Genomic DNA, 90,246 nt, shown 5'->3' with positions numbered 1-90,246 from the left:
CGCCCGGTCCCATTCCGAACCCGGAAGCTAAGCCTGCCAGCGCCGATGGTACTGCACTCGAAGGGGTGTGGGAGAGTAGGACGCCGCCGAACTCAACGTGCAGTACAGGAGCGGGGCTTCGGACCAGTGATGGTCCGGAGCCCCGCTCTTTTGCGTTCACAGGGTGGTATTTCGGTGGCACCGGCGCCGGGGCGACTGCCACAGTGGCGTCGTGGAAGCTCGCGTGCACCCCACCTTCGACTCGTTCGCCGCGCCGGCCGCGGCGGTCTACGGGGCTGACCCCGTCCGGCACACCGGAGCGTTGACCGCGGTCGCGAGCGTGCGGAAGCGCGGTCAGGCCGAGGCGATGGTGACCGCGCACGACGGCGAGCGCCTCCACGGCGCCTTCGTCGCGGATCGCGGTTGGCCCGCCATGGTCAGCGGATTGCCCGCTGACGCGGCCGGGACCGTCGTCGACGCACTGGCCGAGGCGGGCGCCGACCTGCCAGGCGCTTCCGGCCCGGAACCCGAAGTCGAGGCGTTCGGCCGGGCGTGGGGTGAGCGCTTCGGCATCACGCCCCAGCCGGGGTTCCGCCAGCGGACGTACCAGCTCGGCACGCTCGTCGAGCCGCAAGGAGTCCGTGGCGAGTTCCGCCTGGCGAAAGCGGGGCAGAACGAGGTCCTGCTGCGCTGGCGAACCGCGTTCCTGGCCGAGGCCGTCACGTACGTACCCCCGGAACGGGATCCCGCCCGTGCGCTCACCGACCAGCTCGCGGGCGGCAACGTCTTCGGCCTCTGGTTCGTGGACGGCGAGCCGGTGTCGATGGCCTTCGCCAGGGCACCGGAGGCCGACATGACCAGGATCGGCTTCGTGTACACCCCGCCCGAGCACCGCGGACACGGTTACGCCGCCGCCGTCACGGCGGGCATCTCGCGGTGGGCGCAGCACGCGGGTATCCGGCACATCACCCTGTTCACCGACGACCTGAACCCGGTCAGCAACCGGATCTACCAGCGGCTGGGCTTCGAGTTCGTGGTCCACTACCGCGAGGTGAAGTTCACCGGCGAACCGCTGCGGCACTGACCGGGCGCTGCCCTACCTTGGTAACCATGGAACCGACGCGCTTGCTGGTCATCCAACCCGACGAGTCAGATCCGATCGGCCCGCTCGGCGACTGGCTCACCGGTGCCGGGGCCGAGCTGGACCTCCGGCTCCCGCCGCGTGACCCGCTGCCGGACGGCTTCGACGGCTACCAGGGCCTGGTCGTGCTCGGCGGCGGCATGGACGCCGAAGACGACCGGAAGCACCCCTGGCTCGCCGACGTGCGCCGCCTGCTCGCGGCCGCCACGGGCAGCGCGTTGCCCACACTGGCGATCTGCCTCGGGGCCCAGCTGCTCGCGGTGGCCACCGGCGGCACGGTCGGCCGGGCCGAGCGCGGCGCGGAGATCGGTGGCCGGCTGGTGTCCAAGAAGGACGCAGCCTGGACCGATCCGCTGTTCGCCGACCTGCCGTTGGTGCAGGACGTCATGCAGTTCCACCAGGACGACATCCGGCGGTTGCCGCCGGGCGCGGAACTCCTCGCTTCGGCACCGTGGCACGAGAACCAGGCATTTCGGTTGAACCGCTGCGTCTACGGTGTCCAATTCCACATCGAGACGACCACCGACGTGGTGCTCGACTGGGTGCGCCAGGCACCGGAGCTGGCGGGACTGGCCCGGGAGGGTGCATTCGAAGTCGACACCCTCACCCGGGTGCACGCCGACATCGCCGAAACGTGGCGGCCCTTCGCGGAGCGGTTCGTCCGTCTGGCGCAAGGCGAGTTGACGCCCGCCGCCGATCCGACTCGGACATTGCCCCTGGTATAAGACAGGGTTGCGGCCAGGTTTCCGGCGGCTTAACGGCTGGCGGCTGACGTCAGGTACGTTGCGCACGTAAGCCGTAACCGTGGTCGGAGGTCGGGGTGGACCCCTCGCTGCTCATCATCGTCGTGGTCATCACGGCGTTGGTCTTCGATTTCACCAACGGGTTCCACGACACAGCGAACGCCATGGCGACCACCATCGCCACCGGTGCGCTCCGGCCCAAAACCGCCGTCGCGCTGTCCGCCGTGCTGAACCTCGCCGGTGCTTTCCTGTCCGTGGAGGTCGCGAAGACGATTTCGAGTGGACTGGTGGACGAGACCAGAATCGGGCCGGAGATCATCTTCGGCGGGCTGATCGGTGCCATCGTCTGGAACCTGGTCACCTGGTTCGCCGGGTTGCCGTCGAGTTCGTCGCACGCGTTGTTCGGCGGGCTGATCGGCGCGACCTGGGTGTCCGTCGGCACCGACGGTGTCCGGTTCGGACGGATCCTCGAGCGGGTGGTGCTGCCGGCTATCGCGTCGCCGGTGCTCGCGGGCCTGGTGGCGGCCGGTGCGACCTGGCTGGTCTACCGGTGGTTGCGTGGCCGCAGCGGTGGTTCCGGATTCCGCGTCGGACAGATCTTCTCGGCCTCCGCCGTCTCGCTCGCGCACGGCACGAACGACGCGCAGAAGACGATGGGCATCATCACGCTGACGCTGGTCAGCGCCGGCACCCTCGCGCCGGGGTCGGCGCCGCCGACCTGGGTGATCGTCAGCGCGGCGCTGGCGCTCGCGCTCGGCACCTATCTCGGCGGCTGGCGGATCACCTACACCCTGGGCAAGGGGCTCACCGACATCGAGCCGCCGCAGGGGTTCGCCGCGCAGACCAGTTCGGCGGCGGTCATCCTGACCTCGTCGCACTTCGGTTTCCCCTTGTCGACCACGCACGTCTGCTCCGGCGGTGTGCTGGGTTCCGGCGTCGGGCGGCGCGGGGCTCCCGTGCGCTGGCGGCTCGCGGGCCGGATGGTGCTCGCCTGGATGCTCACGCTGCCCGCGGCGGGTGTCGTCGGCGCGATCGCCGGCAAGATCTCCTCGCTCGGCACCGCCGGGACGATCAGCGTCGGGGTCGCCGGGGTGGCGATCGGCCTCGGCATCTACCTGCTGTCCCGGCGCAAGCCGATCACCGCCCACAGCTTCCACGTCCCGGAGCCCACGCCCGCCGACCTCACCCCGGACCGCCTCCCCGCCTGACCGGCAAGCGGCGCCGGAGGGACTACGGTTGGGGGCGATGGCAGACCGATCCCGATCGACAGCGTCCGTCGCGCGCTACGGTTTCACCGACGACCGCGCCGAGGAGCAGCTGCGTGCCGTCGGCTTGTGGTCCGAGACCGGCCCGGCCGACGGTGCCGGCGGCTTGCTCGTGGCGTTGTCGCGGGCGCCCGACCCCGACCTCGCCGTGCACGGCCTCGACCGGCTCCGCGAGGCCGACGAGGACGCGTGGCCGGAACTCGCCGAGACTCTGCGTGAGTCCTCGTTCCTGCGCGGGCGGCTGCTCGCCGTGCTCGGCACCTCCAGCGCGCTGGCGGACTTCCTCGTCGGTTCGCCGGACCAGTGGCGGCGGCTGACCAAGCGGAAGGTCACCGCGCAGGAGAAGTACACCGACGAGCTGGTCACCGCGGTCGAAGGGCGGGACGGCACCGAAGCGGAGCAGGCGCTGCGTGCCGGTTACCGCGGTCTGCTGCTGGAGATCGCCGCGGCCGACCTCGGGCACCTGGTCGAACCGGACCTCGGCGCGCCGACCTACACCGAGATCACCCACCGCTTGACCGCGCTCGCCGAAGCCGCCCTGCGTGCCGGGCTGGTCGTCGCCGAAGCGGAGACCACCGGTCCCGAACGGGCCAGGCTCGCGGTCATCGCGATGGGCAAGTGCGGTGGCCGCGAACTCAACTACGTCAGCGACGTCGACGTGGTCTTCGTCGGTGACGGCGACCTCCAGGTCGCCACCCGGATCGCCAGCAAGATGATGGGCGTGGTCGGCAAGGCGTGCTTCGAGGTGGACGCGGCCCTGCGGCCGGAGGGCAAGGCAGGCGCGCTCGTCCGCACCATCGACGGACACGACGCCTACTACAAGAAGTGGGCGCGGACCTGGGAGTTCCAGGCCCTGCTCAAGGCCAGGGCGGTGGCCGGGGACGCGGAGCTGGGCGGGCAGTACTGCGAGCTGGTCGCGCCGATGGTGTGGGCCGCGGCGGAACGGGAGAACTTCGTCGCCGACGTGCAGCGCATGCGCCGCCGGGTCGAGGGGCACGTGCCGTCCGAACTGGTCGAGCGCGAGCTGAAGCTCGGCCGCGGCGGGCTGCGTGACGTGGAGTTCGCCGTGCAGCTGCTGCAACTCGTGCACGGTCGCGCCGATCCCGACCTGCGCTCGTCGTCCACCATGGAGGCGCTGGCGGCGCTCGGCGAAAGCGGTTACGTCGCCAGGGCGGACGCGGCCGAGTTGGAGGGTTCGTACGAGTTCCTGCGCACCATCGAGCACCGGCTGCAGCTCCGGCGGTTGCGCCGGACGCACCTGTTCCCCGACAGCTCGGAAACCACCGAACTGCGCTGGCTCGCCCGCGCGAGCGGGATCCGGTCGTCCCGCGGCCGGCCGGTGGCCGATGCGCTGGTCGCGGAGTTCAAGCGGCACGGGCAGCGCATCCGGCGGCTGCACGAGAAGCTCTTCTACCGGCCACTGCTGGAATCGGTGGCCCGGGTGCCGACCGGCGCGCTGCGGCTGACCACCAAGGAAGCGGCGAGCAGGCTCAACGCCCTCGGTTACGCGGCACCGGACGGTGCGCTGCACCACATCAAGGCGCTGACCTCGGGCGTGTCCCGCCGGGCGTCGATCCAGCAGGCGCTGCTGCCGGTGCTGCTGGACCTCCTCGCCGACACCCCGGATCCGGACGGCGGGCTGCTCGCCTACCGGAAGGTGTCCGAGGCGCTCGCCGAAACGCCGTGGTACCTGCGGGTGCTGCGGGACGAAGGCGCGGTCGTCGAACGGCTGGCGTTCCTGCTTGGCACGTCGAAGCTGGTGCCGGACCTGCTCGTCCGGGCGCCGGAGGTGCTCCAGCTGCTCGGCGCGCCGGATCGGCTGGCCGGGCGTTCGCCGCGGGAGGTCGCCACGTCATTGCGTGCGGCGGTGCGGCGGCAGCCGGGGCTCAACGCCGCGGTCACCACGGCGCGTTCGCTGCGGCGGCACGAACTGCTGCGCGTCGCCAGTGCCGACCTGCTCGGCCTGATGGACGTCGTCGACGTCTGCGGAGCCCTGTCGAGCGTGTGGGCGGCGGTGTTGCAGAGCACGCTCGCCGCCGCGACGCGGAAGCGGATCGCGGAGCTGGGGGTCGAGCCCGCGGTGATCGCGGTCATCGGCATGGGCAGGCTCGGCGGTTCCGAACTGGGGTACGGCTCGGACGCCGACGTGCTGTTCGTCTGCGAGCCGGTTGGCGGGGCTTCCGACGCCGACGCGGTGAAGTTCGCGTCGTCGGTCGCGGAGACCGTCCGGAAAGTGCTCGGCGCGCCGAGTTCCGATCCGGCTCTCGAGGTCGACGCGAACCTGCGACCGGAAGGGCGGAACGGCCCGCTGGTCCGGACACTCGAGTCATATCGGGCGTACTACGCGCGGTGGGCCGAGGTGTGGGAGGCGCAGGCGCTGCTGCGCGCCCGGTTCGTCGCCGGTGACGCCGACCTCGGCGAACGCTTCATCGAGGCGATCGATCCGATCCGGTACCCGGCGAACGGGCTGGACGCCGGGCGTGCGCGTGAGGTGCGGAGGATCAAGGCCCGCGTCGACACCGAGCGGATGCCGAAGGGCGCCGACCCGACCACGCACACCAAGCTCGGCCGCGGTGGGCTCGCCGACGTGGAGTGGACGGCGCAGCTCGCCCAGTTGCGGTACGCGCACGAGTTCCCGGCGTTGCGCACCACGTCGACCGTCGAGGCGCTGCGGGCGATGGCCCACGCGGAGCTGGCGTCGGAAGGGGACATCGAAGCCCTGATCGAAGCGTGGTTGCTGGCGACGCGGGTCCGGAACGCGGGCATGCTGGTGCGCGGCAAGGCCGTCGACCAGATCCCGGGCAGCGGGCGTGAACTGGCTGCGGTCGCGATGGTGTTCGAGTACTCGGCGGACGACGACCCCGGCGAGTTCCTCGACTTCTACCGCCGCACCACCCGCCGGGCGCACGCCGTGGTGGAACGCCTCTTCTACGACACCTGAGGTGGCCTGCTTAGAGTGTGGGCGTGAGCGAGCGCGAAGACTTCCACGTCCGGATCAAGGTGCGGCACTACGAGCTGGACACCCTCGGCCACCTGAACCACGCCGTCTACCACTCCTACGGCGAGGTCTCGCGGCTCGAACTGATGGAGAAGGCCGGCCTGCTCAGCTCCGAGATGCGCACGGCGAAGCTGGCGGCGGTGCTGCTCGAATCACGCATCGTCTTCCGCCGCGAACTGCGTGCCGGTGACGAGGTCGACGTGACCTGCCAGATGAAGTTCGGCAGCGGCAAGACCTTCCACGCGGACTCGAACATCTACAAGGCCGACGGCACGCTGGCCGCCGAGATCACCTGCACGCTGGGCCTGATGGACCTCGACCGGCGGAAGCTGGTCGAGAACCCGCGTGGCCGGATGGAGCAAGCGGGCATCGACGTGGACGTGCTGGCCGGGGCCTGAACGTGAAACACCGGCGGTGAGAGGTGGCTGTCACCCCCCACCGCCGGTGTGGACCGGTGGCTTACACGTCGTAGTAGAGCGCGAACTCGTACGGGTGCGGGCGCAGGCGCAGCGGGTCGATCTCGTTCTCACGCTTGAACGAGATCCAGGTGTCGATCACGTCCGGGGTGAACACGCCGCCTTCGAGCAGGTACTCGTGGTCGGCCTCGAGGGTGTCGAGCACGGTGCCCAGGTCGCTCGGGACCAGCTTGACGTCCTTCGCCTCCTCCGGCGGGAGCTCGTAGAGGTCCTTGTCGATGGGGTCCGGCGGCTCGATCTTGTTCTTGATGCCGTCGAGACCGGCCATCATCATGGCCGCGAACGCCAGGTACGGGTTGCCCGAGGAGTCCGGGCAGCGGAACTCGGCGCGCTTGGCCTTCGGGTTGTTGCCGGTGATCGGGATGCGGACGCACGCCGAGCGGTTGCGCTGCGAGTACACCAGGCTGACCGGGGCCTCGAAGCCGGGGACCAGGCGGTGGTAGGAGTTCACCGTCGGGTTGGTGAAGGCCAGCAGGCTCGGGGCGTGCGTGAGCAGGCCGCCGATGTAGTGGCGCGCGGTGTCGGACAGGCCCGCGTAACCGGACTCGTCGTGGAACAGCGGCGTGCCGTCCTTCCACAGCGACTGGTGGCAGTGCATGCCCGAACCGTTGTCGCCGAAGAGCGGCTTCGGCATGAAGGTGGCGGTCTTGCCCGCCTCCCACACCGTGTTCTTCACGATGTACTTGAACAACTGCAGGTCGTCCGCGGCGTGCAGCAGCGTGTTGAACTTGTAGTTGATCTCGGTCTGCCCGCCGGTGCCCACCTCGTGGTGCGCGCGCTCGATCTCGAACCCGGAGCCGGTGAGCTTCTGCACGATCTCGTCACGCAGGTCGGCGAAGTGGTCGACCGGCGGGACGGGGAAGTAGCCGCCCTTGAACTTGGTCTTGTAACCGCGGTTGCCGCCCTCTTCGTCGGCGCCGGTGTTCCACCAGCCCTCGACCGAGTCGATCTCGTGGAAGGCGCCGTTCTCGGCGGAGTCGAAGCGGATCGAGTCGAAGATGTAGAACTCGGCTTCCGGTCCGAAGAAGACGGTGTCGGCCACGCCGGACTCGGCCATGTACTGCTCGGCCTTGCGCGCGATGTTGCGCGGGTCACGGCTGTAGGGCTCGCGGGTGAACGGGTCGTGCACGAAGAAGTTGATCGACAGCGTCTTCTGCTTGCGGAACGGGTCGATCCGCGCGGTCTCGGCGTCCGGGAGCAGCAGCATGTCGGACTCGTGGATCGACTGGAAACCGCGGACCGACGAGCCGTCGAACGCCAGGCCCTCCTCGAAGGCGTCGTTGTCGAACGCCTTCGCCGGCACGGTGAAGTGCTGCATCACCCCGGGCAGGTCGCAGAACCTGACGTCGATGAACTGCACGTCCTCGTCGGCGATCAGGCGCTGGATATCGTCTGGAGTAGTGGACACCCTCGGTAACTCCTTCATAATCTCGTTGCCGGCGGCCGTGCTGAGTCGCCGCAGCGCGTTCAGAGCGTGATGGCGCGGGCCTGGGTACACCTCGCGCGTTACTCTCTTCGGTTCACGCTAAGAGCGCGGTGTTGCCCGACCGTCACCCGTATGTTTCGCCGGTGTTAACGGCTGGGGCGATATCGGATAGTCGACCAGGGCGGATGTGGTACGCGCCACCGGCCTACCCTGGACGGGTGGCGAGATGGACCGGAGAGTGGCTGCCCGGGGCCCGCGAGGCGAGCGGTGACGGGCAGGACCAGCGGTGGCGCGGGGAGCGGCTCGGCCTGCCGGAGAGCGGTCCCGGCTCGATCGCGACCGGCGGGCGGCGCCTGCTCGGCCTGGTCATCGACCTCGTGCTCGCGTCGCTGCTCACCTCGTTGTTCATCCAGCCGCAGTTCGACCAGGCCGAGGTGATGGAGTCCTACAACCTCTGGAGCGTGGTGGCCTGGGCGGTGATCACCATGGTCCCGGTCTCACTCTTCGGGTTCACCCCCGGCATGGCCATCGTCGGCACCCGGGTGGCGCGATTGGACGGTGGGTCCATGGTCGGCCTGTGGCGGGCGGTCGTGCGCGGGGTGCTGACCTTCGTCATCATCCCGGCGGTCTGGCGCAACGTCGACGGCCGCAGCCTGCTGGACCGCGCGACCGGCACCGCCGTGCTCCGCCTCCGCTGATCCCCGCGTACGGAAAAGCCCCGCTGCTGGTGTGCAGCGGGGCTTTTCCGTTGGCCTGGGATTTCAGCGGCGGCGGATCGTGCGCTGGACGTTGCGCATCTTGGCGCCCTGGGGCATCGGGCCCTTCGGCAGGGCGGCGCCGCGGTTGCCGAGGGCGGCCAGCTTGGCCTCCAGCGCGTCGACCTGGGCCGGCTTCAGGTTCCGCGGCAGCTTCATCAGGTAGTTCTGCAGCTTGCGCAGCGGAACCTGGTTCTCTTCGTGACCGATGACGATGTCGTAGATCGGGGTTTCGCCGACCAGGCGCGAAACGCGCTTCTTCTCCTGGGCGAGCAGGCCCTTCACCCGGTGCGGCGCGCCTTCGGCGACGAGCACCACACCCGGGCCGCCGAGCACCCGGTGCACGGCGTCGAGCTGGGTGGTCGCGGCCACGGTCTGCGTCACCCGCCACCGGCCGCGGAGGTTGTCCAGCGCCCACGCGGCCGCACCCGGCTGGCCGTCGGCCTTGGAGTAAACGGTCTTCTGCACGCGCCTGCCGAAGATGATGACCGCGGCGAGCACGCCGAGCATGATGCCGATGGGCAGCAGGACCCACTGCAGGTCCAGCAGGAAGCCGATGCCGAAGACCACGCCGGTGACGACCAGGATCGCGCCGACCATCCACGGGATGAGCGCCTTGTCCTCGCGGCGCTGCATCTTGAACGCCTCGAAGATCTGCCCGCGCCGAGCCTTGCTCGCCGCGCGCTTTTCCTTCTTCGCCTGCTTGGCGGCTTCCTTGTCCAGCTTTCCGGCCATGACCACCAGGATACGGGCGGGGCATCCGAGGGCATCTGCGAGGATGCGGGAGTGGGTAGCGCATCCGTCTCCGAAGCCAAGCCGGGCCTGCTCGACGGGCTCGACCCCGAACAACGCGCTGCTGCCGGGGCTCCGCGAGGTCCGGTCTGCGTGCTCGCCGGGGCCGGTACGGGCAAAACCCGCACGATCACACACCGTATCGCCCACTTGGTCCGAGCCGGTCACGTGGCGGCCGGTCAGGTACTCGCCGTCACCTTCACCAACCGCGCCGCGGGGGAGTTGCGGGCGAGGCTTCGCGGCCTCGGGGTCGAAGGGGCGCAGGCCCGCACCTTCCACGCCGCCGCGCTCCGGCAGCTCCGCTACTTCTGGCCGCGGGTCGTCGGCGGTCCGCAGTGGGACCTGATCGAGAACAACAAGCTCCGGCTGATCGGCCAGGCGGCCAACCGGGCCGGGCTGGGCACCGAGCTCGAAGTGCTTCGGGACCTCGCCGGTGAGATCGAATGGGCGAAGGCGTCGCTCGTCGCCGCCGACGACTACCCGGCCGTCGTCACCCGCCTCCGCCGGGACACACCGGAGCCCGCCGATCGGATCGCGCAGGTGTACCGCGGTTACGAGGAGCTCAAGAACAACGCGCGGCTGCTCGACTTCGACGACCTGCTGCTCCACACCGTCGCGGCGCTGGAGGAGCACAGTGCGGTCGCCGAGGAGTTCCGCGACCGCTACCGCTGCTTCGTGGTCGACGAGTACCAGGACGTGACGCCGCTCCAGCAGCGCCTGCTCGACGCCTGGCTCGGCGGCCGTGACGATCTGACGGTCGTCGGTGACGCGAACCAGACCATCTACTCCTTCGGCGGGGCGTCGCCCCGGCCGCTGCTGGAGTTCACCCGGCGGTTCCCCCACGCCACCGTCGTGCGGCTCGAACGCGACTACCGGTCCACGCCGCAGGTGGTCGCCCTGGCGAACAAGGTCATCGGTGCCGCGCGCAACCGCCCGGCCGGCTCGCGGCTGCGGCTGATCGGCCAGCGCCCCGACGGCCCCGAACCGCGGTTCGCCGAGTACGAGGACGAGACGGCCGAGGCCGCTTCGGTCGCCGCGCGGGTGCAGGACCTGCTCGGCCTCGGGGTGCCCGCCAGCGAGATCGCCATCCTCTACCGCGTGAACGCGCAGTCGGAGGCGTACGAACAGGCGCTCTCCGAGCTGGACATCCCGTATCTGGTCCGCGGTGGCGAGCGGTTCTTCCAGCGCCGGGAGGTCCGCCAGGCGGTGATCGCGCTGCGCAGCGCGGCCGCCGCCGGGCAGCGGGGCGAGTTCGTCGACTCGGTGCGTGCGGTGCTGGCTCCGGTCGGCCTGACCGAACAGCCGCCCGCCGGTGGCGGAGCCGCCAAGGAACGCTGGGACGCCCTGCTCGCCCTGGTCGAACTGGCCGAAGAACTCGCGGCGACGGTGGAAGGCGCCGACCTCGCCCGGTTCGTCGGGGAGTTGGAGCAGCGAGCCGTGGCTCAGCACCCGCCGACCGTCGAGGGCGTCACGCTGGCTTCCCTGCACGCGGCGAAGGGCCTCGAATGGGACGCGGTGTTCCTGGTCGGCCTCGCCGAGGGCACGCTGCCGATCCAGCACGCCGATGGGGACGACAGCGCGATCGAAGAGGAGCGCCGCCTCTTCTACGTGGGCGTGACCCGTGCGCGTGAGCACCTTTCGCTGACCTGGTCGCTGTTCCGCAACGGGCGCAACCGCCGGCGCAGCCGGTTCCTCTACGGCATGCTGCCGGAAAACCACCCGGCTGCCCGCGTTGCCAGGAGTTCGTCGACCCGCCCTTCCGGCCAACGGCAGGCGTGCCGGATCTGCGACGGCCCGCTGACCGGGACGATGGCGATCAAGCTGGGGCGGTGCGACCGCTGTCCGTCCAACGTGGACGAGCAGGTGCTGGAGCGGCTGCGGTCCTGGCGCGGAAATCGGTCGCGCGAACTCAAGGTTCCTGCTTTTGTGGTGTTCACCGACGCCACGCTGGTCGCCATCGCCGAGCAGTGCCCGGTGGACGAAAGCGCGCTGGTGTCGATTTCCGGCATCGGCCAGACGAAGCTGGAACGATTCGGTGCGGAGGTCCTCGCGGTGGTCCGCGAAGCCGTCGGCTCGTAGTCGCGCCGCCGCGCTCGGTCACCACTGGGTTTTCCGGCAAAAGCCCAGTTCAGGGGCGTTTTTCAGCGGTTCGGGGAGTTTTCGCGAAAATAAGTTGCCCCGGCCACCCTGTGGGCAATAACCTGCAGGTACCCGGGTGAAGCGACCCGGAAGAAACCGGCTTGCCGAGCTTGGCTCGAGCGCCGCGACTGGGGATGGGAGGTGTCTGGGACGTGAAGACTTTCTACTCGAACGGTAACCCTGGCACAACCCTGTCCTGCGCCGCCGCCGGCCGGGTTTCTCGTGCGCGCCAGGGGACCGGTATGTCCTGGGCCGCTCAGCACCTCTCGATCGCCGCCGCCACGGAACCGGTGTTCCGCGAGCGCCGCGCCGCCGAGTTCACCGCTGATGCCGGGGTCGGGAATGTGCTCCCGATGCCGCTGCCGGCCTATGTCCTGCCGACCGTTGACGCGCGCGGCGTCAAGCAGATCCAGATGTGTGTTCCGCCTCCCTTGGAGCGAAGTCCCTGACCCTCCCGTCAGGAGCAGGCTCACGAAGGCCGCGGAACCGTACATCGGATCCGCGGCCTTCGTGTTTTTTACGTCCAAAACAGAAAACCCTTACTACACAAGGAGAACGGGAATGTCTTCGGCACTCGCCTTCGCTGCGGAGGCGCTGACCGACGAGTACGGAGTCGGTGACCTGCTGGACGCCGTTGCCTCGCCCGAGCGGGAGCTGCCCTGCCGCTCCGGCGACGCGGACCTGTGGTTCGCGGAGGCCCCGGCCGAACTCGAGCGCGCCAAGGTGCTCTGCGTGGACTGCCCGGTCCGCGCGGCTTGCCTGGCGGGCGCCCTGGCTCGGCGTGAGCCGTGGGGCGTCTGGGGCGGCGAGATCTTCGAACGCGGCGCTGTCGTCGCGCGCAAGCGGCCCCGTGGCCGCCCGCGGAAGAACCCCGTCGAGACCCAGGCCCCGGCGGCCAAGAAGTCGATGCGCCAGGGGAGCGCAGCGGCATGACCGACACCGGCCCGCTGACCGACCTGACCGGCCGGCACGACCACAACCCCAACGCCGCGGAGTTCGGCCGACCGAATCCCGCACCCACCACGATCAAGGAGATCAACGAGATGTTGCTTTATGAAGAGCTGGCCAGAGCCCGAATACGGGACCTGCACGTCGCCGTGCGCGGTGACCGGACGTGGCGCCACACCCGTCCGTCGATCCGCAACGGACGCCTCGGCCGCTGGGCCACCCGGCACACACGCCGGACCGTCCGGTAACCGGCGGGGTGTGACCCGGTGGCCACCGGCGGGTGGGGAAGCGGCTCGGGGGCCGTTTCCCCACCCGTGGTTGCGTGTTAGATGGGGAGCATGGCTTCCGGACACCAACACGGTCACGGCCACGGGCACACGCATGACGAGATGGACTGGGCGGCGCGAGCGGATCGGCTGAAGGTGGCCGACCGCCTCGCCGCCGAGGCGCACAGCGAGGTCGCGAAACGCCTCACCGAAGCGCTGCCCGGCGAACCGACCATCGTCGACATCGGCCCCGGCGCCGGCGGGATGAGCGCCGCCTTCGCCACCGAACTGCGCAACCGCGGTGGTGGCACCGTGGTGCTGGTCGATGCCGTCCCCCAGCTGTTGTCGCTGGCCGAAGCCACCGCCAAGGACCGTGGTGGCGACGCGGTCACCGTCCGGACCGTGCTCGCGGACGCGGCTGAGGCGGACTTCAGCGAGTACCGCGCCGATCTGGTGTGGGCCTCAGGCGTGGTGCACCACCTCCCGGACCAGCAGACCGCACTCGACCGGATCGCGACCGCCCTTCGCCCCGGCGGCCTGCTCGCGATCCGTGAAGGCGGACTCGAGTCGAAGAACCTGCCCTGGGACCTCGGGATCGGCAGGCCAGGACTCGAGAACCGGCTGCACGCCGTCGGCGCCGACTGGTTCGCCGCCATGCGCGCCGGAATGGACGGCGTGGTCCGGATGCCCTACGGCTGGGGCACCGCGCTGAGGCGAGCCGGGCTCACGGAGGTCGGCCGGTTCAGCTACCTGGTGGACCAGCCGGTACCGCCGAACTCCGAGGCCGCCGACTACGTGGCCGAGCGGATCCGGTTCATGGCCGAGGTCGCCGGAGACCACCTCGACGAATCGGACCGCGATGCCATCGGGAAGCTGCTCGACCCCGAGCACCCGGATTACGTGGGGGCTCGCGACGACCTGTTCGTGCTGGACGTCCTGACCGTGCACCACGGACGCGCCGAGTGAGTGCCGAGGACGTGATCGCCTGCTCGCGCTGCGGCACCCGGCGCGGCGCCGACCCAGCGGAGGCGCTGACCTGGTCCACCCAGGTGGATCGGGGCGTACGCCGGTGGCTGTGCCCCGACTGCTCCCGAAATCACGTCCGCGACATCGAAGGCAAGCTGCCCGACGAGTACTGGTGAGCATCACGCCGCCCTCGGCCGCATCCTGGTCACCGACCGGACCGGTGGCCGTTTGCGCGCGGCCGCCGTGGCGAAGGCGCCGACCAGCTGACGGGTGACCGCCGGCACGTCCTCCAGCTCCTCGAGCGAGGAACGGACGAGCACCACACCCGCCGCCGTGAGCGCCAGGTAACCAAGGTGCCCGTGTCGCTCGTTCGACGGCACACCCACCTGCCAGCCGAGCGCGATGTCGTCCCACCACGCGTCGACCTGGCCGATGCCGTGCCCGGCCGCATCGCAGACGGTGACGTTCCACTGCGGTGGCGGCAGCGGGACGTGTCGCAGCAGCCGCTTGGCTTGGCCGTTCCCCTGCGTGCACGCGGAGCCGCTGAGGTGCCGCAGCATGGTGCGAACACCGGACACCCCGCGTTGCCCACCGGCGAAGGTCGCCGCGGTCAGCGCGTGGAGATCACAGAGTCCGAAGTAGACGGTCCGGGACAGCAGATCGCGATGGCGGTCCTCGTCGGGCTCACGCCGGGCGGCGTCCACCGCGGCCCTGGCGGGTGGCGCGTAGGGCAGGCCGTTGAGCCAGACCGGCTCCGGCGGTCTCGAGGTCCGCTCGATCACCAGCCTGGCGTGCGTCACCCTTCGATGGGCCTCGACGAGCAGGTGGATTGTCGAAGGCGGCGGCAGCCCGACGCCGTGTGCGTTGAGCGAATCGATACCGGTGATCACCGTGCCCGGACCCAGGTAGGTGACCGCGGAGCGGAGCAGTTGCGAGCGGGTGGGTTCGGTGTTCGCGAGCAGGATGGTGTTGCCGAACAGGCGACGCCAGGGACCGCCCGGCCGGCAGCGGTTGCTGATGCCGGTGGCGGACACCCCGGCCGTGCGCAGCTCCTGGACGGTCAGGATGTTGTCCCTGGCGATGGTGCGCAGCTCGGCCAGTGCGAGGTTGCTGAGGCGAGTCATGCCTCCAGCGTCACCTCGGGGCGGGCCAGGGGACAGTGCCGCGGCGGAATGTGGACAACTTGGGGCGCGAGTGGTGGATTCGGCCCGATGTGGCGGGAGTTGTGGATAACTCGGGGTCGGCGGAAGCGGCGAGGCGGGCCGATGGGGCACGATGAAGGAGCGCCGGATTGGCAGGACTCGGTCGCTCGTGGTCGCGGTGGGTGCGGCCAGCCGGGAACGCCGATGCGGCTGGCTGCAGCGGAAGACGACGCTCGTAATAGGTGGGCGACTGTGGTGGGACCGGAGGGCGGCCAATGGCCGGGTCGCTTCGAGGGCCGAGCAGTGGCCGCGGCTGCGCTGGTCGGCCAGGCGGCCTCGGTGAGCAGGCGATTGATGACCGGTGGCTGGGGCGTTTCGGAATCCGGCAGTGGCTGGTTGGGCAGCTCAGGAGAATGGCTGCGGGCAACTGGATCTGGACGGCATCGGTGGCGACGTGGCTGCGAAGGTCCGCTGGGCTCGCGGCGGTCTCGGCGGATGGTCAGCGGTAGTGGGCGATGGACGGCGCCGATCGGTCACCTCGGTGGACGCCGCGTGAAACCGATCTTGGGCTGAGATGCCGGATGTGCTCGATTCGCGAGGGTGATCGGCTCGGTGGGCGACCTCGCTGCAGCGGTCGTTGGCAGGACTGGTGCGTGGTCGGCTCCCGCGGAGCCGTGGAAGTAGGCGAGTCGGGCTGAACGTCAGTCGTCGGCGAAGCCGGGTTGCCAGTGTTCGACGATCGAGCGGAGGGCCAGTTCGGCGTCCAGTTGGCAGAGGATGCCGACGGCGCCCGCGGTGACGCGGTGGATGAGGAGCCAGTTCGGCGGGAGGTTGAGGGAGCGGCCGGTGCGGAAGTCCTGGCCGCGGGTGTCGCCGAGGCGGCCGGCCTGTTGCTGGGCCCAGCGGCGGGTGAAGTGGAAGCGTTCGGTGGTCAGTGGGGCCACGAACGGGGCGAGGTACGCCTGGACGTCGGCCGGGTCGATGGCGGTGCCCGGGCGGACGAAGCCCTCCTGGCGCAGGGCTTCGAGCAGTTTGACCGATTCGCCGTCCAGGGCCAGGCGCATGATCACGCCGAGCATGGGCGGGGCGCCGTGGGGCAGGCGGGCGACGGCGCCGAAGTCGATCACGCCCAGCCTGCCGTCGTCGAGCAGCATGAAGTTGCCGGGGTGCGGGTCGGAGTGCAGGAGGTGGGCGCGGACCGGAGAGGAGTAGTGGAACTCGGCCAGGAGGCGGCCGGCTTCGTTGCGTTGCTCGGTGGTGCCCCCGGCGATGATCCGGGACAGCGGGGTGCCGGTGATCCACTCGGTGACCACGACCTTGGGGGCGCTGGCCACGACCTTGGGCACGAGGACCTGGTCGTCGCCGTCGAAGGCCTTGGCGAAGCCGCGCTGGTTCTCGGCCTCGGAACGGTAGTCGAGCTCTTCGTCCATGCGGTCGGCGAGTTCGGCGAGCAGGGGTTTCACGTCCGTGCCCGGGACGAAGGCCTGGAACAGCCTGTTGAGCCGTTGCAACTGGCGGAGGTCGCTGCGCAGGGCCTCGTCGGCGCCCGGGTACTGCACCTTCACGGCGACCTCGCGGCCGTCGTGCCAGGTCGCGCGGTGCACCTGGCCGATGCTCGCCGAGGCGGCGGGTTCGTCGCTGAACTCGGCGAACCGGTCGCGCCACGAGCGGCCCAGCTGCTCGGCGAGCACCCGGTGGGTCTGGCGGGCGGGCATCGGGGGAGCGGCCGACTGCAGTTTGGTCAGCGCCTCGCGGTACGGCGCGGCCATCTCGTCGGGCACGGCCGCTTCGAACACGCTCAGCGCCTGGCCGAACTTCATCGCGCCGCCCTTGAGCGTGCCGAGGACCTCGAAGAGCTGCTCGGCGGCCTTGGCCGACAGGGTGGCGTTGACCTCGTCCGCGCTCTGGCCGGTCAGCCGTCGGCCCCAGCCGCCGACCGCGCGCCCGGCGATGCCGAGCGGCAGCGAAGCGAGCTTGGCCGTGCGGGCGGCGGCTCGCCGTGGCATGGCGGCGTCTTCGAAGTTGTCGCGCGAGTCGGTCACCTACGCGATTGTGCCTTGTCGATCTCGAGGCGCGCAGCCGTTGCGCGGAGACAGTGTGTGCTGCGCCGCACGTCGTGGGGGCGCTCAGTACGGCAGCTCGACGGCGCCGCAGCCGCACGCCGGGTGCGGTGACCAGTGGTGGCGGACCAGCTTGCCGGTGTAGGAGTCCAGTTCGAGGGTTCCGTTCCAGGTCGGCGGCGGCTCGCTGTGCGGGTGCAGCACACGCAACGCCTGCCGGGTGGCGAGGCCGGCGGTGGCGTAGACATTGGCCGCATCGGTCTGCTGCTCGCGTCCGGCCAGCTGCCCGGCCACCAGCGGCCAGCTCGCGTCCGTGCTGGTCCGGTACAGGTCGGCGCAGCGCAGGCAACTGCTCCGGCCGGGGCACACCAGCGGGCCGACCAGGCCGAGGCCCTCGCGCACGCGGACGACCAGGTGCGGAAGACCGTCCACGTGCAGCTCGTTGACCACCTCCGGGGCGGGCACCACGGCGTCGGTCAGCAGCACGAGGTCCGGCAGGCGGCGGTCGGTCAGCCTGGTGGTGCGGACCAGGCCGTTCGCCCGGCGGATCGCCTCGGTGGCGGCCTTGCGGCGCGGCTGGCCCACGTCGGTGGCCAGATAGCCGGAACCCAGGTCGCGGTCGGTGACGTAGCCCTCGGCACGCACCTCGATGTGGCCGATGCCCGCCTGCGCCAGCAAGGTGCCGACCGCCACCGCGAGCCGTCCGCCACCGCGGATGGACACCGCGAAGTGGGCGCGTTCGCGGGCCAGTTCACCGCTGGTCCGCCGGGTGCGCACGGCCCACAGCCCGGTCTCGGCGGACGAAGCCAGCGCACCCGCTGAAGCGGCGTCCTCGACCAGGCCCAGCCGGGTGAGCTTGGTCAACAGGGTGCGCAGGTCTTCGGCATCCCGGTGCCCGGCGAGCCGGAACAGCTCGATGGTGGTGTGGCGGCCATCCAGCAGGCGCAGCACCTTCACCAAGGACGGGCTGAGCTGGGTGGCGACGACGCCGTGGCGTGGGTCCAGGCCGACCTGGACCTCGCCACCACCGCGTTCGAGCAGTGAGATGCCCGGGACGATGCGGGGGCGGGGCGGCAATGACAGTTCGTGAAGCTGAGCTGACTGATCGTTCATGGGCCTGAGCTAACGCTGGGGGCGCTAACAATCCACTAAGAGAACCTCGAGTTATCCACAGGTGTAATACGTTGTGGACAACTCGGACGATGTGACCCGCAAGCCATCGGAGTTGTCGGTGTCTGGCCTTACCTTTGTCATGTGGCCGACGCACGGGTGCCCTCGCCGAGGAGCCGGGAACACAGCAAGCGCGCAGAACCGAAGATCGAAGTACGCAGGAGCAAGCGGCGACGCCGGACCGTCACCGCCTACCGCGAGGGTGAGACGCTCGTCGTGCTCATCCCCGCGATGATGACCAGGGCCGAAGAGGCGCACTGGGTGGCCGAGATGCAGCGCAAGCTGCAGCGCACCGAACTGCGCCGGGCCTCGCCGGCGCGGGAGTCCGACGCCGCACTGCTGGCCCGGTGCGCCGAACTGTCCGCCCGCTACCTGGGCGGGGAGGCGAATCCGGCTGTGGTCCGCTGGGTGCCGCCGATGCGGACCAGGTGGGCGTCCTGCACGCCGGCGGACGCCAGCATCCGGGTCAGCGAGCGCCTGCGGGACGTGCCGCCGTGGGTGCTCGACTACGTGCTGGTGCACGAACTGGCGCACCTGAAGGTGGCCGCGCACAACGCCGAGTTCTGGGCGCTGGTGCGGCGCTACCCGAAGACCGAGCGGGCGATGGGCTTCCTGGAAGGCCTGTCCTCCGCCGCGGGTCTCGGGATCGCGGCGGAGGACTGAGCGTGCGGCCGGGTCAGCTCTCGTCGCCGGAGTTGTCCGGCCCGTTCTTCTCGCGTTCCTCGTCCGCGGCGCGCTGGGCGCGTTCGACCTCCGCGATGGGGTCGGACTCGCCCTCGCCGAGGCGCTCGGAGAAGGCCATCGGGTCGTCGAGGTCGTCCGTGGTGGGCATCAGGTCGGGGTGTGACCAGAGGTTGTCCCGCTGCTCGACGCCGTGGGTGTCGCCGACCAGCTTCCACAGCGCGGCGGCGGCCCGCATCCGGCGCGGGCGCAGCTCCAGCCCGACCAGCGTGGCGAAGGTCTGCTCGGCGGGGCCACCGGTGGCCCGGCGGCGGCGCAGCGTCTCGCGCAGCGCGTCGGCACCGGGAAGGCGGTCGCCGACGGCCTCCGCGACCACCACGTCGACCCAGCCTTCGACCAGGGCGAGCAAGGTTTCCAGCCGGTTCAGCGCGGCCTTCTGCTCCGGCGTGGTCTGCGGCTCGAGCAGGCCGGAGGACATGGCCTCCTCGATGCTCGCGGGGTTCGACGGATCGATCCGGCCGGCCAGCTGCTCCAGCGCCGAGGTGTCCACGGTGATGCCGCTGGCGAACTCCTCGACGGTGGCGAGCAGGCGCTGCCGCAGCCACGGCACGTGGGCGAACAGCCGCTGGTGCGCGGCTTCACGGGCGGCGAGGAAGACGAGCACCTCGCTGCCGGGGCGTTCGAGGCCCTCGGTGAACTTCTCGATGTTCGCCGGGAGCAGCGCGGAGGTGTTGTCCGGGCCCAGGGGCAGCCCGACCTCGGTGGAGGTGAGCACCTCGGAGGCGAGCTGACCGAGCGCGCTGCCGATCTGCGAGCCGAAGGCCATGCCGCCCATCTGGCCCATCATCGACAGCAGCGGGCCGGCGGCCTGCTTGGCCTCCTCTGGCATGGCTTCCACCCAGGCGCCGGAGACGCGCTTGGCGACCGGGTCGCAGAGCCGCTGCCAGGTGGGCAGCGTCTTCTCCACCCAGTCGCGGCCGGTCCACGCGACCGTGGTGGTGGCGCCGGCGGGCAGGATGGTCGCCGCGTCCAGCCACAGCTCGGCCAGGTGGGCGGCGTCGCGAACGGCTGTCCCGGAGTCGCCCTGCGCGGAGAAGCCGATCGTCGTTTCGCCGCTGGTGTTCAGCTGCTGGAGGGCGATCTGCTTGGCGAGGTCGTAGTTCACCGGGCCCGTGGAGCTGCCGGCCTGGCTGAGCATCTGCCCCAGCTGGGAGAGCATCTGACCCAGCTGGTTGAACGCGTCGGCGCCCTGGCCGAACTGGCCACCTTGATCGGACGGGTCGTTGTCTCGACGCTTTTCGGGATCGGGAGGTCCGAAGCCGAAGGGGGGTTTGCTCATACGACCACCGTACGCGGGTCATCCACGCAGCACCTCGTCACCGGGCGCGGTTCGCGCACGGCTGAGGCGGTTCCGTGACCCGAATCCGCGCCTGGGCCGGAAGAGCGCCGATGGTCACCGTACGCTGTCTCCTCGTGAGTGAGTCGCGCGACGAAACCACGGCCGAGAAGAGCCGCCCGGCGGCCATCGATCCGTACGCGCAGTTGGCGCTCGACCAGGACGAGGACGACGCCCACCGGATGACCCGGCGTGGCTGGACGCTGGTGCTGAGCAGCGTGCTGGTGCTGGTGTTCGTGCTGTGCGGGATGTTCGTTCGCGTGCCCTACGTGGCGCTGGGGCCGGGGCCGACCTACGACACCCTCGGCCAGGTCGACGGCGTGCCGGTGATCCAGATCAACGGTCACCAGACCTTCCCGACCAGCGGTGAACTGCGGATGACCACGGTTTCGCTGACCGACGAGGTCTCGCTGTTCGAGTCGCTCGGCTACTGGGTCAGCGGGCGGTACGCGCTGGCCCCGCGCGAGGAGTACTTCAAGCCGGGGGAGTCGGACGAGCAGGTCAAGGAGCAGAACGTCCGGCAGTTCCAGGACTCGCAGAGCAACGCCGAGGTCGCCGCGCTGCGCAAGCTCGGGGAGCCGGTGAAGGTGCTGGCCAAGGAGATCGTGGCGGGCAGCCCGGCCGACCACGTGCTGGCCGCCGGTGACCGGCTGCTCAAGGTCAACAACGTGGACATCACCGGGGAGGAGAAGGTCCGCGAGGCGCTGGCCGCCACGCGGCCGGGTGAGACCATCTCGATCACCTTCCAGCACGAGGGCCAGCCCGCCCGCACCGAGTCGCTGACGCTGGCGCAGAACCCGGACCCCGCTCGGCCGGAGGGCTTCATCGGGCTGCAGCCGATCGAGCGCGCGGATGCGCCGTACGACGTGTCGATCACGTTGCAGGAAGTCGGCGGGCCGTCGGCGGGGCTGATGTTCGCGCTGGCGATCATCGACCAGCTCACCGAGGGGCCCCTGGTCGACGGCGAGCACGTGGCGGGCACCGGGGAGATCACCGAGCGCGGCGAGGTCAATCCGATCGGCGGCATCAGCTTCAAGGTGGTCGCGGCGCGCGAGGCGGGGGCGACCACGTTCCTGGTGCCCGAGCAGAACTGCGCCGAAGCAGTCGCGGCGGCGCCGGACGGGTTGAAGCTGGTGAAGGTGTCCAACCTGGACGGCGCGCTGACGGCGCTGGAGGACCTGAAGGCGGACCGCCCGACGCCGTCCTGCTGACGAAGCCGAGACCGGAAGGCGATCGACCGCCGCCTCGCTGGAGGCTTGGAGGCGGCTCGCTTGACGCTGTCCTGTCTGCTGGTTGGAGGCGGATTGCTGGGTGCTGTCTCGCTGGCTCGGTGGAGGCGGATCTTTTGGTGCTGGCTGGAGGGCTGAGAGGCGATTGCCTGGCGTCGTCTTGTCGGCGGTGCTGGTGGATCAGGGGACGATCGCCTGATGGTCAGGCTGGCAGCGCTGGTGGATCAGGGGACGATCGCCTGGTGGTCAGGCTGGCAGCGCTGGCGGATCAGGGCGATCGCCCGATGCTGTCGGGCCGGAGGGCGAAGCACCGGGGCCGTCCTGTGGGTGGTGGAGGGCTGGCGGTGATCGGCTGGTCCTGTTGGGGAGGGCGATCACCGCCGGGCTCCGGGGTCAGGGGGCGAAGGTCGCCTTGAGGGCGTCGACCAGGTTGGGGGCCAGGTCGGGGCGTTCGATGATCTCGTCGATCGGCTCGCCGTCGGCGTTGGTCAGGCCGCGCAGGCGCATCACGCACGACGCCTCGCCGGTGCGCAGCACGGCGGCGACCAGCCGGGCTTCCGTGCGGCGGGGGTGGTCCGCGGCGGCCTGGCGCAGCCGGTCGGCGTCGCTTTCGTCGACGTCGGACAGCTCCTGCTCGGCGTCCGGGGGCAGCACGATGATCTCCTGGGCCAGCGCGCACCCCTGCACCAGCTCCGGCCAGGCGATCCGGCCCAGCGCTTCGGCCAGGTCACCGTCGGGCAGGGCCTCCTGGGCCACCGGCGTCAGCTCCGAGCCGGCGTCGAGCTGGCCCGCCAGCTCCGGCTGCTCGGCGAGCAGCGCCTGGGTGGAAACCAGGGCGAACAGCTGCGGCGGTTGCTCCCAGCCCGCCGCCGCCACGAACTCCTCGACCTCGCGTGCCAGCGCGCCCACGCCGCCCGCCTGCTTCCCGCTGTCCGTCATGCGTCCATCGTGGCAGGCCGTCGCCCGACCGGATTACGCGCCCGGTTTGGGCGGTTCCGGGAACTCAGGAGGCCAGCCGTAGAGTTAGGTATCCAGGGGCAGTCGGCGCGCACCGTCGCCGGGGCCCGGGCGTACCAGATCAAGACAACAGGAGCGTGTGCAGTGGCCACTCGGCCCCCCGTGAGCCTGCCGAAACTGTCCAAGCGCAGCCGGATACTGCTGGTCATCGCGGCCGTTGTCGTGCTGGCGCTGCTACTGGGGGCGAGACTCCTCGACACCTACGTCGACTGGCTGTGGTTCGGCGAGGTGGGCGCGAGGAACGTGTTCACCACCGAGCTGTACACGCGGATCGGCCTGTTCTTCGCGATCGGCCTGCTGGTCGGCGGCACGCTCGCGGTCAGCCTCGCCATCGCCTACCGCACCCGGCCGGTGTTCGTGCCGGTGTCCGGGGCGGACGACCCGCTGGCCAGGTACCGCTCCACCGTGGTCGCGCGCATCCGCCTGTTCGGCATCGGCATCCCGGTGGTGGCCGGCCTGATCGCCGGCTTCTCCGGCCAGGACGCCTGGCAGCGCGTCCAGCTGTTCTTCAACGGCACGAACTTCGGCAAGACCGATCCCGAGTTCGGCAACGACGTCGGGTTCTACGCCTTCGACCTGCCGTTCTACAACTGGCTGCTGGGCTGGCTGTTCGTCGCGATCGCGGTGGCCTTCATCGGCGCGCTGCTGGCGCACTACCTGTTCGGCGGCATCCGGCTGGCGGGCAAGGGCGGCCAGATGGCCGGCCCGGCCCGGGTGCAGCTGGCCATCACCATCGGCCTGTTCGTGCTGTTCAAGGCGGTCGAGTACTTCCTCGACCGGTACAACCTGCTGTTCTCCGACCGCAACGCGCCGCTGTTCTACGGTGCCACCTACACCGACCTGAACGCGGTGCTGCCCGCCAAGCTGATCCTGCTGTGCATCTCGGTGTTCTGCGCGATCGCCTTCTTCGTCGGCGCGTTCCTGCGCAACATCCAGCTCCCGGCGATCGCGCTGGTGCTGCTGATCCTGTCCGGCATCCTGGTCGGCGCCGCCTGGCCCGCCGTGCTGGAGCAGTTCTCGGTGCGCCCGAACGCCAACGAGAAGGAAGCGCAGTCGATCCAGCGGAACATGGACGCCACGAAGTTCGCCTTCGACCTCGGTGACGTCAAGTACGACAACTACACGGGCAAGACCACGGCCACCCCGGCCGAGGTGCGCGCGGACAAGGGCACCATCCCGAACATCCGCCTGCTCGACCCGGACGTGCTGACCCCGACCTTCACCCAGCGCGTTGGCCGCGAGAACTTCTACGGCTTCCCGGAGAAGCTGGACGTCGACCGCTACGAGGTCAACGGCAAGCGGCAGGACTACATCGTCGCCGCCAAGGAGATCAAGACCGAGGGGCTGGCGGAGAACCAGCGGACCTGGATCAACCGGCACCTGGTCTACACCCACGGGAACGGCTTCGTCGCGGCCCCGGCGAACACCATCGACCGTGCGGTCGGGGACACCACCGGCGCCGGGCAGGGCAACTCCGACGGCGGTTACCCGATCGCCACCACCAGCGACACGGTGAACCCGACCGGCTCCGGCATCCGGGTCGACGAGGCCCGCGTCTACTACGGCGAGCTGGCCACCGACTACGCGATCGTCGGCGGGCAGCCGGGCAAGGCCCCGGGTGAGTTCGACACCGCCTCCGACCGCAGCTACCTCTACAAGGGCTCCGGTGGCGTGCCGATCGACGGCTGGTTCAACCGGCTGGTCTTCGCGGCGAACGAGGGGGAGCGCAACATCCTCTTCTCCGACGCCATCAGCGAGGGCTCGAAGATCATGTACAACCGCGACCCGCGGGACCGGGTGAGCAAGGTCGCGCCCTGGCTGACCGTGGACGGCGACCCGTACCCGGCGGTGGTCGACGGCAAGATCCAGTGGATCGTCGACGGCTACACCACGATGAACAACTTCCCGTACGCCCAGCAGACGCAACTGGGCGCGGCCACGCAGGACTCGCTGTCCGGGGTGGCGCGGCAGCAGAACAGCTCGCTGAACTACATCCGGAACTCGGTCAAGGCCACCGTCGACGCGTTCAACGGCACGGTCACGCTGTACGCGCTGGACGACAACGAGCCGGTGCTGAACGCCTGGAAGAACGTCTTCCCCGGGATCGTGAAGCCGAGCACGGAGATCTCGCCGAGCCTGCGCGAGCACTTCCGGTACCCGGAGGACATGTTCAAGGTGCAGCGCGAGCTGCTGACCAAGTACCACGTGGGCAGCCCGCAGGAGTTCTTCTCGACCCAGACGTTCTGGAGCGTGCCGCCGGACCCGACCAAGGACGGCGGGCTGGACCCGAGCGCGAACGGGCCGAAGCAGCCGGCGTACTACGTGATGGCGCAGGCGCCCGGGGACACCGAACCGAAGTTCCAGCTGACCAGCTCGCTGACCGCGTTGCAGCGGCAGTACCTGGCGGCGTGGGTGTCGGTGTCGAGCGAACCGGAGGATTACGGCCAGATCAGGGTGCTGCGGCTGCCCAGTGACGGCAGCAACCAGAACGACGGTCCGGTCCAGGTGCAGAACCGGTTCCAGAGCGACCCGGACTTCGCCGAGCAGCGGACGCTGCTGGGGAACCAGAGCGTCAACGTGATCCCCGGCAACCTGCTGACCCTGCCGCTGGCCGACGGGTTCATCTACGTCGAACCCATCTACATCCAGCAGCGGAACGCGAACAGCTTCCCGCAGCTGGCCCGCGTGCTCGTCTCGTACGGGTCGAAGGTCGGCTTCGCGCCGACGCTGAACCAGGCGCTCGACGAGGTGTTCGGGCCGGGTACCGGGGACGCGGCGACCGGGCCGACGCAGCCGAGCACCCCGCCGACGTCGACCCCGCCGCCGGCGACCGATCCGAACTCGCCGCCGCCGTCGACGCCTCCGCAGACGCCGGCGCCGAACGTGCCGTTGCCGCCGAACACCGGCAACCCGGAGATCGACCAGGCGGTCGCCGCCATCGACGCGGCGCTGACCAAGCTGAAGTCGGCGCAGCAGTCCGGTGACTTCGTCGCGCAGGGGCAGGCGCTGTCCGAGCTGGAGGCCGCGGCGAACCGGTACGAACAGGCCAAGGCGGCGGCGCAGCCGCCCGCCGGGGGGTGACGTCGGCAACCTTCGGGGCACCCGCTTTGCACCTCCGGGAAACCGGGGCGTAAGGTTGGTGCCACAACGCGGGGTGGAGCAGCTCGGTAGCTCGCTGGGCTCATAACCCAGAGGTCGCAGGTTCAAATCCTGTCCCCGCTACTGAGGGAAGAGGGTCGTGTCCACGGACACGACCCTCTTTTCGCGTTCCGGGAGGGGTGGGGTGCGCGCCAGCCGGTTGGTGTCGATGCTGCTGTTGCTGCAGGCCCGCGGGCGGATGACCGCGCGGGAGCTGGCGGCCGAGCTGGAGGTCTCGGTCCGCACCATCTACCGCGACGCCGAGTCGCTGCACGCCGCCGGGATCCCGCTCTACGGCGACGCGGGCCCGGCGGGCGGGTACCAGCTGCTCGACGGGTACCGCACGCGGCTGACCGGGCTCACCGCCGGGGAGGCGGAATCGCTGTTCCTCGCCGGGTTGCCGGGACCCGCCGCGGAGCTGGGCCTGGCGCAGGTGGTCGGGGCGGCGCAGCTGAAGGTGCTCGCGGCGATGCCCGCCGAGCTCCGCGAGCGCGCGGGACGCATCGCGGCGCGTTTCCACCTCGACGCGCCGGGCTGGTACTCCGACGCCGAGGAGACACCGCACCTGGCGGCGGTCGCCGAGGCGGTGTGGACGCAGCGCGCGCTGCACGTCCGTTATCGGCGGTGGCGGGAGCCCAGGGAGGTCGAGCGCACGCTCCGGCCGTTCGGGCTCGTGCTCAAGGCCGGTCGCTGGTACCTGGTCGCCGACGGCGGGAAGCGGATCGCCACCTACCGGGTGAACCAGATCCTGGAGCTCACCGAAGGCGAGGGCTTCGAGCGGCCCGCCGACTTCGATCTCGCCGGGTACTGGTCGTCCTACCGCGAGGACTTCCAGGCCCGGCGGCAGCGCGGGGAGGCCGTCATCCGGTTGTCCCCGGCGGGGCTCGAGGCGTTCCCGGACAACTACGCCGCCGACGTGGTCAAGGCGTTCACCGCGTCGGCGAGCGAGCCGGAGGAGGACGGCTGGGTCACCGGCACCATTCCGATCGAGTCGGTCGAGTTCACGGCGGGCAACCTGCTCAAGCTCGGCCCCGAGGTGGAGGTGCTCGAACCGCCGGAGCTGCGGACGCGGATCACCGGACTGGTCGACGGCCTGTCACGGCTCTACCAGGCCGGTCGACCACGCCCAGCCCGCGATCCCGACGCGGTTGCGCACCCCTAGCTTCCGCTGGATCACCGCGACGTGGTTCTTCGCCGTGCCCGGGCTGATGAACAGCTCGGCGGCGATCTCGGTGTTGCCGCACCCGCGGGCCACCAGCCGGGCGACCTCCGTCTCACGATCGGTCAGCCGGGCGACGGGCTCGCCGGGGCCCGGTTCGGTGAGGTGGCCGAGCAGCCGGGCGGTCAGCTGCGGACTGATCAGCGCGTCCCCGGCCACGGCCGCGCGCACGGCCTCCACCAGCAGGGCCGGGCCCGACCGCTTCAGCAGGAAGCCGCGTGCCCCGTGGCGCAGCGCGGAACGCACGTACGAGTCGAGGCCGAAGGTGCTCACCAGGACCACGCGCACCGGGTCCGCGGCGAGCCGGCGGGTGAGTTCGAGACCGTCCACCTCGGGCATCCGGATGTCGGCGAGCAGCACGTCCGGACGGAGGTGCCTGGTGAGGTCCAGCGCCACCGCACCGTTGCCCGCCTCCCCGACGACCCGCATGTCCGGCTGGGCGTCCAGCACCATCCGGAACGCACCGCGCACGCCGGCCTGGTCGTCGGCGAGCAGGACGCGGGTGGTCACGACGCCACCGGGACGCGGGCGGCGACCCGCCACCCGGCGCCGTGCGGTCCGGCGTGGAAGGTGCCGCCCGCCGCCGTCACCCGCTCGCTCAACGCGGGCAGGCCGAGGCCGCTGCGCCGGGAGGCGTCGCGCGGGCCGCCACCCGAGTCGGTCACGGTGACTTCGACCGCGTCCGCCACGGCCCGGACGGTGATCGCGACGGATTCCGCGGCCGGTGCGTGCCGCCGCACGTTGGTCAGCGCTTCGACCACGATCCGCTGCACGGCGGGTGGGTGCGGGACGCCGGGGTCGATCGACAACCGCACGTCCGCGGTGCTCGACTCGGCGAAGCGGGCCACCACGGAGGTGAGGTCCCGGCCGCTGTGCAGCATGTGGACGGTCCGGTCCAGGTACGCCATCGCGCTCAACCCGGCGTGCTCGATCCGCCGCAGCAGGGCCCGGGTGCCCGGATCGGCGGTCAGCTGCCCCGCCTGCGCCCGCGCGATCACCTCGCTCACGTCGTGCGCCACGTAGTCGTGCAGGTCGCCGGCCAGTGCCAGGCGTTGTGCCTGCCGCGTCGCCTCGACCAGCCGGGCGCGGCGTGCTTCCTGCGTGCGGAAGTGGACGCCGAGCACGGCGCAGCTGATCGGTGCGAGTGCCCAGAACGCCACGCCGTAGACGATCTCGACGGACGCCGGGCCCGAACCGGTGCGCAGGATGGCGACGGCGGCGGGCAGCCCGGCCACCACCCCGGACACGACCGCGGCCCGTGGCGTGGCCCAGCGTGCCGAGAGGCCGACGAGCACGCACAGCCCGAGGATCTCCGCGAAGACCGGGGCTCCGCGCAGGAGACCACCGGTGGTGAAAGCGGCGGAAACCAGGCCCGCGCTCGACGTCAGCCAGGGCAGCCAGGTGCCGATCGGCACCCCTCCCGGCGGCCGGGCCCACGTGGACGTGCCGGTCGGCACCTGCCGCGCGGAACCGCCGGGAACCAGGCTGGAGGTGGTGATCCCGACCGACGAAGGAGCCGCTGATGTCACCGAAGGAGGTGCTGCGGAGCTGGCCGTGCTGGACCGGTCCCGCGGCCATGATCTTCTCAGCGCTGTACGGAACGCTTGGTCTGCTGTGGACATCCGGATCACCCGGCTTTCCGTTCGGGGAGGGGGACGTGCCCGACGCGCGGGCGGAATCGCTGCTCGGCGGCACCACCGCGGCGGGGGCCGCGCCGGTGATCGCCTGCCTCGGGCTGGGCGGGGTGGTGCTCGCCGTCGTCCTGCTCCGCACCACCAGCCGGGTGGCGGCGGTGCTCGGCTGGCTCTGCGCGCTCGGGCTGCTCGGGGTGGTGAACGACTTCCGCGTGCTGCTGGCGCTCGCGTACGCCCCGCTCGCGCTCATCGGCGCCCCGTTCGGCTGGCCGCCGCTGGACTACTTCGAGAAGGCGCTGCCGTGGCCGGTGGTCAACATGCTGATCTGCCAGCTCGGCGGGCTGGTGTGGCTGGGCGCCACGCTCGCCCAGCGACGGCGGGCACGCGGTGCGTGTGGTGCCTGCGGCCGGAACCCGGCCCGGCCGGACCACTGGACCAGTCCGGCGGCTGCGGCGAAGTGGGGGCGGGTCGCCGCCTACGCGGCTGCCGCCATCCCGTTCTTCTACGCGGTGATCCGCTGGGCGTGGGCCTTCCACCTCCCGCTCGGCATGCCCGCCGCCCACGTCGCGGAGCTGCACGCGAGCGGGCTGGTCTGGGCGGGTGTGTACCTGGCCAGCTTCGCCGCGCTGGGCGGCATCCTCACGCTGGGGCTGGCACGGCCGTGGGGTGAGGTCTGGCCGCGCTGGGTGCTCGGTCTCGCCGGGAAGCCGGTGCCGAGGGCGTTCCCGATCACCTTCGCCTCGGTGGTGACCGCGGCCCTGCTCCCGACCGCGAGCTCGACGGTGCTGGTGGTCGACTGGTCGTCGCCGGGCACGTGGCTCGCCCAGCCCATGTCGTACTGGCCGCTGTGGGCGGTCTGCCTCGGCGCGGCCACGCTCGGCTACCACTACCGGACCCGTTCGGCGTGCCGGAGCTGCGGGATGGGGGAGCAGGTGGCGCAGCCGGGCCGGGTCCGCGCGTGATACGCGATCGCCGCGACGCCGATCCCGATGCCCCACGCGAGGTAGCCGGTCACCGCGAGCCAGAGGAACAGCGCGTGCTCGGGCGGGGTACCCGCCACCGCGTCCACGGCGAGGTCGAGCAGGCCGAAGGCCCCGAAGTACGAAGTGAGCCCGAGGGCGAACACCGCGGCCGGGACCAGCAGCACCAGCCGGGGCACGCGCTTCCCGGCGAGCGGCACCACCCACCGCGGCCAGACCTCACCCCAGTGGTGCACCAGCGCGAGCGGCAGCAGCGTGCCACCGGCCAGCATGCCGCCGACGAAGATCCACCACGACGGGCTCAGGCCGAGCGGGAGCTGGTCCCGGTAAAGGGTTTGCGCGCCGAACCGGAGGGCGCAACCGGCCACCGCGAGGTAGCCGGCCACCAGCGCCCAGCGCGGGCGGACGGCGAGGCGGCTCACCCCGCCGGCCCGGCCGCAGTCCGGGCAGGCACCGCGGAGCCGCCGGCGGCGCCCGACGGTGAGCCGGGCGAACGCCAGTCCGGTCAGCGCGCAGCCCAGCCGCAGCAGGAACGGCCCGGGGTCGAAGGGCAGGTCGAGCCCCGGCAGGGCGAGGGCGACCAGATCGAGCACCAGCACGAAGCCCAGCGCCGACAACACCGCCGCGACCGCCCAGCCCAACGGCACCAGTACCCGGTGCACGGACGGGGCGAGGGCCACCAGTGCGCCGAGCGCGCACACGGCCGCGACGGCCCAGCCGGGGACCGCGGACAGATCGGCGTGGCGGTTGCCGCCCGGTGGCGGCAGGAGGAGCCGGGTGGTGCCATAGGCGAGGGTCCAGCCGGCGAGGGCCCAGCCCCGCTTGCGTGTCGTGTTCACCGGTCCAGCGTCGGCCGCGGCCGGGCGCCGCACCTCCACCCCGCGGGCGATCGGCCTCCCCCGCAAGCGGGAAAGGCGGGCTCGACCTGCGGAAACCGGCTTAAGTGCCCCCGGTGTCGAGTGGCCGGGGAGCGCCGGGTAATCTTGTTTTCACAACGCGGGGTGGAGCAGCTCGGTAGCTCGCTGGGCTCATAACCCAGAGGTCGCAGGTTCAAATCCTGTCCCCGCTACCACCACGAAAGGCCCGGTTCGCTTCGGCGGACCGGGCCTTTCTGCTGTGTTCGCTCCGTGTCCGCCCGGGTGCCGATGGTGGTCGCCGAGTCCATATTGGGCTGGAGGGGTGGCGTGTGGACAGTGGTTCTCGCACGGGGTGCGCAGTTTCGCACCTGGTGCAAGTTTTACGCGGGGGCAATCGTGACCATCGTCCACGCCCCGGCGGTCGCAGCACTGGCCGACCGACCGGTGTGGTGACATTTCCCCTGGTCAGACCCCCTTTCAAAGCTGTCACCCCCAGTTGACCTTGCGTGTTCGTCCATTATGGACTCAGCGGGGGACTAGGCCGAAAGGGGGTTTTCCGGCGGAAGTGAACTAGCCATTGTGGACTGAAGGGCTGGCCACTGTGGACAGAACTGGAGAGAAGTGGGAATGTAGAAGGCGTGTCCGATTTGAATGCAACAGCCGCAGCCCTGCTCGGTCTGCTCCACGACGGCCCGGCCACCGGCGGGCAGCTCGTCGCGGGAGCGGAGGAACGATTCGGCGCCTTCTTCAGCGTCACGCGCAGCCAGGTCTACCGGGAGCTCCCGGCACTGGCGAAGGAGGGCCTGGTCCGCCTCGGCAAGCAGGGACCGCGCTCCAGCCAGCAGTACGTGATCACCGCCGCGGGCAAGAAGGCGTTCAAGGCCTGGCTGGCCTCCGACGCCGGGCCCGACCACCTGCGCAGCCCGCTGATCCTCCGCCTGGTGCACGCCGGCACCTTGACGGCGAAGCAGCGGTCGAACCTCGTCGAGCAGGCCCGGGGGGCCTACGCCGAGGACCTCGACGCGGCCAAGGCGGCGATCAAGGCGGCCGAGGACCCGTACGCGAAGGCGGTGGCCGAGTTCGGCCAGGCCCACGCGAAGGCGGCCCTCAAGCTGGTCGACGCGATCCCGCAGGCCTGAACGGCGGATTCGCGGCCGGTTGTGCGCAACCGGCCGCGTGTCCCGCCGCGGAGTCCCGTAACGTGGAGCGGCGTGAGCGCCGAGTTTGAAGCAGAGCTGAAGGACGTCGCCGGCACGCTGGCCCAGATCGAGTCCGTGATGGATCTGGAGGCGTTGCGGGCCGATGTCGCCTCGCTGGAGGCAGAGGCGTCGCGGCCCGATCTCTGGGACAACCCCGAGGCCGCGCAGAAGATCACCAGCCAGCTCTCGCACAAGCAGAACGAGCTGCGCCGGGTCTCCGAACTGCGTCAGCGGGTGGACGACCTCGGCGTGCTCTACGAACTGGCCGAGGCCGAGGACGACAACGCCAGCAAGGCCGAGGCCGAGAACGACCTGGGCAGGCTGCGCCAGGAGATCGCCGCGCTCGAGGTGCGCACCCTGCTCTCGGGTGAGTACGACGAGCGCAACGCCGTGGTGACCATCCGGTCCGAGGCGGGCGGGGTGGACGCGGCCGACTGGGCCGAGATGCTGCTGCGCATGTACCTGCGCTGGTCGGAGCGGCACGACTACCCGACCGACGTCTACGACATCTCCTACGCCGAAGAGGCCGGGATCAAGTCCGCCACCTTCAAGGTGAGCGCGCCCTACGTCTACGGCACGCTCTCGGTCGAGCAGGGCACGCACCGGCTGGTGCGCATCTCGCCGTTCGACAACCAGGGCCGCCGCCAGACCTCCTTCGCCCACGTCGAGGTGCTGCCCGAGGTCGAGGAGGTCGACCACGTCGACATCCCGGAAAAGGACATCCGCGTCGACGTGTTCCGGTCGTCCGGGCCCGGCGGGCAGAGCGTGAACACCACCGACTCGGCCGTGCGCATCACGCACACCCCGACCGGCATCGTGGTCTCCTGCCAGAACGAGAAGTCGCAGCTGCAGAACAAGGCGGCCGCGATGAAGGTGCTCCAGGCCAAGCTGCTGCAGCGCAAGAAGGAGGAGGAGCGCGCCGAGCTGAACGCGCTCAAGGACGGCGGCTCCAGCTGGGGCAACCAGATGCGCTCCTACGTGCTGCACCCGTACCAGATGGTCAAGGACCTCCGCACCGAGTTCGAGGTGGGCAACCCCGGTTCCGTGCTCGACGGCGACATCGACGGCTTCCTCGAGGCGGGCATCCGCTGGCGCAAGCAGAGCGAAAACGCCTGAGCCACGCGCCGTTCCCCGTTCGGGTGGTGGGCAACTTAGGCTTAACGGGTGACGTGAGTAGGATGGCGCACCGTGATCCGGCTCGAAGAGGTATCCAAGGTCTACAAGACCTCGACCCGCCCGGCCCTCGAACGGGTGTCGGTCGAGGTGGACAAGGGCGAGTTCGTCTTTCTCATCGGCCCGTCGGGGTCCGGTAAGTCGACGTTCCTCCGGCTGCTCCTCCGCGAGGAGGTGCCGTCGCAGGGCCGGGTGCTGGTCTCCAACTTCGACGTCGCCAAGATGGCCCGCCGCAGGGTCCCCCGCCTGCGCCAGACCATCGGCTGCGTCTTCCAGGACTTCCGGCTGCTGACCAACAAGACCGTCGCGGAGAACGTGGCGTTCGCGCTCGAGGTGATCGGCAAGCCGAAGCAGACCATCCGCAAGGTGGTGCCCGAGGTGCTGGAGCTGGTCGGCCTGGACGGCAAGGCGGACCGGCTGCCCAACGAGCTCTCCGGTGGTGAGCAGCAGCGCGTGGCGATCGCGCGCGCGTTCGTCAACCGGCCGCTGGTGCTGCTGGCCGACGAGCCGACCGGGAACCTGGACCCGGACACCAGCCAGGACATCATGCTGCTGCTGGAGCGGATCAACCGCACCGGCACCACCGTGCTGATGGCCACCCACGACCACTCGATCGTCGACTCGATGCGCCGCCGCGTGGTCGAGCTGCAGCTCGGCCGGGTCGTCCGCGACGATGCCCGCGGGGTCTACGGCGTCGGCCGCTGACCGCCGTACCGCACCCTTCCCGCCCCCGACCCCCAAGGGACAGCCACCCCGATGCGTGCCAGTTTTGTGTTCAGCGAGGTCGTCACCGGCTTGCGCCGGAACATCACGATGACCATCGCGATGGTCATCACCACCGCGGTTTCGCTCGCCATGCTGGGCGGCGGTCTGATGATCGTCCGGACCATCGACAAGATGCAGACGAACTACCAGGACGACGTCGAGGTCACCATCTACTTCACCGACGACGTCAGCGCCGGTGACGCCAACTGTTCCCAGCAGCTGTGCTCGGACCTGCGCAACGAGCTGGACAGCAGGCCCGGCGTGGACTCCGTGGTCTTCGAGAACCGGCAGGACGCCTTCGAGCGGTTCAAGCGGATCTTCGAGGGCCAGCCGGAACTGGTGGAACTGGCGCGGCCCGAGTCGCTGCCCGCCTCGCTGCACATCAAGCTCGAGGACCCGAGCCGCAGCGACGTGATCGTCAAGGAGTACACCGGTCGTCCCGGGGTGGACAAGGTCGACGACCAGAACGTGTTCCTGGAACGGTTCTTCAACGGGCTCAACGTCTTCCGGAACATCACCTTCGTGGTGGCGCTGTTGCAGGCCTTCGCCGCGCTGCTGCTGATCTCGAACACCATCCAGGTCTCGGCGTTCACCAGGCGGACCGAGGTCGGCATCATGCGGCTGGTGGGCGCGACCCGCTGGTACACGCAGCTGCCCTTCCTCCTGGAGGCGGTGGTCGCCGGCGTGGTCGGTGCGATCCTCGCGATCGTCTTCCTGCTGGCGGGCAAGTTGCTGTTCTTCGACACGCTGCTGACCTCGGCGGGCGGGATCATCCCACCGGTGACCACACTGGACGTGCTGGTGGTGGCGCCGATCCTGATCGGGGTGTCGATCCTGATCTCCGCGATCACCGGTTACGTCACGCTGCGTCTGTACGTGCGGCATTAATGCCCGTGTCGTGCGGCTGAGAATCACGTAGAGTCGTCATCATGCCCAAGGAACGTGGTCACAAGGTGATCGTGTCGAACCGCAAGGCTCGGCACGACTACTCCATCCTCGACACCTACGAAGCCGGTCTCGTGCTCGTCGGTACCGAGGTGAAGAGCCTGCGTGACGGCAAGGCCTCCCTGGCCGACGCGTTCGCCACGGTGGACGACGGCGAGGTGTGGCTGCGCAACGTGCACATCCCCGAGTACGTGCAGGGCACCTGGACCAACCACATGCCCCGCCGCACCCGGAAGCTGTTGCTGCACAGGGGCGAGATCGAGAAGCTGATCGGCAAGACCAAGGAGAGCGGGCTCAGCCTGGTCCCGCTGTCGATGTACTTCAAGGACGGCAAGGTCAAGGTCGAACTGGCGCTGGCCAAGGGCAAGAAGTCCTGGGACAAGCGCCAGGACCTGGCCAAGCGCGACGCCGACCGCGAGGTGCGCCGCGCGATGGGCCGGGCGCTGAAGGGCCGGTACTGAGCGCGCCGGGTCCGGAGTCCGATGCGGACGTTCCGGGCTGGGTGCGCTCGCTGGGCCTGCCCGGCCTGATCGACGTGCACGTGCACTTCCTGCCCGAACGGGTGCTGGCCAAGGTGTGGTCGTTCTTCGACCAGGCCGAGCGGCACTACGGCACGCCGTGGCCGATCCACTACCGGCTGCCCGAGGACGAGCGGCTGGCGGTGCTGCGCTCGCTCGGGGTGCTGAAGTTCGCGCCGCTGGTCTACCCGCACAAGCCGGGCATGGCGCAGTGGCTCTCGGAGTGGGCGCTGGAGTTCGGCGCGCGCGTGCCGGAGGCCGTGCCCACCGCGACGCTGTACCCGGAGCCGGGTGCGGCGTCCTATGTGGAGGCCGCGGTCCGCGCCGGTGCCCGCTGCTTCAAGGCCCACGTCCAGGTCGGCGCGTACGACCCGCGGGACGACCTGCTCGACGCCGCCTGGGGCACGCTGGCCGACGCCGGGCTGCCGGTGGTGGTCCACTGTGGACACGGTCCGCTGCGGGGCGCGCACACCGGGCTGGACGTGTTCGGCGCGGTGCTGCGGCGCCACCCCCGGCTGACCGCGGTGCTGGCCCACGCCGGCATGCCCGAGTACGAGGCGGCCGTCGAGCTGGTGCGGCGCTACCCCCGCGTGTACCTCGACACCACCATGGTCGGCGTGCCGTTCACCGAGGCGATGCTGCCGAAACCGGCCGGCTGGGTGGCCAGCCTGGCCGGTCTCGGCGAGCGGGTGGTGCTGGGCACCGACTTCCCGAACATCCCGTACTCCTACGCGACCCAGCTGCGGGCCGTCGCCTCATGGGCGGCTGCCGACGACCGGCTGGGGGAGCAGTTCCTGCGGCAGGTGCTGCACCACACCCCGGCGCGCCTGCTGGGCCTTGAGCCGTAGCGGCCTGCCCGCCAGCAGGAAGGCGGTGGTCACGCCGAACACCCACGGCAGCGGTCCGGCGAGCTGCCCGGCACCAGCCGGGGTGGTGAAACCGGTGGCGGCGAGCCCGAGCAGGCCACCGGAGGCGAGCAGCCCGGCCACCACCAGCCGCGCGGTCGGCGCGATCGGGCCGCCGTCGAGCTTGCGCACCTCGAACCTGGCGAACACCCGCAGCAGGCCGGCCAGCACCAGCCCGGTCGCGGTCACCCAGAACGGTGCCGCGAGGAACCAGGCGAGGCTGCCGGGTTCCGGGGTGCGGTAACCGAAGCCGAGCACGGCGACCCCGGCGACGACCACCAGCGCCGGCATGTGCCAGAGGTAGACGCTCATGAACCGCGGGCCGAGCCAGCGCAGCACGGCGGCCACCGGCGGGCGGACCGCCCAGCGGCCGATGGCCGGGCGCAGCGCGAGCAGCAGGCCGATCTGCCCGACGGCCAGCGCGGCGAGCAGCACGCTCGGCGGGCTCATGTTCGACACCGGCGCCCCCGGCATGCCGATCATGCTGGCCGGGTACGGCCCGAACGCGACCATCAGCGCGGTGACCCCGAAACCGGCGGCGGACATGGTCAGCGCGCCCCGCCTGCCGAGCGAGCCGAGGCGGCCGTCGGCGTAGTGGAAGCCGATCTGGTGCACGGCGAGCCAGACGAACACGGCGTTGGCGTAGCCGATCAGGCCGAAGTCGTTGAACCGGGCGACGTCGACCAGCACCCCGGCCACGGCCATCACCACCGGCACCCGCAGGCCCCACCGGCGGTGCGCGGCGGCCATCAGCGGGGTGGCCAGCACGGTCAGCAGGTAGACGGCGAGGAACCAGAGCAGCTGGGCGGCGATCGCGCCGGCCACCTCCAGCGGCTGCTCGGGGATGCCGAACGCCCGCAGCAGCTCGGGCACCACCAGCCAGACCACGAACAGCGGCAGCGCGGGCAGCAGCAGCCGCTGCACCCTGGCGGCGAGCCAGGAGCGGTCGCCGGCGGCGGCGTTCAGCGAGATCAGGTTCGCCGCCCCACCGGCGAAGAAGACCAGCGGCATCACCTGGGACAGCCAGGTGAGCACCCACCAGCCCGGGGTGGCCAGCGCGTTGCCGGTGGCCAGCTGCCCGTCCGCGTAACCCAGCACCGGCATCAGCCAGTGCTGGCCGACCACGCCGGCGATCGCGGCGGCGCGCACGACGTCGAGGAAGAGGTCCCGCTTCGGACGGGTTTTGCTCGTCTGCATGCCTGAAGAGCCTGGTCGGAACGGGGCTCCGGCACAGCGGGGTGGACCGCCCTTTCGGGCTTCCGGTTTTTCCTAGTTCGGTGGTGGGGTTGGCCCTACTTCGCCCGCGGGGAGCAGGCGGTACTCCCAGCCGCTTTCGGCGCTGTAGTCGAGCTCGTAGTGCGTTTCGATCTTCGGCCCGTCGTGCAGGTGGACGTGGCGCATGACGGTGCCGCGCACCGGTGCGGTGTCCCCGAACTCCTGGATCCGGCCGTCGAGCGGGCCGCCGAAGAAGCGGACGCACTCCTCGGAGTGTGTGGCCAAACCGATCTCCTCCTCACCCGGCGACAGCGTCCGCTAATGGTAGGTGAGGTGATCGCCCGGTGCCGCCCTCAGACGGGTGAGCTTCGGGGACCGGGCTGGCGGCTCAGCCGCGTTCGAGGTAGGTGAGCACGGCGCGGACACGCCGGTGTTCCTCTGAGGAGACCTCGAGGCCGAGCTTGGCGAAGATGTTGCCGATGTGCTTTTCCACCGCGCCGTGCGAGACGACCAGGGTGTTGGCGATCGCGGTGTTCGACAGGCCCTGCGCCATCAGCCCCAGCACCTCCGACTCGCGTGCGGTGAGCGCGTCGAGCGGGTTCTTCCGGCCGCGTGCCATCAGCTGGGCGATCACGTCGGGATCGATCGCCGTGCCGCCGCCCGCCACCCGCCGCACCGCGTCGAGGAAGTCGGACACGTCCGCGACGCGTTCCTTGAGCAGGTAACCGACGCCACCGGCCCCGCCGGAGAGCAGTTCCACCGCATAGCTTTCCTCCACGTACTGCGAGAGCACCAGCACCGGCAGGCCGGGGATCAGCTCACGGGCGCCGAGCGCGGCCCGCAGGCCCTCGTCGGTGAAGGTCGGCGGCATGCGCACGTCGACGATCGCCAGTGCGGGCCGGTGCTCCTTGACCGCGACGAGCAGGTCGTCGCCGTTGTCCACCGCGGCCACCGTTTCGATGCCCTCGTCGGCCAGCAGCCGCTGGATCCCGGCTCGCAACAGCACCGCGTCCTCGGCGATGACGACACGCATAGTCCTTCAGGCTCCCCAGGTCTGGCAGCTACCAGGTGCACGGCAGGTCCGAGCGGACCACCGTGGGACCCCCCGGCGGGCTGACGACGGTGATGACGCCGTCAATCGTGGCAGCCCGGTCCGCCAGGCCCGCGAGCCCACCCCCGCCGCGCACCTCGGCGCCCCCGTGACCGTTGTCGGTGATCTCCACGATCACCTTGTCCTCGGTGCGCCAGACCTTCACCGACGCCTGCGTGGCCCCGGAGTGCTTCGCGATGTTCGTCAGGGTCTCGCCGACGATGAAGTACGCGGTGGTCTCCACGGCGGCGGGCGGGCGGGGCTCGACGTCCACCGAGACCTCCACCGGCACCGGCGACTTCGCCGCCTGCGCGGAGAGGGCCGCGTCGAGCCCGCGGTCGCCGAGCACCGCCGGGTAGATGCCGCGGGCCAGGTCACGCAGCTCGGAGACGGCCAGCTTCGCGTCCGAATGCGCCTCGTCGATCAGCTCGCGGACCGCGGCCGGGTCGTTCTCCAGCTTCGACTTCGCCCGGCCGAGGCTCATCGCGACGGCCACCAGCCGCTGCTGCGCGCCGTCGTGCAGGTCACGCTCGATCCGGCGGCGCTCCGCCTCGGCGGCGTCCACTCCGCGGGCCCGCGACGCCTGCAGGTGCTGGGCCTTGGCGGCCAGCTGCTGGTTGCGCGGCGGCCCGAGCAGGGAGAGCGCGAGGTTGCCGTGCAACCAGGCGACCCACGGCAGCACCCAGATGGCGATCGGGAAGAGCACGATGCCGGCGATGCCGAGCGCGAACTCCAGCACGCCCAGCGGGAGGGCCAGCATCAGGTAACCGAAGTCGCGCCAGGTGGTCTGGTCGGTCAGCCGGATGCGCCACCGCTGCAGCCAGCCGCCCTCCAGCGGCAGCCGCTGCGCGTCGGGCAGCGGGGTGTCCAGCGTGGCCCGCACCCAGCGGCGCTCCACGTCGCCGAACCAGCGGGTCATGCCGGTGACCAGCACCAGCAGCGGTATCCCGATCCAGATCACCAGCGTGCTGATGCCCACCGCGGCCAGTGCCACCAGCAGCACGAACTGGACCAGGCGCAGGGGGAAGCTGGCGACCATGAAGCCGATGACCTTCGGCCAGAACGGCTTCGGCTGCTCGAACGCGGGCCCCGCCTCGGACATCCCGCCTCCCCCCTGCGGTGTGGTGACGACCGTCATCCTGCCACCGACGACATCACCGGGGCTCCGGGGAAAGGGACGCCGTCCTCCTCCTGCCGCGCGGTCGGCCCGAGCAGCGCGGTGGCGAACCGGGCGTGCCCGGCGGCCAGCGAGCGGGTCAGCGCGATCGAGACCGCGATGAACAGCACCCCCAGCGCGGCCCACGGCAGCGCCTCGACGGTCGAGTCCACGGTGATCCAGCGCAGGTCCGAGTCGTCGCCGGGGAAGTGGTAGGCCCCGCCGGGCAGGTAGCGGAAGTAGATCGGCAGCGCGGCGAACGCCAGGCTGACCGCCCAGAAGGTGGTGACCAGCACGAACTGGATGAGGCCGAGCGGGAACAGCAGGAAGAAGTAGGCCGCGTCCCGCCAGGTGGCCCCGTCCTTGAGCCGGGTCTTCCAGCGCTCCTTCTGGCTGCCGTCGGGCAGCGCGCGGTAGGGCACCGCGATGTAGTGGTCGAGCATGGCGTACACGCGGGCCCGCTCCACCCTGGCGCCACCGCGGGCCAGCAGCAGGGCCAGCGCGCCGATCGGCAGGCCGACCCAGACGACGGCGGTGGACACGCCCGCCGTGGTGAGCGCCAGCAGGACGCTGAAGCCGAGCACGCCGATCGGGAGGTTCATCAGCAGGAAGCCCAGCGACCCCGCGAACGGCGGACGCGACCGGTGGCCGTCCTGTTCGGCCTGTGCCGTTGTCATGGCTGGTTCCCTTCTCCACGGGTGGTGCGCTTACCGGAACCAGCATCGCCGGAGCGGGGGCGGGACGACATGGTGCGCGCGGGCATCCCGGGGGTAGGGCCAACCCCACCACGCCGGAATACCGGCTTGCGCGGACGCGTTATGATGGACAGGTTGTTGCAGCGAACCACCCAGGGGGTGAACGGTTTCGACTTTGGACGTCGATTCGAGGGAAGCGTGCCGGTGCAGGCGAGAGACCACCGCAAGCGTCATCGCAAACCAATAAGCGCCAAGGCCAATAGCCAGCGCGACTACGCCCTCGCCGCCTGAGCGAGGCGTAGTCTGTCGGCCCGGGAGTGCCTCCGTCCCGGTAGCCGGCATCAGCTAGGAGGCTCACCGCCGGACTCGGCCACGGAGTCCGGTTGGGAAGCAAACAGTGGCTGGGCCCGTCACACCGGCTTGTTCGCGTGACCGGTGGGGCCGAGTAGAGGCATAGCGGACTGCGCACGGAGAAGCCTTGTTGAGGCGCCAGAGGACCCGGGTTCAATTCCCGGCACCTCCACTTCACGGGGGGCGAGTGCTCGCGGTTGGCACTCGCCCCTCGTTCGTGTTCGGGTGTTGTTCTGGGGGTCGGACCCCAGGCCCCCGCCAGGGGGCTCGGCCCCTGGACCCCCGGTTGTGGTCGGGTGTTGTGGTGTTGTCGCCTGGGGTGGGTGGTTTGCTGGGCTCCCGGTTGTGGTCGGTTTTGTGGTGTTTGTCCCTCTGGGGGACGGGGGTTGGTGGTCTGTGGCCTCTGTCAGATGCCTTGGCTTGCTGGAGGGGGGATCGGTGTTCAGAATTGGGGGATGTTCAGTGCGGGTGAACACGACTGGATTTTGAACGCGGCGGGGGAGCAGCTGGCGGAGGCCGGGCTGCGGCTGGAGGCCGTGGAGGACGGAGTGGTTCGGCTGGTGGCGCGGTCGGGGGCGGATCAGGTGTACCGGGTGCAGGTCAAGGGGCGGATGACCGCCGAGTTGGCCACGGCGGTGCACGTCCCGTCGTCGGAGGCGGCATTGGTGGTGGCACCGTCGATCAGCGAGCCCGCCGCTGAACGGCTGCGTGCCCGTGGCATCGACTACGTCGACACCGCGGGCAACGCGCACCTCAGCTGGGGAGACGTGCTCATCGACGTTCGTGGCCGGCGCAATCCCGTTCGGGTGAAGACCCCGGCGCGTGGTGCGCGGGCCTTTCGGCGCGCTGGACTCCAGGTCGGATTCGTCCTGCTCAGCTGGCCGGAGCTGGTCTCTCGGCCGCTGCGCGAGCTGGCGCTGGCCAGTGGCGTTTCTCTGGGGTCGGTCAAGGCCGTTGTCGACGATCTCACCGCGGCTGGTTACCTGTACGCCGGGCCCGGCGGTCGTCGGCTCGCCCGGGGCGGGGAGTTGCTCAACCGGTGGTCGGAAGCGTATTCGATGGTGTTGAGCCCTTCGCTCGTGCTGGGCGAGTTCTCCGCGGCCGAACTCTCGTGGTGGCGGGATGCCGAGCGGGAGCTGGCACGGGCCGGTGTCCAGGTCGGGGGCGAGGCCGCGGCCTGCCTGCTCGATCCGCACCTCCGGCCCGCGTCGCTCACGCTCTACGCCGACGAAACCCCGTTGGCGCTCATCGGCGGGCATCGACTGGTGCGAGCGGAGGGCGCGGGGAACGTGCACGTTCGGCAGCGGTTCTGGCGAGCCCCCGAGCCGGAGCCGTGGACGGTGCCCGCCACGCTCGTCTACGCCGACCTGCTGGCCTCGGGTGACCCCCGTCAGCGCGAACACGGAGACCGGATCCGGGCCAGTGATGATCGACTTGCGCGACTCGACCGAACCTGACGTCCTCCTCGCCGCGCAGGTGCTGGCGAGAATCGACGACGTGGCCCGCGAAGCCGGGGTCGGTTACCTGCTGGTGGGTGCGACGGCACGCACGATCTTGTCCGTCGGGCTGGTGGGTGGTTCGCCGGATCGGGCCACCCGTGACATCGACATCGCCGTGGAGGTGGGTTCGTGGGCCGACTTCGAGCGCCTGGCGGGCAAGCTGGTGCGGCGCGGCCGTGGCGTGCATTCGTTCGTCGTGGAGGGCGTCGAGGTCGATGTGCTGCCGTACGGCGGCATCGAAGGTGAGGATCGTACGATCCTCTGGCCGGACGACCACCGGATGAACGTCCGCGGGTTGCGCGAGGCGGTGGCGTCGGCCGAAGTGGTGCTCCTGCCCGGCGGTCTCGAGATCCGTGTGCCGTCGGTTCCGGCGCTGACCCTGCTCAAGCTCCTGACGTGGTGGGACCGGCGCTTCGACACCAACCGCGATGCGATCGATCTCGCGACGATGATCGGCTGGTACTCGTCGGGGGAGTACTACGAGCACCTGTGGGAGGACGAGATCGAGGTCATGGCGCGGTACGACTTCGACCCGCCGCTCGCCGGTGCCTGGGTGCTGGGCTCGCGCCTGCCGGGATTGCTCGACCAGGCGGGGGTGGCGGCGTTGCTCGGCATCGTCTCCGACGGGGAAGTGCTGGCTCGGCTCGGCGCCGACATGCGGATCCCGCGTGGGTATGTGCTGGTTCAGGCGCTGGCCGACGGTATCCGTGCCGTGAGCGGGCGCTGAGGCACCGCCCGGGTGGCGGCTGGTGGTGGGTCCGACATCGAGGCGGTTCAGCGGGGGTTACGGGCGGGCTGGGCCGTCGGGCCAGACGACGGCGACCGGGCGGTTGAGGCGGTGCGCGTGGGCGACGGCGTCCGCGGTGCCGCCGGTGCCGCGTGCCGGGCGGCCGTCCCAGACGGCGATCAGCAGGTCGCTGTGCTCGACCACGAACCGCCCGGCGGCGTCGAAGGCGGCTTCGTCCGCGGTCGGGTGGTCCAGGGTGACGCAGCCCTTGGCCGCGGCGAGCAGTCGCGCGTAGGTGTCCTCGGCGGCACCGCTGAACGTGCCGGCGTAGTCCTGCGACGGGATCACCGCGAACAGCGTGCCACCCGAGCGCAGCAGCAGTTCGGCGAACAGCTGGTCGGCGCCCTTGGCCAGGCTGCTCAGGCCGATCACCGGTGCGGCCGCCTCGGCCAGCACCTGGTTGATCCGCTCGATCGCGTGCACGCGTGCCGCGCAGGGCAGCTCCTGGTGACCGCTGATTCCGATGACCGTCATAACGCGGTGGAAGCCGCTGGAAGCGGGGCGATTGTTACGACCGTGCCAGGACCGTTATGCCGGTTATATCGAATGGTCGAATGATAGAAATTTCAACTGACACTGCGTAACAAGCGTGGATGGCGGGCCGAGTTCAACGGCATGAACGAACTCACCGGCCGCCTGCCGGCTCAGCGAATCCGGGCCACCACCGTGGTCACGGGCTTCGTCCTCGTCGAAGTGCTCGGCCTGATCGGTTACCTCGTCTCCTGGCGCGCCACGTGGATCTCCGGCGCGGTGGTGCTGCTCGCCGTCCTGGCCGGGCTCGCCCTCCGCCGGGCGGCCCGCCAGGTCGACGGAATCCTCGAAGACGAACTCGACCGCTAGGACACCGGCCGGAACCCACGCAGCCGCAGGCTGTTGGTCACCACGAACACCGAGCTGAGCGCCATCGCCGCCCCGGCGATCATCGGGTTCAGCAGGCCGGCCGCCGCCAGCGGCAGCGCGGCCACGTTGTAGGCGAACGCCCAGAACAGGTTGCCCTTGATCGTGCCGAGCGTGCGGCGCGACAGGCGGATGGCGTCGACGGCGGCCCGCAGGTCACCGCGCACCAGGGTCAGGTCGCTCGCCTCGATCGCCACGTCGGTCCCGGTGCCCATGGCCAGGCCCAGATCGGCCTTCGCCAGCGCGGCGGCGTCGTTGACCCCGTCGCCGACCATGGCGACCACCTTGCCCTCGCCCTGCAACCGCGTGATCACGTCGGCCTTGTCGCGGGGGAGGACCTCGGCGATCACCTGCGAAACGCCCACCTCGGCGGCGACCGCTTTCGCCACGGCCTCGTTGTCGCCGGTCAGCAGCACCGGGGTCAGCCCGAGCTGCTTCAGCTTCGCGATCGCCTCGGCCGAGGTCGGCTTCACCGCGTCCGCGACGGTGAGCACGGCCCGTGCCCGCCCGTCCCAGCCGACGGCCACCGCGGTCTGCCCCAGTGCCTCCGCCTCGGCCTTGGCTTCGGCGAGTTCGGACGGCAGGTGCAGGCTCCACCGCTCCAGCAGGGCCACCCGCCCGACGACCACCGCGTGCCCGTCGACGGTGCCCTGCACGCCGAGCCCTTCGACAGCGGTGAAGTCCCCGACCTTCGGCAGACGGCCCGCCTTCTCCTTCGCGCCACGGGCGATGGCCTGGGCGATCGGGTGTTCCGAGGCGTCTTCGAGCGCACCCGCGAGCCGCAGCACCTCCTCGGCGGTGGTGCCCTCGGCCAGGTGGACCCCGGCCAGCGACATCTGGCCGGTGGTCACCGTGCCGGTCTTGTCCAGCACCACGGTGTCCACCGCGCGGGTCGACTCCAGCACCTCCGGACCCTTGATCAGGATGCCCAGCTGCGCCCCGCGGCCGGTGCCGACCAGCAGCGCGGTCGGTGTCGCCAGGCCCAGCGCGCACGGGCAAGCGATGATCAGCACGGCCACCGCCGCGGTGAACGCGCCCGAAGCCGAGGCGCCGGCGCCGAGCCAGAAGAACAACGTGCCCACCGCGAGCGCGATGACCACCGGCACGAAGACCGCGGAGATCCGGTCGGCCAGCCGCTGCGCGGCGGCCTTGCCGTTCTGCGCGTCCTCGACCAGCTTCGCCATCTGCGCCAGCTGGGTGTCCGAGCCGACGCGGGTGGCCCGCACCACCAGCCGCCCACCGGCGTTCACGCAGCCGCCGGTGACCGGGTCGCCGGAACCGACCTCGACCGGCACGGACTCACCGGTGAGCATGCTCGCGTCGACCGCCGAGCTGCCTTCGGTGACCACACCGTCGGTGGCGATCTTCTCGCCGGGACGGACCACGAACCGGTCGCCGACGGCGAGTTCGTCGATCGGGATCCGGACCTCGTCCTCGCCCCGCAGCACGGCGACGTCCTTGGCACCCAGTTCCAGCAGCGCCCGCAGGGCCGAACCGGCCCGCCGCTTCGACCGGGCCTCGAAGTAGCGCCCGGCCAGGATGAACGTGGTCACCCCGGCGGCGACTTCGAGGTAGATGTTGCCGTCACCGCTGGTGCGCTCGATGGTGAACTCGAACGGGTGGGTCATGCCGGGCGTGCCCGCGGTGCCGAACAGCAGCGCGTACAGCGACCAGGCGAACGCGGCGAGCGTGCCGATCGAAATCAGCGTGTCCATCGTCGCCGCGCCGTGACGCAGGTTCACCCAGGTCGCCCGGTGGAACGGCCACGCCGCCCAGACCAGCACGGGAGCGGCCAGGGTGAGCGAAATCCACTGCCAGTACTCGAACTGGATGGCCGGGATCATCGCCAGCGCGATCACCGGTACCGACAGCACGGCTGCGCCGGCCAGGCGCTGGCGCAGCGGCCGGACCGGATCGTCCGCTTCGGACTCGACCGGCTGCTTTTCCGTCCGCGGCACCGTCGCCGCATAACCGGCGGCTTCGACCTGTTCGATCAACGCGGTCGGCTCCAGCTCGGCCGGATAGGTGACCTTCGCCTTCTCCGTCGCGTAGTTGACCGAGGCCGTGACGCCGTCGAGCTTGTTCAGCTTGCGCTCGATCCGGGCGGCACAGGAGGCGCAGGTCATGCCGGTGATCGCCAGTTCGACCTCACTGGTGAGGCGTTCGGCCGTTTCCGAACTCATGTCCTTGCCTTTCAGCCGTGGGAGTGGCCGTGACCGTCGCCTTCGGCCGCGGGAGCGGGTGCGGCCGGAGCCGTGCCGCGGGCGTCGACGGTGAACTCGGCCGTGCGGACCTGGCCGCCGTGCTGGAAGTCCAGGTACAGGCGGTAGGTGCCGGGGGAGGGGACCTCGGTGTGGAAGTCCACCGCCGGGCCCGGCTTCGCGCTTTCGTCCGGGTGGACGTGCAGGTAGGCGAGGTCGCCGCCACGCAGGGCGACCAGGTGGCCGTAGGCACCGAGGTACGGTTCGAGATCGGTGACCTCGCGGCCGTCCTCGGTGATGCTCAGGCGGACCGGCGAGGACTGCCCGGCGACCAGTTCGCCGCCCAGCCGCACCCGGTAACCGTCCACTTCGGACTCGCGGGTGGGTGGGTACCAGGCGGGCTGGTAGTCGCCCGGTGCCGACAGGTCCACGCCGAGCGTGGTGGCCTGCCCGCCGGTCGGCTTGAAGTCGGCGTACATCCGGTAGCTGCCCGCCCGCGGCAGGCCCAGCTGGATCCACCAGCTGCCGTCGGCGGCGAGCTGCGGGTGCAGGTGCTGGAAGCCCGCGCCGTCGCGGCGCACCACGATCAGGTGCATGCGCTTCTCGTGCTCCACGTCGTACGCGGTGACCGGCGCGCCGTCCGGGCCGAGGACCCGGAAGGTGAACGGCTGCGTGGTACCGGTCGGCAGGGTGCTGGTCGAGGGCACCAGGGTGTAGCCGTTGCGCGAACTGGCCAGCCCACCAGGCAGCTCGGCCGGTGCGGCTGCCCGGTGGGGCTCGGTGTGCGCCGCCGCCGGTGCCTCCGGCGAGGCGGCGACCGGCCCGGCGACCCCGCCGGCGGCCCAGCCGCCACCGGCGACCAGGACCAGCGCCGCGCCGTACGCGGAGAGCTTCGCGGCGGTGTTCATCAGCTCGCGGCCACCGCGTAGCCGGCCTCGTCGACGGCGGCGCGAACCGCGGCGTCGTCGAGCCCGTTCTCACTGGTGACGGTGACGGAACCGCCGGCGAGGTCGACGTCGACCCCGGTCACCCCGTCGATCTTGCTGACTTCCTCGGTCACCGATCGGGCGCAGTGCTCGCAGGTCATCCCGGTCACCGCGTACGTCGTTTCGGTCATCTTCGCGATCCTTCCGTCTTGCCCTTGACCCGAATGTATACCCTTGGGGGGTACGGTAGTCAAACCGGGTGTGGAGGTGCCGCGATGCGGGACGGGGCGAGCTGGGGAACGGCTGTGACGGCGACGTTGCACTGCCTCACCGGCTGCGCGATCGGTGAGGTGCTGGGCATGGTGATCGGCACCGCGCTCGGATTGTCCAACGTGACCACGATCGTGTTGGCGGTGGCTCTGGCGTTCGTGTTCGGTTACGCGCTGACCATGCGGGGCGTGCTGCGCTCGGGCGTCGGCTTCCGGCGGGCGCTGCGGGTGGCGCTGGCCGCGGACACCGTGTCGATCGCGGTGATGGAGCTGGTGGACAACGCGGTGATGGTCGCCGTGCCGGGCGCGATGGCAGCCGGGCTGGGCAACTGGGTGTTCTGGGCCGCGCTGGCGTTCGCGCTGGCGGTGGCCTTCGTGCTCACCGTGCCGGTGAACAAGTGGCTGATCGGGCGGGGTCTGGGGCACGCGAAGGTGCACGCCCACCACCACCAGCAACAACACTGAACCCCGGCCGGGAGCCCCGGGGCTCCCGGCCGGTCGGTCAGGACCGGACCAGGCGGGCGATGGCCTCGGAGGCTTCCTTGACCTTCGCCTCGGCTTCCTTGCCGCCCGCCGCCGCCGCGTCGACCACGCAGGTGGACAGGTGCTCGTCGAGCAGTTCGAGGGAGAACGCCTGCAGCGCCTTCGTCGCGGCGGAGACCTGGGTGAGGATGTCGATGCAGTACTTGTCCTGCTCGACCATCCGCTGCAACCCGCGGATCTGGCCCTCCACCCGGCGCAGCCGCTTGAGGTACGCCTCCTTGTCGCCGCTGTAGCTGGCCATGCCGCACCCCTTACTTCGATCGTGTCACCCCATCATACCCAACCCCCGTATCGAACTGGGTCGGCCGATGGTGGGGTGGGGCCAGCCCCACCCCGGCGACGCCCGCGCACCCCATGGTCCCGGTGCCGCCTGCTCGACATGCTCAGCGCAGCACTTCGGAGCGAGGGAGCCGACAGAGATGAACCAGGAAGTGGTCCGCCTGACCTCGGTGGTCAAGACCTACGGCGGCGAGCGCAACCGCGTCGTCGCGCTGGACGGGGTGACGATCGGGTTCGCCCGGGGCAGCTTCACCGCGGTGATGGGGCCGTCGGGCTCGGGCAAGAGCACCTTCCTGCACTGCGCGGCCGGGCTCGACCGGCCGACGTCGGGCTCGGTGGTGCTGGACGGGCACGAACTGGGTGGCATGAACGAGGTGGCCCTGACCCGGCTGCGCCGCGAAAGCGTCGGCTTCGTCTTCCAGGCGTTCAACCTGCTGCCCGCGCTCAACGTGCTGGAGAACGTGACGCTGCCGCTGCGGCTGGCCGGGAAGAAGCCGGACCGCCGGGCGGTCGGGGAGATCATCGAGCGCGTCGGGCTCGGCGACCGCCGCAAGCACCTGCCGGGTGAGCTGTCCGGTGGCCAGCAGCAGCGGGTGGCGATCGCCCGCGCGCTGGTCAGCAGGCCCGCGGTGCTCTTCGGCGACGAGCCGACCGGTGCGCTGGACACCCAGACCTCGCTGGAGGTGCTGGGCCTGCTGCGTGAGTCCGTGCGGTTCGCCGGGCAGACGATCGTCATGGTCACCCACGACCCGGTCGCCGCCTCGCACGCCGATCGGGTGATCTTCCTGGCCGACGGCCGGGTCGCCGACGAGCTGGTCCACCCGACGGCCGAGCTGGTCGCCGAGCGGATGACCCACCTCGGTGCGTTCGCCGCGGCCGGGGTGCGTGCCTGATGTTCCGCATCGCCACGCGCATGCTGCGCTTCCGGAAGGGCGGGTTCGCCGCCTCGTTCATCGCGTTGTTCTTCGGGGCCGCGATCGTGCTCGCCTGCGGTGGGCTGATGGAGACCGGCATCCGGACCGCGGTGCCGCCGGAGCGGTTCGCCGCGGCACCGATCGTCGTCGCCGGCAACCAGGAGTTCGACCTGCCGGAGCAACCGGTCGCGCCGGACGAGGACGTGGAGGACCCGGACAACGGCGTGCTGGCCGAGCGGGTCCGGCTCGACGCCGGGCTGGTGGCGCAGATCGAGCAGATCCGGGGCGTCGAACGCGCGTTGCCGGACGTCACCTTCGACGTGCACGAGAACGGCCGGACCTTCGACGGCCACGGCTGGAGTTCCGCGGAGCTCGCCGGGAACGCGCTGCTGACGGGGGTCGCCCCGGCGCGGGCGGGGGAGGTCGTGCTGCCCGGTCGTCAGGTCGGGGAGACCGTCGAACTGGCCGTGCGCGGCGAGGTCGAGCGGTTCACCGTCACCGGCACGACGGCGGCGCCGTCCGCCTTCTTCACCGACGCCGAAGCCGGTCGCCTGCTGGGCAAGCCGGACGTGGTCGACGCGATCGCCGTGCTCACCGCACCGGGGGTGGATGCCGAAGCGCTGCGGGTCCAGGTCGACAAAGCGATCAGCGGCAGGCCGGCGGTCACCCTGACCGGGGACGAGCGCGGGCTCGCGGAGTTCCCGGACGCGGCCGCCGGCGGAACCGGGCTGATCGCGCTCGCCGGGGTGTTCGGCGGCATGGCCATCACGGTTTCGGTGTTCGTGGTGGCCTCCACGCTGGGGTTGTCGGTGCAGCAGCGGGCGCGGGAACTGGCGTTGCTGCGGGCGATCGGCACCACCCCGCGGCAGCTGCGCCGGATGGTGCTCGGCGAGACGATGGTGGTCGGGGTGCTCGCCACCGCGCTGGCCCACTTCCCCGGCCTGCTGCTCGGGCGGGTGCTGTTCGACCAGCTCGCCGGGCACGGCGTGGTCGTCGAGCAGATGGCTTACCACCAAGGCTGGATCCCGATGGTGAGCGCGGCCGGGGCGGCGTTGCTGACCGCGTTCGGCGCGGCCTTCGTCGCCGGTCGGCGGGCGGCTCGGGCCAGGCCGGCCGAGGCGCTGGCCGAATCCGCCGTGCCGCGTCGCTGGCTGAGCGCGCCACGGCTGATCCTCGCGCTGCTCTGCCTCGGCGGTGGAACGGCGCTGGTGATCGTCACCTTCACCGTGATGACCGGGCCGGTGGCGGCGAGCACCGCCGGGCCGACGGTGATGCTGTGGGCGTTCGGGCTGGCCCTGCTCGGACCGGGCATCGCGCGGATCGCCATCGCCGTGCTGCGCTGGCCGCTGCGGGCGGCGACCGGGCTCAGCGGACGGCTCGCCCTGCTCAACGCCGGGAACCGCCGGATCGGCATGGCCGCCGCGATCACCCCGATCATGCTGGCCAGCGGCATGGCGCTGGCGATGATCTACCTCCAGACCACGCAGAGCGCCGCCGCGGAACGCGCGTTCAGCGAGAACCTGCGGGCCGACGCCGTGCTGGCGTCCTCGACCGGCGGGTTCGACCCGGAACTGGTCGACGAGGTCGCCGGGCTGCCGGGCGTGGCCGGGGCGTCCGCGCTGGTCACCAGTGCCGGTTTCGTCACCGACTACGACGACGGCTGGCAGGACGAAGAGGGGCTGCCGCTCCAGGGCGTCACCGCCGAGGGCGTGCCGCACACGATGGCCACGCCGTTCACCGCGGGCAGCGCCGCCGACCTGCGCGGCAACACCGTCGCGCTGCCGGGTGCCTTCGCCGGGGCGCTGGGCAAGGGCGTCGGCGACACCGTCACGCTGCGGCTCGGTGACGGGGCCACCACCGAGGTGCGGATCGCCGGGCTGCTCGGCGGCCGTCCCGGCTACGAGCTCGGCCTGGTACCCGCGAGCCTGCTCGTGCCGCACACCGACGCGGCCACCGTGCCGCAGATCCTGGTGAAGGCCGAACCGGGGGCGGACCTCGCGCCGGTGCTGGCCGGGCTGGCCGAGCGGGTGCCGGGGCTGGCGGTCGCCGACCGGGCGGCGGTCACCGCGGTCCACGCCGAACGGCAGGACATCGGTGCCTGGGTGAACTACCTGCTGGTGGCGATGCTGGTCGGGTACACGGTGATTTCCGTGGTCAACACCCTGGTGCTGGCCACGGCCGCGCGGCGGCGCGAGTTCGCGTTGCAGCGACTGGTCGGCTCGACGCGCGGGCAGGTGCTCCGGATGGCCGCGGTGGAGGCGACGCTGGTCGCCGTCGCCGGGATCGTGCTGGGCGGTTTCCTGTCGCTGACCTCGCTGGTCCCGTTCAGCCTCGTCATCAGCGACACACCGGTCCCCGCCGGGCCGATCGGCGTGCTGCTGGCGGTCGTCGGCGGGTCGGCGGCACTGGCGCTGCTCGCCACCCTGGTACCCGCTTGGTTCGCGCTGCGGGCCCAGCCGGTCGAAGCCGCTGTCCCGGCGTGATCTGCCTCATGTCATGCTGATGGGGGACACGCGATCGAGCGTGGCCGGAAGAAGGTGCCAGATGACCTGGGCAAGGCATGGCAGCACTACCGACCCGGCGGCCGACACCGGCTACCTGGCCGGGGTCAAGGCGGAGGAGAGGATCCACCGCGACGTTCAGGAAGGCAGGGCCGCGCGCACCGTCGCGCAGCACTCCTCGGACGCGCGGGAATGCGCGGAACTGCTCGCGATGCTCGGCATTCCGGTCGAGGCGGGCAGGCGGCACGGCTGAGGTTCACGCACCGCCGATCCGGGAGGTCAGTTCGGCGGCGGTGCGGCGGACCTCCTCGGCGAGCCCCGGCCAGTCCTGAGCGCAGGCCGGGGTGTCGCAGGGGTGCCGGAAGGTCACGCTGATCGCGGCGAGCGGCCGGTGGCCGTGGTCGAACACCGGGTGCGCCACCGACGCGAACCCGGGCGTGACGTGGCCGTCTTCGACCGCCCACCCCCGCCTGCGCTCGGCGTTGAGCGTGGCGCGGAGTTCGGCGAGGGTGCGCGGGCCGCGGTCGGTGCGCCGCACGAAGGACGCGGCGGACGGGAACAACGCCCGCACGTGCGCGGCAGGCAGGTGCGCGAGCATCGCGCGCCCGCTGGCGGTGAGCTGCGCGGGCAGGCGCACCCCCACGTCGGTGACCAGGGTTTCCGGGCGGGCGGGCCGCTCCTTGATCAGGTACAGCGCCTCCCCGCCGTGCAGGATGCCGAGGTGGGCGTTGTGCTCGACGCGGTCGACGAGCTTGCGCAGCAGCGGCGCGGCGAGCCGTTCGAGCGGGTCGTGGCGCAGGTAGGCGGACCCGAGTTCGAAGGCCGTGATGCCGAGCCCGTACCGGCGTTCGTCGGGCAGGTGCGTGACAAAACCGGCGGCCACCAACTCGGCCAGCAGGTGATAGGTCGTGGACCGGGGCAGGCCGAGGTCGCGGGCGATCGCCCCGGCCGACACCGGGCCGGGCCGCTCGGCCAGCGCACGCAGGATGCCGAGGCCGCGCCGGAGCGCGGGGACGTCGGAACTGGTGCCCACGGGTCACCTCCCACTGTCTGAGATCCCAGACGGAACCACTCGATCACCGATTTTGCCCGCGTCCGCGCCGGGGTCCAATGGCAGGCATGCCGGAACTGGTATCCCTGGGAGCGGACCCGCTGCGGGCGGAGCAGGTCGTCGCCGTCGCCCGCGACCGGGCGGCGGTCGAACTGACCGAGTCCGCGCGCAAGCACCTCCTTACCACCCGCCAGCACATCGACGCGCTGGCCGGAGCCACCGAACCCACCTACGGCGTGTCCACCGGCTTCGGGGCGCTCGCCGTGCGGCACATCCCGGTGGACAGCCGGGTCAACCTGCAGCGCTCGCTGATCCGGTCGCACGCGGCCGGCGCCGGGCAGCCGGTGGAGACCGAGGTCGTGCGGGCGTTGATGCTGCTGCGCCTGCGCACGCTGGCCAGCGGGTACACCGGCGTCCGGCCGGTCACCGCCGACACCCTGGCGCGGCTGCTCAACGCCGGCATCACCCCGGTGGTGCCGGAGTACGGCTCGCTCGGCTGCTCCGGTGACCTGGCGCCGCTCGCCGCGGTCGCGCTGGCGCTGATGGGCGAGGGCGACGTGGTGCACGAAGGCCGGGTGGTCCCGGCGGCGCAAGCGCTTGCGCGGTCCGGGATCGAACCGGTGGTGCTGGCCGAGAAGGAGGGGCTGGCGCTGACCAACGGCACCGACGGCATGCTCGGCATGCTGCTGCTGGCCTGCGCCGACCTGCGTGCGCTGTTCGACCTCGCCGACATCACCGCGGCGATGAGCGTGGAAGCCCTGCTCGGCACCGACCGCCCGTTCGCCGCCGACCTCCAGGCGTTGCGCCCGCACCCCGGCCAGGCCGTTTCGGCGAGCCGCATCCACGCGGCGCTCGCCGGGTCCGGCATCGTCGCCAGCCACCGCGGGCCGGAGTGCACCCGGGTGCAGGACGCCTATTCACTGCGGTGCGCGCCGCAGGTGCACGGCGCCGCGCGGGACACGCTCACCCACGTCGAGCTGGTCGCCGACCGGGAACTGGCGGCGGCGGTGGACAACCCGGTGGTGCTGCCGGACGGCCGGGTCGAGTCGAACGGCAACTTCCACGGCGCGCCGGTCGCCTACGTGCTGGACTTCCTGGCCATCCCGGTGGCCGACCTGGCCAGCGTCGCCGAACGCCGCACCGACCGGATGCTCGACGTGGCCCGGTCGCACGGCCTGCCCGCCTTCCTCGCGCACGACCCCGGCGTGGACTCCGGGCACATGATCGCCCAGTACACCCAGGCGGCCGTGGTCAGCGAGCTGAAGCGGCTGGCCGTGCCGTCGTCGGTGGACTCCATTCCGAGCAGCGCCATGCAGGAGGACCACGTTTCGATGGGCTGGAGCGCGGCCCGCAAGCTGCGCCGGGCGGTCGACGGGCTGCGGACCGTGCTGGCCGTCGAACTGCTCACCGCGGCCCGTGCGCTGGACCTCCGCGCGCCGCTGGAACCGGCGCCGGTCACCGCCGCCGTCCGCGACCTGCTGCGCACCCGGGTGCCGGGGCCGGGCCCGGACCGGCACCTGGCGCCGGAGATCGCCGCCACCGAAGAACTCATCGCCTCGGGTGCCTTCGCCGAGGTCGTAGCCGCGAACCTGGAGGAGACCGGATGAGCCGGACCGTGCGCGCCGCCCGCGGCACCACGCTGACCGCGAAGAACTGGCAGAGCGAAGCCGCGTTGCGGATGTTCCACAACAACCTCGACCCCGAGGTGGCCGAGCGGCCGGAGGACCTGGTCGTCTACGGCGGCACCGGCAAGGCCGCCCGCGACTGGGCCAGTTTCGCCGCCATCACCCGTGGACTGACCACTTTGGACGCCGACGAGACGCTGCTGGTGCAGTCGGGCAAGCCGGTCGGGGTGTTCCGCACGCACGAGTGGGCGCCGCGGGTGCTGATCGCGAACTCGAACCTGGTCGGCGACTGGGCCACCTGGCCGGAGTTCCGCCGGCTGGAGCAGCTCGGGCTGACCATGTACGGCCAGATGACCGCCGGGTCGTGGATCTACATCGGCACGCAGGGCATTCTCCAGGGCACCTACGAAACCTTCGCGGCGGTGGCGAAGAAGCGGTTCGGCGGTTCGCTCAAGGGCACGCTGACGGTGACCGCCGGCCTCGGGGGCATGGGCGGCGCGCAACCGCTCGCGGTGACCATGAACGACGGCGTCGCGCTGGTCGTCGAATGCGATCCCGAACGCGCGCGCCGCCGGGTGGAAACCCGGTACCTGGACGAGGTCGCCGACGACCTCGACGACGCGGTCCGGCGGGTCACCGCGGCGAAGGAGGACCGGCGCGCGTTGTCCGTCGGGGTGATCGGCAACGCCGCCGAGGTGCTGCCGGAACTGCTGCGCCGCGGTGTCGAGGTGGACATCGTCACCGACCAGACCTCCGCGCACGACCCGCTGGCGTACCTGCCGAAGGGGGTCTCGCTGGACGACTGGTCCGACTACGCGGCCAAGAAACCCGACGAGTTCACCGACCGCTCCCGTGATTCCATGGCCGAACACGTCGACGCCATGCTGGGTTTCCTCGACGCGGGTGCGGAGGTCTTCGACTACGGCAACTCGTTGCGCGGTGAGGCGAAGCTCGGCGGCTGCGAACGCGCCTTCGACTTCCCCGGGTTTGTGCCCGCGTACATCCGGCCGTTGTTCTGCGAGGGCCAGGGCCCGTTCCGCTGGGCCGCGCTCTCCGGTGACCCCGGGGACATCGCCGCCACCGACCGCGCCATGCTGGAACTGTTCCCGGAGAACGAATCCCTGGCGCGCTGGATCCGGCTGGCCGGGGAGCGCGTTGCCTTCCAGGGGCTGCCGGCCCGCATCTGCTGGCTCGGCTACGGCGAACGGCACCTGGCCGGGGTGCGGTTCAACGAGATGGTCGCCAGCGGGGAGCTGAAAGCGCCGGTGGTGATCGGCCGCGACCACCTCGATTCCGGCAGCGTCGCCTCGCCGTACCGCGAAACCGAGGGCATGGCCGACGGCTCCGACGCGATCGCCGACTGGCCGCTGCTCAACGCCATGGTCAACACCGCGTCCGGCGCCAGCTGGGTGTCCCTGCACCACGGCGGCGGGGTCGGCATGGGCCGGTCCATCCACGCCGGGCAGGTCTGCGTGGCCGACGGCACCGAGCTGGCCGGGCAGAAGATCGAGCGGGTGCTGACCAACGACCCCGGCATGGGCGTGATCCGGCACGTCGACGCCGGGTACCAGCGGGCCGCCGAGGTCGCGGGTGAACGCGGCGTGCGGGTGCCGATGAAGGAGACCGAATGACCGCGTCCGGGCTGCTCGACCGGATCGCCGACGTCGGCCGCGATCCGGCCCGCGGTGGTTATTCGCGGCACGTGTTCGACGCGGCCGAAGGTGAGCTGCGCGAGTGGTTCACCGCCGAGGCCGGGTGGCTCGGGCTCGACGTGGACACCGATCGCAACGGCAACCTCTGGGCGTGGTGGGGCGCACCGGGACCGGACGCCACGGTCACCGGCAGCCACCTCGACTCGGTTCCCGGCGGCGGCGCGTTCGATGGCCCGCTGGGGGTGGTCAGCGCACTCGACGCCGTCGGGATCCTGCAGCGCAAGGGGTTCACCCCGGGCAAGCCGTTCGCGGTGGTGGTGTTCGCCGAGGAGGAGGGCGGCCGGTTCGGGGTGCCGTGCCTCGGGTCGCGGCTGCTCACCGGTTCGATCGACCCGGACGAGGCGCGGGCGCTGCGCGACCCCGACGGCAACACGCTCGCGGACGCGGCCTCCCGCGCCGGGTACGACCCCGTGCGGTTCGGGCCGGACCCCGAGGCGTTGTCGCGGATCGGGCGGTTCCTGGAACTGCACGTGGAGCAGGGGCGCGGGTTGATCGACCTGGGCTCGCCGGTGGCCGTCGGCAGCACGGTGCTCGCGCACGGCCGGTGGCGGTTCTCCTTCCGGGGCCAGGGGAACCACGCGGGTGCCACGTTGCTGTCCGACCGCCGCGACCCGATGCTCCCGGCGGCGCTCACCGTCGCCGCGGTCCGCCGGCTCGCGGCCGCGGTGCCGGCGGCGCGGGCCACGGTCGGGCGCCTGGTGCCCACCCCCGGCGGGACGAACGTCATCGCGTCCGCCGTGGACCTCTGGCTGGACGCGCGGGTGCCGGGTGGCGGCACGGAGGCGCTGGTCGAGGACATCGCCGGGGCGGCGGCCGAAGCCGCGGCGGCCGAGGGCTGCACGGTGACCGTGACGAAGGAGTCCTATTCGGACACGGTCGCCTTCGACGGCGGCCTGCGCGACCGGCTGTCCGGGCTGCTCGGCGGGGTGCCGGAGCTGCCGACCGGGGCCGGGCACGACGCCGCGATCCTGGCCCCCCACGTGCCGTCGAGCATGCTCTACGTGCGCAATCCCACCGGTATCAGCCATTCCCCGGAGGAGTTCGCCGAAGCGGCGGACGTGGACGCCGGTGCGCGGGCGCTCGCCGAGGTGCTGGAGGACCTGTCCCGATGACCGCGTTCTGGTGCGAACGGGCGTGGCTGCCGGACGGGGTGGCCGAAGGCGTGCTGCTGTCGGTCTCCGGTGGCCGGATCGATTCGGTCACCCCTGGTGCCCCCCGCACCGGGACGGTGCTCGGCGGGCTGACCGTGCCGGGTATGGCGAACGGGCATTCGCACGCGTTCCACCGGGCGTTGCGCGGGCGGACGCACCACGACCGCGGCACGTTCTGGACCTGGCGCGAGCGGATGTACGCGCTGGCCGAGCGGCTGGACCCGGACGGCTACTACCGGCTGGCACGCGGTGTGTACGCCGAAATGGTGCTCGCCGGGTTCACCGGCGTCGGGGAGTTCCACTACCTGCACCACGCGCCGGGTGGCAAGCCCTACGACGACCCGAACGTGATGAGCCAGGCGCTCGAACGCGCCGCCGTGGACGCCGGGATCCGGTTGACCCTGCTCGACACCTGTTACCTCGCCGGGGGTTTCGGCGTCGACCTCGGGGAGCACCAGCTGCGGTTCAGCGACGGCGACGCCGACGGCTGGGCGGTGCGTGCCGGTGCGTTCCGGCCGTCGAGCGAGCTGGTCCGGGTGGGCGCGGCGGTGCATTCGGTGCGGGCGGTGCCCGCCGAGCAGTTGCCGGTGGTCGTCGACTGGGCGGACTCGAAACCGTTGCACGTCCACCTGTCCGAGCAGCGGGCGGAGAACGACGACTGCCTGGCGCACCACGGGAAGACGCCGACCGCGGTGCTCGCCGACGCCGGTGCGCTCGGGCCGTCCACGGTCGCCGTGCACGCCACGCACCTGACCGAAGCGGACATCGCGCAGCTCGGCCGGGCACGGGCGGGCGCGTGCTTCTGCCCGACCACGGAACGCGACCTCGGGGACGGCATCGGACCGGCGCGGGAACTCGCCGACGCGGGTGTGCGGCTGGGCCTCGGCACCGACAGCCACGCCGTGGTCGACGCCTTCGAGGAAACCCGGGCGCTGGAGCTGAACGACCGGCTGCGGGCGGAGGCACGCGGCCGGTTCACCGTCGAGGAGCTGCTGGCCGCGGCCACCGGGCACGCCGCCATCGGCTGGGAGGAGTGCGGCAGGCTGGCACCGGGCGCGGCGGCCGACTTCGTCACCGTGGATCTGGGTTCCGTGCGCACCGCGGGCGCCGAACCGGAGGGCGTGTGGTTCGCGGCCTCGGCACCGGACGTCACCGACGTGGTGGTGGCCGGGCGGTTCGTGGTGCGGGAGCGGGTGCACCGGTCGATCGAACGGCCGCAGGCGGAACTGGCCGGAGAGGTGGAGGAGCTGTGGCGAGCACACTGATCACCGGCATTTCCGAGCTGACCACCAACGTCGGCGCGAAGCTGCGGGACGCGTCGGTGGTGGTCGACGGTGACCGGATCGCCTGGGTGGGGCAGGGCGAGCCCGCGGCGGACGCACGGGTCGACGTCGGCGGCCGGGCGGTGCTGCCGGGCTGGGTGGACAGCCACACGCACCTGGTGTTCGCCGGCGACCGGACCGCCGAGTTCGAGGCGCGGATGGCGGGGAAGGCCTACCGCGCGGGCGGGATCGCGGTGACCGTCGAGGCGACACGCGCGGCCTCGGACGAGCAGCTGGCCTCGAACCTGAGGCGGCTGGCGGACGAGGCGGCGCGGCAGGGCACGACCTGCCTGGAAACCAAAACCGGGTACGGCCTCAGCGTCGCCGACGAAGAGCGCTCGGCGAAGATCGCCGGGGCCGTCGCCGACGAGGTCACCTTCCTCGGCGCGCACCTGGTTCCGCCGGGCATGGCTGCCGAGTCCTATGTGGACCTGGTGTGCGGGCCGATGCTGGCGGCGGTGGCGCCGCACGTGCGCTGGGCGGACGTGTTCTGCGAGACCGGGGCGTTCGACGAGGAGCAGACCGGGCGGGTGCTCACCGCGGCCGCCGGAGCCGGGCTCGGGTTGCGCGTGCACGGCAACCAGCTGGGGGAGGGCCCGGGGGTGCGGCTCGCGGTCTCGCACGGGGCCGCGAGCGTGGACCACTGCACGTACCTGTCTTCGTCCGATGTGGACATGCTGGCCGGGTCCTCGACGGTGGCGACCCTGCTGCCCGCCTGCGACCTGTCCACCCGGCAACCGCTCGCCCCGGCGCGACGGCTGCTCGACGCCGGGGCCACCATCGCATTGGCCAGCAACGCGAACCCGGGCAGCTCGTACACCACTTCGATGGCCTTCTGCGTGACGACGGCGGTGTTGCAGATGGGCCTGTCGATCGACGAAGCCGTCTGGGCCGCCACCGCCGGTGGTGCCCGTGCCCTGCGCCGGGACGACGTCGGCTACATCCGCGAAGGGGCCCGTGCCGACTTGCACGTCCTGGACGCCCCGTCGGTGACGCACCTGGCCTATCGCCCCGGTGTTCCGCTGACCTGGTCGGTCTGGCGCTCCGGCACGCGGACCACGCGCCCGGCTGCCTGAGCGCGGGTCACGGGGTCAGGTGGTGCAGGGCGTCCATGGCGGTGGCCCGGGTCCGGGCCTTGGCGTGGTCGGCCGGGGGGAGGCGGCGGATGGCGCCCGCCAGGAGCTGGCGGTCGCTGTTGCCGATGTGCGCCAGCAGGTCGAAGGTGGGCACCCACAGGTCGTGGCGGGCGGCGGCCGCGGCGAGGCCGTCGAAGCGGTCTTCCGGGAGCAGGGCGATCACCTGGCCGACGCGGGCCTTGTCGTCCAGGACGAACGCCGTGTGCAGCAGGGCGGCGTCGTGCAGCACCTCGAGCGCGGCTTCGACGGTGGCGTCCGGCAGGTGCCCGACGAACCGGCCGATGGTGATCCAGTCCTCCCGGTGCACCAGTTCCGCGGCCACGTCCAGCACCCGCGACCGCGGCATGCCGGTGATGATCTCGCTCGACCGCCGCGGGTCGAGTTCGACCGCCACGTCGGCCAGGAACGCCGTGCTCAGCCGTTTCGCCACGTCGATGGCGCGCTCGGCCTCCATCACCCCGGCGATCCGCGCGCACAGCAGCGGCCCGTACGTGCGCTCGGCGATCTTCGCGGTGACCGCGCCGGGCAGCAGTTTGCTCGCCGCCGCCATCCGGCGCAGCATCGGCAGGTTGGCGTCGAACAGCACGTCGGTCATCCGCTCACGCAGCCGCCGCAGCTCGCGGGCGTCCACGCGTTCCAAAAAGGACAGGCGGTCGTCGTCGGCGTCCAGCAACCGCGCCAGTTTCAGCACCTCGGCCCGGCTGTCCAAGGCGGTCACAGGCCGACCGCCCGCCGGACGGCGCCCCGCAGCAGCGAGGGCACGTACCGCAGGCCCTCTTCCGCCGCCACGGCCAGCGCCGCCGACTGCCGCCGCCTCGCCTGCGCGAAAGCGGCCCCGAGCAGGGCTTTCTCCTCATCGGACAGGGCGTCGATGCCGGACGGCAGCGCGCCACCGAGCTGATCGGCCAGGCTGTGCTTCGTTGCCATTCCCGCATCATGCCCTACGGTCGGGTCATGGCACCGGAGATCGAGACTTCGACCATCACCGTCGGCCCGCTGTCGGCACACCTCGCCCGCCCGGCCGGGGGCAGCCGCAGCGGCATGCTGCTGCTCCCGATGATCACCGGGATCGGCGAGCAGGTCCGGGAGTACGCCCGCGACCTCGCCCAGCGCGGCCTCACCGCGCTGACCTGGGACCCCTGGCACGGCCCCAGCAGCGACGACACCCCGCTCGAACGACTCAAGGAACTGCTCGCCGAACTCGACGACGAAACCGCGCTCGCCGAGCAGACCCGGCTGCTCGACCACCTGCTCGGCGACCTCGGCTGCTCGAAGGCCGGGGTGATCGGCTGGTGCCTCGGCGGCCGGTTCGCGCTCATCCTGGCCGGTCGTGACCGGCGCCTGGCCAACGCCGTCGCCTACCACCCGACCGTGCCCGGCGAGACCCCGCCGAACCACACCGTGGACGCGGTCGAGCACTGCACGCGGATCACCGCGCCGGTGATGATGCTCTACCCGGGCGCCGACTCGCTGGTGCCGCCGGAACGCTTCACCCAGCTGCAGTCCGCGTTGCAGGGGCGGGAGACCGGCGCGAGCATCATCCACCACTACCCGGGCGCGGAGCACGGGTTCAGCAACCGCACCCGGCACGGCAACCCGGTCAACGCCGAGGCGTACGCGCTGTCCTGGCCGCAGGTGCTCGACTTCGCCGCCGTCACCACCGCGTGAGGTGGCCGCGCTGCTGCTGACCTACGGGTCGCAGGGTGACGTGCAGCCGTTCGCCGCGCCGGCCCGCGCGCTCCGCGGGCCTGGCCGGGGACCTCGACTACCACCCGGTCACCGCCGGGCACCACGTCGCCGGGAAGCTCGGGGTGCCGTCGGTGCTGGTGTCGTTGTTCCCGACGAACGCGCCCACCGCCGATCCCGTACGCCGAAGCGGGCAGGCCGATCAGCGCCGGGGGCGGTGCGGACGAGGCGGTCGCGGTGCTCGAACGCCGGAGGACTTGACTTTCGGCAGTGTTGCCGCCGCGACGGCGGCCAGTACCGTTCGCGGCGTGCACGAGGAGAAGCGCGGCAGGTGGGGGCGGCTGCTCGACGTGCTCGTCTGGGCGTTGCTGTGCGCGCTGGTGACCTACGAGGCCCGCAACGCCGAGGTCCCGGTCGAGCTGGTCGGCGGGCTGCTGGCGATCACCACCGCGATGGCCACGGCGTGGCGGTTCCCGCTGGTGGCGCTGGCCGTGGCCGGTGTGTCGAGCGTGACGGTGCAGTTCAACCTCGGTGGCCGGGTGCCGTTGTGGCCGATCCTGCTGATGCTGGTGGTCGGCTTCTCCGCCGGGCGGCGGGTCACCGGGGTGCGGCCGTCGATGCTGGTCTTCGCCGGGGTCGCGCTGGCCGGGCTGCCGGTCGCGCTGCTGGTCAGCGACGAGGTGCTGGCCGGCTGGGGCGCGATGGTGGCCACCATGGCCTGCGCCGCGGGTTTCACCTGGCAGATGGGCCGGTACTGCCGGCTGCGCGAGGACCTGGTGCGCAACGGCTGGGAGCGCGCCGAGCAGCTGGAGGCGCAGCAGCGGATCGTCGCCGACGAGGCCCGGCTGCGGGAACGCGCGCGGATCGCCGCCGACATGCACGATTCGCTCGGCCACGAGCTGAGCCTGCTCGCCTTGCGGGCCGGTGCCCTGGAGGTGGCCGCCGACCTGCCGGAGCAGCGGCGGGACGAGGTGGGTGAACTGCGGCGGAGCGCGGGGGTGGCCACCGAACGGCTGCACGAGATCATCGGCATGCTGCGGGAGGACGCCACCGCGCCGATGGAACCCGTGGGGGAGGACATCGGCGCGCTGGTGACCAGGGCTAGGGCGTCCGGCCTGCAGATCGACGCCGACCTGGCCGAAGCCGGGGACGTGCCGCCGATGGTCGACCGCGCCGCCTACCGCGTGGTGCAGGAGGCGCTGACGAACGTGGCCAAGCACGCACCGGGAGCCGCCGCCGAGGTCCGCGTCCGCCACCACGACGGTGAGACGCTGGTGGTGGTGCGCAACGACCCACCGCCCGCCGGGCCGTTGCCGGGACGGCCGGGTGGCCGCCGCGGGCTGACCGGCCTGCGGGAACGCGTGCGGCTGGTCGGTGGCACGCTCGAAGCCGGTTCCGGCCCGTCCGGGTTCGAGGTGCGGGCCCGGTTGCCGCACGACGCCGCGCCGATGACCGAGAGCACGGCGACCGAAGCCGAGCGCTCCGGCGCCGCGCAGGCGTTGGACCTGGGCCGCCGCCGGGCGAACCGCACGCTGCTGGTCGGGCTCGGCGTGCCGGTGTCGCTGCTGGCGGTGTTCAGCGGCCTGAGCGCGGTCTTCTACACCCACGACTGGTTCACCTCGAAGCTCGACGCCACCGCCTTCTGGCAGCTGGAACCGGGGCAGGAGCGCGCCGACCTGGAGCCGGTGCTGCCGTCGCGGCAGAAGCAGTACCGGGCGAAGCTGCCGGAGCCGCCGATCCCGGCGGGGGCGGTGTGCGAGTACTACAGCACCGACGAGAGCCTGCTGGAGTTCAGCGACCACGCGTACCGGCTGTGCTTCGACGGCGGCAGGCTGGTCGGACGGGAGTTGATCGTGGACGCGGAGGGGCAGAATTGATCAGGGTGCTGGTGGCCGACGACGAGCCGATGATCCGGGCCGGGGTGGCCGCGATCCTGGCTTCGGACGAGCGGATCGAGGTGGTGGCCGAGGCCGCCGACGGCCGGGAGGCGGTCGACCGGGTGCGCGAGGTGCGGCCCGACGTGGCGCTGCTGGACATCCGGATGCCGAACCTGGACGGGCTGTCCGCCGCCGAGGAGATCCGCCGGCTCACCCCGGACACCGCGGTGATCATGCTGACCACGTTCTCCGAGGACGAGTACATCGGCCGGGCGCTGGCCGCCGGGGCCGGCGGGTTCCTGCTGAAGTCCGGTGATCCGCGTGAGCTGGTGGCCGGGGTGCGGGCGGTGGCCGACGGTGCGGCGTTCCTCTCGCCGAAGGTGGCGCACCGGGTGATCGCCCAGCTCTCCGGGGAACGGCTGACCCGCGCCGCCGCCGCCCGCGAGCAGCTCGCGCCGCTGACCGAGCGGGAGCGGGAGGTGCTGGCGCTGGTCGGCGCCGGGCTGTCCAATGCGGACATCGCGAAGCGGCTGTTCGTGGTGGAGGGCACCGTCAAGGCGTACGTGAGCACGATCCTGAGCCGGTTGGGCGCGAAGAACCGGGTGCAGGCGGCGATCGTGGCCTACGAGGCGGGGCTGGTCGGCGACTGAGCCGCGATGCGCGGCGGGGTCCAGTCGCACATCCTGATCGTGCCGCGCACGCTCAGCCCGGCAGGCAGCAGGCCGATCAGCGCGTTGCGCGCCCGCACCGCGAGCGGGTGCTCCAGCTGCTGCCCGAACCGGCCCGTCTTCGCCGAGTTGCGGGCGATGCGCTGGCTGCGTGGCCGTCGCTCCCGGTCGTAGTGCGCGAGCACGGATGCCACGTCGTCGTACCGCGCGGCGGCCGCGGCCAGCACGACGGCGTCCTCGATGGACTGGCAGCCGCCCTGGCCGAGGAACGGCGTCATGGCGTGGGCGGCGTCACCGAGCAGCGCCACGTTGCCGCCGACGTAGGTCGGCAGCGGTGTGGCCAGCCAGTGGATGTCGTGGTGCAGCACGTGTTCGGTGCGCTCGACCAGCTCCGGCACCTTCGAGCGCCAGCCGGTGAACCGGTCGAGCAGGTACGCCTTCGGCTCGGCCACGGCGGTGCCTTCCGGGGCGCTCACCGCGGCGTACCAGTACACCTGGCCACCGGCCAGCGGCACGACGCCCAGTTCGACGCCGGGGCCCAGGGTGACGCCGAGCTGGACGTCGTCGGTGTGCGCGGTGACCCCGCGGAAGGCGGTGGTCCCGCTGTAGGCGGGAGCGGGGTGGCCGGGGTGCAGTTCGGCGCGGAGGCGGCTGCCGATGCCGTCCGCGGCCACCACCAGGTCCGCGTCCAGGTCGGCGGCCGAGGTGACGGTGGTGCCCGCTGCCAGGCAGTCGTCCGGGAGCGCGGCGAGCAGCCGGTCGAGCAGCCGGGCGCGGTGGATGCCGGCCAGCGGGCTGCCGAGGGTGCGCTCGAACACCGGCGCGTCCCAGTGCGTCAGCCACCGGCCGTGCTGGTCGAGCAGGCCGCCCGAGGTCTGCGGTGCCCGCAGCGGCCCGAGGTCGACGCCGAGTTCGGCCAGCCCGCGCAGGGCGTTCGGCCAGAGGCTGATCCCGGCGCCGACGGCGGTGAACTCCGGGGCGCGTTCGAGCACGCGCACCCGCCAGCCCGCCTGGTGCAGGCCGATCGCGGCGGAGAGCCCGCCGATCCCGCCGCCGACCACCACCGCGGAGCCTCGCATGGTCTACTCCTCTACGTCTGTAGTGACCGGGACTCTACACCTATAGAGGGAGTGGTGATGACGGCCGGACGGCTGGCGGTGCTCGGGGACGCCGCGATCGAGGTGCTGGCCGAGCAGGGCATGCGGGGCCTGACCCACCGCGCGGTGGACACCGCGGCGGCGCTGCCCGCCGGTTCCACCTCGTACTACGCGCGCACCCGGGAGGCGCTGCTGGAACTCGCGCTCACCCGGATGGCCGAGCTGGACGACGGTGAGCTGCCCGAGGTCCAGGCCCCCGAGTCGGTGGCGAAGCTCACGGCGGCCTTCCTGCACGCGTCGATCACCACCGGCCGCACGCGCACGCTCGCGCGGTACGAATTCGCGCTCGAAGCCACGCGGCGGCCGGTGTTGCGGGAGATCTACGACCGGATCGGGGCGGCCTACCGGACCCAGCTCGAGGCGAGCATGACCGCCCTCGGCTCCCCCGATCCGGAGCGGCACGCGCGCCTGGTGATGGCGTGGTGCGAGGGCGTCATGTTCGACTCGCTGGCCGGCACCGGCGCCGCCCACCCGCCGACCCTCGCCGAACTGGAGCGGTCGAGCGAGGAGGTGCTGCGCTCGATCCTGGGTTAGGCGTCCCGCTTGCGCAGCAGGGTGTGGCCGACGAACAGCGCGCCCGCCGACCAGAGCGCGCAGATGGGCAGCCCCAGCCAGGACGGGTACGGCGTGGGCGTGCCGATGACCGGGCTCCCCCCGCTGGTCATCGCGTTGGTCCCGGCGATACCGGGGAAGAGGTGCATCAGGAACTCCAGCCCGAGCCCGCCGAGCAGGATCGGGACCATCAGCAGGATCAGCGTGACCACCGTGATGGTGCCCGCGGTGCTGCGCAGCGCCGTACCGGCGCCGAGGCAGAACAGGCTCAGCAGGGCGAAGTAGACCCCGGTGGCCAGCACCGTCTGGATCGCGCCACCGGCCGAGGTCGATACGCCGGCGTCCCCGATCAGCGGAATCGCGATCGCCACCCCGAGGCCCGCGCTCAGCAGCCCGAGCACGAACGAGACCGGCGCCAGCACCGCCGCCTTGGCCAGCAGCACCCCACCGCGGCGCGGCACCCACTGCAGGGTGGACCGGATCGACCCGGTGGCGTACTCGCTGGTGATGACCAGGGTGGCCAGCGTGACCACGGCGAACTGGCCGAGGTAGAAGGTGCCGCCGATGACCGCGCCCTGCGCGGACAGGTCCTCGTCACCGCCGAGCCGCGTCGACAACGCGGCCAGCCCGGCGTACCCGATCATCAGCAACGCGGTGGTGGTGACGCTCCACCAGGTCGAGCGCACCGAGTGGAACTTCGTCCATTCGGCGTGGACGGCGGCGTTCATCGTCGACTCCTCGAAAGCAGGCGCTCGGTGGCGAGCGCGCGGAACGGCAGCACGACGGCGAGCGCGACGACCGCGCCGAGCGCGAATCCGGCGAGCACGTCGTGCGGGTAGTGCACCCCGACGAAAACCCGGGAGAACCCGGCGAAGGCGCCGAGCAGCAGCGCGAGCCCGGCGGTGGCCGGGTGCCGCCGCCACAGCGTGAGCAGGCCGGTGGCGATCGCGGCGGCGATGACGGTGTGGTTGCTGGGGAACGACCAGTCACCGATCGACGGGCACGCTTCCAGCGTCACCGTCGATCCCCGGCACGGGCGGTCCTGGGCGACCAGCGACTTCAGCAGTTCGCTGAGCAGGTAGGCGATGGCCGTGGCCCCGGCGGTGAGCAGCACCGACACCACCACGAAGGCGTCCGTCCTGGCCCGCCAGAGCAGCAGTGCCGCGAGCGCCATCAGGGCGAGGATGGCCCCGTTCGTGCCGAGTTCGAACAGCAGCTGGACCAGCCACGGGGAGTCCGCGGCCAATCCGGTGATCAGGTCGTAGAGTTCCCGGCTCATGCCTGCACCCCGTACTCGACCGAGTTCGCGGTCAGCTCCATGTACGCCTGCTCCAGCGAAGCGGTGCGTTCGGCCAGCCCGTGCAGCAGCACCCCGAGTTCGTGCGCCACCTCGCCGACCCGTTGCACGGAAGCGCCGGGCACCACCAGTTCGCCATCACTGTCCTCAGTGGACAAGCCAAGGGCGTGCAGGCGCGCGGTCAGCCGCTGCCGGTCGGCGGGCCGCGGCACGCGCACCAGCACGGCGGTGTGGGAGTTGCCCGCGATGAACTCGCCCACCGGGGCGTTCGCCAGCAGCTTCCCCCTGCCGATCACCACCAGTTCGTGCGCGGTCAGCTGCATCTCGCTCATCAGGTGGCTGGAGACGAAAACCGTGCGCCCCTCCTCGGCCAGCGAGCGCATCAGCTGGCGGACCCAGCGCACCCCGTCCGGGTCGAGGCCGTTCACCGGCTCGTCGAACACCAGCACCCCCGGGTCGCCGAGCAACGCACCGGCGATGCCCAGCCGCTGGCCCATGCCCAGCGAGAAGGTGCCCGCCCGCTTGTCCGCCACCTCGCTCAGCCCGACGGTGGCCAGCACCTCGGCCACCCGCCGGTCCGGGATGGCGTTGCTGCGGGCCATCGCCAGCAGGTGCCACCGCGCCGTCCGGCCGGGGTGCAGCGCCTTGGCGTCGAGCAGCGCGCCGACCTCGCGCAGCGGGTACCGCAGTTCCCGGTACGCCTTCCCGTTCACCAGCGCCCGCCCCCCGCTCGGGTGGTCGAGGCCCAGCACCATGCGCATGGTGGTGGACTTGCCGGCCCCGTTCGGGCCGAGGAAGCCGGTCACCCGGCCCGCCCCGACGTCGAAGCTCAGGTCGTCCACAACGGTCTTCTCGCCGTAGCGCTTCGTCAGACCGCGAAGCGTGATCATCTGCCCTCCAGTTCCCTTGGCGGACACCGAGCTTCGCCGGACGACCGGGTCCGGGGCAGTGGTCGCAGGGCAGGGACCACCCCTTACTTTCGGCAGGGTTCGTGCGGCGGTGCGGCGCCGGGGCGGGCAGAATGCGGCCATGACGGCAAGCGGCCCCACCCGGCGGAGCCGGGTCGCCCCGGTGGACCTGGTCATGCTCGTGCTGGCGATCACCTCGGTCGGCTTGCTGGTCTACGTGATGTTCTGGCCGCATTCGGCCCGGACCGCGCACACCGTCTTCGTGATCGACACCTGCATCTGCGGGGTGTTCCTGCTCGAATTCCTCTGGCGGTGGCGCCGGGCGGGCTGGGAGCGCTGGTTCCCGCTGCGCAACTGGTACGAGGTGCTGGGCATGATCCCGGTCGCGCACCCGGCGCTGCGCGGGTTCCGGCTGCTGCGGATCGTCGTGGTGCTGGTGCGGCTGGCGCGGACCGCCGACCGCGCGTTCGGCGAGAAGTTCACCCAGCGCCTGGTGGAACGGCTGTCGCGGCCGATCGTGCTGGCGATCAAGAAACCGATCACCATCGCCGTGCTGGACGAGGTGGTCAAGGTGCTGGAAACCGGGAACTACCCGCAGAACCTGGCCCGCTCGCTCGGCGACAACCGGGAACTGCTGCGGCAGATCGTCACCGAGAAGATGAAGCAGGACCCGCAGGCCGGCCGGTTCTCGAAGCTGCCGTTCCACGACGAGATCGTGCGCACGGTGGTGGACACGGTCATGCGGGTCACCCTCGAAGTGCTCACCGATCCGCGCATCGACGACTTCTTCGCGCACGTGGTCCGGGAGAACCGCGAGCAGATCCGGCGGGCGGTGCAGATGGGCCTGCACGAAGAGGGCGGCGACGACGAGGAACTGGCGAAGGAGCTACCCGCGCCACCGCAGGGACTGCACGAGCGGCTCTAACGCGGTTTGACCCGCCGGGTCGGTGCCGCGGTCATCGGGTCCTCCGGCCAGGGGTGCCGCGGGTAGCGTCCGCGCAGTTCGGCTCGCACGGCGGGGTAACCGTTGCGCCAGAACGATTCCAGGTCGGCGGTCACGGCTGCCGGGCGCCCGGCGGGGGAGAGCAGGTGCAGCACCACCGGTACCCCGGCCAGTTCCGGCGTCTCCCGCCAGCCGAAGGTTTCCTGCAGCTTGACCGCGAGCACCGGTTCGTCGCGGTAGTCGACGCGGATCTTCGAACCGGACGGCACTTCGAGCCGGTCCGGCGCCAGTTCGTCCAGCTTGGCGGCTTCCGGCCACGGCAGCAGCGCTCGCAGCGCGGTACCGGCGTCGACCTTGGCCAGGTCGGCGCGCTTCCGCACCTTCGAAAGGTCCACATTGGACAGGATGGCTCCGTCGGTGGGGTCCGGCCACGGCGTGCCGACGGCCCGGTGCAGGAAGGCCAGCCGCTGCCGCAACCGGGTGGCGTCCTCGGACCACTTGAGCAGGCCGAGCCCCTCCCGCCGCAGCCCGTCCAGCACGGCGGCCGCCACCAGCGCCGGATCGGGGTCGCGCAGCGGCCGTTCGCCGAGCACGATCGCGCCGAGCCGGCGGACCCGGCGGGCGAGCAGTTCGCCGTCGGCCCAGCGCACCTCGTCGGCTTCGGTGAGCAGGTGCGCCCCCGCGGTCTCGGCCAGTTCGGCGTCGGCGCGGGCGGCGAGCCGGACGGTGCCGTTGGTGCGCCCGGGGTCCCTGGTCGCTTCGCCGATCGCCAGCCACTCGGCGTCGGTGAGCCCGCTGCCGGGGGCGAGTTCGGCGGCGGTGCCGCCGGCCATCAGGTAGACCGGCGATCCGGCGGCTCGCCGCCGCGCCAGGCGTTCGGGGTGGGCGAGCGCGACGACCAGCGCGGAGTCCGGCTGCTCCCGGCCGCCGTCGACCAGCTTCGCCAGCCGTTGCGCTTCGCGGCGCCAGCGCTGGTCACCGGTGTCCCGCAGGCGGCGCAGTTCGGCGTCCACGTCGGTCAGCGCGGCCCCGTTGTCCAGCAGGGCGACCACCTCGGCCGCCGAGCGCGCGCCGACCTCCCGCGCCCCGTCCAGCAACGCCCTGGCCAGCCGGGGGTGCAGGCCGAGCGCGGCCATCCGGCGCCCGCGTTCGGTGACCTCGCCGGACTCCTCGGTGGCGCCGAGTGCCCGCAGCACCGCCTGCCCGGCGGCGAGCGCCCCCGCGCCCGGCGGGTCCCACCAGGTCAGGCCGCTGCCGTCCGGGGTGGACCAGCAGGCCAGTTCGAGGGCGAGCCGGGCCAGTTCGGCGGTGCGGATCTCCGGTTCCGGATACGCGGGCAGCGACGCCTGCTCGTGCCGGGCCCAGCAGCGGTACACGCGTCCCGGCGCCTCACGCCCGGCGCGACCGGCCCGCTGCTCGGCGACCGCGGCCGACACCCGCACGGTCGCCAGCCCGGGCAGGCCGCGGCGGTGGTCCACCCGCGGCACCCTGGCCAGGCCGGAGTCGACCACGATCCGCACGCCCGGCACGGTCAGGCTCGATTCCGCGACCGCCGTGGCCAGCACCACCCGGCGGCGGTCACCCCGGCGCAACGCGGCGTCCTGCTGGGCGGTGGAGAGGCGGCCGTGCAGCGGGAACACGTCGACCCCGGAGAGCAGCTTCGACACCCGTGCGATCTCGGCCGCCCCGGGCAGGAAGGCCAGCACGTCGCCGTCCGCTTCGGACAGTGCCTTGTGGATGGTCCGGGCGACGAGGGCTTCGACGCGCTCGTTGCGCGACGGCGGTTCGTAGTGGTGCTCGACGGGGAACGTCCTGGCGTGCGCGGTGAGCACCGGCCCGCCGAGCAGCGTGGCCAGGCGGTCGGCGGCGACGGTGGCCGACGTGGCGAGCAGGCGCAGGTCGTCACGCAGCCCGGCGCGGACGTCCAGCAGCAGCGCGAGCAGCAGGTCGGCGTCGAGGTGGCGTTCGTGGCACTCGTCCAGCAGCACGGTCGACACCCCCGGCAGTTCCGGGTCGTGCTGGAGGCGGCGCACCAGCAGGCCCGAGGTGACCACCTCGATCCGGGTGCGCTCCGACACCCGGCGATCACCGCGCACCGAGTACCCGACCGTCTCCCCGACCGGCTCGCCGAGCAGCGACGCCATCCGGGCGGCCGCGGCCCGCGCGGCCAGCCGCCGCGGTTCGGCCACCACCACCCGGCCACCGGTGCGCTCGGCCAGCGACGGCGGCACCAGCGTGGTCTTGCCGGTACCCGGCGGGGCCACCAGCACGGCGGTGCCGTGGGCGGCCAGTGCGTCACCGAGGTCACCGAGAACGGCGGTGACCGGGAGTTCGGCCGTCACCGCTCGGTGACCTGGGGCGGGGTGGGCAGCGGGTAACCGGACGGCCCGATGTTGGCGTGGAACGACCGCGTCCACTCGCCGGTGTCGATCATCTTGCGGATCGCGTCGTTGACCGCCCGCTGCGCGTCGGTGTCACCCTTGCGCAGGCCGATGCCGTAGTGCTCCGGCACGAACTGCTTGCCGACCACCCGCAGCAGCTCGGGTTGCTGCGCGGCGTACCCGGCCAGGATCACCGCGTCCGTGGTCACCGCGTCCACCTGCCCGGACAGCAGCGCGGTGATGCACTCGGGGTACCGCGGGTACTCGACCAGTTCGGCCCGCTGGGCGAAGCGGTCGCGCACCTGCTCGGCGGAGGTGGTGTTCGTGGTCGAGCACAGCCGCTTGCCGTTCAGCGACTCCGGCCCGGTGATGTCCGTGGTCTGCGTGCGGACCAGCAGGTCCTGCCCGGTGGAGAAGTACGGGCCGGCGAAGGTCACCGCCTGGCGGCGCTTCTCGGTGATCGAGTAGGTGGCCACCACCAGGTCCACCGAGGTCGACGCCAGGTCCGCCTCCCTGGACGAGGTCGCCGTCTCCCGCCAGGTGATGTCGCCGGGGGCCACGCCCAGCTCCTTCGCCACGAAGGTGGCCACGTCCACGTCGAAGCCGACCAGCCGCCCGTCGAGCGTGCGCTGCGAGATGCCGGGCTGGTCGAAGCGGGTGCCGATGGTCAGGTGGCCGCGGGCGGCGGCGCGCTTGACCAGCGAATCGGCGTCGGTGGCGGTGGGGGTGCAGGCGCCGGTGTTGATCATGGTCAGGCCGAGTGCGGCCAGCGTGGCGAGTGCCCGCCTGGCGCGCATCGGCGTCCCTCCTGACCTCACGGCTTTCTCAGGTCGTCTGATTAGCCTAGGGCTCGGGGCACACGGGCTGGAAAGGAACTGGGCAAGTGGGTGGAGCGGAGCGCACCGCGCGCAAGCGGCGGCAGGAGCAGCAGCGGCAGCAGGCGGCCGAGCCGGCGCCCGCGGCGCGGGGCGTGGACAAGCGGACCGTCGGCGTGGTCGTCGCCGTGGTGCTGGTCGCGGCGGCCGTGGTCGGCGGCATCGTCTGGTACCAGTCCGACAAGAACAAGACCGAGGGGCAGACGATCGCGGCGGTCGCGCAGGGTGCCCCGGCGTGGCCGGAGCGGCGGGACGGCCTCGTGGTGGTCTCCGGCAGGCCGGAGGCCACCGCCACGCTCGACGTCTACGCCGACTTCCTCTGCCCGGCCTGCGGTCAGTTCCACCAGCGGTTCGGCGGGCAGCTCGAGGAGCAGGTGGCGGCGGGCAAGCTGGTGCTGCGCACGCACATGGTCCCGATGCTGAACTCGCGGAGCGACCCGGAGGGCTACTCGCTGGACTCGGCGAACGCGGCCCTGTGCGCGGCCGACGCCGGGGTGTTCACCCCGTTCCACGACAGCCTGTTCGCCGCGCAGCCGGAGGAGGGCAAGCGCGGCTGGGACAAGGGGCAGCTCACCGCGCTGGGGCAGGCCGTCGGCATCGCCTCACCGGCCTTCTCCGCCTGCGTCGAGGGCGGTACCTACCACCAGCAACTGGACGCCGAACTGAAGCGGGTCACCGAGGACCCCGCGTTGCACCAGGAGTTCCCGGACGGCAACAAGGGCTTCGGCACGCCGACCGTCGTGGCCGGCGGCAAGCCGGTCGACACCACCGACCCGGAATGGCTGACCAAGCTGGTTTCCGGGGCACCCGCCGCGTGAGGTGATTCCGCCCCGTCGGGCGATCCGGTTGGTCTAGGCTGAGCGCGGAGTGCTCGTGGGGAACCGTTCCGTGCTGGACGGCGTCGCACTCCCGGGTACGAGGAGGGCATCCGTGAACGGCACACCACACCAGGGTTTCTACGTCGGCGAAGGCGCCTACGAGAACTACGCGCGCCAGATCGATCCGGCGGGGGAGGACATCCGCGGCGCGGGGTCGAAGCACCTCGACCCGCACGCGGACGTCGACGGCGACGGGTTCTCGGCGCTGGGCCAGGAGACCGGGTTCTCCGGCGCCTACGCGAGCCGGATGCGCGGCATGCAGGAGCGCGTCGCGCGGCTGGGCGGGCAGTGGCAGCAGATGGGTGACGCGGCGCGGCAGACCGCGGTCAACTACCAGGTGGTCGAGGGCGACCAGGGGGACATCATGAAGACGATCGGCAAGGACCTGCCGTGACCTACGAAACCGAGCAGGTCCTGCGCACCGGCCTGGACACCAACCAGCAGTTCGAGCAGAAGATGGTGCGCAACAGCGCCGGCATCAGCGCCGCCCAGGACGGCCAGGTGGCCCTGCGCACCTCGCTGGACGGCGTGCGCGGCAACGTCTCGGCCCAGCGCGCCAACCTCGCCGCGAACAGCTCGGGCACGGCCACCGACACCGCCACCGAGACCTCGGTGAACCTGGAGAAGGAGGTCGACGACCTCCTCCAGGAGAGCGCCGAGATCGAGAAGGCGGTCGCCGAGGCGGCGGAGATCCTCGACGTCGCCGACATCCAGAACAAGCAGCTGCGCGAAGAGATCATCAAGGTGATCAACGACGCGATGAAGAAGATCGCGATCGAGCGCGCCCGGCCCAACGGCGAGGGCAACGCCGCCGCGGCCGACATCATGAAGAAGATGATCGCCGAGGTCGACCGCCTCAACGGTGAATCGGCGACGGTGGCGGCCAACGCCGAGGGCCAGCTCACCCAGACCGCGACCAAGCTCGCCCCCGCGCCCGCCACCTCCTCCGGGGACAACGGCGGCGGGCAGACCCAGGTGGGCAGCTCGTTCAACGCCCAGGGCAGCCGCCGCGGTGGTGGCGGCGGTGGCCGGGGCGGCGGCGGTGGTGGCGGCGGGGGCGGCGCGGTCAGCAAGCCGCGCCTGCCGGTGGCCATCCCGCCACAGCCGGGCACCGGTGTCGCGGTCAACCTGCCCGACGGCAGCACGGTGCAGGCGCCCAACGAGACCGCCGCCAAGGCGGTCCGCGCGGCGCTGTCGAACCTGGGCGTGCCGTACGTGTGGGGCGGCACCACGCCGGGCGTCGGGCTGGACTGCAGCGGGCTGACCATGACCTCCTACGGCGAGGCCGGGCTGGAGATCCCGCGGATCGCCAAGACGCAGACCGTGGGCGCCGAGGTGCCCTCGATCGACCAGCTGCTGCCGGGTGACCTGGTGGTCTGGTCGGGGCACGTGGCGATGGTGATCGGCAACGGGCAGATGATCGAAGCCGGCGACCCGGTGCAGACCGGCCCGATCCGGACCACCAACGCCGGGCAGTCGTTCATCGGCTTCTACCGCCCGACCGGCTAATCTGCACGGCGAGACGTTGGGGAGGCCGCGAGTGGCGGAGTTCGACATCAGCCGGGAAGCCGACCGGCTGGCGCAGGAGATGGACCGGGCGGGCGAGCGGGCGCGGGCGCAGTTCGAGCGCAGCGGGCCGATCACCGGCCGGGCCAGGAGCGGCGACGGCGCGATCGGCGTCGAGGTGCTGCCGGGCGGCAAGCTGAAGAGCGTCAAGCTGACGCCGTACGCGCTGCGCAGCGCACCCGAGGTGCTCGCGCGGCAGATCGTCGAGCTGTCGGACCAGGCCACCCGGCGGGCCGGCGACCGGATGTACCAGACGCTGGCACCCGCGCTCGGTGACGGCCAGGTCCGCTCGATGGGCTACGAGCCCCTCCCCGACGACGAAGACGGTTACGGAAGGTGAGCGGTCCGATGGAGCAGGTGCCGATCACGCAGACCACGCGGCAGCTGATCGAGCAGACCCGCGCCAGGTCCGAGGCGCTTTCGCAGGTCGAGGGCATGATGGCCCGGGCGAAGGGCACCGCGCACGACCTGGACAACACCGTCGAGGTGACCGTCGACGCCCACGGGAAGCTGCTGAACCTGTGGCTCGCGCCGTCGGTGGGCAACCTGAACGCCGACCGGCTGGGCGCGCTGATCGTCGAGGTGGCCGAGGTGGCCCAGCGGGAGGCCGTGCAGGACAGCTACAACAAGGTGGCCCTGCTGCTCGGCGAGGACGTGACCGCGATGATCGAGCAGATCTCCGGCCTCCCCGCCCCGGCCCGCGCGGCGAACGACGACAACGGCCTGACCGTCGAAGAGTTCCAGCGCCGCCGCGAACAGCGCCTGGCCCGGGAGTCCGCCACCCACCCCGCCCCGGAGGAGGACGACCTGTACTCCTTCGACCCGGCCTCCCTGCGCTCGGACCGATAGGCACCCCCCTGCGAAGCACCATTCGGGGGTCATGTACCTTATAGGCATACGAGATGCGGAGTTCACCTTCGCTCCGGGGCTATGGCGCAGCTGGTAGCGCACCTCACTGGCAGTGAGGGGGTCAGGGGTTCGAGTCCCCTTAGCTCCACATCGTAAAGAACCCCTTCGATCGAGTCGTTTAGGCTGGTCGGAGGGGTTTTTCGTGTGCGTTGGCTGATCATGGGTGATCGTTCCGGGGTGCTTGGCGGTGACCCTGGTGGGGCAGTTCTGGGGCACTGATCCGGGCGGCCTTCGGCGCCCGGTTCGTGTCGCTGCTGGTCGGGGTGGTGTGTGGTGGCCGACCCCCGCTGTGGCGAAGAGGGGGACGACCGCCGCGAGTGCCACGTCGGGCTCGGGCGGTGAGGGTGGCGCTGGTGGGGTGGGTTGGAGGGCTTGCCAGCGTTGTTCGAGGTCGGTTAGCAGGCGTTGTTCGACTTCGGGTGCGACGTGGGAGTAGGTCTCGATGACGCGGTTGTCGAGGTGGTGGCCGAGTCGGCGTGCTTGGGCGATTTCGGGTGCGCCGCCGGCGATGAGCCAGGTTTTGTGGCTGTGGCGCAGGCCGTGGAAGGTCAGGCCCGGCCGGATGGGGTGGCAGCGGACCGCGGGGTTGGCGGTGTCGGTGTTGCCGTCGGCCGCGGGGCGCAGAATGCGGCGGATGAAGGTGGAGCGCCACAGCCAGGTTCCGCTGGGCGTGGTGAAGACGAACTCGTAGGGATGTTGCGCGAGGTGCTCCCGCAGTAGTTCGACCAGGAACGGTGGCAGCGTGATTGTGCGAGCGGAAGCGCGGGTCTTGGGTGGGCCCAGCCAGCGGGTGCTGGCGGACTCGTGCAGTGTTCCGAACTCGGGGTCGATGGTCAGCGTGCCGTGTTCCAGGTTGATGTTGTCGCGGTGGAGTCCGGCGAGTTCGCCCCAGCGGCAGCCGGTCCAGGCGGCGGTGATGATCAGCAGGCGGGTGATGGGGCCGCCCAGCAGCGCTGCTTGATCGGCGATGCGCAGCACTGGATCCGGCAGGGCCCAGATCCGTTCGGGGGTGATCCGCCGGGAGCGGCGGCCGCGGCGGCGTCGGCGTCGGCGTCGGCGTCGGTCAGGATCATGGACAGCAGGTTGATCTGGCTCGACACGGTGGCGGGTGCGTAGCCGGCTTGGTTGAGTTCTCTGGTCCATTCGGTGATGTCGAGGGTGGTGATGGTGCCCAGCGCGGTGGCGCCGAAGCGGGGCAGGATGTGGCAGCGCAGGCGGCAGCGGTAGCTCTCGATGGCGCGCGACCCACTCGGTGACGGTGGTCGCGCTATCAGCCGGGTCGATCCACACTTTCCGGCGCTGATCGGTCTCCAGATCCTCGGCGTAGGCCTCGGCGTCGCGCCGGGAGCGAAAGCCCGACACCGAATCCACCGTGCCGTGTCGCCGGTAGCGCACCCGCCACGACCGCTGCCCGCTCTGCTCCACCCAAGCCATGGCTTGCTTCCGCACACTCGAGAACGAGAAGAAGTGTGCGCCTCCCCGGCGTCCGCAGGTCCGGGGACAAGCCGACAGCGAGCGTGCGCACGTTCGCGTGCCTACGGCGTTGCCGGACTACGTGGAAGAACTCGCGCAGCTTGCCGTTCTGGTACCTACCAGTCACAGCAACGCCACGCTGGCTTCAGCGCCGTGCACCCTGCAGGCACCCGTTGATCTCGGCCGAACCTGGCGATGCGTCTTCCAGCCGAACTTCCGCCTCCACCGAAACAGGTTGAGTCGTGACGCACGACACAGCGCCGCTGGATCGAGCTAACGCCGCATCGGTGGGTGGCGATCGATCAGCGACAGTGAGGGGACACGTGATGCGTTGGGTGCGTTGGGGTTGCGTGGCGGTTGTCCTGGCGGCTTCGGCGTGTGGTGGCGCCCCCGAAGCAGCGCCGCCGGTGGAGCCGCTGTCAATCGTACCAACGACTTCTGCTCCGTCTGAGCCAGAGCGCGTGGTGATCATGGTGGAGTTGTCGACGCATGACATCTCGCTCGGGGTGAACTTCGACGATTCGAAGTGCCTGTGGCGGCAGACCGAGTGGACCATCCGCGACGGCGCGGGCGCGGTCATGGCGACGGGCAAGCTCGAGTCTGGGGAGGGTCTCGTCAGGTTCTTGGAGCCGCTCTACGAGTGCGCGTGGCGGATGCCTCGTATCGAGGTGGCGCCTGTTGAGTCCTATCAGCTTGAGGTGACCACCGAGACGATCGGTGGCAGGAAGCGCACGGCGTTGGAGACGTTCTCCCGCGCGGACACCGTCAGGCCGATCTACCTGCACTACCCCCGTCCCTGACCCTGGGCCATCGTTGGTTCACTCCAATGGAGCCTTACCGACGAAACGGCCGTACCAGTAATTTTTGACCCGGGGTTCGCCAGTGCCACGACGCAAATTCACGAGGGGGTTGACGCGGGCACTTTCTGCTGTTGGTAAATCGGCTGATCAGAGTAATGTCGCCGTGCTTCGGTTGTGCCCTCGTCAGGTCGTGCGTGGCTGGTCTGCGGATATAGCGTCATGTCTGGGTGATGGTGCGCCCGTGTGGTGTGCTCAAGAGGGGGAATGTCATGGTGTTGCCTCAGGCGAGGCTGCGCTGGGCCGGTGTGGCCGTGGCGCTGATCGCTTCGTTATTTTCCAACGGGACAGCAATTGCTGACGAAATTGGAGCGGTGTCGCCGGAAATTGCGTCGGCACTGGCCAAGGCGAAATCGAGCGGGCAGGAAGTGCCGGTCGCGTCGGAGACCACGGAGTATGCCGAGGTGGTCGCCGGTCCGGACGGGGCGTTGGTGTCGCGGCAGAGCCTGGAGCCACAGCGGGTGCGCCGGGGTGACGCGTGGGTGCCCGTGGATCTGACGTTGGAGAAGCGGTCGGATGGCACGGTCGGGCCGAAGGCCGGGTTCGTGGATGTGCGTTTTTCCGGCGGTGGCACGAGTGAGCAGCCACTGGCGTCGGTGGTGCGCGATGGCCGTGAGGTGGGCATCGGGTGGCCCGGAGCGTTGCCTGCGCCGGTGCTCGATGGTGCGGTGGCGACGTATCCGGAGACGTTGCCCGGCATCGATCTGGTGCTGACGGCCAAGGCGACCGGGTACAGCCAGGTGCTGGTGGTGAAGAACGCCGAGGCCGCGCAGGATCCGCGATTGAAGGAGATCGCGTTTCCCAATCACGCGGTGGGGGTGACGCCGCGGTTGACTGCGGCTGGTGGCATCGAAGCCGTTGACCACACCGGTGTGGCGCACTTCCTTGGTGATGCCTCGAAGATGTGGGACTCGCGCGGCTCCGGCCAGCAGCGAGCCGCAGCGACTGCGGAGACCCCCGCGACGGCGACGATGGATGTCGACGTGACCGACTCGGCTGTGGTTGTGCGCCCGGACCAGGAGTTCCTCACCGATCCCGCGCGGGTGTACCCGGTGTTCATCGACCCGGAGTACTGGTGGGCCGGCGCCAAGCAGAATCACGTCGTGGTGCAGAGCGGAGACTTCGCCAACGCCCGCAACTTCAACCGGACCGACGGTGACCTCGCCGACCTCAAAGCCGGGTACCAGAATGGCTACCTGTCGCGGTCGTACTTCAACTTCGACGTGTCGGCCATGCGCGGCAAGGTGATCCACCGCGCGGCGGTGCGCACCCGGGTCATCCACTCCTGGTCGTGCAACGGCGGCCCGACGGAGCTGAACCTGGCGGGCGGGATCGGCCCGGACACAACTTGGAACAACCAACCGTGGGTGGCGGGCCACTACGGCGATATCAGCCGGTCCAACCACGCCGCGTACTGCCCGAGCGACGGTTGGTCCGACGCGCCCATCACCGACCTGATGAAGGCGGCGGCGAACGAGCAGTGGACCAACATGGTTTTCCGGCTCAAAGCGCGCAGCGAGGGATCGACCTCGGATTGGCGTCGGTTCGACCTGAACCCGGTGCTGGAGGTCGTCTACAACAGCCTGCCCGACAAGCCGGGTCAACTGGGCATGGAGAACGGCCAGATCCCCTGCGCCAGCGGGGAGAACCGGCCGTACGTCTTCACCCCGACACCCCGCCTCAGAGGCAAGCTGACCGACCCGGACGCTGGCATGCTCCAAGCGAAATTCAGCCTGCACAAGGGTCCGGTCGGGGCAAGCACCGAGATTTGGACGGGTACGACCGGCAACATCCCGTCCGGCTCGTTCGCCGAGGTCACGGTTCCCGCGGGTCTGGTGACCGAGGAGGGCGTCTACAACTGGTCGATGTCGGCCAGCGACGGCGGAAGCCCGTCGTCGTGGGTGGGCAGTTGCGAGTTCGCGGTCGACAAAACGGTTCCCGGCCAACCGGGAGTGACCTCCGCCGACTACCCGGCCGGGGGAAGCCCCGCCGGGGGTCTCGGTCAGACCGGGACCTTCACCTTCACCGCCAACGGAACCGCTGACGTGCGGCACTACCTGTGGTCGGTCAGCGAGCAGGAGCACGACGACCCGAAGACGCGGGCCGAGGCCGACGGGCTCGGTGGTCCGGCGGTGATCCGGTGGACACCGGTCAGCGAGGGCCTGCAGACAATGTTCGTACGGGCGGTCGACCGCGCCGGCAACCTGTCCGAGGTCGTGGAGTACCGGCTCAACGTGCGCCAAGGCGATCCGCTGCTCGGGAACCTGGCCGGGCATTGGAAGCTCAACAGCAATGCCGACGACAGCAGCGGCAACAACCGGCACCTGGCGGGGACGAGCGGAACCACCACGGGCTACGACGGGCAGGCGGTGACCCTGGACGGCCTCACCCAGCGGCTGTCCCGGCCGGGTCCGGTGGTGGACACCTCGAAGAGCTTCTCCGTCGCGGCGTGGGCGAAGCTGGACAAGATCGGTGGCTGGCCGACGCTCCTGTCCCAGGACGGTGTGACGACCAGCGGGTTCCAGCTCCAGGCCACCCACGACGGGCGGTGGGGCGCGGCGATGTTCAGCCAGGACGTCAACGGCGGCGGGACCCATGCCCGCGCCGTCGCGACCACTCCGGTGCAGGTGGGGGTGTGGACGCACCTCATCGCTGCCTACGACCACGGTTCGGGCAAGCTGCGCCTCTACGTCAACGGTGCACTCGCCGCTGAAGTCGCCCACAACAGCAGCTGGTCGGCTGGTGGCGATTTCCAGGTCGGCGCCTCGCAGTGGAACGGCGGCCGGGTCGACTTCTTCCCCGGCGCGCTGGACGAAGTGCGCGCGTACCAACGGGTGATCGTGCCGTCCGAGGCCGCTTTGCTGGCCAATCAGGCCGTGCTTCGGGCGCACTACCCGCTGTCTGAAGGCAGCGGTTCGACCTCGGCCGACCTGGTGTCGGGGGCGCAGGCCCAGTTCGGCGGTACGGCCGCGTGGTCACCGGGCGAGTACACCGGCGCGAAGTTCACCGGCCTGGACGGTGCGGGATTCGGCGTGGTCACCGCGCCCCGTCCGACCGTGCGTACTGATCGTTCGTACACGGTGTCGGCGTGGGTGTATCTGGACGAGACCAATCTGGGTACCCGCACCGCGGTGTCCTTCGGCGGCGAGAAGTATTCGCCCTTCATGCTGCAGTACCGGCCGGAATTGAAGCGCTGGAACTTCCTGGTGGCCCTGAGCCCGACGGCGGAAGGCGGTTGGTGGATTCCCGCCGCCGGTGAGGTCGCCACGGGTCGCTGGGTGCACTTGACCGGGGTCTACGACCTCGCCGCTGCCGAGGCGCGCGTGTACGTCGACGGGATGTACTCGGGCCGGGTCACCGGGGTCACCGGGTGGAACGGAACCGGGGACCTGCTCATCGGTGCCGGTCGCTGGAACGGCAAGGACGCCGATCCCTGGCAGGGCTCGGTGCGTGGCGTCCGGTTGTACTCCGGTGTGCTCTCCGACCAGCAGATCGGGCAGTTGCCCGCTGCCGACCTCTGACGCTGCTCCCTTCTCTTCACCGGGTTCGGAAGGAACTACCGTGACCGCCAGACCTGTCCTGCGCACGCTCGCGCTGTTCGTCGGCTTGGCCGTGGGAAGCACCACCGTGGTCGCCACCGCTCAACCGCCGGATCCCGTCCACACCAACCTGCCCGCGTTGCAGCAGGAGACTTCGGTGCCTGGGCACGACGTGCCGGTGGCGCCGTTGCCCGCGAACCCGGTCGACTCGGTCGCAGTCACCGAGCTACCGGGTGCGCAGTGGCCTGCTGCCGCGACGGCACAGGTGTCGCTGGCGGCACCGGCAGCCCAGCGCAGCGCTGAGGCGGAGGAGGACTACCGCCCGGCAGGTGATCTGCCGGTTTCCGTGGCGGCGACAAATGCGGGAATGGCAGCTCGCTCCGCGGAACCCGGGCAGGTCGAGGTGCGCACGTTCGACCAGGACGCGGCCACGCGCGCTGGTGTGGACGGGGTACTGGTCAGCGTCGCGGACCGCGGCGGGGCCGCGGGTACCGAGGTGTCGGTGCGGGTGGACTACAGCAAGTTCGCCCACGCCTACGGCGGCGACTACGGGTCGCGTCTTCGGCTGCTGCGCATGCCGTCCTGTGTGCTGACCACCCCGGAGAAGCCGGAGTGCCGTGACGGGGAACTCGTGCGGACCGACAACCGCGCGTCCGAACAGGACGTCACCGGCGAGGTCACCGTGCCCGCGGGCCCGGAGCCCGCCGTGTTCGCGGTGCAGGCCGCGCCCAGCGGTGCGGGCGGTTCCTTCGGGGCCACCGACCTGAGCCCGGCGGGCAGCTGGTCCGCGGGCAGCTCGAGCGGTGACTTCACCTACTCGGTTCCCCTGCGCGTGCCACCGCCGTCCGCCGGCGTGGCACCGAAGCTGGGACTCGGGTACTCGTCGGGCTCGGTCGACGGGCGCACCAGCGCGACCAACAACCAGGCGTCGATCGTGGGTGATGGCTGGGAGCTGAGCACCGGCGGGTTCATCGAGCGCCAGTACAAGCCGTGCTCGGAGGACCTGGGCGGCAACAACCAGCAGCGCAAGACCGGAGACCTGTGCTGGGCCACCGACAACGCCGTGCTCAGCCTCAACGGTGTGTCCGCGGAACTGGTCAAGGACTCGAAGACCGGATTCTGGCGGCCCAAGAACGACGACGGCTCCCGCATCGAGCGCCTCACCGGGGCGGTCAACGGTGACAAGGACGGTGAGCACTGGAAGGTCACCGCCGCTGACGGCACCCAGTACTTCCTCGGCCTGAACCGGCTACCGGGCTGGAAGGAAGGCAATCCGGTCACCAACTCCGCCTACACCGTGCCGGTGTTCGGCAACCACGCCAACGAACCGTGCAACGCGACCGCGTTCGGGGATTCTTGGTGCCAGCAGGGTTATCGCTGGAACCTCGACTACGTCGTCGACACCAACGGCAACGCCACCACCTACTACTACGACGTCGGAACCAACCACTACGGCCGGGACGAAGCCGGGGACAAGCAGACCCCGTACATCGCGGGTGGGCAGGTTCGCCGGATCGAGTACGGTCTGCGGTCGAACGCGTTGTTCGCTCCGGCGCCGGCGCGCGTGTGGTTCGACACCGTCGAGCGCTGTCTGCCGACCGCCACCTTCGCCTGCAACGCCGACCAGCTGAACAAGGACACGGCAAAATCGTGGCCCGACGTTCCGTTCGACGCGATCTGCAAGCCGGGGGACAAATGTGACAACAAGAACTCCCCGGCGTTCTTCACCCGCAAACGGCTGGTCAAGGTGCTCACCCAGGTCCGTCGCGCCGACGTGGCGGACGTGCAGTGGCGTGATGTCGACTCCTGGACGCTGCGGCACCAGTTCCCGGCCACCGGGGACGGCCTCTCGCCGGCGCTGTGGCTGACCAGCGTCCAGCACACCGGGCACGTCGGCGGCACGGCCAGCACGCCGGAAATGGTGTTCCACGGCCAAGCGCTGCCCAACCGGGTCGACACCAATTCCGACAACCGCCCGCCGATCACCCGCCACCGCGTGCAGCGCGTGGTCGGCGAAGCCGGTGGCGTGGTCGAGGTCAAGTACTCCGACCCGCAGTGCGTCGCGGGCACGAACATGCCCGCCAACGCCGAGCACAACACCATGCGCTGCTTCCCGACCTGGTGGGTGCCCGAGTTCGGCTACGAACGCGAACTCGGCTGGTTCCACAAGTACCGGGTCGACGCGGTCTCCCAGGACTCCCGCACCACCGGCCCGTCGATCCAGAAGACCTACTACGAATACTCGGACAAAGCGGCCTGGCACTTCGACGAGGCCAAGTTCACCGAGATGAAGTACCGCACGTGGTCGCAGTGGCGTGGCTACGAGCTGGTCCGCACCATCGTCGGCGAGCCGGGTACCACGCAGTCGGTCACCGAGGAACGCTTCCTGCGGGGCATGGACGGCGACCGGTTGCCGAACGGCGGCAAGCGCTCGGTGCAGGTCACCGACTCCGAAGGCGGCAAGGTCACCGACTCGGAGCAACTCGCCGGGTACTCCTGGGAGAGCTTGCAGTACGACGGCACCAAGCTCGTGTCGGCCTCGGTCAAGGACCCGTGGCTCCACGGCCCGACCGCGACCGAGGGCGACAGCCAGGCGTTCATGAGCAACACCGCCTCCGTCCGCGGCCGCACCCTGCTCGGGGACGGAACCTGGCGCCGCACCCAGGTCAACAACAGGTTCGACGCCCACGGCAACATCGACCAGGTCGAGGACCTCGGCGACACCGGCAAGCCCGGCGACGAAACCTGCGCCCGGACCACCTACGCCTACAACACCACCGCCGGCATCCTCAACCGGCAGGCCGCGGTGCGCACCATCGGCCAGCCCTGCTCGGCCTACCCGGGCGAGGCGCAGCACCTGATCTCCGACGTGCGCACCTCCTACGACGACCTGCCGCACGGCAGTCCGCCGACCAAGGGCAACGTGTCGCTGACCGAACGCTGGACCGGCACCGCGTACCAGGTCAACCAGCGCACCACCTACGACGACCTCGGCCGCCCGACCAAGGTCGTCAACGCCGAAAACCACGAGGTCACCACCAGTTACGCCCCGGGTCCGGAGTTCCTGGTGAGCACGATCACCAAAACCGACCCGCTCAAGCACACCGCCGTCACCACCCTGGAACCCGCATCGGGACAGGTCGTCTCCGAGGTCGGGATGAGCGGCGAACGCGCCGACGTGGTCTACGACCCGCTCGGCCGCGTGTCCAAGATGTGGAAACCCGGCCGCAAGAAAGACCACCAGAGCCCCAACGGCGAATTCGAGTACGAGTACCGCACGGACGGTCCCACCGTGGTGACCACGCGGGCGCTGCGCGAGGGCGGCCAGTACAACACCAGCTACACCCTGTTCGACGGCCTGTTGCGCGAGCGCCAGCAGCAGATTCCCGCGGTGAAGAGCGGCCGGGTGATCAGCGATTTCTTCTTCGACTCCCGCGGCCTGCAATACAAGGTCAACGGCGCTTACTTCAACGATCTCGCGCCGAGCAAGGCCCTGCACGGGGCGCTCGACAACGCCGTACCCAACCAGACCATCAACGAGTTCGACGCCCTGCAACGCGAAACCGCGGTCGTCTACCGCCACAAGGGTGTCGAAAAGTGGCGCACCAGCTCCTCCTACGGCGGTGACCGCACCACCGTGGTCCCACCGCGGGGCGGCACCACGACCACGGTGATCAAGGACGTCCAGGGCCGGATCGTGGAACGCCGCCAGCACCACACCGCGGATCCGGCCAGCGCCTTCGACACCACCCGCTACGCGTTCAACAGCCGCGGCCAGCAGGAGTCGATGACCGGGCCCGATGGTGCGGTCTGGCGCTACGACTACGACGAACTCGGCCGCAAGAAGGCCGACCACGACCCCGACAGCGGCACGAGCACCTACACCTACGACTCCCTCGACCGCCTGGTGACCAGCACCGACGCCCGCGGCCACGTCCAGCGCACCGAGTACGACCCCCTCGGCCGCAAGACCGCCGAGTTCCAGCGTCCCGGCGCTGACCAGCCGGAGGTCAAATCTGCCAGCTGGTCCTACGACTGGCTCAAGAAGGGACTGCTCGACTCGTCCACCCGCTGGGTCAACGGCCAGCCCTACACCAAGAAGGTCAACAGCTACGACGACGCACTGCGTCCCACCTCGACCAGCATCATCATCCCCGAGTCCGAAGGGAACGAGCTCAAGGGGGACTACAAGTTCCACTCCGTGTTCAACTTGGACACCGGCGCGCTGATGAACGAAACCCACCCCGCCGCGGGCGGCCTGAACCAGGAGACCATCCAGCACCGCTACAACACCGTCGGCCTGCCCACCACCACCTTCGGCATCGGCACCTACGTTTCCGACCACCTCTACACCCAGTACGGCGAAACCCTGCGCCTGACCTTGGGGTCCGGGTCCAAGACCGTCACCTCGTCGATGTCCTACGAGGAAGGCACCCGCCGCCTGCAGGGGGTCGAGGTGCAGCGCAACACCGCGAACTCCTACCTGGCCAACCGCACCTACGGCTACGACCCGGCCGGGAACATCACCAAGATCGACGACGCCCCGCCCGGCTCGGCGCGTGACGTGCAGTGCTTCTCCTACGACTACCTGCAGCGCATGACCCAGGCGTTCACCCCGGCCAGCGGCAACTGCGAACAGCAGCCCACCGTCGCCGGACTCGGGGGAGCAGCCCCGTACTGGAACGAGTACAAGTACGACACCAGCGGCAACCGCACCGAAGACGTCCAGCACCGCGCCGACGGTGACGTCACCCGCACCTACGACTACGGCGCCGAGGACGGCAGCCAGCCGCACACCCTGCGCTCGGTCACCCAGGTCGGCCCCAACGGCACCGCCAAGGACGAGTTCGGCTACGACGCCGCCGGGAACCAGACCCTGCGCAACGTCGCCGGCTCGCCGCAGACGATGGAGTTCGACACCAGCGGCCGCAACACCAAGGTCACCGAGCACGACGGCCGCACCTACGACTACCTCTACGACGCCGACGGCAACCGCCTGATCAAGCGCACCGCCCAGACCACCACGCTCTACCTCGGTGGCATGGAGCTGCGCCTGGACAACACCACCAAGGCCGTCACCGCCAGCCGCTACTACAACCACGGCGGCTCGGCGGTGGCGGTCCGGACCTCAGGTCCGCAAGGGAAGCTGTCCTACCTGCTCGGCGACCACCAGGGCACCGCCGGCATGAGCGTGGACTCCGAAACGCTCGAGGTCACCACCCGCCGCCAGGACCCCTTCGGCAACGAGCGCGGGGAGCAACCGCAGACCTGGCCCGACGACAAGGGCTTCGTGGGCGGCACCAAGGACGAAAGCGGCCTGACCCACCTCGGCGCCCGCGAGTACGACCCGAAGAACGGTCGGTTCACCTCCGTGGACCCCGTCCTCGACCAGGACGACCCGCAGCAGATGAACGGCTACGCCTACGCCAACAACTCACCGGTCACCAACTCCGACCCCAGTGGTCTGTACTGGAAGACTGTCAAGACCACCAAACTGGTCATGAAGACCTTCGCCTTCAAGGTGATGTGGTGGCTGTCCGGGGCGATGCCGTTCTTCAAGTTCGTCCTCATCGCGTACTGGGTGGTGCAGGTATTCGTCTACCGCGTGTGGATCGAACCACCCTGGAAGGGACGGGCTTCACAACAGGTCAGCGATGAAGATGCCGCCCGTGAAGCAGGTCTCAGCCTCGCCGAATACGAAGAAGCCAAACGAGCCGCCGCCGACCAGCGCAGCTGGGTCCAAGTCGCCATCGAACACGGCGGCGAGGTCGTCCAGGAGATCATCGGCGCCAAGGGTGTCATCGACAACTGCTTCAACAACTTCAACGCCGTCCAATGCGGCATTGAGATCTTCTCTGCTCTGCCCTGGGGTAAGGTCCTGAAGATCGGTAAGATCGTCGGCAAAATCATCGAAGCCTTCGAAAAAACCGTTAGTTGGATCCGCCGAAGGGACAAGGCGGCAGAGCAGCTGCGCAAGGTCAATGAGGCAAGGGAGCGCCTGCTGGCGAAAGCGCAAAGAAGTAATATGCAGCAACCGGAAGGCTGCGACAACAGCTTTCTTCCAGGAACGCTGGTTGTGGCGAGCGATGGCGAGCATGTTCCTATCGAAAATGTCCGGGTTGGCGATTATCTGCTTGCTTCTGCTCCTGGGAATGACCGGGCGAATGCGCAAAAGGTCGCTGGGACGATCGTCGGCCGGGGATACAAGGAATTTGTTGATATTGAACTTGGAGTGGATGGTGTCGGAATTGGCGGGAAAATTTCTGCCACAGCAAACCATCCATTCTGGGCTTCAAATAGGGGAGAGTGGGTTGAGGCGGGCGATCTGCGCCTGGGAGATTTGCTGGTAAGTGTTTCCGGGGAAGAGCGTGTAATTCAAGAGTTGCGAAAGTGGAGCGGCTGGAAGCAAGTATTCAATCTAAATGTTTCGCTGAGTCACACCTATTTTGTTGCTCCCGGGCAAGGCGTGGATGCGGTTCTTACGCATAACTGCAACAAGAATCAAGGCGTGTACGTCTTTCTTGATCAGAAGAGTGGTAAGACTTATGTGGGGCAGACAAATGATATCGACAGGCGGCTAAGTGAACACTCTCGCAACGGTCGGCGAGCCCGAGATGGGCACGTTATCTGCATCCATGTTTGTGGCGGAAAGCATGCTCGAGAAGCGGTGGAAGCCGATGTCATCGATCTCCTTGGCGGGAAAGGGGAACTCGCCAATAGTGTAAACTCGCCGGGTAGGCTGCGGCGATAGATGACCGAGAGGGATTTTTGTTGATGTCGATCGAGCAGGCGTTGATTGTAACTTACGGCCTGTCTGGTGCCGGTCTTCCGAGTGAGGACTATCAGCGACGAGTTGCCCTACTTGAGGACAAGATCGAAGAACTCATTGAGAAACACGCGCTTGGGGAGCTTGACGGTCACGAATATGGAGACGGGCAGGTTGTGCTGTATCTCTACAGTTCGGATGCCCGTCGACTATTTGGTGAAATTGAACACCTGCTGCGTGATTTTGGCCGCGGCTCTGGTCGTGCGGTAATTCGTCTGGGCGGTCCGGAGAATGGAACTCCTGAAGAAGTAGTAGAGGTTTGATAAATGCGTAGCTTCCGGACGGCGGCTACCGCAGGCACGCCGCCACCTCTGGCGGTCCACTGCGTGTGCCGGGTGGCTTCGTGTCGCCACACACCCCGGGGTGTGTGTAGCCTGCGCCCATCGCGTCGGACTCGGCCAGGTTGCGGTCCTCGGAGCGCTGGAGGCGGCTCCGCAGCGGGTTGGTCAATTTGCCGGCGCTGGGACGATGCGAACCCTCGCAGCGTCCACTCCACCGCCATGAGACGTCGGCGGTTGGGCGCTCGCGATCGAGCAGTCATGCCAGGCTCTGGTTAGGCGGCATCGCGACCGCGGGACGGTGCCCGAGTGCTCGGTGGCCACGGGAGCAGTGATCTCACCTCGTCTGAGCGGGCCAGCAGGTCCGCCTCCACGATCACGTCCGCCTGGGCACTTGCGCGGTACCCGGCATGGCGGGTGTCGAACCGGGGCAGCGTCACCATGGGGCGGCAGCGTGACGCCGACGCGGGCCTGTGGCAGGCCGCGCGGCTGACCGCGGGGCGGTTCGACCGGATCCGCTCGGGCAATTGCGTTTTCACCTCGGCCGACTGGGACTCCTACCTTGCTACGAACACATTCCCGCCCGACGAGCGACTCCGAGGCGACCTCTGCTAAACGCAGGTCGGATCACGACACTCACACGCCACCCATCCCCGCAGCTGTGAATGATCGAAAATCTGCGGCGCTGGGCGGACCAGGCGTGCAGCGCGTTGCCGGAATTGGCTGCGGTGAGGAACGTTCTGGACGGGCAGCCGTCGTCGACCAAGTGAGAGCGGTCCGCCGCGGTTGCCTTTCGCCGGATGGATAGCCACCGCGTAAAGGTGTCGGCAAGGTCGCCAACGCCGTTGACCTCGGCAAGAGCGTCAGCAAGGGCGCTGACGCCGTTACCGCAGGTGCAAAGGCGGCGCCCCGCCTCCCAAAGTTCCTGAGTCAGGCGGCGCCAAGCTCGGTGGCTCTTCATGTGTAAGCAACAGCTTCGCTGCGGGCACCTTAGTCCTCATGGCAGACGGCACCGCCGCGCCATCGAGCAGGTCAAGCCCGGGGAGGTAGTGCATGCTTCCGATCCCAGTACAGGCAAGTCTGGGCCACGAGTGGTTGACGCGACTATCGTAGGCACGGGAGTCAAGGAACTGGTCGACATAGTCTGGCGGCATGTACAGGACTGCCTACCCCATCGTTGGCCCGAAGTAGAAGGTGGAAGACAATGAGTTTTCCGTCTCGTTTGACCGAGCTGTTTCGCCTGATGTTGCGAGCTACGGTATGGCGACTGACCCGGGTGTGGGTGAAAGTTACGAGAATCTCGTAATAGAGGCTTGTAGTCACCTTTCTGAAGCTCGAGGCGGAACGTTCTGTGTAAGTGGCTTCGGGGAGGATGCATGGCCGGTCGATGTCGCGTACGACCTGTCCGCATTCATGGAGCAGTTTCCGTCGATCCTGGCGGGAGTGCGTGAACGTCGGGAAGTTGAAGTGGATCTTTACTCTCAAGGTATCGAGAGGATGTTGACCTTCTTTCCTGGCGGAGAATTGGTTACGATTCGTTGTCAATTTCGCATTAGTTGGCACCCGATTCCGGATCGGGAGAGTATTGCGCAAGTTAATTTGGATGAAATGCTTTCAAAGTTGGCCTTCGATTTCGCTTCGGCATTAAATGAGGTCAATTCTGACTTGTCAAATATTTACCCGTTAAAAATTGGCTAGCAGGCCGGGTTTAGCGTGTCGGTTGTGCTGTCCGGGGAGAATGGCGGGTATTGGACGTGGACGGCAGCCTGTCCGCCGTACCGCGCCCCGGTTGGTATCGCTCGATCACCTGCGACCAGGTCGCGCACGTGGACGTGACTAAGTTGGAGTCAGGCCCCGTGAACGCGAAGCGCAGGTCGACCTGCGTTAGATGCCAAGTGTGCCAACGCGGCTGGCGGGTGCTTGGTCGAGCCGAGGTGGGGTCGGGGGTCGGGAAAGTGCTGATGCGTCGTCGCTAAGTCGAGTTGGTGACTGCGAAGACGGGGTCTGGGAGCAGGTTTGCGACAGGTGACGAGCGACGAGGCGTGGCGGAGTCGCCTGCGCATACTTCACACCAATTTCGCTGGAGCGAACCTGGAGCAAGGGTGCGCGTCCAGTCGCGTGCAACGGCACCAAGGTGCATCGAACGGTAGCGAACGGCCAGGGCATTCTCTGTTTGTGCTGGTAGAAGGCTTGCGTGATCCTCGCTGGCAGTGAGGGGGTCGGGGGTTCGAGTCCCCTTAGTGGTCCTAACAAAATGATCAATGTGGTGGTGTTGGCCGTGTCCGTTGTGGATCATGTTCGGTCGTGAGCAGGGGTGGGTCACCGCCGTGGATC

Annotated in this window: 79 protein-coding genes, 3 tRNA genes, 1 rRNA gene, 1 other RNA gene and 1 pseudogene; 55 read left to right on the top strand and 30 right to left on the bottom strand. The window is 70.6% G+C overall.

The window, feature by feature from the left end:
• The 6 genes from rrf to AC07EG_RS36005 form a co-directional block, all read left to right on the top strand.
• Window positions 1-92, top strand: a 5S ribosomal RNA gene (gene rrf / locus AC07EG_RS36030); the annotation flags it as partial.
• 119 nt (window positions 93-211) lie between these two features.
• Complete coding sequence (locus AC07EG_RS36025; protein WP_478257739.1) at window positions 212-1,063, top strand: GNAT family N-acetyltransferase; 852 nt, start codon at window positions 212-214, stop codon at window positions 1,061-1,063.
• 26 nt (window positions 1,064-1,089) lie between these two features.
• Complete coding sequence (locus AC07EG_RS36020) at window positions 1,090-1,845, top strand: type 1 glutamine amidotransferase (protein WP_478257738.1); 756 nt, start codon at window positions 1,090-1,092, stop codon at window positions 1,843-1,845.
• A gap of 95 nt (window positions 1,846-1,940) precedes the next feature.
• Entirely contained in the window at window positions 1,941-3,071 is a 1,131-nt protein-coding gene (locus AC07EG_RS36015) for an inorganic phosphate transporter (RefSeq protein ID WP_478257737.1), read from the top strand.
• Window positions 3,072-3,108: 37 nt separating this feature from the next.
• Window positions 3,109-6,069: a bifunctional [glutamine synthetase] adenylyltransferase/[glutamine synthetase]-adenylyl-L-tyrosine phosphorylase gene (locus AC07EG_RS36010; RefSeq protein WP_478257736.1), complete on the top strand. Its 2,961-nt coding sequence runs from the start codon at window positions 3,109-3,111 to the stop codon at window positions 6,067-6,069.
• Window positions 6,070-6,092: 23 nt separating this feature from the next.
• A complete protein-coding gene (locus tag AC07EG_RS36005; protein WP_478257735.1) occupies window positions 6,093-6,524 on the top strand; it encodes an acyl-CoA thioesterase in 432 nt (143 codons plus the stop codon).
• A gap of 61 nt (window positions 6,525-6,585) precedes the next feature.
• On the opposite strand, the gene glnA is transcribed toward AC07EG_RS36005, so the two are convergent.
• Window positions 6,586-8,010, bottom strand: coding sequence for a type I glutamate--ammonia ligase (glnA, locus tag AC07EG_RS36000; RefSeq protein WP_478257734.1), 1,425 nt, complete (start codon window positions 8,008-8,010; stop codon window positions 6,586-6,588).
• 236 nt (window positions 8,011-8,246) lie between these two features.
• On the opposite strand from glnA, the gene AC07EG_RS35995 reads away from it, so the two are divergent.
• Window positions 8,247-8,726: an RDD family protein gene (locus tag AC07EG_RS35995; RefSeq protein ID WP_478257733.1), complete on the top strand. Its 480-nt coding sequence runs from the start codon at window positions 8,247-8,249 to the stop codon at window positions 8,724-8,726.
• A gap of 63 nt (window positions 8,727-8,789) precedes the next feature.
• Here the strand turns inward: AC07EG_RS35995 and AC07EG_RS35990 are convergent, their stop codons facing one another.
• Window positions 8,790-9,518, bottom strand: coding sequence for a DUF4191 domain-containing protein (locus AC07EG_RS35990; protein WP_478257732.1), 729 nt, complete (start codon window positions 9,516-9,518; stop codon window positions 8,790-8,792).
• Between the two features lie 51 nt (window positions 9,519-9,569).
• Here AC07EG_RS35990 and AC07EG_RS35985 point away from each other — a divergent pair, with 51 nt between their 5' ends.
• From AC07EG_RS35985 to AC07EG_RS35960, 6 genes are all read left to right on the top strand, one after another.
• Window positions 9,570-11,654 carry an ATP-dependent DNA helicase UvrD2 gene (locus tag AC07EG_RS35985; protein ID WP_478257731.1) on the top strand — a complete coding sequence of 695 codons (2,085 nt, stop codon included), beginning with the start codon at window positions 9,570-9,572 and terminating at the stop codon, window positions 11,652-11,654.
• A 212-nt stretch (window positions 11,655-11,866) separates the two neighbouring features.
• On the top strand, window positions 11,867-12,163 hold the full coding sequence (locus tag AC07EG_RS35980) for a hypothetical protein (RefSeq protein WP_478257730.1): 297 nt from the start codon (window positions 11,867-11,869) through the stop codon (window positions 12,161-12,163).
• 112 nt (window positions 12,164-12,275) lie between these two features.
• Window positions 12,276-12,647, top strand: coding sequence for a WhiB family transcriptional regulator (locus tag AC07EG_RS35975; RefSeq protein WP_478257729.1), 372 nt, complete (start codon window positions 12,276-12,278; stop codon window positions 12,645-12,647).
• Window positions 12,644-12,910 (top strand): hypothetical protein, encoded by a 267-nt coding sequence (locus AC07EG_RS35970; RefSeq protein ID WP_478257728.1) that lies wholly within the window; start codon window positions 12,644-12,646, stop codon window positions 12,908-12,910. The genes AC07EG_RS35975 and AC07EG_RS35970 overlap by 4 nt, the downstream gene beginning before the upstream one ends.
• Window positions 12,911-13,000: 90 nt before the next feature.
• Window positions 13,001-13,894 (top strand): class I SAM-dependent methyltransferase, encoded by an 894-nt coding sequence (locus tag AC07EG_RS35965; RefSeq protein WP_478257727.1) that lies wholly within the window; start codon window positions 13,001-13,003, stop codon window positions 13,892-13,894.
• On the top strand, window positions 13,891-14,070 hold the full coding sequence (locus AC07EG_RS35960; protein ID WP_478257726.1) for a hypothetical protein: 180 nt from the start codon (window positions 13,891-13,893) through the stop codon (window positions 14,068-14,070). The genes AC07EG_RS35965 and AC07EG_RS35960 overlap by 4 nt, the downstream gene beginning before the upstream one ends.
• Window positions 14,071-14,073: 3 nt before the next feature.
• Here the strand turns inward: AC07EG_RS35960 and AC07EG_RS35955 are convergent, their stop codons facing one another.
• The 3 genes from AC07EG_RS35955 to AC07EG_RS35945 form a co-directional block, all read right to left on the bottom strand.
• Window positions 14,074-15,018 (bottom strand): hypothetical protein, encoded by a 945-nt coding sequence (locus tag AC07EG_RS35955; RefSeq protein ID WP_478257725.1) that lies wholly within the window; start codon window positions 15,016-15,018, stop codon window positions 14,074-14,076.
• A gap of 719 nt (window positions 15,019-15,737) precedes the next feature.
• Entirely contained in the window at window positions 15,738-17,078 is a 1,341-nt protein-coding gene (locus tag AC07EG_RS35950) for an ABC1 kinase family protein (RefSeq protein ID WP_478257724.1), read from the bottom strand.
• Window positions 17,079-17,162: 84 nt separating this feature from the next.
• Complete coding sequence (locus AC07EG_RS35945; RefSeq protein WP_478257723.1) at window positions 17,163-18,173, bottom strand: ThiF family adenylyltransferase; 1,011 nt, start codon at window positions 18,171-18,173, stop codon at window positions 17,163-17,165.
• A gap of 240 nt (window positions 18,174-18,413) precedes the next feature.
• Between AC07EG_RS35945 and AC07EG_RS35940 the strand changes: the two genes are divergently transcribed.
• On the top strand, window positions 18,414-18,929 hold the full coding sequence (locus AC07EG_RS35940) for a M48 metallopeptidase family protein (RefSeq protein WP_478257741.1): 516 nt from the start codon (window positions 18,414-18,416) through the stop codon (window positions 18,927-18,929).
• Between the two features lie 13 nt (window positions 18,930-18,942).
• Here the strand turns inward: AC07EG_RS35940 and AC07EG_RS35935 are convergent, their stop codons facing one another.
• Window positions 18,943-20,286, bottom strand: coding sequence for a zinc-dependent metalloprotease (locus AC07EG_RS35935; protein WP_478257722.1), 1,344 nt, complete (start codon window positions 20,284-20,286; stop codon window positions 18,943-18,945).
• Window positions 20,287-20,420: 134 nt separating this feature from the next.
• Between AC07EG_RS35935 and AC07EG_RS35930 the strand changes: the two genes are divergently transcribed.
• On the top strand, window positions 20,421-21,554 hold the full coding sequence (locus AC07EG_RS35930; protein WP_478257721.1) for a YlbL family protein: 1,134 nt from the start codon (window positions 20,421-20,423) through the stop codon (window positions 21,552-21,554).
• A 411-nt stretch (window positions 21,555-21,965) separates the two neighbouring features.
• On the opposite strand, the gene AC07EG_RS35925 is transcribed toward AC07EG_RS35930, so the two are convergent.
• The gene (locus AC07EG_RS35925; protein ID WP_478257720.1) at window positions 21,966-22,511 is read right to left on the bottom strand and encodes a PPA1309 family protein; all 546 of its coding nucleotides are present in this window, start codon (window positions 22,509-22,511) and stop codon (window positions 21,966-21,968) included.
• Window positions 22,512-22,691: 180 nt separating this feature from the next.
• Between AC07EG_RS35925 and AC07EG_RS35920 the strand changes: the two genes are divergently transcribed.
• The 3 genes from AC07EG_RS35920 to AC07EG_RS35910 all read left to right on the top strand — a co-directional run bounded on the left by AC07EG_RS35920 (window position 22,692) and on the right by AC07EG_RS35910 (window position 26,889).
• Window positions 22,692-25,670, top strand: a complete 2,979-nt coding sequence (locus tag AC07EG_RS35920; protein ID WP_478257719.1) for a UPF0182 family protein — start codon at window positions 22,692-22,694, stop codon at window positions 25,668-25,670.
• Window positions 25,671-25,737: 67 nt separating this feature from the next.
• A tRNA-Met gene (locus AC07EG_RS35915) sits at window positions 25,738-25,811 on the top strand.
• 61 nt (window positions 25,812-25,872) lie between these two features.
• On the top strand, window positions 25,873-26,889 hold the full coding sequence (locus AC07EG_RS35910; protein WP_478257718.1) for a helix-turn-helix transcriptional regulator: 1,017 nt from the start codon (window positions 25,873-25,875) through the stop codon (window positions 26,887-26,889).
• Here AC07EG_RS35910 and AC07EG_RS35905 read toward each other — a convergent pair.
• On the bottom strand, window positions 26,824-27,456 hold the full coding sequence (locus tag AC07EG_RS35905; protein ID WP_478257717.1) for a response regulator: 633 nt from the start codon (window positions 27,454-27,456) through the stop codon (window positions 26,824-26,826). The genes AC07EG_RS35910 and AC07EG_RS35905 overlap by 66 nt on opposite strands.
• Window positions 27,453-28,361 (bottom strand): sensor histidine kinase, encoded by a 909-nt coding sequence (locus AC07EG_RS35900; RefSeq protein ID WP_478257716.1) that lies wholly within the window; start codon window positions 28,359-28,361, stop codon window positions 27,453-27,455. Before AC07EG_RS35900 ends, AC07EG_RS35905 begins: the two co-directional genes overlap by 4 nt.
• A gap of 107 nt (window positions 28,362-28,468) precedes the next feature.
• On the opposite strand from AC07EG_RS35900, the gene AC07EG_RS35895 reads away from it, so the two are divergent.
• Window positions 28,469-29,542 (top strand): hypothetical protein, encoded by a 1,074-nt coding sequence (locus tag AC07EG_RS35895; protein ID WP_478257715.1) that lies wholly within the window; start codon window positions 28,469-28,471, stop codon window positions 29,540-29,542.
• Here AC07EG_RS35895 and AC07EG_RS35890 read toward each other — a convergent pair.
• Entirely contained in the window at window positions 29,467-30,399 is a 933-nt protein-coding gene (locus AC07EG_RS35890) for a hypothetical protein (RefSeq protein ID WP_478257714.1), read from the bottom strand. The genes AC07EG_RS35895 and AC07EG_RS35890 overlap by 76 nt on opposite strands.
• A gap of 156 nt (window positions 30,400-30,555) precedes the next feature.
• Between AC07EG_RS35890 and AC07EG_RS35885 the strand changes: the two genes are divergently transcribed.
• The 7 genes from AC07EG_RS35885 (at window position 30,556) to AC07EG_RS35855 (ending at window position 35,865) form a co-directional block, all read left to right on the top strand.
• Window positions 30,556-30,632 (top strand) — tRNA-Met (locus AC07EG_RS35885).
• 423 nt (window positions 30,633-31,055) lie between these two features.
• A complete protein-coding gene (locus AC07EG_RS35880) occupies window positions 31,056-31,556 on the top strand; it encodes a PadR family transcriptional regulator (protein ID WP_478257713.1) in 501 nt (166 codons plus the stop codon).
• Window positions 31,557-31,628: 72 nt separating this feature from the next.
• Complete coding sequence (gene prfB, locus AC07EG_RS35875; protein WP_478257712.1) at window positions 31,629-32,732, top strand: peptide chain release factor 2; 1,104 nt, start codon at window positions 31,629-31,631, stop codon at window positions 32,730-32,732.
• Between the two features lie 72 nt (window positions 32,733-32,804).
• Window positions 32,805-33,494, top strand: a complete 690-nt coding sequence (ftsE, locus tag AC07EG_RS35870; RefSeq protein ID WP_209670559.1) for a cell division ATP-binding protein FtsE — start codon at window positions 32,805-32,807, stop codon at window positions 33,492-33,494.
• A gap of 51 nt (window positions 33,495-33,545) precedes the next feature.
• Window positions 33,546-34,442, top strand: a complete 897-nt coding sequence (ftsX, locus tag AC07EG_RS35865; protein WP_478257711.1) for a permease-like cell division protein FtsX — start codon at window positions 33,546-33,548, stop codon at window positions 34,440-34,442.
• A 41-nt stretch (window positions 34,443-34,483) separates the two neighbouring features.
• Window positions 34,484-34,960, top strand: a complete 477-nt coding sequence (gene smpB / locus AC07EG_RS35860) for an SsrA-binding protein SmpB (protein WP_478257710.1) — start codon at window positions 34,484-34,486, stop codon at window positions 34,958-34,960.
• A 41-nt stretch (window positions 34,961-35,001) separates the two neighbouring features.
• Window positions 35,002-35,865, top strand: a complete 864-nt coding sequence (locus AC07EG_RS35855) for an amidohydrolase family protein (protein ID WP_478257709.1) — start codon at window positions 35,002-35,004, stop codon at window positions 35,863-35,865.
• Here the strand turns inward: AC07EG_RS35855 and AC07EG_RS35850 are convergent.
• The 5 genes from AC07EG_RS35850 to AC07EG_RS35830 all read right to left on the bottom strand — a co-directional run bounded on the left by AC07EG_RS35850 (window position 35,773) and on the right by AC07EG_RS35830 (window position 40,060).
• Window positions 35,773-37,119, bottom strand: a complete 1,347-nt coding sequence (locus AC07EG_RS35850; protein WP_478257708.1) for an acyltransferase family protein — start codon at window positions 37,117-37,119, stop codon at window positions 35,773-35,775. The two genes, AC07EG_RS35855 and AC07EG_RS35850, sit on opposite strands and share 93 nt — an antisense overlap.
• 72 nt (window positions 37,120-37,191) lie before the next feature.
• Entirely contained in the window at window positions 37,192-37,422 is a 231-nt protein-coding gene (locus AC07EG_RS35845; RefSeq protein ID WP_478257707.1) for a hypothetical protein, read from the bottom strand.
• A gap of 103 nt (window positions 37,423-37,525) precedes the next feature.
• Window positions 37,526-38,170: a response regulator transcription factor gene (locus AC07EG_RS35840; RefSeq protein ID WP_478257706.1), complete on the bottom strand. Its 645-nt coding sequence runs from the start codon at window positions 38,168-38,170 to the stop codon at window positions 37,526-37,528.
• Between the two features lie 28 nt (window positions 38,171-38,198).
• The gene (locus AC07EG_RS35835; RefSeq protein WP_478257705.1) at window positions 38,199-39,329 is read right to left on the bottom strand and encodes a sensor histidine kinase; all 1,131 of its coding nucleotides are present in this window, start codon (window positions 39,327-39,329) and stop codon (window positions 38,199-38,201) included.
• A gap of 32 nt (window positions 39,330-39,361) precedes the next feature.
• Window positions 39,362-40,060 carry a sensor domain-containing protein gene (locus AC07EG_RS35830; protein WP_478257704.1) on the bottom strand — a complete coding sequence of 233 codons (699 nt, stop codon included), beginning with the start codon at window positions 40,058-40,060 and terminating at the stop codon, window positions 39,362-39,364.
• Window positions 40,061-40,233: 173 nt separating this feature from the next.
• On the opposite strand from AC07EG_RS35830, the gene ssrA reads away from it, so the two are divergent.
• The 3 genes from ssrA to AC07EG_RS35815 all read left to right on the top strand — a co-directional run bounded on the left by ssrA (window position 40,234) and on the right by AC07EG_RS35815 (window position 42,655).
• Window positions 40,234-40,604: a transfer-messenger RNA gene (gene ssrA, locus AC07EG_RS35825) on the top strand.
• 280 nt (window positions 40,605-40,884) lie between these two features.
• Window positions 40,885-41,886 (top strand): type IV toxin-antitoxin system AbiEi family antitoxin, encoded by a 1,002-nt coding sequence (locus AC07EG_RS35820; RefSeq protein ID WP_478257703.1) that lies wholly within the window; start codon window positions 40,885-40,887, stop codon window positions 41,884-41,886.
• The gene (locus AC07EG_RS35815; protein WP_478257702.1) at window positions 41,855-42,655 is read left to right on the top strand and encodes a nucleotidyl transferase AbiEii/AbiGii toxin family protein; all 801 of its coding nucleotides are present in this window, start codon (window positions 41,855-41,857) and stop codon (window positions 42,653-42,655) included. The genes AC07EG_RS35820 and AC07EG_RS35815 overlap by 32 nt, the downstream gene beginning before the upstream one ends.
• Window positions 42,656-42,712: 57 nt before the next feature.
• Here the strand turns inward: AC07EG_RS35815 and AC07EG_RS35810 are convergent, their stop codons facing one another.
• On the bottom strand, window positions 42,713-43,189 hold the full coding sequence (locus AC07EG_RS35810; protein WP_478257701.1) for a hypothetical protein: 477 nt from the start codon (window positions 43,187-43,189) through the stop codon (window positions 42,713-42,715).
• A 141-nt stretch (window positions 43,190-43,330) separates the two neighbouring features.
• On the opposite strand from AC07EG_RS35810, the gene AC07EG_RS35805 reads away from it, so the two are divergent.
• The gene (locus AC07EG_RS35805) at window positions 43,331-43,555 is read left to right on the top strand and encodes a hypothetical protein (protein WP_478257700.1); all 225 of its coding nucleotides are present in this window, start codon (window positions 43,331-43,333) and stop codon (window positions 43,553-43,555) included.
• Here the strand turns inward: AC07EG_RS35805 and AC07EG_RS35800 are convergent.
• From AC07EG_RS35800 to AC07EG_RS35790, 3 genes are read right to left on the bottom strand one after another with little or no spacing between them, the layout of a single operon-like run.
• Window positions 43,552-45,795: a heavy metal translocating P-type ATPase gene (locus tag AC07EG_RS35800; protein WP_478257699.1), complete on the bottom strand. Its 2,244-nt coding sequence runs from the start codon at window positions 45,793-45,795 to the stop codon at window positions 43,552-43,554. The genes AC07EG_RS35805 and AC07EG_RS35800 overlap by 4 nt on opposite strands.
• An 11-nt stretch (window positions 45,796-45,806) precedes the next feature.
• On the bottom strand, window positions 45,807-46,721 hold the full coding sequence (locus AC07EG_RS35795; RefSeq protein ID WP_478257698.1) for a hypothetical protein: 915 nt from the start codon (window positions 46,719-46,721) through the stop codon (window positions 45,807-45,809).
• The gene (locus AC07EG_RS35790; protein WP_478257697.1) at window positions 46,721-46,930 is read right to left on the bottom strand and encodes a heavy-metal-associated domain-containing protein; all 210 of its coding nucleotides are present in this window, start codon (window positions 46,928-46,930) and stop codon (window positions 46,721-46,723) included. The genes AC07EG_RS35795 and AC07EG_RS35790 overlap by 1 nt, the downstream gene beginning before the upstream one ends.
• Window positions 46,931-47,014: 84 nt before the next feature.
• On the opposite strand from AC07EG_RS35790, the gene AC07EG_RS35785 reads away from it, so the two are divergent.
• Window positions 47,015-47,473 carry a DUF4396 domain-containing protein gene (locus tag AC07EG_RS35785; RefSeq protein WP_478257696.1) on the top strand — a complete coding sequence of 153 codons (459 nt, stop codon included), beginning with the start codon at window positions 47,015-47,017 and terminating at the stop codon, window positions 47,471-47,473.
• A 37-nt stretch (window positions 47,474-47,510) separates the two neighbouring features.
• Here AC07EG_RS35785 and AC07EG_RS35780 read toward each other — a convergent pair whose 3' ends face one another.
• A complete protein-coding gene (locus AC07EG_RS35780; RefSeq protein WP_153029523.1) occupies window positions 47,511-47,792 on the bottom strand; it encodes a metal-sensitive transcriptional regulator in 282 nt (93 codons plus the stop codon).
• Between the two features lie 178 nt (window positions 47,793-47,970).
• On the opposite strand from AC07EG_RS35780, the gene AC07EG_RS35775 reads away from it, so the two are divergent.
• From AC07EG_RS35775 to AC07EG_RS35765, 3 genes are all read left to right on the top strand, one after another.
• On the top strand, window positions 47,971-48,723 hold the full coding sequence (locus tag AC07EG_RS35775; protein ID WP_478257695.1) for an ABC transporter ATP-binding protein: 753 nt from the start codon (window positions 47,971-47,973) through the stop codon (window positions 48,721-48,723).
• A complete protein-coding gene (locus AC07EG_RS35770; RefSeq protein WP_478257694.1) occupies window positions 48,723-51,227 on the top strand; it encodes an FtsX-like permease family protein in 2,505 nt (834 codons plus the stop codon). The genes AC07EG_RS35775 and AC07EG_RS35770 overlap by 1 nt, the downstream gene beginning before the upstream one ends.
• Before the next feature lie 61 nt (window positions 51,228-51,288).
• The gene (locus AC07EG_RS35765; protein WP_478257693.1) at window positions 51,289-51,498 is read left to right on the top strand and encodes a hypothetical protein; all 210 of its coding nucleotides are present in this window, start codon (window positions 51,289-51,291) and stop codon (window positions 51,496-51,498) included.
• Between the two features lie 3 nt (window positions 51,499-51,501).
• On the opposite strand, the gene AC07EG_RS35760 is transcribed toward AC07EG_RS35765, so the two are convergent.
• Window positions 51,502-52,278, bottom strand: a complete 777-nt coding sequence (locus tag AC07EG_RS35760) for an IclR family transcriptional regulator (protein ID WP_478257692.1) — start codon at window positions 52,276-52,278, stop codon at window positions 51,502-51,504.
• 86 nt (window positions 52,279-52,364) lie between these two features.
• Between AC07EG_RS35760 and hutH the strand changes: the two genes are divergently transcribed.
• Genes hutH through hutI form a run of 5 tightly spaced genes read left to right on the top strand, consistent with a single transcriptional unit; the run spans window position 52,365 to window position 59,182 of the window.
• Window positions 52,365-53,903 carry a histidine ammonia-lyase gene (hutH, locus tag AC07EG_RS35755; protein WP_478257691.1) on the top strand — a complete coding sequence of 513 codons (1,539 nt, stop codon included), beginning with the start codon at window positions 52,365-52,367 and terminating at the stop codon, window positions 53,901-53,903.
• On the top strand, window positions 53,900-55,552 hold the full coding sequence (gene hutU / locus AC07EG_RS35750) for a urocanate hydratase (RefSeq protein WP_478257690.1): 1,653 nt from the start codon (window positions 53,900-53,902) through the stop codon (window positions 55,550-55,552). The genes hutH and hutU overlap by 4 nt, the downstream gene beginning before the upstream one ends.
• The gene (locus AC07EG_RS35745; protein WP_478257689.1) at window positions 55,549-56,745 is read left to right on the top strand and encodes an allantoate amidohydrolase; all 1,197 of its coding nucleotides are present in this window, start codon (window positions 55,549-55,551) and stop codon (window positions 56,743-56,745) included. Before hutU ends, AC07EG_RS35745 begins: the two co-directional genes overlap by 4 nt.
• Complete coding sequence (locus AC07EG_RS35740) at window positions 56,742-58,049, top strand: formimidoylglutamate deiminase (RefSeq protein ID WP_478257688.1); 1,308 nt, start codon at window positions 56,742-56,744, stop codon at window positions 58,047-58,049. Before AC07EG_RS35745 ends, AC07EG_RS35740 begins: the two co-directional genes overlap by 4 nt.
• The gene (hutI, locus tag AC07EG_RS35735) at window positions 58,034-59,182 is read left to right on the top strand and encodes an imidazolonepropionase (protein ID WP_478257687.1); all 1,149 of its coding nucleotides are present in this window, start codon (window positions 58,034-58,036) and stop codon (window positions 59,180-59,182) included. Before AC07EG_RS35740 ends, hutI begins: the two co-directional genes overlap by 16 nt.
• A gap of 7 nt (window positions 59,183-59,189) precedes the next feature.
• Here the strand turns inward: hutI and AC07EG_RS35730 are convergent, their stop codons facing one another.
• Window positions 59,190-59,960, bottom strand: a complete 771-nt coding sequence (locus AC07EG_RS35730) for a hypothetical protein (RefSeq protein ID WP_478257686.1) — start codon at window positions 59,958-59,960, stop codon at window positions 59,190-59,192.
• Window positions 59,957-60,169 (bottom strand): hypothetical protein, encoded by a 213-nt coding sequence (locus AC07EG_RS35725; protein WP_478257685.1) that lies wholly within the window; start codon window positions 60,167-60,169, stop codon window positions 59,957-59,959. The genes AC07EG_RS35730 and AC07EG_RS35725 overlap by 4 nt, the downstream gene beginning before the upstream one ends.
• 27 nt (window positions 60,170-60,196) lie before the next feature.
• Here AC07EG_RS35725 and AC07EG_RS35720 point away from each other — a divergent pair, with 27 nt between their 5' ends.
• The 3 genes from AC07EG_RS35720 to AC07EG_RS35710 all read left to right on the top strand — a co-directional run bounded on the left by AC07EG_RS35720 (window position 60,197) and on the right by AC07EG_RS35710 (window position 63,455).
• Entirely contained in the window at window positions 60,197-60,910 is a 714-nt protein-coding gene (locus AC07EG_RS35720; RefSeq protein ID WP_478257684.1) for a dienelactone hydrolase family protein, read from the top strand.
• A 326-nt stretch (window positions 60,911-61,236) separates the two neighbouring features.
• Window positions 61,237-62,805, top strand: a complete 1,569-nt coding sequence (locus AC07EG_RS35715; protein WP_478257683.1) for a sensor histidine kinase — start codon at window positions 61,237-61,239, stop codon at window positions 62,803-62,805.
• Window positions 62,802-63,455: a response regulator gene (locus AC07EG_RS35710; RefSeq protein ID WP_478257682.1), complete on the top strand. Its 654-nt coding sequence runs from the start codon at window positions 62,802-62,804 to the stop codon at window positions 63,453-63,455. The genes AC07EG_RS35715 and AC07EG_RS35710 overlap by 4 nt, the downstream gene beginning before the upstream one ends.
• Here AC07EG_RS35710 and AC07EG_RS35705 read toward each other — a convergent pair.
• Window positions 63,428-64,552 (bottom strand): FAD-dependent monooxygenase, encoded by a 1,125-nt coding sequence (locus AC07EG_RS35705; RefSeq protein WP_478257681.1) that lies wholly within the window; start codon window positions 64,550-64,552, stop codon window positions 63,428-63,430. The two genes, AC07EG_RS35710 and AC07EG_RS35705, sit on opposite strands and share 28 nt — an antisense overlap.
• Before the next feature lie 57 nt (window positions 64,553-64,609).
• On the opposite strand from AC07EG_RS35705, the gene AC07EG_RS35700 reads away from it, so the two are divergent.
• A complete protein-coding gene (locus AC07EG_RS35700; RefSeq protein WP_478257680.1) occupies window positions 64,610-65,164 on the top strand; it encodes a TetR/AcrR family transcriptional regulator in 555 nt (184 codons plus the stop codon).
• Here AC07EG_RS35700 and AC07EG_RS35695 read toward each other — a convergent pair.
• Genes AC07EG_RS35695 through AC07EG_RS35685 form a run of 3 tightly spaced genes read right to left on the bottom strand, consistent with a single transcriptional unit; the run spans window position 65,161 to window position 67,369 of the window.
• Window positions 65,161-65,910 carry an ABC transporter permease gene (locus AC07EG_RS35695; RefSeq protein ID WP_478257679.1) on the bottom strand — a complete coding sequence of 250 codons (750 nt, stop codon included), beginning with the start codon at window positions 65,908-65,910 and terminating at the stop codon, window positions 65,161-65,163. The two genes, AC07EG_RS35700 and AC07EG_RS35695, sit on opposite strands and share 4 nt — an antisense overlap.
• A complete protein-coding gene (locus AC07EG_RS35690; RefSeq protein ID WP_478257678.1) occupies window positions 65,907-66,461 on the bottom strand; it encodes a phosphatase PAP2 family protein in 555 nt (184 codons plus the stop codon). Before AC07EG_RS35690 ends, AC07EG_RS35695 begins: the two co-directional genes overlap by 4 nt.
• Window positions 66,458-67,369 (bottom strand): ABC transporter ATP-binding protein, encoded by a 912-nt coding sequence (locus AC07EG_RS35685; RefSeq protein ID WP_478257677.1) that lies wholly within the window; start codon window positions 67,367-67,369, stop codon window positions 66,458-66,460. Before AC07EG_RS35685 ends, AC07EG_RS35690 begins: the two co-directional genes overlap by 4 nt.
• Before the next feature lie 139 nt (window positions 67,370-67,508).
• On the opposite strand from AC07EG_RS35685, the gene AC07EG_RS35680 reads away from it, so the two are divergent.
• A complete protein-coding gene (locus AC07EG_RS35680; protein WP_478257676.1) occupies window positions 67,509-68,312 on the top strand; it encodes an ion transporter in 804 nt (267 codons plus the stop codon).
• On the opposite strand, the gene hrpB is transcribed toward AC07EG_RS35680, so the two are convergent.
• Together hrpB and AC07EG_RS35670 are read right to left on the bottom strand one after the other, a co-directional pair.
• Window positions 68,309-70,672 carry an ATP-dependent helicase HrpB gene (gene hrpB / locus AC07EG_RS35675; RefSeq protein ID WP_478257675.1) on the bottom strand — a complete coding sequence of 788 codons (2,364 nt, stop codon included), beginning with the start codon at window positions 70,670-70,672 and terminating at the stop codon, window positions 68,309-68,311. The two genes, AC07EG_RS35680 and hrpB, sit on opposite strands and share 4 nt — an antisense overlap.
• Complete coding sequence (locus tag AC07EG_RS35670) at window positions 70,669-71,508, bottom strand: glutamate ABC transporter substrate-binding protein (protein WP_478257674.1); 840 nt, start codon at window positions 71,506-71,508, stop codon at window positions 70,669-70,671. Before AC07EG_RS35670 ends, hrpB begins: the two co-directional genes overlap by 4 nt.
• 86 nt (window positions 71,509-71,594) lie before the next feature.
• Between AC07EG_RS35670 and AC07EG_RS35665 the strand changes: the two genes are divergently transcribed.
• The 6 genes from AC07EG_RS35665 (at window position 71,595) to AC07EG_RS35640 (ending at window position 75,027) form a co-directional block, all read left to right on the top strand.
• Window positions 71,595-72,404: a DsbA family protein gene (locus tag AC07EG_RS35665; RefSeq protein ID WP_478257673.1), complete on the top strand. Its 810-nt coding sequence runs from the start codon at window positions 71,595-71,597 to the stop codon at window positions 72,402-72,404.
• Between the two features lie 112 nt (window positions 72,405-72,516).
• Window positions 72,517-72,858 (top strand): hypothetical protein, encoded by a 342-nt coding sequence (locus AC07EG_RS35660; RefSeq protein WP_478257672.1) that lies wholly within the window; start codon window positions 72,517-72,519, stop codon window positions 72,856-72,858.
• On the top strand, window positions 72,855-73,973 hold the full coding sequence (locus AC07EG_RS35655) for an NlpC/P60 family protein (RefSeq protein ID WP_478257671.1): 1,119 nt from the start codon (window positions 72,855-72,857) through the stop codon (window positions 73,971-73,973). Before AC07EG_RS35660 ends, AC07EG_RS35655 begins: the two co-directional genes overlap by 4 nt.
• 31 nt (window positions 73,974-74,004) lie before the next feature.
• Entirely contained in the window at window positions 74,005-74,370 is a 366-nt protein-coding gene (locus AC07EG_RS35650) for a YbaB/EbfC family nucleoid-associated protein (protein WP_478257670.1), read from the top strand.
• Window positions 74,371-74,378: 8 nt separating this feature from the next.
• Entirely contained in the window at window positions 74,379-74,879 is a 501-nt protein-coding gene (locus AC07EG_RS35645; RefSeq protein WP_478257740.1) for a YbaB/EbfC family nucleoid-associated protein, read from the top strand.
• A 75-nt stretch (window positions 74,880-74,954) separates the two neighbouring features.
• Window positions 74,955-75,027 (top strand) — tRNA-Ala (locus AC07EG_RS35640).
• Window positions 75,028-75,416: 389 nt separating this feature from the next.
• Here the strand turns inward: AC07EG_RS35640 and AC07EG_RS35635 are convergent.
• Window positions 75,417-76,082: pseudogene (locus AC07EG_RS35635) on the bottom strand (site-specific integrase); the annotation flags it as partial.
• Between the two features lie 791 nt (window positions 76,083-76,873).
• Here AC07EG_RS35635 and AC07EG_RS35630 point away from each other — a divergent pair.
• From AC07EG_RS35630 to AC07EG_RS35610, 5 genes are all read left to right on the top strand, one after another.
• Window positions 76,874-77,212: a hypothetical protein gene (locus AC07EG_RS35630; RefSeq protein WP_478257669.1), complete on the top strand. Its 339-nt coding sequence runs from the start codon at window positions 76,874-76,876 to the stop codon at window positions 77,210-77,212.
• 311 nt (window positions 77,213-77,523) lie between these two features.
• Window positions 77,524-80,790 carry a LamG-like jellyroll fold domain-containing protein gene (locus AC07EG_RS35625; protein ID WP_478257668.1) on the top strand — a complete coding sequence of 1,089 codons (3,267 nt, stop codon included), beginning with the start codon at window positions 77,524-77,526 and terminating at the stop codon, window positions 80,788-80,790.
• Between the two features lie 40 nt (window positions 80,791-80,830).
• Entirely contained in the window at window positions 80,831-87,559 is a 6,729-nt protein-coding gene (locus tag AC07EG_RS35620; RefSeq protein WP_478257667.1) for a polymorphic toxin-type HINT domain-containing protein, read from the top strand.
• A gap of 23 nt (window positions 87,560-87,582) precedes the next feature.
• The gene (locus AC07EG_RS35615; protein ID WP_478257666.1) at window positions 87,583-87,897 is read left to right on the top strand and encodes a hypothetical protein; all 315 of its coding nucleotides are present in this window, start codon (window positions 87,583-87,585) and stop codon (window positions 87,895-87,897) included.
• A 1,209-nt stretch (window positions 87,898-89,106) separates the two neighbouring features.
• Window positions 89,107-89,610, top strand: a complete 504-nt coding sequence (locus AC07EG_RS35610) for a hypothetical protein (RefSeq protein ID WP_478257665.1) — start codon at window positions 89,107-89,109, stop codon at window positions 89,608-89,610.
• The last annotated feature ends 636 nt before the right edge of the window (window positions 89,611-90,246 follow it).

This window comes from Amycolatopsis sp. NPDC045836, from assembly GCF_056431745.1.
Note: the sequence above shows the minus strand (reverse complement) of the source record. Positions and strands in the feature narration are given on the sequence as shown.

Bases quoted from the DNA above. Each gene is read 5' to 3' on its own strand.
- AC07EG_RS36020 (WP_478257738.1), top strand. From the start codon at position 1,090: ATGGAACCGACGCGCTTGCTGGTCATCCAACCCGACGAGTCAGATCCG.
- AC07EG_RS36010 (WP_478257736.1), top strand. From the start codon at position 3,109: ATGGCAGACCGATCCCGATCGACAGCGTCCGTCGCGCGCTACGGTTTC.
- AC07EG_RS35990 (WP_478257732.1), bottom strand. From the start codon at position 9,518: ATGGCCGGAAAGCTGGACAAGGAAGCCGCCAAGCAGGCGAAGAAGGAA.
- AC07EG_RS35975 (WP_478257729.1), top strand. From the start codon at position 12,276: ATGTCTTCGGCACTCGCCTTCGCTGCGGAGGCGCTGACCGACGAGTAC.
- AC07EG_RS35970 (WP_478257728.1), top strand. From the start codon at position 12,644: ATGACCGACACCGGCCCGCTGACCGACCTGACCGGCCGGCACGACCAC.
- AC07EG_RS35965 (WP_478257727.1), top strand. From the start codon at position 13,001: ATGGCTTCCGGACACCAACACGGTCACGGCCACGGGCACACGCATGAC.
- AC07EG_RS35955 (WP_478257725.1), bottom strand. From the start codon at position 15,018: ATGACTCGCCTCAGCAACCTCGCACTGGCCGAGCTGCGCACCATCGCC.
- AC07EG_RS35935 (WP_478257722.1), bottom strand. From the start codon at position 20,286: ATGAGCAAACCCCCCTTCGGCTTCGGACCTCCCGATCCCGAAAAGCGT.
- AC07EG_RS35925 (WP_478257720.1), bottom strand. From the start codon at position 22,511: ATGACGGACAGCGGGAAGCAGGCGGGCGGCGTGGGCGCGCTGGCACGC.
- AC07EG_RS35895 (WP_478257715.1), top strand. From the start codon at position 28,469: ATGTCACCGAAGGAGGTGCTGCGGAGCTGGCCGTGCTGGACCGGTCCC.
- ftsX (WP_478257711.1), top strand. From the start codon at position 33,546: ATGCGTGCCAGTTTTGTGTTCAGCGAGGTCGTCACCGGCTTGCGCCGG.
- smpB (WP_478257710.1), top strand. From the start codon at position 34,484: ATGCCCAAGGAACGTGGTCACAAGGTGATCGTGTCGAACCGCAAGGCT.
- AC07EG_RS35850 (WP_478257708.1), bottom strand. From the start codon at position 37,119: ATGCAGACGAGCAAAACCCGTCCGAAGCGGGACCTCTTCCTCGACGTC.
- AC07EG_RS35840 (WP_478257706.1), bottom strand. From the start codon at position 38,170: ATGCGTGTCGTCATCGCCGAGGACGCGGTGCTGTTGCGAGCCGGGATC.
- AC07EG_RS35835 (WP_478257705.1), bottom strand. From the start codon at position 39,329: ATGTCCGAGGCGGGGCCCGCGTTCGAGCAGCCGAAGCCGTTCTGGCCG.
- AC07EG_RS35830 (WP_478257704.1), bottom strand. From the start codon at position 40,060: ATGACAACGGCACAGGCCGAACAGGACGGCCACCGGTCGCGTCCGCCG.
- AC07EG_RS35820 (WP_478257703.1), top strand. From the start codon at position 40,885: ATGTTCAGTGCGGGTGAACACGACTGGATTTTGAACGCGGCGGGGGAG.
- AC07EG_RS35815 (WP_478257702.1), top strand. From the start codon at position 41,855: ATGATCGACTTGCGCGACTCGACCGAACCTGACGTCCTCCTCGCCGCG.
- AC07EG_RS35810 (WP_478257701.1), bottom strand. From the start codon at position 43,189: ATGACGGTCATCGGAATCAGCGGTCACCAGGAGCTGCCCTGCGCGGCA.
- AC07EG_RS35805 (WP_478257700.1), top strand. From the start codon at position 43,331: ATGAACGAACTCACCGGCCGCCTGCCGGCTCAGCGAATCCGGGCCACC.
- AC07EG_RS35800 (WP_478257699.1), bottom strand. From the start codon at position 45,795: ATGAGTTCGGAAACGGCCGAACGCCTCACCAGTGAGGTCGAACTGGCG.
- AC07EG_RS35795 (WP_478257698.1), bottom strand. From the start codon at position 46,721: ATGAACACCGCCGCGAAGCTCTCCGCGTACGGCGCGGCGCTGGTCCTG.
- AC07EG_RS35790 (WP_478257697.1), bottom strand. From the start codon at position 46,930: ATGACCGAAACGACGTACGCGGTGACCGGGATGACCTGCGAGCACTGC.
- AC07EG_RS35785 (WP_478257696.1), top strand. From the start codon at position 47,015: ATGCGGGACGGGGCGAGCTGGGGAACGGCTGTGACGGCGACGTTGCAC.
- AC07EG_RS35780 (WP_153029523.1), bottom strand. From the start codon at position 47,792: ATGGCCAGCTACAGCGGCGACAAGGAGGCGTACCTCAAGCGGCTGCGC.
- AC07EG_RS35775 (WP_478257695.1), top strand. From the start codon at position 47,971: ATGAACCAGGAAGTGGTCCGCCTGACCTCGGTGGTCAAGACCTACGGC.
- AC07EG_RS35770 (WP_478257694.1), top strand. From the start codon at position 48,723: ATGTTCCGCATCGCCACGCGCATGCTGCGCTTCCGGAAGGGCGGGTTC.
- AC07EG_RS35765 (WP_478257693.1), top strand. From the start codon at position 51,289: ATGACCTGGGCAAGGCATGGCAGCACTACCGACCCGGCGGCCGACACC.
- hutH (WP_478257691.1), top strand. From the start codon at position 52,365: ATGCCGGAACTGGTATCCCTGGGAGCGGACCCGCTGCGGGCGGAGCAG.
- hutU (WP_478257690.1), top strand. From the start codon at position 53,900: ATGAGCCGGACCGTGCGCGCCGCCCGCGGCACCACGCTGACCGCGAAG.
- AC07EG_RS35745 (WP_478257689.1), top strand. From the start codon at position 55,549: ATGACCGCGTCCGGGCTGCTCGACCGGATCGCCGACGTCGGCCGCGAT.
- AC07EG_RS35740 (WP_478257688.1), top strand. From the start codon at position 56,742: ATGACCGCGTTCTGGTGCGAACGGGCGTGGCTGCCGGACGGGGTGGCC.
- AC07EG_RS35725 (WP_478257685.1), bottom strand. From the start codon at position 60,169: ATGGCAACGAAGCACAGCCTGGCCGATCAGCTCGGTGGCGCGCTGCCG.
- AC07EG_RS35720 (WP_478257684.1), top strand. From the start codon at position 60,197: ATGGCACCGGAGATCGAGACTTCGACCATCACCGTCGGCCCGCTGTCG.
- AC07EG_RS35705 (WP_478257681.1), bottom strand. From the start codon at position 64,552: ATGCGAGGCTCCGCGGTGGTGGTCGGCGGCGGGATCGGCGGGCTCTCC.
- AC07EG_RS35700 (WP_478257680.1), top strand. From the start codon at position 64,610: ATGACGGCCGGACGGCTGGCGGTGCTCGGGGACGCCGCGATCGAGGTG.
- AC07EG_RS35695 (WP_478257679.1), bottom strand. From the start codon at position 65,910: ATGAACGCCGCCGTCCACGCCGAATGGACGAAGTTCCACTCGGTGCGC.
- AC07EG_RS35690 (WP_478257678.1), bottom strand. From the start codon at position 66,461: ATGAGCCGGGAACTCTACGACCTGATCACCGGATTGGCCGCGGACTCC.
- AC07EG_RS35685 (WP_478257677.1), bottom strand. From the start codon at position 67,369: ATGATCACGCTTCGCGGTCTGACGAAGCGCTACGGCGAGAAGACCGTT.
- AC07EG_RS35680 (WP_478257676.1), top strand. From the start codon at position 67,509: ATGACGGCAAGCGGCCCCACCCGGCGGAGCCGGGTCGCCCCGGTGGAC.
- AC07EG_RS35670 (WP_478257674.1), bottom strand. From the start codon at position 71,508: ATGCGCGCCAGGCGGGCACTCGCCACGCTGGCCGCACTCGGCCTGACC.
- AC07EG_RS35645 (WP_478257740.1), top strand. From the start codon at position 74,379: ATGGAGCAGGTGCCGATCACGCAGACCACGCGGCAGCTGATCGAGCAG.
- AC07EG_RS35615 (WP_478257666.1), top strand. From the start codon at position 87,583: ATGTCGATCGAGCAGGCGTTGATTGTAACTTACGGCCTGTCTGGTGCC.